Annotated in this window: 99 protein-coding genes, 12 tRNA genes, 1 other RNA gene and 3 pseudogenes (1 of these 115 running past the window's edge); 58 read left to right on the top strand and 57 right to left on the bottom strand. The window is 71.9% G+C overall.

What is annotated here, in order from left to right:
• Positions 1-1,517 carry the 5' portion of a DEAD/DEAH box helicase gene (locus ACZ7OY_RS14385; protein WP_471911648.1) on the bottom strand. 625 nt of this gene lie to the left of the window's left edge, so 1,517 of the gene's 2,142 nt are visible here — the first part of the coding sequence; its start codon is at positions 1,515-1,517; its stop codon lies beyond the left edge, outside the window.
• 248 nt (positions 1,518-1,765) lie between these two features.
• Here ACZ7OY_RS14385 and ACZ7OY_RS14380 point away from each other — a divergent pair, with 248 nt between their 5' ends.
• The 10 genes from ACZ7OY_RS14380 to ACZ7OY_RS14335 all read left to right on the top strand — a co-directional run bounded on the left by ACZ7OY_RS14380 (position 1,766) and on the right by ACZ7OY_RS14335 (position 10,132).
• Positions 1,766-2,128 carry a hypothetical protein gene (locus ACZ7OY_RS14380; RefSeq protein WP_471911647.1) on the top strand — a complete coding sequence of 121 codons (363 nt, stop codon included), beginning with the start codon at positions 1,766-1,768 and terminating at the stop codon, positions 2,126-2,128.
• Positions 2,129-2,479: 351 nt separating this feature from the next.
• Positions 2,480-2,830: a metallopeptidase family protein gene (locus tag ACZ7OY_RS14375; RefSeq protein ID WP_351615185.1), complete on the top strand. Its 351-nt coding sequence runs from the start codon at positions 2,480-2,482 to the stop codon at positions 2,828-2,830.
• Positions 2,831-2,870: 40 nt separating this feature from the next.
• Complete coding sequence (locus ACZ7OY_RS14370; RefSeq protein WP_471911646.1) at positions 2,871-4,565, top strand: metallophosphoesterase; 1,695 nt, start codon at positions 2,871-2,873, stop codon at positions 4,563-4,565.
• An 80-nt stretch (positions 4,566-4,645) separates the two neighbouring features.
• Positions 4,646-4,718 (top strand) — tRNA-Glu (locus ACZ7OY_RS14365).
• A 50-nt stretch (positions 4,719-4,768) separates the two neighbouring features.
• Positions 4,769-4,843 (top strand) — tRNA-Asp (locus tag ACZ7OY_RS14360).
• A 24-nt stretch (positions 4,844-4,867) separates the two neighbouring features.
• Positions 4,868-4,941: transfer RNA gene (locus tag ACZ7OY_RS14355), tRNA-Phe, on the top strand.
• Positions 4,942-5,051: 110 nt separating this feature from the next.
• The gene (locus ACZ7OY_RS14350; protein WP_471911645.1) at positions 5,052-5,465 is read left to right on the top strand and encodes a hypothetical protein; all 414 of its coding nucleotides are present in this window, start codon (positions 5,052-5,054) and stop codon (positions 5,463-5,465) included.
• 68 nt (positions 5,466-5,533) lie between these two features.
• Positions 5,534-9,502: an ATP-dependent RNA helicase HrpA gene (hrpA, locus tag ACZ7OY_RS14345; protein WP_471911644.1), complete on the top strand. Its 3,969-nt coding sequence runs from the start codon at positions 5,534-5,536 to the stop codon at positions 9,500-9,502.
• 92 nt (positions 9,503-9,594) lie between these two features.
• A tRNA-Asp gene (locus tag ACZ7OY_RS14340) sits at positions 9,595-9,669 on the top strand.
• Positions 9,670-9,928: 259 nt separating this feature from the next.
• Positions 9,929-10,132, top strand: a complete 204-nt coding sequence (locus ACZ7OY_RS14335; RefSeq protein ID WP_471911643.1) for a DUF6274 family protein — start codon at positions 9,929-9,931, stop codon at positions 10,130-10,132.
• A gap of 511 nt (positions 10,133-10,643) precedes the next feature.
• Here ACZ7OY_RS14335 and bldC read toward each other — a convergent pair.
• Positions 10,644-10,850: a developmental transcriptional regulator BldC gene (bldC, locus tag ACZ7OY_RS14330; RefSeq protein WP_003949541.1), complete on the bottom strand. Its 207-nt coding sequence runs from the start codon at positions 10,848-10,850 to the stop codon at positions 10,644-10,646.
• Between the two features lie 541 nt (positions 10,851-11,391).
• A complete protein-coding gene (locus ACZ7OY_RS14325) occupies positions 11,392-12,243 on the bottom strand; it encodes a DUF8083 family protein (protein ID WP_471911642.1) in 852 nt (283 codons plus the stop codon).
• Between the two features lie 246 nt (positions 12,244-12,489).
• Between ACZ7OY_RS14325 and ACZ7OY_RS14320 the strand changes: the two genes are divergently transcribed.
• Positions 12,490-13,587, top strand: a complete 1,098-nt coding sequence (locus ACZ7OY_RS14320; RefSeq protein WP_351615171.1) for a Leu/Phe/Val dehydrogenase — start codon at positions 12,490-12,492, stop codon at positions 13,585-13,587.
• A 309-nt stretch (positions 13,588-13,896) separates the two neighbouring features.
• The gene (locus ACZ7OY_RS14315; protein WP_385531986.1) at positions 13,897-14,154 is read left to right on the top strand and encodes a DUF3073 domain-containing protein; all 258 of its coding nucleotides are present in this window, start codon (positions 13,897-13,899) and stop codon (positions 14,152-14,154) included.
• A 128-nt stretch (positions 14,155-14,282) separates the two neighbouring features.
• On the opposite strand, the gene purM is transcribed toward ACZ7OY_RS14315, so the two are convergent.
• From purM to purS, 6 genes are all read right to left on the bottom strand, one after another.
• Positions 14,283-15,350: a phosphoribosylformylglycinamidine cyclo-ligase gene (purM, locus tag ACZ7OY_RS14310; protein ID WP_152893017.1), complete on the bottom strand. Its 1,068-nt coding sequence runs from the start codon at positions 15,348-15,350 to the stop codon at positions 14,283-14,285.
• Between the two features lie 43 nt (positions 15,351-15,393).
• Complete coding sequence (purF, locus tag ACZ7OY_RS14305; RefSeq protein WP_471911641.1) at positions 15,394-16,923, bottom strand: amidophosphoribosyltransferase; 1,530 nt, start codon at positions 16,921-16,923, stop codon at positions 15,394-15,396.
• Between the two features lie 253 nt (positions 16,924-17,176).
• Positions 17,177-17,974 carry a maleylpyruvate isomerase family mycothiol-dependent enzyme gene (locus ACZ7OY_RS14300; RefSeq protein ID WP_471911640.1) on the bottom strand — a complete coding sequence of 266 codons (798 nt, stop codon included), beginning with the start codon at positions 17,972-17,974 and terminating at the stop codon, positions 17,177-17,179.
• A 137-nt stretch (positions 17,975-18,111) separates the two neighbouring features.
• Entirely contained in the window at positions 18,112-20,388 is a 2,277-nt protein-coding gene (gene purL / locus ACZ7OY_RS14295) for a phosphoribosylformylglycinamidine synthase subunit PurL (protein WP_471911639.1), read from the bottom strand.
• The gene (gene purQ / locus ACZ7OY_RS14290; protein ID WP_471911638.1) at positions 20,385-21,065 is read right to left on the bottom strand and encodes a phosphoribosylformylglycinamidine synthase subunit PurQ; all 681 of its coding nucleotides are present in this window, start codon (positions 21,063-21,065) and stop codon (positions 20,385-20,387) included. The genes purL and purQ overlap by 4 nt, the downstream gene beginning before the upstream one ends.
• Positions 21,062-21,325: a phosphoribosylformylglycinamidine synthase subunit PurS gene (purS, locus tag ACZ7OY_RS14285; RefSeq protein ID WP_234519085.1), complete on the bottom strand. Its 264-nt coding sequence runs from the start codon at positions 21,323-21,325 to the stop codon at positions 21,062-21,064. The genes purQ and purS overlap by 4 nt, the downstream gene beginning before the upstream one ends.
• Before the next feature lie 339 nt (positions 21,326-21,664).
• Here purS and ACZ7OY_RS14280 point away from each other — a divergent pair, with 339 nt between their 5' ends.
• The 8 genes from ACZ7OY_RS14280 (at position 21,665) to ACZ7OY_RS14245 (ending at position 26,221) form a co-directional block, all read left to right on the top strand.
• Positions 21,665-21,982 carry a histone-like nucleoid-structuring protein Lsr2 gene (locus ACZ7OY_RS14280; protein ID WP_351608622.1) on the top strand — a complete coding sequence of 106 codons (318 nt, stop codon included), beginning with the start codon at positions 21,665-21,667 and terminating at the stop codon, positions 21,980-21,982.
• Between the two features lie 125 nt (positions 21,983-22,107).
• Positions 22,108-22,179, top strand: a tRNA-Gly gene (locus tag ACZ7OY_RS14275).
• 85 nt (positions 22,180-22,264) lie between these two features.
• A tRNA-Gly gene (locus ACZ7OY_RS14270) sits at positions 22,265-22,340 on the top strand.
• 126 nt (positions 22,341-22,466) lie between these two features.
• Entirely contained in the window at positions 22,467-23,417 is a 951-nt protein-coding gene (locus tag ACZ7OY_RS14265) for an ABC transporter ATP-binding protein (protein ID WP_471911637.1), read from the top strand.
• On the top strand, positions 23,414-24,211 hold the full coding sequence (locus ACZ7OY_RS14260) for an ABC transporter permease (RefSeq protein WP_471911636.1): 798 nt from the start codon (positions 23,414-23,416) through the stop codon (positions 24,209-24,211). Before ACZ7OY_RS14265 ends, ACZ7OY_RS14260 begins: the two co-directional genes overlap by 4 nt.
• A 16-nt stretch (positions 24,212-24,227) precedes the next feature.
• Positions 24,228-25,511, top strand: a complete 1,284-nt coding sequence (locus ACZ7OY_RS14255; RefSeq protein ID WP_471911635.1) for a sensor histidine kinase — start codon at positions 24,228-24,230, stop codon at positions 25,509-25,511.
• Positions 25,508-26,122, top strand: a complete 615-nt coding sequence (locus ACZ7OY_RS14250) for a response regulator (RefSeq protein ID WP_471911634.1) — start codon at positions 25,508-25,510, stop codon at positions 26,120-26,122. The genes ACZ7OY_RS14255 and ACZ7OY_RS14250 overlap by 4 nt, the downstream gene beginning before the upstream one ends.
• Before the next feature lie 23 nt (positions 26,123-26,145).
• Positions 26,146-26,221: transfer RNA gene (locus tag ACZ7OY_RS14245), tRNA-Gly, on the top strand.
• 109 nt (positions 26,222-26,330) lie between these two features.
• Here the strand turns inward: ACZ7OY_RS14245 and ACZ7OY_RS14240 are convergent.
• The 6 genes from ACZ7OY_RS14240 to ffs form a co-directional block, all read right to left on the bottom strand.
• On the bottom strand, positions 26,331-27,227 hold the full coding sequence (locus ACZ7OY_RS14240) for a phosphoribosylaminoimidazolesuccinocarboxamide synthase (RefSeq protein ID WP_471911633.1): 897 nt from the start codon (positions 27,225-27,227) through the stop codon (positions 26,331-26,333).
• A 68-nt stretch (positions 27,228-27,295) separates the two neighbouring features.
• On the bottom strand, positions 27,296-28,798 hold the full coding sequence (locus ACZ7OY_RS14235) for a N,N-dimethylformamidase beta subunit family domain-containing protein (RefSeq protein ID WP_471911632.1): 1,503 nt from the start codon (positions 28,796-28,798) through the stop codon (positions 27,296-27,298).
• A gap of 390 nt (positions 28,799-29,188) precedes the next feature.
• A complete protein-coding gene (locus ACZ7OY_RS14230; protein WP_471911690.1) occupies positions 29,189-30,976 on the bottom strand; it encodes a M48 family metalloprotease in 1,788 nt (595 codons plus the stop codon).
• Positions 30,977-31,264: 288 nt separating this feature from the next.
• Positions 31,265-32,518, bottom strand: coding sequence for a phosphoribosylamine--glycine ligase (purD, locus tag ACZ7OY_RS14225; protein WP_471911631.1), 1,254 nt, complete (start codon positions 32,516-32,518; stop codon positions 31,265-31,267).
• Positions 32,519-32,647: 129 nt separating this feature from the next.
• Positions 32,648-34,963 carry a DNA polymerase III subunit gamma and tau gene (locus ACZ7OY_RS14220; RefSeq protein ID WP_471911630.1) on the bottom strand — a complete coding sequence of 772 codons (2,316 nt, stop codon included), beginning with the start codon at positions 34,961-34,963 and terminating at the stop codon, positions 32,648-32,650.
• A 45-nt stretch (positions 34,964-35,008) separates the two neighbouring features.
• Positions 35,009-35,107, bottom strand: an RNA gene (gene ffs, locus ACZ7OY_RS14215) — signal recognition particle sRNA small type.
• A 72-nt stretch (positions 35,108-35,179) separates the two neighbouring features.
• Between ffs and ACZ7OY_RS14210 the strand changes: the two genes are divergently transcribed.
• A tRNA-Ser gene (locus tag ACZ7OY_RS14210) sits at positions 35,180-35,267 on the top strand.
• Between the two features lie 62 nt (positions 35,268-35,329).
• On the opposite strand, the gene ACZ7OY_RS14205 is transcribed toward ACZ7OY_RS14210, so the two are convergent.
• The 5 genes from ACZ7OY_RS14205 to ACZ7OY_RS14185 form a co-directional block, all read right to left on the bottom strand.
• Positions 35,330-36,616, bottom strand: a complete 1,287-nt coding sequence (locus ACZ7OY_RS14205) for a tyrosine-type recombinase/integrase (RefSeq protein WP_471911629.1) — start codon at positions 36,614-36,616, stop codon at positions 35,330-35,332.
• A gap of 79 nt (positions 36,617-36,695) precedes the next feature.
• Positions 36,696-36,914, bottom strand: coding sequence for an excisionase family DNA-binding protein (locus tag ACZ7OY_RS14200; protein WP_471911628.1), 219 nt, complete (start codon positions 36,912-36,914; stop codon positions 36,696-36,698).
• A 469-nt stretch (positions 36,915-37,383) separates the two neighbouring features.
• On the bottom strand, positions 37,384-38,859 hold the full coding sequence (locus ACZ7OY_RS14195) for an ATP-binding protein (RefSeq protein WP_471911627.1): 1,476 nt from the start codon (positions 38,857-38,859) through the stop codon (positions 37,384-37,386).
• A 3-nt stretch (positions 38,860-38,862) separates the two neighbouring features.
• The gene (locus tag ACZ7OY_RS14190) at positions 38,863-39,717 is read right to left on the bottom strand and encodes a bifunctional DNA primase/polymerase (RefSeq protein WP_471911626.1); all 855 of its coding nucleotides are present in this window, start codon (positions 39,715-39,717) and stop codon (positions 38,863-38,865) included.
• A gap of 94 nt (positions 39,718-39,811) precedes the next feature.
• A complete protein-coding gene (locus ACZ7OY_RS14185) occupies positions 39,812-41,653 on the bottom strand; it encodes an ATP-binding protein (RefSeq protein ID WP_471911625.1) in 1,842 nt (613 codons plus the stop codon).
• A gap of 457 nt (positions 41,654-42,110) precedes the next feature.
• Here ACZ7OY_RS14185 and ACZ7OY_RS14180 point away from each other — a divergent pair, with 457 nt between their 5' ends.
• The gene (locus tag ACZ7OY_RS14180) at positions 42,111-42,293 is read left to right on the top strand and encodes a hypothetical protein (protein WP_471911624.1); all 183 of its coding nucleotides are present in this window, start codon (positions 42,111-42,113) and stop codon (positions 42,291-42,293) included.
• Between the two features lie 11 nt (positions 42,294-42,304).
• On the opposite strand, the gene ACZ7OY_RS14175 is transcribed toward ACZ7OY_RS14180, so the two are convergent.
• The 6 genes and pseudogenes from ACZ7OY_RS14175 to ACZ7OY_RS14150 form a co-directional block, all read right to left on the bottom strand.
• The gene (locus tag ACZ7OY_RS14175; RefSeq protein WP_471911623.1) at positions 42,305-42,673 is read right to left on the bottom strand and encodes a DUF6251 family protein; all 369 of its coding nucleotides are present in this window, start codon (positions 42,671-42,673) and stop codon (positions 42,305-42,307) included.
• Positions 42,643-43,017, bottom strand: a complete 375-nt coding sequence (locus ACZ7OY_RS14170; RefSeq protein WP_471911622.1) for an RRQRL motif-containing zinc-binding protein — start codon at positions 43,015-43,017, stop codon at positions 42,643-42,645. Before ACZ7OY_RS14170 ends, ACZ7OY_RS14175 begins: the two co-directional genes overlap by 31 nt.
• A pseudogene (locus tag ACZ7OY_RS14165) lies at positions 43,014-43,624 on the bottom strand (GGDEF domain-containing protein). The gene ACZ7OY_RS14170 and the pseudogene ACZ7OY_RS14165 overlap by 4 nt, the downstream one beginning before the upstream one ends.
• Positions 43,621-44,754 carry a conjugal transfer protein gene (locus tag ACZ7OY_RS14160; protein WP_471911621.1) on the bottom strand — a complete coding sequence of 378 codons (1,134 nt, stop codon included), beginning with the start codon at positions 44,752-44,754 and terminating at the stop codon, positions 43,621-43,623. Before ACZ7OY_RS14160 ends, ACZ7OY_RS14165 begins: the two are co-directional and overlap by 4 nt.
• Positions 44,751-45,013 (bottom strand): annotated as a pseudogene (locus ACZ7OY_RS14155) (DUF6284 family protein). Before ACZ7OY_RS14155 ends, ACZ7OY_RS14160 begins: the two are co-directional and overlap by 4 nt.
• Before the next feature lie 90 nt (positions 45,014-45,103).
• Positions 45,104-45,289, bottom strand: coding sequence for a hypothetical protein (locus ACZ7OY_RS14150; protein ID WP_471911620.1), 186 nt, complete (start codon positions 45,287-45,289; stop codon positions 45,104-45,106).
• A gap of 393 nt (positions 45,290-45,682) precedes the next feature.
• On the opposite strand from ACZ7OY_RS14150, the gene ACZ7OY_RS14145 reads away from it, so the two are divergent.
• From ACZ7OY_RS14145 to ACZ7OY_RS14130, 4 genes are all read left to right on the top strand, one after another.
• A complete protein-coding gene (locus ACZ7OY_RS14145) occupies positions 45,683-46,486 on the top strand; it encodes a GntR family transcriptional regulator (protein ID WP_471911619.1) in 804 nt (267 codons plus the stop codon).
• The gene (locus ACZ7OY_RS14140; protein WP_471911618.1) at positions 46,483-47,148 is read left to right on the top strand and encodes a YdcF family protein; all 666 of its coding nucleotides are present in this window, start codon (positions 46,483-46,485) and stop codon (positions 47,146-47,148) included. Before ACZ7OY_RS14145 ends, ACZ7OY_RS14140 begins: the two co-directional genes overlap by 4 nt.
• Before the next feature lie 150 nt (positions 47,149-47,298).
• Positions 47,299-47,508: a DUF1918 domain-containing protein gene (locus ACZ7OY_RS14135; RefSeq protein ID WP_471911617.1), complete on the top strand. Its 210-nt coding sequence runs from the start codon at positions 47,299-47,301 to the stop codon at positions 47,506-47,508.
• Positions 47,509-47,878: 370 nt separating this feature from the next.
• Positions 47,879-48,304 (top strand): hypothetical protein, encoded by a 426-nt coding sequence (locus ACZ7OY_RS14130; protein ID WP_471911616.1) that lies wholly within the window; start codon positions 47,879-47,881, stop codon positions 48,302-48,304.
• A 635-nt stretch (positions 48,305-48,939) separates the two neighbouring features.
• Here the strand turns inward: ACZ7OY_RS14130 and ACZ7OY_RS14125 are convergent.
• The 4 genes and pseudogenes from ACZ7OY_RS14125 to ACZ7OY_RS14110 form a co-directional block, all read right to left on the bottom strand.
• Positions 48,940-49,491 (bottom strand): annotated as a pseudogene (locus ACZ7OY_RS14125) (lamin tail domain-containing protein); the annotation flags it as partial.
• Positions 49,492-49,852: 361 nt separating this feature from the next.
• Entirely contained in the window at positions 49,853-51,685 is a 1,833-nt protein-coding gene (locus ACZ7OY_RS14120; RefSeq protein WP_471911689.1) for a copper resistance CopC/CopD family protein, read from the bottom strand.
• A gap of 358 nt (positions 51,686-52,043) precedes the next feature.
• Positions 52,044-52,658, bottom strand: coding sequence for a GNAT family N-acetyltransferase (locus tag ACZ7OY_RS14115; RefSeq protein WP_471911615.1), 615 nt, complete (start codon positions 52,656-52,658; stop codon positions 52,044-52,046).
• On the bottom strand, positions 52,651-54,768 hold the full coding sequence (locus tag ACZ7OY_RS14110) for a penicillin acylase family protein (RefSeq protein ID WP_471911614.1): 2,118 nt from the start codon (positions 54,766-54,768) through the stop codon (positions 52,651-52,653). The genes ACZ7OY_RS14115 and ACZ7OY_RS14110 overlap by 8 nt, the downstream gene beginning before the upstream one ends.
• An 84-nt stretch (positions 54,769-54,852) precedes the next feature.
• On the opposite strand from ACZ7OY_RS14110, the gene ACZ7OY_RS14105 reads away from it, so the two are divergent.
• The 7 genes from ACZ7OY_RS14105 to ACZ7OY_RS14075 all read left to right on the top strand — a co-directional run bounded on the left by ACZ7OY_RS14105 (position 54,853) and on the right by ACZ7OY_RS14075 (position 59,055).
• A complete protein-coding gene (locus tag ACZ7OY_RS14105; protein WP_471911613.1) occupies positions 54,853-55,575 on the top strand; it encodes a siderophore-interacting protein in 723 nt (240 codons plus the stop codon).
• A gap of 24 nt (positions 55,576-55,599) precedes the next feature.
• Complete coding sequence (locus ACZ7OY_RS14100) at positions 55,600-56,193, top strand: HhH-GPD-type base excision DNA repair protein (protein ID WP_471911612.1); 594 nt, start codon at positions 55,600-55,602, stop codon at positions 56,191-56,193.
• Positions 56,194-56,254: 61 nt separating this feature from the next.
• Positions 56,255-56,926, top strand: coding sequence for an HdeD family acid-resistance protein (locus ACZ7OY_RS14095; protein WP_471911611.1), 672 nt, complete (start codon positions 56,255-56,257; stop codon positions 56,924-56,926).
• A 92-nt stretch (positions 56,927-57,018) separates the two neighbouring features.
• Entirely contained in the window at positions 57,019-57,360 is a 342-nt protein-coding gene (locus ACZ7OY_RS14090; RefSeq protein WP_471911610.1) for a hypothetical protein, read from the top strand.
• A gap of 59 nt (positions 57,361-57,419) precedes the next feature.
• A complete protein-coding gene (locus tag ACZ7OY_RS14085; RefSeq protein ID WP_471911609.1) occupies positions 57,420-57,575 on the top strand; it encodes a hypothetical protein in 156 nt (51 codons plus the stop codon).
• A gap of 440 nt (positions 57,576-58,015) precedes the next feature.
• Positions 58,016-58,312, top strand: a complete 297-nt coding sequence (locus ACZ7OY_RS14080; protein WP_004943146.1) for a type II toxin-antitoxin system VapB family antitoxin — start codon at positions 58,016-58,018, stop codon at positions 58,310-58,312.
• A gap of 98 nt (positions 58,313-58,410) precedes the next feature.
• Positions 58,411-59,055 carry a LytR C-terminal domain-containing protein gene (locus tag ACZ7OY_RS14075; protein ID WP_471911608.1) on the top strand — a complete coding sequence of 215 codons (645 nt, stop codon included), beginning with the start codon at positions 58,411-58,413 and terminating at the stop codon, positions 59,053-59,055.
• Between the two features lie 348 nt (positions 59,056-59,403).
• Here ACZ7OY_RS14075 and upp read toward each other — a convergent pair whose 3' ends face one another.
• Positions 59,404-60,039: a uracil phosphoribosyltransferase gene (gene upp / locus ACZ7OY_RS14070; RefSeq protein WP_152893632.1), complete on the bottom strand. Its 636-nt coding sequence runs from the start codon at positions 60,037-60,039 to the stop codon at positions 59,404-59,406.
• A 138-nt stretch (positions 60,040-60,177) separates the two neighbouring features.
• On the opposite strand from upp, the gene ACZ7OY_RS14065 reads away from it, so the two are divergent.
• The 9 genes from ACZ7OY_RS14065 to ACZ7OY_RS14025 all read left to right on the top strand — a co-directional run bounded on the left by ACZ7OY_RS14065 (position 60,178) and on the right by ACZ7OY_RS14025 (position 65,990).
• Complete coding sequence (locus ACZ7OY_RS14065) at positions 60,178-60,372, top strand: hypothetical protein (protein WP_471911607.1); 195 nt, start codon at positions 60,178-60,180, stop codon at positions 60,370-60,372.
• A 302-nt stretch (positions 60,373-60,674) separates the two neighbouring features.
• Positions 60,675-61,220, top strand: a complete 546-nt coding sequence (locus ACZ7OY_RS14060; RefSeq protein WP_471911688.1) for a tRNA adenosine deaminase-associated protein — start codon at positions 60,675-60,677, stop codon at positions 61,218-61,220.
• A gap of 56 nt (positions 61,221-61,276) precedes the next feature.
• The gene (gene tadA, locus ACZ7OY_RS14055; RefSeq protein ID WP_471911606.1) at positions 61,277-61,708 is read left to right on the top strand and encodes a tRNA adenosine(34) deaminase TadA; all 432 of its coding nucleotides are present in this window, start codon (positions 61,277-61,279) and stop codon (positions 61,706-61,708) included.
• A gap of 81 nt (positions 61,709-61,789) precedes the next feature.
• Positions 61,790-61,874 (top strand) — tRNA-Ser (locus tag ACZ7OY_RS14050).
• 162 nt (positions 61,875-62,036) lie between these two features.
• Positions 62,037-62,216, top strand: a complete 180-nt coding sequence (locus ACZ7OY_RS14045; RefSeq protein WP_152893628.1) for a hypothetical protein — start codon at positions 62,037-62,039, stop codon at positions 62,214-62,216.
• Between the two features lie 94 nt (positions 62,217-62,310).
• The gene (locus tag ACZ7OY_RS14040) at positions 62,311-62,604 is read left to right on the top strand and encodes a Dabb family protein (protein WP_351603463.1); all 294 of its coding nucleotides are present in this window, start codon (positions 62,311-62,313) and stop codon (positions 62,602-62,604) included.
• Between the two features lie 183 nt (positions 62,605-62,787).
• Positions 62,788-63,819 carry an RNA polymerase sigma factor SigF gene (locus ACZ7OY_RS14035; protein WP_471911687.1) on the top strand — a complete coding sequence of 344 codons (1,032 nt, stop codon included), beginning with the start codon at positions 62,788-62,790 and terminating at the stop codon, positions 63,817-63,819.
• 382 nt (positions 63,820-64,201) lie between these two features.
• Positions 64,202-65,095: an RNA polymerase sigma factor SigF gene (locus ACZ7OY_RS14030; RefSeq protein ID WP_384724642.1), complete on the top strand. Its 894-nt coding sequence runs from the start codon at positions 64,202-64,204 to the stop codon at positions 65,093-65,095.
• 298 nt (positions 65,096-65,393) lie between these two features.
• Positions 65,394-65,990 carry a hypothetical protein gene (locus ACZ7OY_RS14025; protein ID WP_471911605.1) on the top strand — a complete coding sequence of 199 codons (597 nt, stop codon included), beginning with the start codon at positions 65,394-65,396 and terminating at the stop codon, positions 65,988-65,990.
• 69 nt (positions 65,991-66,059) lie between these two features.
• Here the strand turns inward: ACZ7OY_RS14025 and ACZ7OY_RS14020 are convergent, their stop codons facing one another.
• Positions 66,060-66,260: a hypothetical protein gene (locus tag ACZ7OY_RS14020; protein ID WP_351603469.1), complete on the bottom strand. Its 201-nt coding sequence runs from the start codon at positions 66,258-66,260 to the stop codon at positions 66,060-66,062.
• A gap of 207 nt (positions 66,261-66,467) precedes the next feature.
• Between ACZ7OY_RS14020 and ACZ7OY_RS14015 the strand changes: the two genes are divergently transcribed.
• From ACZ7OY_RS14015 to ACZ7OY_RS14005, 3 genes are all read left to right on the top strand, one after another.
• Entirely contained in the window at positions 66,468-66,959 is a 492-nt protein-coding gene (locus ACZ7OY_RS14015; protein ID WP_351603471.1) for a MarR family winged helix-turn-helix transcriptional regulator, read from the top strand.
• Between the two features lie 82 nt (positions 66,960-67,041).
• Positions 67,042-69,480 (top strand): MFS transporter, encoded by a 2,439-nt coding sequence (locus ACZ7OY_RS14010; protein WP_471911686.1) that lies wholly within the window; start codon positions 67,042-67,044, stop codon positions 69,478-69,480.
• Positions 69,481-69,587: 107 nt separating this feature from the next.
• A complete protein-coding gene (locus ACZ7OY_RS14005) occupies positions 69,588-70,409 on the top strand; it encodes a YceI family protein (RefSeq protein WP_471911604.1) in 822 nt (273 codons plus the stop codon).
• A gap of 21 nt (positions 70,410-70,430) precedes the next feature.
• Here the strand turns inward: ACZ7OY_RS14005 and ACZ7OY_RS14000 are convergent, their stop codons facing one another.
• Positions 70,431-71,159 carry a GAF and ANTAR domain-containing protein gene (locus ACZ7OY_RS14000; protein ID WP_471911603.1) on the bottom strand — a complete coding sequence of 243 codons (729 nt, stop codon included), beginning with the start codon at positions 71,157-71,159 and terminating at the stop codon, positions 70,431-70,433.
• Positions 71,160-71,383: 224 nt separating this feature from the next.
• On the opposite strand from ACZ7OY_RS14000, the gene ACZ7OY_RS13995 reads away from it, so the two are divergent.
• Together ACZ7OY_RS13995 and ACZ7OY_RS13990 are read left to right on the top strand one after the other, a co-directional pair.
• Positions 71,384-71,737 (top strand): STAS domain-containing protein, encoded by a 354-nt coding sequence (locus ACZ7OY_RS13995; protein ID WP_471911602.1) that lies wholly within the window; start codon positions 71,384-71,386, stop codon positions 71,735-71,737.
• Between the two features lie 22 nt (positions 71,738-71,759).
• On the top strand, positions 71,760-72,230 hold the full coding sequence (locus ACZ7OY_RS13990; RefSeq protein ID WP_471911601.1) for a PPOX class F420-dependent oxidoreductase: 471 nt from the start codon (positions 71,760-71,762) through the stop codon (positions 72,228-72,230).
• A 44-nt stretch (positions 72,231-72,274) separates the two neighbouring features.
• On the opposite strand, the gene ACZ7OY_RS13985 is transcribed toward ACZ7OY_RS13990, so the two are convergent.
• The 12 genes from ACZ7OY_RS13985 to ACZ7OY_RS13930 all read right to left on the bottom strand — a co-directional run bounded on the left by ACZ7OY_RS13985 (position 72,275) and on the right by ACZ7OY_RS13930 (position 84,882).
• Positions 72,275-73,003, bottom strand: a complete 729-nt coding sequence (locus ACZ7OY_RS13985) for a TetR/AcrR family transcriptional regulator (RefSeq protein WP_351603521.1) — start codon at positions 73,001-73,003, stop codon at positions 72,275-72,277.
• A 221-nt stretch (positions 73,004-73,224) separates the two neighbouring features.
• Positions 73,225-74,700 carry an MFS transporter gene (locus tag ACZ7OY_RS13980; RefSeq protein ID WP_471911600.1) on the bottom strand — a complete coding sequence of 492 codons (1,476 nt, stop codon included), beginning with the start codon at positions 74,698-74,700 and terminating at the stop codon, positions 73,225-73,227.
• 105 nt (positions 74,701-74,805) lie between these two features.
• Positions 74,806-77,085: a glycosyltransferase family 39 protein gene (locus tag ACZ7OY_RS13975; protein ID WP_471911599.1), complete on the bottom strand. Its 2,280-nt coding sequence runs from the start codon at positions 77,083-77,085 to the stop codon at positions 74,806-74,808.
• Positions 77,082-78,611 (bottom strand): bifunctional glycosyltransferase family 2/GtrA family protein, encoded by a 1,530-nt coding sequence (locus tag ACZ7OY_RS13970; RefSeq protein ID WP_471911598.1) that lies wholly within the window; start codon positions 78,609-78,611, stop codon positions 77,082-77,084. The genes ACZ7OY_RS13975 and ACZ7OY_RS13970 overlap by 4 nt, the downstream gene beginning before the upstream one ends.
• A gap of 14 nt (positions 78,612-78,625) precedes the next feature.
• Positions 78,626-80,290 (bottom strand): ATP-binding protein, encoded by a 1,665-nt coding sequence (locus tag ACZ7OY_RS13965; protein WP_471911597.1) that lies wholly within the window; start codon positions 80,288-80,290, stop codon positions 78,626-78,628.
• A 166-nt stretch (positions 80,291-80,456) separates the two neighbouring features.
• Positions 80,457-81,194, bottom strand: a complete 738-nt coding sequence (locus ACZ7OY_RS13960) for a response regulator transcription factor (RefSeq protein WP_351603491.1) — start codon at positions 81,192-81,194, stop codon at positions 80,457-80,459.
• A 230-nt stretch (positions 81,195-81,424) separates the two neighbouring features.
• On the bottom strand, positions 81,425-82,312 hold the full coding sequence (locus ACZ7OY_RS13955) for a DUF2797 domain-containing protein (RefSeq protein WP_471911596.1): 888 nt from the start codon (positions 82,310-82,312) through the stop codon (positions 81,425-81,427).
• Between the two features lie 47 nt (positions 82,313-82,359).
• Positions 82,360-82,713, bottom strand: a complete 354-nt coding sequence (locus ACZ7OY_RS13950) for a hypothetical protein (protein WP_471911595.1) — start codon at positions 82,711-82,713, stop codon at positions 82,360-82,362.
• Positions 82,714-82,783: 70 nt separating this feature from the next.
• A complete protein-coding gene (locus tag ACZ7OY_RS13945) occupies positions 82,784-83,473 on the bottom strand; it encodes a TNT domain-containing protein (RefSeq protein ID WP_471911594.1) in 690 nt (229 codons plus the stop codon).
• Between the two features lie 304 nt (positions 83,474-83,777).
• Positions 83,778-84,281 carry a DUF6234 family protein gene (locus ACZ7OY_RS13940; RefSeq protein ID WP_471911593.1) on the bottom strand — a complete coding sequence of 168 codons (504 nt, stop codon included), beginning with the start codon at positions 84,279-84,281 and terminating at the stop codon, positions 83,778-83,780.
• Positions 84,282-84,442: 161 nt separating this feature from the next.
• Positions 84,443-84,515 (bottom strand) — tRNA-Arg (locus ACZ7OY_RS13935).
• A 276-nt stretch (positions 84,516-84,791) separates the two neighbouring features.
• Positions 84,792-84,882: transfer RNA gene (locus ACZ7OY_RS13930), tRNA-Ser, on the bottom strand.
• A gap of 168 nt (positions 84,883-85,050) precedes the next feature.
• On the opposite strand from ACZ7OY_RS13930, the gene ACZ7OY_RS13925 reads away from it, so the two are divergent.
• Both ACZ7OY_RS13925 and ACZ7OY_RS13920 read left to right on the top strand, forming a co-directional pair.
• The gene (locus ACZ7OY_RS13925; protein WP_471911592.1) at positions 85,051-85,563 is read left to right on the top strand and encodes an SSI family serine proteinase inhibitor; all 513 of its coding nucleotides are present in this window, start codon (positions 85,051-85,053) and stop codon (positions 85,561-85,563) included.
• Positions 85,564-85,828: 265 nt separating this feature from the next.
• Positions 85,829-90,001, top strand: coding sequence for a hybrid sensor histidine kinase/response regulator (locus tag ACZ7OY_RS13920; protein WP_471911591.1), 4,173 nt, complete (start codon positions 85,829-85,831; stop codon positions 89,999-90,001).
• A gap of 198 nt (positions 90,002-90,199) precedes the next feature.
• On the opposite strand, the gene ACZ7OY_RS13915 is transcribed toward ACZ7OY_RS13920, so the two are convergent.
• The 6 genes from ACZ7OY_RS13915 to ACZ7OY_RS13890 all read right to left on the bottom strand — a co-directional run bounded on the left by ACZ7OY_RS13915 (position 90,200) and on the right by ACZ7OY_RS13890 (position 95,924).
• Positions 90,200-91,918, bottom strand: a complete 1,719-nt coding sequence (locus ACZ7OY_RS13915; RefSeq protein WP_471911590.1) for a long-chain fatty acid--CoA ligase — start codon at positions 91,916-91,918, stop codon at positions 90,200-90,202.
• 108 nt (positions 91,919-92,026) lie between these two features.
• Complete coding sequence (locus tag ACZ7OY_RS13910; protein WP_351603509.1) at positions 92,027-92,623, bottom strand: SigE family RNA polymerase sigma factor; 597 nt, start codon at positions 92,621-92,623, stop codon at positions 92,027-92,029.
• 147 nt (positions 92,624-92,770) lie between these two features.
• Positions 92,771-93,937 (bottom strand): lipid-transfer protein, encoded by a 1,167-nt coding sequence (locus ACZ7OY_RS13905; protein ID WP_471911589.1) that lies wholly within the window; start codon positions 93,935-93,937, stop codon positions 92,771-92,773.
• On the bottom strand, positions 93,934-94,371 hold the full coding sequence (locus ACZ7OY_RS13900; RefSeq protein WP_471911588.1) for a MaoC family dehydratase: 438 nt from the start codon (positions 94,369-94,371) through the stop codon (positions 93,934-93,936). The genes ACZ7OY_RS13905 and ACZ7OY_RS13900 overlap by 4 nt, the downstream gene beginning before the upstream one ends.
• Positions 94,368-95,354: a bifunctional MaoC family dehydratase N-terminal/OB-fold nucleic acid binding domain-containing protein gene (locus tag ACZ7OY_RS13895; protein WP_471911587.1), complete on the bottom strand. Its 987-nt coding sequence runs from the start codon at positions 95,352-95,354 to the stop codon at positions 94,368-94,370. Before ACZ7OY_RS13895 ends, ACZ7OY_RS13900 begins: the two co-directional genes overlap by 4 nt.
• A 255-nt stretch (positions 95,355-95,609) precedes the next feature.
• Positions 95,610-95,924: a hypothetical protein gene (locus ACZ7OY_RS13890; RefSeq protein WP_471911586.1), complete on the bottom strand. Its 315-nt coding sequence runs from the start codon at positions 95,922-95,924 to the stop codon at positions 95,610-95,612.
• A gap of 368 nt (positions 95,925-96,292) precedes the next feature.
• On the opposite strand from ACZ7OY_RS13890, the gene ACZ7OY_RS13885 reads away from it, so the two are divergent.
• Complete coding sequence (locus tag ACZ7OY_RS13885) at positions 96,293-97,165, top strand: bifunctional DNA primase/polymerase (protein WP_471911585.1); 873 nt, start codon at positions 96,293-96,295, stop codon at positions 97,163-97,165.
• Between the two features lie 247 nt (positions 97,166-97,412).
• Here ACZ7OY_RS13885 and ACZ7OY_RS13880 read toward each other — a convergent pair.
• Both ACZ7OY_RS13880 and ACZ7OY_RS13875 read right to left on the bottom strand, forming a co-directional pair.
• Positions 97,413-97,499 (bottom strand) — tRNA-Ser (locus ACZ7OY_RS13880).
• 75 nt (positions 97,500-97,574) lie between these two features.
• Positions 97,575-99,026: a S1C family serine protease gene (locus ACZ7OY_RS13875; RefSeq protein WP_471911584.1), complete on the bottom strand. Its 1,452-nt coding sequence runs from the start codon at positions 99,024-99,026 to the stop codon at positions 97,575-97,577.
• A 259-nt stretch (positions 99,027-99,285) separates the two neighbouring features.
• Here ACZ7OY_RS13875 and ACZ7OY_RS13870 point away from each other — a divergent pair, with 259 nt between their 5' ends.
• From ACZ7OY_RS13870 to ACZ7OY_RS13860, 3 genes are all read left to right on the top strand, one after another.
• On the top strand, positions 99,286-100,113 hold the full coding sequence (locus ACZ7OY_RS13870; RefSeq protein WP_471911583.1) for a glycerophosphodiester phosphodiesterase family protein: 828 nt from the start codon (positions 99,286-99,288) through the stop codon (positions 100,111-100,113).
• Between the two features lie 223 nt (positions 100,114-100,336).
• The gene (locus ACZ7OY_RS13865; protein WP_471911582.1) at positions 100,337-100,888 is read left to right on the top strand and encodes an ATP-binding protein; all 552 of its coding nucleotides are present in this window, start codon (positions 100,337-100,339) and stop codon (positions 100,886-100,888) included.
• 267 nt (positions 100,889-101,155) lie between these two features.
• A complete protein-coding gene (locus tag ACZ7OY_RS13860; protein ID WP_351604033.1) occupies positions 101,156-102,121 on the top strand; it encodes a DUF5926 family protein in 966 nt (321 codons plus the stop codon).
• Between the two features lie 320 nt (positions 102,122-102,441).
• On the opposite strand, the gene ACZ7OY_RS13855 is transcribed toward ACZ7OY_RS13860, so the two are convergent.
• Positions 102,442-103,251, bottom strand: a complete 810-nt coding sequence (locus ACZ7OY_RS13855; protein WP_471911581.1) for a hypothetical protein — start codon at positions 103,249-103,251, stop codon at positions 102,442-102,444.
• A gap of 56 nt (positions 103,252-103,307) precedes the next feature.
• Complete coding sequence (locus tag ACZ7OY_RS13850; protein WP_471911580.1) at positions 103,308-103,973, bottom strand: bifunctional DNA primase/polymerase; 666 nt, start codon at positions 103,971-103,973, stop codon at positions 103,308-103,310.
• A gap of 516 nt (positions 103,974-104,489) precedes the next feature.
• Between ACZ7OY_RS13850 and ACZ7OY_RS13845 the strand changes: the two genes are divergently transcribed.
• Both ACZ7OY_RS13845 and ACZ7OY_RS13840 read left to right on the top strand, forming a co-directional pair.
• On the top strand, positions 104,490-106,022 hold the full coding sequence (locus ACZ7OY_RS13845) for a PP2C family protein-serine/threonine phosphatase (RefSeq protein WP_471911579.1): 1,533 nt from the start codon (positions 104,490-104,492) through the stop codon (positions 106,020-106,022).
• A 305-nt stretch (positions 106,023-106,327) separates the two neighbouring features.
• Positions 106,328-107,794 (top strand): aminopeptidase P family protein, encoded by a 1,467-nt coding sequence (locus ACZ7OY_RS13840; RefSeq protein ID WP_471911578.1) that lies wholly within the window; start codon positions 106,328-106,330, stop codon positions 107,792-107,794.
• Positions 107,795-107,905: 111 nt separating this feature from the next.
• Here the strand turns inward: ACZ7OY_RS13840 and ACZ7OY_RS13835 are convergent, their stop codons facing one another.
• Positions 107,906-108,730 carry a triphosphoribosyl-dephospho-CoA synthase gene (locus ACZ7OY_RS13835; protein ID WP_471911577.1) on the bottom strand — a complete coding sequence of 275 codons (825 nt, stop codon included), beginning with the start codon at positions 108,728-108,730 and terminating at the stop codon, positions 107,906-107,908.
• A 170-nt stretch (positions 108,731-108,900) separates the two neighbouring features.
• Positions 108,901-109,494 carry an ATP-binding protein gene (locus ACZ7OY_RS13830; protein ID WP_471911576.1) on the bottom strand — a complete coding sequence of 198 codons (594 nt, stop codon included), beginning with the start codon at positions 109,492-109,494 and terminating at the stop codon, positions 108,901-108,903.
• A 240-nt stretch (positions 109,495-109,734) separates the two neighbouring features.
• Here ACZ7OY_RS13830 and ACZ7OY_RS13825 point away from each other — a divergent pair, with 240 nt between their 5' ends.
• The 3 genes from ACZ7OY_RS13825 to ACZ7OY_RS13815 all read left to right on the top strand — a co-directional run bounded on the left by ACZ7OY_RS13825 (position 109,735) and on the right by ACZ7OY_RS13815 (position 112,396).
• Positions 109,735-110,625, top strand: coding sequence for a hypothetical protein (locus ACZ7OY_RS13825; RefSeq protein ID WP_471911575.1), 891 nt, complete (start codon positions 109,735-109,737; stop codon positions 110,623-110,625).
• Positions 110,626-110,900: 275 nt separating this feature from the next.
• Complete coding sequence (locus ACZ7OY_RS13820; RefSeq protein ID WP_471911574.1) at positions 110,901-111,665, top strand: YcnI family copper-binding membrane protein; 765 nt, start codon at positions 110,901-110,903, stop codon at positions 111,663-111,665.
• 74 nt (positions 111,666-111,739) lie between these two features.
• A complete protein-coding gene (locus tag ACZ7OY_RS13815) occupies positions 111,740-112,396 on the top strand; it encodes an SCO family protein (protein WP_471911573.1) in 657 nt (218 codons plus the stop codon).
• The last annotated feature ends 12 nt before the right edge of the window (positions 112,397-112,408 follow it).

Genomic DNA, 112,408 nt, shown 5'->3' with positions numbered 1-112,408 from the left:
GGCTGCTCCGGCACGGAGACCTCGGCGACGGCCTGCGCCGCCTCGGACTGCGCCTCGGCCACCGCGGCCTGCGGGTCCTCGCCGCGCTCGCGGGCGACCCGGGCGACGAGGCGGTCGGCCTCCTCGCGCAGCTCGCTCGCGCGGCGCTGGGCGCGCTCCAGCTCCTTGGTGAGCTGGGTGACCTCGCGCTCGGCCTGCTGGGCGGCGTTGCCCGCGGACTCGGCCTGGACCTCGGTCATCGAGCGGGCGCCGGTGATCTCGGCGACCTCCGGCTCGAAGGCGGCGCCGCCCTGGATGATGTGGCGCCCGGCGTCGACGCCCGCGTCCTCCATGAGGCGGAAGATCTGGCGGCGCTGGTGCGGCAGGGAGAGGGAGACCACGGTGCCCGTGCGGCCCGCACGCGCGGTACGGCCGGCCCGGTGCAGGTAGTCCTTGTGGTCGCCGGCCGGGTCGACGTTGAGGACCAGGTCGATGCCGTCGACGTGGATGCCTCGCGCGGCGACGTCGGTGGCGACCAGGACGTTGACGTAACCGTCCTTGAAGTCCGCCAGCGTCCGGGTACGGGCGCCCTGGGTCATGCCGCCGTGCAGCGCGTCGGCCTTCACCCCGGCGTCGCGCAGCTGCTCGGCGACACGGTCGGCGCCCAGCTGGGTGCGGACGAAGATGATGGTGCGGCCCTTGCGGGAGGCGATCGCGGCCGTGACCGGCGCCTTGTCCTTGGGCTTCACGATGAGGATGTGGTGGCTCATCGTGGTGACCGCGCCCTGGGCCGCGTCGACCTCGTGGCTGACCGGGGCGTTGAGGTACCGGTCGACGAGGGTCTTGATCTCGTTCTCCATCGTCGCGGAGAAGAGCATGCGCTGACCGCCGGCCGGGACCTGGTCCAGCAGCTCGGTGACCTCGGGCATGAAGCCCAGGTCGGACATCTGGTCGGCCTCGTCGAGGACGGCGATCTGCACGTCCTCCAGGGAGCAGGCGCCGCGGTTGATGATGTCGCGCAGCCGGCCCGGGGTGGCGACGAGGACGTCGACGCCGCGCTCCAGGGCGTAGATCTGGTTGCCCATGGAGGTGCCGCCGCAGACGACCTTCATCTTCAGGCCGAGGACGTCGCCGTAGGGCTGGAGGGCGTCGGCGACCTGCATGGCCAGCTCACGGGTCGGGGTGAGGATGACCGCGCGGGGCTTGTGCTTCTGGGTGCGGCCGCCGGCCAGCGTGGCCAGGGTCGGCAGACCGAAGGAGAGGGTCTTGCCGGAGCCGGTGCGGCCACGGCCGAGGATGTCCTTGCCGGCCAGCGCGTCCGGGATGGTCGCGGCCTGGATCGGGAAGGGGACCGTCACGCCGTTCTGGGCGAGCTTGCGCACGACGCCCTCGGGCAGGCCGAGGTCCGCGAAGGTGATCTGCGGGGCCTCGGACGCCGTCTCGACGGCCGTCTCGACCGTCGCCTCGACGGTGTCGACGTTGTCGTCGTTCTGCCCGTTCGAGGGCACGACGGCGTGATCAGTACTGGAAATGGACATGCGAATGCGAAACCTTCCGGAGTCTCTTCGGCACGCGCCCGTCAACTCCGTGAGTCGCATTACGACCGCCTCAATGCGGTCCGCCACGGCAAGGGAGAGTACGCGCCACACGGCGCGCTCTGTGTTGGCGCCGGGCAAATGGGATCAAACGATCTACGAACGATCTACCACCATACGCACCCTCACCCACCTTAGGCAAATCCGTCCCCAAAACCGCAGGTCACGAGGGCTTCCCTGCCTTGGAAAGCATGGCTCACAGCGCTGGGAGTCCCGCCCTGGGCGCGGGCTCGCGCTGCGCCAGCTGGGGCAGGCTCTCCCCGTGCGCCGAGGACGACGGCTCCGCGGTCGACGGCTCCGGCGACTGCGGGGCGGTCGTCACCGGGTCCCCGGACGGCTCCTGCGCCGGGGTGGTCCCCGTCGGCACCGGCGGCGCCCCGGTCGGCGAGGGCACGCCCGGCGGCACGCTCCGCCCCGGCCGGACGGACGCCGAGGCGCTCGCGCTCGCGCCGGGGCCCTCCGACGGCGAGGCCGACGGGGACTCCGGCTTCCCGCTCTGCCGCCCGCCGTGCCTGCCGCGGCCGTGCCCGCCGTGCCCGGACCCGTCCTCGTAGCCGACCACGCCACCGCCGCCGGCCTGGTCACCACCTCCGGCGCCGTCGCCCTCCCGTCCCACCGAGTGCGACGGTCTGGCCTGGCTCCCGTCGTCGTCACCCACGCTCACACAGCCGGCCGCGCCGGCCACGACCATGACCGTCACGGCCAGGCGGACGGATACGTTCAAGGGGCGCACGGAAGCCACCTCCGGGTGGACGAAGAAGTCGATGTGTTCAACTCCCGTCACCGCCGTAGGACACGCGCCCGCACGCCGCCCCGGCCCCGGCCCGCCCGCCGCACCCGGCCACGGTCCGCACGGGACGCGCCCGAACCCCCCGCTCCGCCCGGTCTTCCCCGACAATGGCCGTGTGCTGGAGATGACGCGCGACAGGTTCGAAGAACTGGTGAGCGAGGCCCTGGACCGGATCCCGCCCGAGCTGACGCGGGTCATGGACAACGTGGCGGTGTTCGTCGAGGACGAGCCGCCGTCCGACGACCCCGAACTCCTCGGCCTGTACGAGGGCACCCCCCTCACGGAGCGCGGGGAGTGGTACGCGGGCGTCCTGCCGGACCGCATCACGATCTACCGGGGCCCGACCCTGCGCCATTGCGAGACGGACGAGGACGTGGTGGAGGAGGTGTCCGTCACCGTCGTGCACGAGGTGGCGCACCACTTCGGCATCGACGACGCGCGGCTGCACGAACTGGGCTGGGGCTGACGCCCGCATACCCGCCCGGAGACCCGGGCATACGGGCCCAATGGTCCGCGTCCCCGCCCGTGCCCACGGCATCGCCGCCGCCCTGAACCGCATACCCGGGCCCCGCGCACCCGGAAGGCCCCGCACACCCGGGCCCCGCGTGCTCGCCCGCCGCCGGGCCAGCCGTCGCCCCCGGCCCCTGCCCCGGCTCTCCGTCGAGCTCGTCCCGCAGCCGCGCCCCTGGGCCCGCGCCCTGGGTCTGGTCACCGTGGTCCTGGCCGGGGCCTGGCTGGGCCTGCTGGTCGTCGGGAACGTACGGGTCCCGGTGGGTCCCATGGACACCACGATGACCCTGCGCCCCTCCCTCACCGGCGGCACCAAGATCAATGTCTCCCCGCTGGGCGCGCTGAGCCTGGACAGCCACGCCGCCCCGGTCCGGCTGGACGTGAACGTCGACCAGCTCGACCCGGTCCGCTCCCGGGCCCTGGTCGACCACCCCGAGCGGATCACGGGCCTCCAGGAGGAGGTCACCCGGGACGTGGAGCACGGCACGCTCGACCTGGCCGCGCGCTCCTGCGTCGCCGTCGTCTCCGGCGCCACCGCCCTCGGTCTCGCGGTCTACCGCCGCCCCCGGCGCGCCCTCGCGGCCGGCGGGCTGGCCCTGACCCTGCTCGCGGCCTGCGGCGGGACGGCGTACGCGACCTGGAACCCCGAGTCGGTCCTGGAGCCGAGGTTCTCGGGCCTGCTGTCCTCCGCGCCCTCCCTGGTGGGCGACGCGCGCAGCATCGTCACCGAGTTCGACGTCTACCAGCAGGAGTTGGCCCGTCTGGTGACGAACGTGACGAAGCTCTACGACGTCACCTCCACGCTGCCCGCCTACTCGCCGGACCCGAGCACGATCCGGGTCCTGCACGTCTCGGACATCCATCTCAACCCGGCGAGCTGGAAGATCATCGCGTCGCTGGTGGAGCAGTACAAGGTCGACGTGATCGTCGACTCCGGCGACACCATGGACCACGGCACGGCGGCGGAGAACGCCTTCCTGGACCCGATTGCCGACCTCGGCGCCCCCTACGTCTGGGTCCGCGGCAACCACGACTCCCCGCTCACCCAGCGCTATCTGGAGCGCATGAAGAACGTGCACGTCCTCGACGACGGCCGGGCCGAGACCGTCGCGGGCCTGCGCTTCGCGGGCATCGGCGACCCGCAGTTCACACCCGACCGCTCGGCGCGGCCGGGCGGCGACCCGGCCGAGTACCTGGCGGGCGCCCGGCTGGCCTCGGCCCTGCGCGACCAGCAGGCCGCCGGGACCCCGGCCGACGTGGCGATCGTCCACGAGCCCTTCGCGGCGCGCGTCACGGACGGCGAGGTGCCGCTCGTGCTGGCCGGCCATGTGCACCACGAGGAGACGGAGGTCATGAAGAACGGCACCCGGCTGCGGGTGGAGGGCTCCACCGGCGGCAGCGGGCTGCGCGCCGTCGAGGGCAGGTACCCGGACCCGATCGAGGCGTCGATCCTCTACTTCGACCGCGACACCCGGCGCCTCCAGGCCTGGGACGAGATCCGGCTGGGCGGTCTGGGCCTGACCACGGCCGAGGTCAGCCGTCACCTGCCGGAGGAGAACCAGCCGGGGGCGGCGCCCTCCCCGACACCCTCCCCCACGGCGTCCCCGGCGCCCTCCTCCAGGCCGTCGCCGACCGGGTCCCGGACCCCTGTCCAGGGCGGCCCTCCCGGCCCCTCCGGGACCTCCCCGTAAACCGTTTTGGCGATACCCCCCGCCATCCCATATGCTCATGACGTCCCCGACGCGCTGAGAAGCGCGCAGGCGGGCCGATAGCCCTCATCGTCTAGCGGCCTAGGACGCCGCCCTTTCAAGGCGGTAGCACGGGTTCGAATCCCGTTGGGGGCACGCAGTACGGTGTGCGACACTTACGCAAGTGAGTTCGCGCACAACAGCAAGGTCCTGTGGAGCAGTTTGGAGTGCTCGCCACCCTGTCAAGGTGGAGGCCGCGGGTTCAAATCCCGTCAGGACCGCTGAGATTTCCTCGGAAATCTCGTGGCTGGGTAGCTCAGTTGGTACGAGCGATCGCCTGAAAAGCGATAGGTCGCCGGTTCGACCCCGGCCCCAGCCACAAGTCAGGAGCCTCATCCGTTCGGATGAGGCTCCTGTCGTTGTATGCCTGATCCTTGTATGCCTGGTCGGTGTACACCCGGCCGGCGCGGTGCTGAAGGGGCGCGGACGATGGTGCGGAGCAGGACCGGAGACGTGCGGGACACCGAGTTAGAGAAGGACCGGGCCCGCTACGGCCTGATGGCCGTCGTCATCAGCATCGTCGCGATCTCGGGCGTCGCGGTCTTCGGCGTCTGGCGGCTCGACGGCGACCGGGCCGTGATCGTCGGTGTGCTGACCGCCGCGTTCACCGCGATCAGCGGGATGACCACCGCCTATCTGGGCATCAAGGCCGTCTCCAACACCGCCCGCTCGATCGCCCTGGGAGACGGCCCCCGCCGGGAGCCCGCACCCGCCACGCCCGCACCGGCACCGGCCGCCCCGGCACCTTCCGACGCACCCGTGCCCGCCACCGCGCCGACCGCCGCGCCGGGCACGGCACCCGACGCACCCCCACCCGCACCCCCGGCCCAGCGCGCCCCCTGACCCGGTCCCCACGCCGGAAGCAAAAGGGTTCGCCACGGATTTGGCCGGGATGAGATCCTGGACCGCGTATGTCTACGCACCCTGCCCCCGCCCTCGGCGCCCTCGCCCCCCGCCTGACCGAGCTGAGCCTGCGCGACGCGCACCGGCTCGGGCGCAGGCTCGAGGGCGCGCGCAAGATCCGTAACCCGGAGGCCCGCGCCGCCGTCCTCGCCGAGATAGAGGCGGAGGTCGCCGGGGCCGAGGAGCGGATGGCCGCGCGGCGCGCCCGCGTGCCGGCCGTCACCTATCCCGAGCAGCTGCCGGTCAGCCAGAAGAAGGACGCGATCGCGGCCGCCATCCGCGATCACCAGGTCGTCATCGTCGCCGGTGAGACCGGGTCCGGAAAGACCACGCAGATCCCCAAGATCTGTATGGAGCTGGGGCGTGGCCTGCGCGGCATGATCGGGCACACCCAGCCCCGCCGGATCGCCGCCCGTACCGTCGCCGAGCGGGTCGCCGAGGAGCTGGACACCCCGCTCGGGGAGACCGTCGGCTGGAAGGTGCGGTTCACCGACCAGGTGAACCCGGACGCCACCTTCGTGAAGCTGATGACGGACGGCATCCTGCTCGCCGAGATCCAGACCGACCGCGAGCTGCGCGCCTACGACACGATCATCATCGACGAGGCCCACGAGCGGTCCCTCAACATCGACTTCCTGCTCGGCTACCTCGCCCAGCTGCTGCCCAAGCGGCCCGACCTCAAGGTGGTCATCACCTCCGCGACGATCGACCCGGAGCGCTTCTCCCGGCACTTCGGCGAAGCCCCGATCGTCGAGGTCAGCGGGCGCACCTACCCGGTCGAGGTGCGCTACCGCCCGCTCCTGGAGGAGGACTCCGAGGACGCCGACCGCGACCAGATCACCGCGATCTGCGACGCCGTCGAGGAGCTCCAGGCCGAGGGCAAGGGCGACATCCTGGTCTTCCTCTCCGGCGAGCGCGAGATCCGCGACACCGCGGACGCGCTGGTCAAGAAGAACTACCGGTTCACCGAGGTGCTGCCGCTCTACGCCCGGCTCTCGCACGCCGAGCAGCACCGCGTCTTCCAGCCGCACACCGGCCGCAGGATCGTTCTGGCGACCAACGTCGCCGAGACCTCGCTGACCGTGCCGGGCATCAAGTACGTCATCGACCCCGGCTTCGCCCGTATCTCCCGCTACAGCCACCGCACCAAGGTCCAGCGGCTGCCCATCGAGGCGGTCTCCCAGGCCAGCGCCAACCAGCGCAAGGGCCGCTGCGGCCGTACGTCCGACGGTGTCTGCATCCGGCTGTACTCCGAGGACGACTTCCTGGCCCGGCCGGAGTTCACGGACGCGGAGATCCTGCGCACCAACCTCGCCTCCGTCATCCTCCAGATGACCGCGGCCGGCCTCGGCGACATCGAGAAGTTCCCCTTCATCGACCCGCCGGACCACCGCAACATCCGCGACGGCGTCCAGCTGCTCCAGGAGCTCGGCGCTCTCGACCCGGCGCAGAAGGACGTGCGCAAGCGGCTCACCGACACCGGCCGCAAGCTCGCCCAGCTGCCCGTCGACCCGCGGCTGGCCCGCATGGTCCTGGAGGCCGACAAGAACGGCTGCGTCCGCGAGGTCATGGTGATAGCGGCCGCGCTCTCCATCCAGGACCCGCGCGAGCGCCCGGCCGACAAGCAGACCCAGGCCGATCAGCAGCACGCCCGCTTCAAGGACGAGACGAGCGACTTCCTCGCCTATCTCAACCTCTGGCGCTACATCCGTGAGCAGCAGAAGGAGCGGGGTTCCTCCGCCTTCCGCCGGATGTGCAAGCAGGAGTACCTGAACTTCCTGCGCATCCGGGAGTGGCAGGACATCTACACCCAGCTGCGCACGGTCGCCCGGCAGCTGGGGATCCATCCCAACGAGGACGACGCCGCCGAGCAGAGCGTGCACGTCTCGCTGCTGGCCGGTCTGCTCTCCCACATCGGGATGAAGGACGTGAAGGAGACCGGCGGCGAGAGCGGCCGGGGCGGGGGCAGGAACGAGTACCTCGGCGCCCGCAACGCCAAGTTCGCGATCTTCCCCGGCTCGGCCCTGTTCAAGAAGCCTCCGCGTTTCGTGATGTCGGCGGAGCTGGTGGAGACCAGCCGCCTGTGGGCCCGCGTCAACGCGAAGATCGAGCCGGAGTGGATCGAGCCGCTCGCCGGACATCTGCTCAAGCGCACCTACAGCGAGCCGCACTGGGAGAAGGACCAGGCGGCCGTGATGGCGTACGAGAAGGTCACGCTGTACGGCGTGCCGATCATCGCCCAGCGGAAGGTCAACTACGGGCGGATCGATCCGGAGACCTCCCGCGAACTTTTCATTCGCAACGCGCTGGTCGAGGGGGACTGGCGCACGCACCACAAGTTCTTCGCCGACAACCGCAAGCTCCTCAGCGAGGTCGAGGAGCTGGAGCACCGCGCCCGGCGCCGGGACATCGTGGTCGACGACGACACCCTCTTCGACTTCTACGACCAGCGGGTCCCCGAACACGTCGTGTCGGGCGCCCACTTCGACTCCTGGTGGAAGCACAAGCGCCATGAGCAGCCCGACTTCCTGGACTTCGAGCGGGAGATGCTCATCCGGGAGTCGGCGGAGGCGGTCACCAAGGCCGACTACCCGGACTCCTGGCGGCAGGGGCCGCTGAAGTTCCGGGTGACGTACCAGTTCGAGCCGGGCGCGGACGCGGACGGCGTGACCGTGCACGTCCCGCTCCAGGTCCTCAACCAGGTCACGGACGAGGGCTTCGACTGGCAGATCCCGGGCCTGCGCGAGGAGGTGGTCACCGAGCTGATCCGCTCCCTGCCGAAGCCGATCCGCCGCCACTACGTGCCCGCGCCGAACTACGCGAAGGCCTTCCTGGAGCGGGCCGTGCCCTTGCAGGAGCCGCTGACCACCACCATGGCGCGTGAGCTCAAGCGGATGGTCGGGGTGCCCTTCGAGGCCGACGACTTCGACTGGGGCAGGCTCCCGGACCACCTGAAGGTCACGTTCCGGATCGTCGACGAACGGCGCCGCAAGCTCGCCGAGGACAAGGACCTGGAAGTCCTGAAGCTCCGACTCAGGCCCAAGGCCCGCCAGGCCCTCTCCCAGGCCGCGGCGGCCACCGCCGAGCGGCAGGGCGGCGAGTCCCTGGAGCGCAAGGGTCTGACGGACTGGAGCATCGGCACGCTCACCCGGGTCTTCGAGACCCGCCGGGCCGGCCAGCCGGTCAAGGCGTACCCGGCGCTGGTCGACGACGGCGACACGGTCTCCGTACGCCTCTTCGACACCGAGGCGGAACAGGCCGAGGCCATGTGGAAGGGCGCCCGGCGGCTGATCCTGCGCAACATCCCGGTGAACCCGGCCAAGTTCGCCTCCGAGAAACTGACGAACGCCCAGAAGCTCGCCCTGTCGGCGAACCCGCACGGCTCGATCCAGGCCCTGTTCGACGACTGCGCGATGGCGGCGGCGGACAAGCTGATCGCCGACTTCGGGGGCCCGGCCTGGGACCAGGAGTCGCACCGCAAGCTGTACGACAAGGTGCGCGCCGAGATCGTCGACACCACGGTCCGCACGGTCGGCCAGGTGCAGCAGGTACTGGCCGCCTGGCAGGCCTGTGAGCGCCGTCTGAAGGGCGTACGCAGCGCCGTGCTGCTGGCGAACCTCCAGGACGTGCGCAAGCAGGTGGACGCCCTCGTACGGCCCGGCTTCGTCACGGAGACCGGGTTGCGGCGCCTGCCCGACCTGATGCGCTATCTGGTGGCCGTCGACCGGCGGCTGCAGCAGATGCCGACCAACGTCCAGCGGGACACCACCCGCATGGAGAAGGTCCACGAGATGCAGGACGAATACGCCTGGCTGCTGGAGCAGCTGCCCCAGGGCCGCCCGGTGCCCTCCGCCGTCCTGGACATCCGCTGGATGATCGAGGAGCTCCGGGTCAGCTACTTCGCCCACGCGCTGGGCACGGCGTACCCCGTCTCGGACAAGCGGATCGTGAAGGCGATCGACGCGGCCGCCCCGTGACCTGATCCGCACGCTGGGTGAGTTCGACCAGGGGGCTCACCCTCCTGTACAGTCTGTCTCGCAGCGCAACGAAGAAAAGCGCAGCGAAACCTGGTCCTGTGGAGCAGTTTGGAGTGCTCGCCACCCTGTCAAGGTGGAGGCCGCGGGTTCAAATCCCGTCAGGACCGCATCGATCGACCGAGGCCCGCGCCCTTCCGAGGGAAGCGGGCCTCGGTCGTTTTCCCATGCGGCGAGTCCCGGCGGGGCCGCGCCCGTCGGCCCACCGACCGCTCCCGCGGCCACCACCCGGGCCAGGAAAGGCAGTCCGGGCCCCCGGGGGGCGGAGCGGCCCCTGTCTCGCGCCCGCCCATGCCGTCTTGACGCCGTCACTCCCGACCAGTACCCAGAGAGCAGGGCACCTTCCCGCGTGGATCCCGGAGGTGGCGCATGGCGGCGTCGGTCAGGCACGAGACTGGGGCGTTGCTCCGTGCGCATCTGGCGGCCGCGTCGTCCTACCGGCATCTGACCCGGCACTGCCCCGTCTGCCACCGGCTGCTGCGGCTGGCGATGGACACCGCTCCCCCGGGCGCGGAGGGCTCCGCGGAGGCCACCGCGGACGACCGTCCCGCGACGGCGCGACCCGCACCGTGACCCGTTTCACTAGCGCACACGAGCCAGAGGCAACAAGGCCTCTGGCATGTGACGGGTGTCACTGCATGATTTTTTGAAACCGCGGTATTTACCCGAGTCCTACAACCAGTCAATTTAATATGTGCCATTGCACTGGTCCGGACGGTCACGCACAGCAGATGCGACAGCCCTCCCCAGACTCCGACAAGGCCGCTCACAGGCCGGCCATCGAGAGCCGGACGGGTCGTCAAGCGGCACCACGGATCCCCCACAGGGACATCACAAGGCCCACCCCGGAGCGCCGCCGAGGCGGTTCGGCGACGCCCTCGGGGGCGCCTTCCGGGCACAAAAAAAGATCGCGCTGGACCCGGCGGAGTCCAGCGCGATCCACGACGCACCCGGTTCTGTTGCCTGAACGCTTGGGCGGGGGCCCTGTTGGGGCAGGACCCGCGTCGCTTGGAGCTGTGGGTTTCGGGCCGTTCGACGGGTTGGGGACCTGTCAACGTGCCCGGTATTCAGTTGTTCGGGCTGATCAGGCCTCGCTGCGCTGCTGCGGGATACCCGCGAGCAGAGCGCGGACCTCAGCCTCGCGGTAACGGCGGTGACCGCCGAGCGTGCGGATGGATGTCAGCTTGCCGGCCTTCGCCCACCGCGTGACCGTCTTGGGGTCGACACGGAACATGGTGGCGACCTCAGCCGGGGTCAGCAGCGGCTCGGCATCAGGGGTGCGAGCGGTCATGAGCGGCCTCCTCGGGAGAACCGAACCTTCTCGGTTCTTTCCTCTAAATTCTGCACCTTGACCCGCGTTGCCCGAAATGGCAGACGCGAGTCGAGTCGGTTATAGGACGAACGGCTTGTCCTCGGCACTACAACTACACCATCTGTCCAGCCGCGTCGGCCAAACCGATGGAATTGCCCTCCCAGGTGTCCATCAGCGACGGAAGCCGATGGACCATGCCATAGCGGACAGTCACGCCACTGTGACGATCAGTCACAGGGCGATCAGGAGTCACCAGACATCCCAAACTGCGTGATGCTGAGATTCCGCCCACGGTGGAGCATAGTTGGACAGACGGAGCCTTCCCCGGGCTCCTTGTCCTATTTTGGCACGAGGAGGGGCAAGGGACGCAAGAGACGGGTAAGTGCGGTCTGTCACCCTTGACACGAAAGCCCGTATCAGGACCTACGTCCCGGCACCTTCCCGAAGTTCGGTAGACCGTACGTCGTTCGCAGCATTTTTCGATCGTGATCTACGTCACCCGGCGGGTGCTGTCGAACCGTCAGTTGGCCGAACGCCGGTCCCGTACCGAGCGCCACCGCTCCACCAGCCGGCCGTACGCCTCGCCCGCCGCGGAGCCGTCACCGCGGCGCAGCGCGTCGATCCCCTCGGCCACGTCCGCGGCGGAGTGGTCGTCCTCCAGCGCGCCGGCCGGCAGGGTGTGCACCAGTCCGCCGTAGTCCAGTTCCACCAGCGAACGCGGATGGAACTCCTCCAGCCAGCGGCCCACGTCCACCAGGCCGTCGATGAGCGGCCCCTCGTCGATCGCGTCCCGCAGCGTGCGCAGCGCCCGCGCGACCCGGCGCCGCGCCTGCACCATCGGGGTGCGGTAGCGCAGCACGGGCGGCTCGCCCTCGGCGGCGCCGGCCCCCTTCGCGTACTCCCGCTCCTCGTCGGACACGAGCACGAACCAGTTCAGCGGCACCTGCCAGGTCGCCGTGCGGATCCAGGGGCGGGCGTCGGGGTTGCGGGCCAGCCAGCGCTCGTAGTCCTGGGCGGCCTGGCCGCGTACGAGCGGTGGGAGCACGGCGTCCAGGACCGTCCGCGGCAGTTCCCCGGACAATCCCTCCAGCGCCTGCCAGCCGCGCAGCCGGGTGCGCCAGGGGCAGACGCACAGCACCCCCTCCAGGTCCAGCACGAACGCGTCGCCGCTCTCGTGCACCGGCACCGGGACCGGCGGGGTGGGCAGCAGATCGGCCAGCGAGCGGCGCAGTTCGTCCTGGTAGGAGGGGCGCGTCTCGCGCCGGGCGTAGCGCGCCCAGTGGCTGCGCTCCGGTTCCGGGAAGGCGGCCAGCGGTTCGTAGACGCGCAGATAGGTCGTGTACGGGACGATCACCGAGGACACCTTGGGCACGCCTGCTCCCTCCCCCGCGGATCGACCCGGAAAACGGCCGGACCGCACCCTGACACATGGGAAAACCATGCAAATCGTCGCACGGCACTACTCCGGGAGGAGGTGATCCCGAGCACCGGGAGGTCGGCGGACCGAGGCAGGCTCTACTCTCGTGCCACAGCGCCCGCCCCCCTCCCCCACTGCCAAAAGCGCGGGGGAACCCAGGGAGCTGGTCTCCAAGCCGCTACTTACCCAGGAGTCACCACAGTGACCGACGTAACCGGCGCGCACGCTGATGTACTGCACACCCTGTTCCACTCGGACCAGGGGGGTCATGAGCAAGTCGTGCTCTGCCAGGACCGCGCCAGCGGCCTCAAGGCCGTCATCGCCATCCACTCCACCGCTCTGGGCCCGGCCCTCGGCGGTACGCGCTTCTACCCGTACGCGTCCGAGGCGGAGGCCGTCGCCGACGCCCTGAACCTCGCGCGCGGGATGTCGTACAAGAACGCCATGGCCGGTCTCGACCACGGCGGCGGCAAGGCCGTGATCATCGGTGATCCCGACCTCATCAAGACCGAGGAACTGCTCCTCGCCTACGGCCGGTTCGTCGCCTCGCTGGGCGGCCGGTACGTCACGGCCTGTGACGTCGGCACCTATGTCGCCGACATGGACGTCGTCGCCCGCGAGTGCCGCTGGACCACCGGGCGCTCGCCCGAGAACGGCGGCGCCGGCGACTCCTCGGTGCTGACCGCCTTCGGTGTCTACCAGGGCATGCGGGCCAGCGCCCAGCACCTGTGGGGCGACCCCTCGCTGCGCGGCCGCACGGTCGGCGTCGCGGGTGTCGGCAAGGTCGGCCACCACCTGGTGGAGCACCTGCGGGCGGAGGGCGCCCAGGTCGTGATCACGGACGTGCGCGAGGACGCCGTGCAGCGGATCCTCGACCGGCACCCGGAGGGCGTCACCGCGGTCTCCGGCACCGACGCTCTCATCCGGACCGAGGGCCTCGACATCTACGCCCCCTGCGCGCTCGGCGGCGCACTGAACGACGACAGCGTGCCGGTGCTGACCGCCAAGGTCGTCTGCGGTGCGGCCAACAACCAGCTCGCCCACCCGGGCGTGGAGAAGGACCTCGCCGACCGCGGGATCCTCTACGCGCCGGACTACGTGGTGAACGCCGGCGGGGTCATCCAGGTCGCCGACGAGCTGCACGGCTTCGACTTCGAGCGGTGCAAGGCGAAGGCCGCGAAGATCTTCGACACCACGCTGGCCATCTTCGCACGTGCGAAGGAAGACGGGATTCCGCCGGCCGCGGCGGCCGACCGGATCGCCGAGCAGCGGATGGCCGAGGGGCGCGCGGCGCACTGATCCAAGAGCACACGCCAGGTGTGCTCGCGGCCTCGGGCGGTACCCGCCGGCGGGAACTTCGAGAGAACTCTCACGTCCACCGGCGGGTCGTGCCCGGATAAGTGGTTAAAATCGCCACTGACCAGCGAGGACAGGGCGCCTCGAAGGCCCTGCGCACACGCGCGTCCTGCGGGCGACGTACCGTATGGGCGCGGGCTCAGGTACCGTGGAAGCCCTACGGACCGGCCTCTCTACGGAGAGTCCGTTCCGGATCATGAACGCGTGTCAGACTCTGGGGCCGTCGAGCCCCGTCACCGAGGGGGTCGAGCCATGGGGCGCGGCCGGGCCAAGGCCAAGCAGACGAAGGTCGCCCGCCAGCTGAAGTACAACAGCGGTGGGACTGACCTGTCGCGTCTGGCCAGCGAGCTGGGCGCATCGACTTCGAGCCAGCCGCCGAACGGCGAGCCGTTCGAGGACGACGACGAAGAAGACGACCCGTACGCGCAGTACGCGGATATGTACAACGATGACGACGAGGACGAGGACGACGAGTCCGGTCCTTCGTCGCAACATCGTCGCGGCGCTTGACGCAGCAGCGACTCCGGCAGTTTCCGCGGCTCTCGTAGCAACTGCACTTCACCCGGTCCGGGGCATCAGCGCCGGACCGGGTTTCGTGCTGCCGTCCACGGGATCGGCCGGTCTCAGACCGCGTAGTCTCAGACCGCGTAGTCGCCGACCAGCTCGGCGCCCGTCGTGTGCTCGCCGCGGGCGGTGATCTCACCGGCGACCCAGGCCTCGACCCCGCGGTCCGCCAGCGTCGCCAGCGCCACGTCGGCCGACTCCTCGGGCAGGATCGCGATCATGCCGACACCCATGTTCAGGGTCTTCTCCAGCTCCAGCCGCGCCACGTCGCCGGTCCGGCCGACGAGGTCGAAGATCGGCGCCGGGGTCCAGGTGGAGCGGTCCACGACGGCGTGCAGGCCGTCCGGGATCACCCGGGCCAGGTTGGCCGCGAGTCCGCCGCCGGTGATGTGCGAGAAGGCGTGCACGTCGGCGGTGCGGGTCAGGGCCAGGCAGTCCAGCGAGTAGATCTTGGTGGGCTCCAGGAGCTCCTCGCCCAGCGTGCGGCCGAGCTCCTCGATCCGCGCGTCCAGCGACAGGCCGGCCTGGTTCAGCAGGACGTGCCGGACCAGGGAGTACCCGTTGGAGTGAAGCCCGGACGCCGCCATGGCGATCACGGCGTCACCCTCGCGGATACGGTCCGCGCCCAGCAGCCGGTCGGCCTCCACGACGCCCGTACCGGCGCCCGCGACGTCGAAGTCGTCCGCACCCAGCAGGCCGGGGTGTTCGGCCGTCTCGCCGCCCACCAGGGCGCATCCCGCCAGCACACAGCCCTCGGCGATGCCCTTGACGATCGCGGCGACCCGCTCGGGGTGGACCTTGCCGACGCAGATGTAGTCGGTCATGAACAGCGGCTCGGCACCGCACACCACGATGTCGTCCATGACCATCGCGACCAGGTCGTGGCCGATGGTGTCGTACACGCCCAGCTGACGGGCGATGTCGACCTTCGTGCCGACGCCGTCCGTGGCGGAGGCGAGCAGGGGGCGCTCGTAACGCTTGAGGGCGGAGGCGTCGAAGAGTCCGGCGAAACCGCCGAGGCCGCCGAGGACCTCGGGGCGCTGGGTCTTCTTCACCCACTCCTTCATCAGCTCGACGGCGCGGTCGCCCGCTTCGATGTCGACGCCCGCGGCTGCGTAGCTGGCACCAGTTGTCTCAGACATGACGGTGAGAACTTTCGTGTCGTACGGCAGGTATGGCGGGTCGCTACGGGCGACGGATCGCGTCGGTCGCGGCCGTGGCGGCGGGCCCGGCGGCCAGCTCGGTCTCCAGGAGCTGCTTGCCGAGCAGTTCGGGGTCCGGGAGCTCCATCGGGTACTCGCCGTCGAAGCAGGCGCGGCAGAGGTTCGGCTTGTCGATGGCGGTCGCCTCGATCATGCCGTCGATGGAGATGTACGCCAGGGAGTCGGCGCCGAGCGAGGTGCCGATCTCGTCGATCGTCATACCGTTCGCGATGAGCTCGGCGCGGGTGGCGAAGTCGATGCCGAAGAAGCAGGGCCACTTCACCGGCGGCGAGGAGATCCGGATGTGGACCTCGGCCGCGCCCGCCTCGCGGAGCATGCGGACCAGGGCCCGCTGGGTGTTGCCGCGCACGATCGAGTCGTCGACCACGACCAGGCGCTTGCCCTTGATGACTTCCTTGAGCGGGTTCAGCTTCAGGCGGATGCCGAGCTGGCGGATGGTCTGCGAGGGCTGGATGAAGGTCCGGCCGACGTAGGCGTTCTTGACCAGTCCGGCGCCGAAGGGGATGCCGGACGCCTCCGCGTAACCGATCGCGGCCGGGGTGCCGGACTCCGGGGTCGCTATGACGAGATCCGCCTCGGCCGGGGCCTCCTTCGCCAGGCGGCGGCCCATCTCCACCCGGGAGAGGTACACGTTGCGGCCGGCGATGTCGGTGTCGGGGCGGGCCAGGTACACATACTCGAAGACACAGCCCTTGGGCTTCGCTTCTGCGAATCGAGAGGTGCGCAGGCCGTTCTCGTCGATCGCCACGAACTCGCCGGGCTCGATCTCGCGGACGAAGCTCGCGCCGCAGATGTCGAGGGCGGCGGACTCGGAGGCGACGACCCAGCCGCGCTCCAGGCGGCCGAGGACCAGCGGGCGGATGCCCTGCGGGTCACGGGCGGCGTAGAGGGTGTGCTCGTCCATGAAGACGAGGCTGAAGGCGCCCTTGACCTGCGGAAGGATCGCGTGCGCGCCCTCTTCGATGGTCATCGGCTTGCCGTCGGCGTCGACCTGCGCCGCCAGCAGGGCGGTGAGGAGGTCGGTGTCGTTGGTGGCGGCCACCCGGGTGGAGCGGCCGTTGGTGTCCTTCGGCAGCTCGGCGACCATCTCGGCCAGCTGCGCCGTGTTCACCAGGTTGCCGTTGTGACCGAGCGCGATGGAGCCGTGCGCCGTGGCACGGAACGTCGGCTGGGCGTTCTCCCACACGGAGGCGCCGGTGGTCGAGTAGCGGGCGTGTCCGACCGCGATATGACCCTGGAGCGAACCGAGCGAGGTCTCGTCGAAGACCTGGGAGACAAGGCCCATGTCCTTGAAGACGAGGATCTGGGAGCCGTTGCTGACCGCGATTCCCGCGGATTCCTGACCCCGATGCTGGAGGGCGTAGAGCCCGAAGTAAGTGAGCTTGGCGACCTCTTCGCCGGGAGCCCAGACACCGAAGACGCCGCAAGCGTCCTGGGGGCCTTTCTCGCCGGGGAGCAGATCATGACTGAGTCGACCGTCACCACGTGGCACGCCACCGAGTGTAGGCGAGATCGACCACTGGTCCGAATTGGCGATACTCGACGGTAACTGGCCGTTCGTCGGCGGCCGACTGGAGGATCTCGGCGTTCTAGCTGGTCAGCGCGTTGCCATACGGATCGGACGAACGGTCGGACGGCGTGACGGGGCCTCCCGGAACCGCTCGTTCCGTCGACACGAGTGAGCCTTCGCACACCCCTCGCGTGGCGAGAACCCGACTCTGTACGACAGACCGGGCCCTGGCGGCCTACGTCAGGAGCGGCAGCAGTCCGCCGAGGTCCGCCCGCTCCCCGCTCGCGCTGACCCGGGCCGCGTCGAGCGCGTCCTTCCAGGCCAGCCGCCCGGTCGCCAGCCGGATCCAGGTCAGCGGGTCGGTCTCGACGACGTTGGGCGGGGTGCCACGGGTGTGCCGGGGCCCCTCGACGCACTGCACCACGGCGTACGGCGGGATCCGCACCTCCGTGGAGCCGCCGGGCGCCTTCGCCGCGAGCGCGTCGGCGAGCAGGCGGGTGCAGGCGGCGAGGGCCTGGCGGTCCTGGCGGACGTCCAGGGACGGCACGGCGGCGTTCAGGTCGTCGGTGTGGACGACGAGTTCGACGGCACGGGTGACCAGGTAGTCGGCCAGCGGCATGGCGCCGGCGTTCGTGGCCAGCAGCCGGGTGCCGGGGTGTTCGGCGAGCCGCGCCTCGAAGTCCCGTCCGGCCTCGGCGAGGAAGGCGTCGAGGTCCGGGTTCCGCTCCGCGAGCCGGTGGGCCAGGTCGGCGACGGCCCCGGAGCGGGCCGAGGTCCCGGACGGCCAGTCGAGCACCGTGACGTCCTGCCGCGTCGGCTCGGGCCCGTCCAGGAACCGGCCGACGGCCATGAGGGCCGCCCCGGTGTGCGCGACCAGGTCCCGTACGGTCCACTCCCCGAGCCGGGTGGGCAGCGCGAGCTGCTCGGGCGTGAGGGTACGCACGGCCGCCCGTACGTTCCCGAACTGGGCGAGAACCGCCGTACGGGTCTTCACGGGGTCATAGGTCCGGGTGCGCTTCTTCGCCGGGGGCATGGGAGGGAGCCTAGGGCTTGGGCAGGCACGGCGAAGGCCCCGCCCGTGGGAAAACGGGCGGGGCCTTCGGCGTCCTACTGCCGGACTGCGGCGCGCGAGCGGACGACCCGCGCGCCGACGCCCGGCGCGTGAGCGATCTAGGCGAGCAGCGCCGGGATCGTGTTCTCGTGGGCCTCGCGCAGCTCCGCCAGGGACAGGGCGAACTCGCCCTGGAGCTCGACCACCGCATTCGAATCGGACACGGTTCCGTCGACGACACCGATCCGGGCGACGGGCAGACCGCGCGCCCCGCACATGTCGTTGAAGCGGACCTCCTCCGAGCGCGGGACGGCGACGACCGCACGGCCCGCCGACTCCGAGAAGAGGAAGGTGAACGCGTCGAGCCCGTCCGGTACGACCAGCCGCGCGCCCTTGCCGCCGAGCAGCGCCGACTCGACCACGGCCTGGATCAGACCGCCGTCGGACAGGTCGTGCGCGGAGTCGATCATGCCGTCGCGGGAGGCCGAGATCAGGATCTCGCCGAGCAGCCGCTCGCGCTCCAGGTCGACCTGCGGCGGCAGCCCGCCGAGGTGGTCGTGGATCACCTGCGACCAGGCCGAACCGCCGAACTCCTCGCGGGTGTCGCCGAGGAGGTAGAGCAGCTGGCCCTCCTCCTGGAAGGCGACCGGGGTACGGCGGGCGACGTCGTCGATGACGCCCAGCACGGCCACGACCGGGGTCGGGTGGATGGCCGCCTCGCCCGTCTGGTTGTAGAGCGAGACGTTGCCGCCGGTCACCGGGGTGCCGAGCTGGAGGCAGGCGTCGGCGAGACCGCGGACGGCCTCGGCGAACTGCCACATGACGGCCGGGTCCTCGGGCGAGCCGAAGTTCAGGCAGTCGGAGACCGCGAGGGGCTTGGCACCGGTGGTGGCGACGTTGCGGTACGCCTCCGCGAGGGCCAGCTGCGCGCCCGCGTACGGGTCGAGCTTGGCGTAGCGGCCGTTGCCGTCGGTCGCGATGGCGACGCCGAGCCCGGTCTCCTCGTCGATGCGGATCATCCCGGAGTCCTCGGGCTGGGCCAGCACCGTGTTGCCCTGCACGAAGTGGTCGTACTGCGAGGTGATCCACTTCTTGGAGGCCTGGTTCGGCGAGGCCACCAGCTTCAGGACCTGGTCCTTCAGCTCGTCGCTCGACGCCGGGCGCGCCAGCTTGTTCGCGTCGTCGGCCTGGAGCTCGTCCTGCCAGGACGGGCGGGCGTAGGGACGCTCGTAGACCGGGCCGTCGTGCGCGACCGTGCGCGGGTCGACGTCGACGATCTTGCCGCCGTGCCAGAAGATCTCCAGCCGGTCGCCGTCGGTGACCTCACCGATGACGGTGGCGATGACGTCCCACTTGTCGCAGATCTCCAGGAACCGGTCGACCTTCTCCGGCTCCACGACCGCGCACATGCGTTCCTGCGACTCGCTCATGAGGATCTCCTCGGGCGAGAGCGTGGAGTCGCGCAGCGGCACGTCGTCGAGGGTGACGCGCATACCGCCGGAGCCGTTGGAGGCGAGCTCGGAGGTGGCGCAGGACAGACCGGCCGCGCCGAGGTCCTGGATGCCGACGACCAGCTTCTCGGCGAAGGCCTCCAGGGTGCACTCGATGAGGAGCTTCTCCTGGAAGGGGTCGCCGACCTGGACGGCCGGGCGCTTCGACGGCTTGGCGTCGTCGAAGGTCTCGGAGGCGAGGATCGACGCGCCGCCGATGCCGTCGCCGCCCGTGCGGGCCCCGTACAGGATGACCTTGTTGCCCGCGCCGGACGCCTTCGCGAGGTGGATGTCCTCGTGCCGCATGACGCCGATGGCACCGGCGTTGACCAGCGGGTTGCCCTGGTAGCAGGCGTCGAAGACGACCTCGCCGCCGATGTTCGGCAGGCCGAGGCAGTTGCCGTAGCCGCCGATGCCCGCGACGACGCCCGGCAGGACGCGCTTGGTGTCGGGGTGGTCGGCGGCGCCGAAGCGCAGCGGGTCGACGACCGCGACCGGGCGGGCGCCCATGGCGATGATGTCGCGCACGATGCCGCCGACGCCGGTGGCCGCGCCCTGGTAGGGCTCGACGTACGACGGGTGGTTGTGCGACTCGACCTTGAAGGTGACCGCGTAGCCCTGGCCGACGTCGACGACACCGGCGTTCTCGCCGATGCCGACGAGCAGCGCGTCGGACTGCGGGGCCTTCTCGCCGAACTGGCGCAGGTGGACCTTGGAGGACTTGTACGAGCAGTGCTCGGACCACATGACCGAGTACATGGCGAGCTCGGCGCCGGTCGGGCGGCGGCCGAGGATCTCCACGACCCGCTCGTACTCGTCCTTCTTCAGACCGAGTTCGGCCCAGGGCAGCTCGACGTCGGGGGTCTCGGCCGCGTGCTCGACCGTGTCCAGAGGCGTCCGGCTCATGCGTTGACCAGCTTCTTGAGGATCGAGGTGAAGAACGGCAGACCGTCGGTGCGGCCGGACCCGATGAGCGGCTCGACGGCGTGCTCCGGGTGCGGCATGAGGCCGACGACGTTGCCCGCCTCGTTGGTGATGCCGGCGATGTCCCGCAGCGAGCCGTTCGGGTTGAAGTCCAGGTACCGGAAGACGACCCGGCCCTCCGCCTCCAGCTTGTCCAGCGTGTACTCGTCGGCGACGTACCGGCCGTCCATGTTCTTCAGCGGAATGTGGATCTCCTGGCCGGCCGTGTAGTCGGCGGTCCAGGCGGTGTCCGCGTTCTCCACCCGCAGCTTCTGGTCGCGGCAGATGAAGTGGAGGTGGTCGTTGCCGAGCATCCCGCCCGGGAGCAGGTGCGCCTCGGTGAGGATCTGGAAGCCGTTGCAGATGCCGAGGACCGGAAGGCCGGCCTTCGCCTGCTCGATGACGGTCTCCATCACCGGCGAGAAGCGCGAGATGGCACCGGCACGCAGATAGTCGCCGTAGGAGAAACCGCCGGGGAGGACGACCGCGTCGACCTGGTGGAGGTTCTTGTCCTTGTGCCAGAGCGCCACCGGTTCGGCGCCCGCGAGGCGGATCGCGCGCTGGGTGTCCCGGTCGTCGAGGCTGCCGGGGAAAGTGACGACGCCAATACGAGCGGTCACTTCGCGGCCTCCGCGACTTCCTCCACCTTGACGGTGAAGTCCTCGATCACGGTGTTGGCGAGGAAGGATTCCGCGAGATCACGGATGCGGGCGAGGGCGGCCTCGTCGACCGGCCCGTCAACTTCCAGTTCGAATCGCTTTCCCTGACGGACGTCGGAGATGCCTTCGAATCCCAGTCGCGGCAGCGCGCGCTGGACCGCCTGGCCCTGGGGGTCGAGGATCTCCGGCTTGAGCATGACGTCGACTACGACGCGTGCCACTGGCACTCCCGATGTGTGGTGCTGAGCAGGTTCCTTCAGACTACCCGCACAAAATTTCTACGCGGGTAGAGTTGTAGGAACATACGTGACGGCCATCACGATCGCGCATCGAAGGGGTGCGCCCACGAAAATTTCCGGGAAAGATCCGGGATCCACACCCGGCAGCTATTGCGTCCGGACACGCGGAGAGATTTAGTCGGGCTTCACATTGCAAAGCCGGGCACTGTACAAATAAATTGGCATTAGCCGATACTTTGTCCAATAACAAGCGGACAGTCGGCATCTCGTGGACGTCCTGGCACGTCATCGCGGAGATGTCGCACGAAGGGACCGATATTCGTGGCGCAGAAGGTCGTGGTCACTCTCTTTGACGACATCGACGGCTCGGAAGCGGCGGAAACGATCGCCTTCGGACTCGACGGCAAGTCGTACGAGATCGATCTGAATGAAGTCAACGCCAGGGAACTGCGCAAGGCGCTCGCCCCCTACGTGGACGCCGGCCGCAAGCGGTCGAAGTCGGGCAAGGCCTTCCGGCAGACGGAGGTCGCCCCCGACCCGGCGGCGGTGCGGGCCTGGGCCCAGGCGAACAAGATGGACGTCCCCGCTCGCGGGCGCATCCCCAAGAAGGTCTACGAGGCGTTCACCGAGGCCCAGTGAGCCCTCGGCCGACGGCCGGTCACGCACCCCTCGGAGGAACCGACTTGCGCTGCACCCCTCCTGGTCAGCTAGAGTCTGGAGCACGCCGAGGGGCCAGGCCGAAAAGCCCGGCTCACGGAGTACATGCGGGTGTAGTTCAGTAGCAGAACATCCCCCTTCCAGGGGGAAGGCGCAGTGTGCAATTCCTGTCACCCGCTCTGCTTGCACGGCCTTGACCGACCACTCCGGTCGATCAGGTAGGCTGGTGCTCGCGCCGATCGGTGAGAGCCGGTCGGAGGCAATGCGGACGTAGCTCAGTTGGTAGAGCGCAACCTTGCCAAGGTTGAGGTCGCGAGTTCGAGCCTCGTCGTCCGCTCCACGAAAGCCCCGGTCTTCGGACCGGGGTTTTTTCGTTCCCACCCGTGGACCATCGCCTGACATTTGTCATGCCGAGCGATGACACCGCGCACTGCTGCCCGGCCCCGCCCACCGGGACGCTGAGGTCATGGACATCAACGAGCACGAGCACGTGATCGAGGTCATGGACCTCCGGCGTGTCTACGGGGGCGGGTTCGAGGCGGTGCGCGGCATCTCCTTCTCCGTGGCCCGCGGCGAGATCTTCGCGCTGCTGGGCACCAACGGTGCGGGCAAGACGTCGACCGTCGAGCTGCTGGAGGGGCTCGCGCCTGCGTCCGGCGGCCGGGTGCGGGTCCTCGGCCACGACCCCTTTCGCGAGCGGGCCGCCGTACGGCCGCGCACCGGCGTGATGCTCCAGGAGGGCGGTTTCCCCTCGGAGCTGACCGTCGGCGAGACCGCCCGGATGTGGGCCGCCTGCACCAGCGGCGCCCGGCCCGAAGCGGAGGCACTCGCCCTGGTCGGGCTGGCCGGGAAGGCCGGGGTGCGGGTGAAGCAGCTCTCCGGGGGCGAGCGGCGGCGCCTGGATCTGGCGCTCGCGCTGCTCGGCGAGCCCGAGGTGCTGTTCCTGGACGAGCCGACCACCGGACTCGACGCCGAAGGGCGCCGGGACACCTGGGAGTTGGTGCGCGCACTGCGCGACGGCGGCACCACCGTGCTACTGACCACGCACTACCTGGAAGAGGCCGAGGGCCTCGCCGACCGGCTCGCGATCCTGCACGAGGGACGCATCGCCGCCTCCGGCACCCCCGCCGAGGTGACCGCGGACCGGCCGTCCCGCATCTCCTTCGAACTGCCCGACGGCTACTTCCCCGGCGACCTGCCGCCGCTCGCCGAACTCGGCGTGTGCGGGCACGAGGTGGTGGGGCGGACCATGCGGCTGAGCACCCGGGAGCTCCAGCGGGCGGCCACCGGACTGCTGGTGTGGGCCGCACGGGCCGGGGTCGAACTGCGCGGCCTCGACGTGCGGTCGGCCTCGCTGGAAGAGGCGTTCCTGAGCATCGCGCGGGAGCAGCAGCCCATGGCGGGAGCGGCGGCATGAGCACCCTCACCCGGCCGGCCGCACCGGCTTACGCCCGCACGGTCCGGCGCCTGGGCGCCCTCGCCCGCGCCGAACTCACCCTGCTCGGCCGCAACCGGAGCGCGGTGCTGACCGCGCTGCTCGTACCGCTGGCGCTGCCGTTCACCGTGCGGCCCGCGGTCGACCGGATCGACCTGCGTGCCGAGGGCCTGACCCTCGGCACGGTGACACTGACCGCCGCGATCGGCTTCTCCCTCCTCTTCGCCGTCTACACCTCCCTGGTGAGCGCGTTCGTCGCGCGCCGCGAGGAACTGGTCCTCAAGCGGCTGCGCACCGGCGAGCTCGGCGACCTGGAGATCCTCGTCGGCACCTGCCTGCCCGCCGTGTGCATCGGGCTCGTCCAGGCGCTGGTGCTGTCCGCGGGCTGCGCGGTGCTGCTCGACGCGGGCGCGCCCCAGGCGCCGTACCTGACCGTCCTCGGGCTGCTGACCGGCCTCGTCCTGTGCGCCGCGCTCGCCGCGCTCACCTCGGCCTTCACCAGGACCACGGAGAGCGCCCAGGTCACCGCGCTGCCGCTGGTGTTCGTGTCGATGATCGGCTCGGGCATCGCCGTCCCCCTCCAGGTCCTGCCCGACCGGCTCGCGGCCGTGTGCGAACTCCTCCCGCTCTCGCCCGCGATCCGGCTGGTCGGCGCCGGCTGGACCGGCCGCATGGGTGCGTCCGAGGCGCTGGGTGCCACGGCGACCGCGCTGGCCTGGACCGTCGTGGCGGTGTTTGCTGTACGGCGGTGGTTCCGGTGGGAACCCCGGCGCTGACAGGGAGCACGAGGCGATGAGCGCTGCGCGCGGCTGGTGGCGGGGCAAGAGCACGCCGGCCAAGGTCGAGACGTACACCCGCTGGTCGTTCCACTTCTTCGCGGTGATCGAGGTGGCGGCGCTCGGACTGCCGGTGTTCGGGGAGGCGGGACCGGGCCTCGCGGGCTGGCTGATGGCCATGGTGACCGGGCACGCGGCCCTGTGCGCGGTCACCGCCTCGCGGGCGCTCGACTGGACCCGCGGCCGGCGCGATCAGCCCGTGCGGCTGCGGTGGGCACTCGGCGCGGTCAGCTACGCGCTCGCCGTCGCCACGCTGGTGATCCAGGAGTACGGCCCCAAAGGCGACGGCGTCGACACGGCCACGGGCACGGTCTTCGTCGGCGTGATGATCTTCGGCGCGGGCACCACCGCGCTCGGAGTCCGCGCCAGGAGCCGGGTGTTCGCCCTGGTGGCGGGGTTCGCGGCCGGGGCGGGCGCGGCCTCCCTCCTGCTGGGCGTCCCCGGGCCCGCCGCCCTGGGGGCCACGATCGCGGTCCTGGCCGGCGGCGCGTTCCTCGCCTTCACCTCCATGTTCTCCGTGTGGCTGCTCGACGCCGTCTACGAACTCGACGCGGCCCGGGAGACCCGCGCCCGGCTGGCCGTCGCCGAGGAGCGGCTGCGCTTCGGGCGCGATCTGCACGACGTCCTGGGCCGGAACCTGGCCGTGATCGCCCTCAAGAGCGAGCTGGCGGTGCAGCTCGCCCGGCGCGGGCGGCCGGAGGCGGTGGACCAGATGACCGAGGTGCAGCGCGTCGCACAGGAGTCGCAGCGCGAGGTGCGGGACGTCGTACGGGGATACCGGGAGGCCGATCTCGGCATCGAACTCAGTGGCGCACAGGGCGTGTTGAAGGCCGCCGGGATCGACTGCGCGATGAGCGGCGCGCACCGGGCGGCCCTGCTCCCGGGCGAAGTGCAGTCCGCGCTCGGATGGGTGGTGCGGGAGGCCACCACCAATGTGCTGCGGCACGGGGACGCCGCGCGGTGTGCCGTAAGTCTGAGGATGCTGGAGGGGCGTGTGGTGCTGACGGTGGAGAACGACGGGGCGTCCGGCGCTCCCGGCGGGGCGTCCAGCGCTCCCGGCGGGGGAGGCGGTTCGGGCGGGGGCGGGGGTTCCGGCGCGGGCGGGGGTTCCGGGATCGCGGGGCTGCGCGAGCGGCTGGCCGTGGTGGACGGCACGCTGACGGCGGGGGCCGTGGGCGAAGACGGGTTCCGCCTGGTGGCGGAGGTACCGGTGGCGGATGTGCACGGAGTGACGTCATGAAGCCCCCGGTGCGGCTGTTGCTCGCCGACGACGAGCATCTGATCCGCGGGGCACTGGCCGCGCTGCTCTCCCTGGAGGACGACCTGGTCGTGGTCGCCGAGGCGGCGACCGGGCCCGAGGCGCTCGCCATGGCGCGGGCCCACGAACCCGATGTGGCCGTGCTGGATCTTCAGATGCCCGGCGCCGACGGTGTGAAGGTCGCCACATCCCTGCGGGCCGAACTGCCGGGCTGCCAGGTGCTGATCGTCACCGGTCACGGACGGCCCGGCCATCTGAAACGGGCCCTTGCGGCCGGGGTGCGCGGATTCGTCCCGAAGACGGTCAGCGCCCAGCGGCTCGCAGAGATCATCCGCACCGTGCACGCCGGAAACCGCTACATCGACCCGGAGTTGGCCGCCGACGCGATCTCCGCCGGGGACTCGCCGCTCACCGCGCGCGAGGCCGAGGTCCTGGAACTGGCCGCCGACGGGGCGCCCGTCTCGGAGATCGCCGAGCGGGCCGCGCTGTCGCCGGGGACCGTGCGGAACTACCTCTCGTCGGCCGTGACGAAACTCGGTGCGGAGAACCGGCACGCGGCAGTGCGTCTCGCCCGGCAGCGAGGTTGGGTATAGTTGGCCTCGCGCCACGGCGCAGTGCGGACGTAGCTCAGTTGGTAGAGCGCAACCTTGCCAAGGTTGAGGTCGCGAGTTCGAGCCTCGTCGTCCGCTCCAGAAAGAAGCCCCCCGGCTCCGGCCGGGGGGCTTCTTCGTTCATCAGGTGTCGCTCGTCCGGTGCGGGCCGTCGGACGGCCCGCACCGGACACCGTTCACCGGGCGCCGCTCACCAGCCGACGCCCGTCAGCCGCTCGTACGCCTCCACGTACTTGGCGCGGGTGGCGTCCACCACCTGCTGCGGCAGCGGCGGCGGGGGCTGCTCGGCGCGGCGGTCCCAGCCGGACTCGGCGGAGGTCAGCCAGTCGCGCACGAACTGCTTGTCGTACGACGCCTGCGCGCGGCCCGGCTGCCACTGGTCGGCCGGCCAGAAGCGGGAGGAGTCCGGGGTGAGCACCTCGTCCGCGAGGACCAGCGTCTCGCCCTCGAAGCCGAACTCGAACTTCGTGTCCGCCAGGATGATCCCGCGGTCCCGGGCGATGTCGCGGGCGCGTCCGTAGACCGCGAGGGTGGCCTGGCGCAGCCGGGCGGCGGTGTCGGCGCCGACCTGGCGGGCGACCTCCTCGTACGACACGTTCTCGTCGTGCTCGCCGACCGCCGCCTTGGTGGCCGGGGTGAAGATCGGGGCGGGCAGCTCGGAGCCGTCGGTCAGGCCCTCGGGCAGGGCGAGGCCGCAGACCGTGCGGGACTCCTGGTACTCGGCGAGGCCCGAGCCGGTGAGGTAGCCGCGGGCCACGCACTCCACCGGGACCATCTCCAGGGACTTGCAGACCAGGGTGCGGCCGCGCCAGTCGGCGGGGGCGCCCGCGGGCAGCTCCGTGCTCAGCACGTGATTGGGGGCCAGGTCGGCGAGCTGGTCGAACCACCACAGGGAGAGCTGGGTGAGAACGCGGCCCTTGTCCGGGATCTCGGTGGGCAGCACCCAGTCATAGGCGGACATACGGTCGCTGGCGACCATCACGAGGTCGCCCGCCTCGTTCTGGTACAGGTCGCGCACCTTGCCGGTGTGCAGGTGCACCAGACCCGGAACCTCGATCGGCTCGGGCTTTTCTACGAATCCGGACACGGTTCCTCCCCGTGGTTCTGTCCAATGGCTCGATTGTCCCGTATTCCAGGACAGGCCAGGACAGCGGGTCAGCCGTGCTTGCAGATGCGGTCCAGGAGGTTCGCGGTGGCCCGCTGGACCCGGGTGTCGGCATGGCCCGGCCGGTCCAGGGCCGGTGACCAGGCGAATGTGCCCGAGGCGAAGACCAGCGCGCCGGACGGGGCGCGGTACAGGGACGTCTCCTGATGGCGCAGGACGCCGTCGTGGTCGGTGTACGGGGAGTGGGCGAGCAGGATGCGCTCGTCGTGGTCGGGGAGCGGGGTGCGCGGGAAGTAACGGTCGGCCTCGCCCGCGACCAGGCCGTCGAGTTCGTCGCCCTCACGCGCGCCGGTGGCGTCCCAGAGCCAGTGTCCGGCGTTGCGGACGATCAGCGGGTGGGGCTCGGGGACCCGGCCCGCGTACTGGATGCCGACCAGCTGCTGTTCGGGCCGGTCGATCTCGCGCCACAGCACGGCCTTGCCGGGGCCCTTGCGCTTGCGGCAGGTCAGCAGGCGGTCGGGCACGGCGGACGGGGAGGGGCCCAGCTCCACCTGCCAGTACATGGTGTTGGCGGAGAGGAAGACGAGGGAGGTGCCCTGTTCCCGGGCGAGCTCGACATTGCGGCGCATGGCCGAGGACCAGTACTCGTCGTGGCCGGGGAAGACCAGGCCCCGGTAGCGGGTGGGGTCGACCCGGCCGGCGTGCAGGTCGCGGGCGTCGGCGTAGGCGAGGTCGTAGCCGTAGCGCTCGGCCCAGCGGATGAAATCGTAGGCGTGGCCGACGTGCAGCGGCAGGCCCGCACCGGCGTACGGGCGATCGAAGGAGACGGTCGTGGCGGCGTCGGCCTCGCCGAGCAGCCGGCCCTGCCCGTCCCAGGCGTGGTAGAGGCTGGCGCCGGTGTGGCCGTCCTCCGGGTAGAGGTTGTACGCCTGCCAGGTGATGTCGGGCAGGACCAGGAGCAGGTCCCTGGGATGGTCGTCGCGGACCGTGAACGGGATGTGGGAGCGGTAGCCGTCGGCGGTGGTGAGGACGGCCACGTACGCGCCCGTGTTCCAGTGGGGCGGGATCTGCAGCCGCCAGGACAGCCACCAGTGGTGGCAGGAGACCGTGCGGTCGGCCGTGAGCGGGGGCGGCTGGACGATGCCGGACAGCCGGGGGCTGGTGGTGATCTTGGCGGCGCCGTCGCCGCCGTAGTGGCCGATGCGGTAGATGTCGACCGCGAACTCCTGCGGCGGGTCGACGGTGACATGGAAGTCGACGGCCTCGCCGGGAGCGACCGCGCCGGTGGAGATGAAGCCCTTGATCTGGCGGTGCACGTCGTCGGCGGCGCGCGGGCCGCCGACCGGGGCGGGACGGGGGGCGGGGACCCTGGGGGTGCCCCGCCCGCCGGTGTGGCCGGGTGCCGGGTCCACGTACCAGGGGACGACCTGGCCGGTGTCGTCGAAGTACGTCTCGCTGCCGCGCAGCCAGGGGACCGGGCCCTGACCGAAGGGGTCCGTCACCGCGTGCGCCAGTGCTCCCGACTCCCAGCGACGGATCTGCTCCGACCCCATGCTGGCTCCCCTCCCTCGCTCCCCCGTGGCCGTGTGCGGCGTCCGGCGCGCGGTGTACTGCGGCGCGCCTCGCGCGGTGCCGTGCGGCTGTGCGGCGTGCGGCTGTGCCGTGCTGTGCTGTGCGGCTGTGCTGTGCTGTGCGTCGTGCGGTCCTGGCGCGGTGGGGGCCCGGCGGGACACACGGCGGTGCGCGGTGCGGCCGCGGTCGCGTACGGCTGCACGAGTGCACAGCCGTACGACTGTGTCGTCTGTCGTATGTCGGGCGCGCATGCCAAGTGCGCGTTCAGTCCCAGCACATCACATTACGCACCGATGCTGTCACTATTCGTTGCGAATTGGCCGAAAGTGGAATCGGATACTCCGGCAGAGATCCCGCCGTCCCGCCGTCCGTCAGACGAGCCGTACCGGCTTCTCCGGCCGTATCCCGCACTCGACCAGCCAGGTCCGCAGCGGCACCGGGTCCCCGTCCTCTATGAGGCTCAGAACCTTCGGTGTCAGGTCGGTCGTACGGATGCCGTCGATCAGCAGGGACGGGCCGTCCAGCCAGTCGAGACCGGGGGCGGCGCCCGCGGTGTCCATCGCGGCGCAGCAGACCATCGCGGTGACATGGTCGGCAAGAAGCTCCCGGGGCGTGCGGGGCGGCTGGAGCGGGAAGAGCGGGAGGGCGTCGCCGTCCCAGAAGGCCGCGTCGGGGCCCTGGGCCGCTCCGCCGGCGGTCGTTCCGCGGACCGCCGGGGCCGCGGCCTCCTCGCGGGCCAGCTCCGCGGTCAGCCCGCAGGCCAGCGCCATGCTGCGCTCCGTACCGCCCTCCAGCGCGTCCTCGTCGGCGTCGGCGGCCATCGCCGCGTAGGGCTGGGGCAGGGGCTTCGGCAGGTCCGCCGCGCCCGCCCGGTCCGGGGCCGTCAGATGGTCGAGCACCCGGGCCAGGGTGGGCCCGCCGGGGTGGGACGCGGTGCGGTCGGTGACACGGCGCACGCCCAGCGCGTCCAGAACGCGGTGCAGCCGGGCGGCGTCCGCGCGCCACTTGCGGTCGACGACCTCGTCCGGATACTCCTGCCAGTCCACCGGGGCCCAGTCCGGACCGGGCTCGGCGGGACCGCCGTGGAAGAGCCTGGCGGCCAGCAACGAGGCGGCCTCGTCCACCAGACCGGGCTCTTCGAGCAGGTCACAGGCGGGACGCTCGCCCAGCCGGGAGGTGAAGCCCTCGGCCAGCCGGTCCCGGCGGGACAGCTCGGTGAGGGCGGCCACCACCCCCGCGTCCAGCCGGGAGGGCCAGCGGCCCATCCGCCAGGCGGGCAGCGCGACCCGGGTCAGCAGCCGGTCCCAGCCCGCGTACGCGAGACCCACCTGCTCCTGGGCGACGATCCTGAGTCCGTAGTCCACGGCCTGTGCACGCTCGGCGGCGGCCGAGGCCACGCCCCGCTCCATCAGCGTCGCGTGCTCCCGGCAGCCGCGCAGCAGCAGCCTGGCCACCCAGCCGAGGGCCGCGCACACCGCCCGCAGGGGCAGTACCCGGCCGGGCGTGGAGGCGACGGCCACCGCCGCGTCCAGGCCACGTACGAAACGGCGGGCGGCGGCTATGTCCGGGTGCGCCGACGGTCCCGTACCGGCGACGACCGGGGCGAGGACGGCCCGCAGTTCGCCCACCCGCATCCACCACAGGAACGGGGAGCCGATGACGAGCACGGTGGCGGCGACGCGGCGCGGCGGCCTGCCCAGGCCGGTCATCTCGTCGCGGTCGTGCCCGTCCGGCGGGGACGGGTCGTGCGGCGCGTGGGTGCGGTCCTCCAGCCAGCTGTCGCAGTCCGGGGTGAGCGCTATGGCCGAGGGCGCGGGGACGTCCAGACGGTCGGCGAGGTCGCGCACCAGCCGGTACAGGTCGGGGGCGGACTCCTCGGCGATCGGGACCGTCGGGCTCACGGCGGGGCGGGCCCTGGCCACCACCAGGCCGACGCCGGCGGCGGCGAGCAGCACGAGGACCGCGAACACCGTCATGATCCAGCGGGCGAGGTCCCAGCCCCGCCCCACCAGATGCCCGGTGGACCCGCCTGCCAGCAGCACCACGGCCACGGCCGCGGGCAGCAGGGCGACCGCCAGCGCCCGGCTCCTGACGCGCAGCACGGCAAGGGCCCTCGTCCGCGCGGCCTGCGCGCCCACCTCCACACCGATCCCGGTCACGTCCGGACTCACCCCCTCCCTGCTGACCTGGCTGTCCCGGTGGTCCCGGCTGTCCTGGCGAAGTTCACTCCCCCACTGTGGCACCCGCCGCCGACATCGCAATGCCGGTGGGCCAAGTGCCGGAATGCTTGCGCCGCACCCTAGTTGGGGCTCCGGTCCCCGTCAGCCGGATAGGGCATCGGTCACTCGATGGAATGGCTTTGGTCAGAGGTGGCAACGGAAAGCAAAGATCGGGCCTCGGATCTCTCCGGGGCCCGATCTTTGCGGAACACGAGGTCAGCGGGGTGGTTACGCGCCCTGGGCCGCCTTCGCCGCGATGTCCGTACGGTGCTGGGAACCGTCGAGTCCGATGCGGGAGACCGCCTGATAGGCGCGGTCGCGGGCCTCGGAGAGGTCCGCGCCGGTCGCGGTGACCGAGAGCACCCGGCCGCCCGCGCTGACCACGGCGTCGCCGTCGTGCCTGGTGCCCGCGTGCAGGACGTACGCGTGCGGCGCGTCCTGGGCGGCCACCTCGTCGAGGCCGGTGATCGGGTCGCCGGTGCGCGGGGTGTCGGGGTAGTTGTGCGAGGCGACGACCACGGTGACCGCGGCGTCGTCGCTCCAGCGCAGCGGGGCGAGGTCGTCGAGGGTGCCGTTCGCGGAGGCCAGCAGGACACCGGCCAGCGGGGTCCGCAGCCGGGCCAGCACCACCTGGGTCTCGGGGTCGCCGAAGCGGGCGTTGAACTCGATGACCCGGACGCCTCGGCCGGTGATCGCGAGTCCGGCGTAGAGCAGACCGGAGAACGGCGTGCCGCGGCGGCGCATCTCGTCGACGGTGGGCCTGAGGACGGTCTCCAGCACCTCCTCCACCAGCTTCGGGTCGGCCCACGGCAGCGGGGAGTACGCGCCCATGCCGCCGGTGTTCGGACCCTCGTCGCCGTCCAGCGCGCGCTTGAAGTCCTGGGCGGGCTGGAGCGGGACGACCGTCTCGCCGTCGGTGATCGCGAAGAGGGACACCTCGGGGCCGTCGAGGAACTCCTCGATGACCACCCGGTCGCAGGCGGCCGCGTGCGCCTTGGCCGTCTCCAGGTCGGAGGTCACCACGACGCCCTTGCCCGCGGCGAGGCCGTCGTCCTTGACGACGTAGGGGGCGCCGAAGGCGTCGAGGGCCTCGGCGATCTCGTCGGCGGTCGTGCAGACGTAGGAGCGCGCGGTGGGGACGCCCGCACAGGCCATCACGTCCTTGGCGAAGGCCTTGGAGCCCTCCAGCTGCGCGGCCTCCCCGGACGGACCGAAGACCGGGATGCCGGCCGCGCGGACGGCGTCGGCGACACCGGCCACCAGCGGGGCCTCCGGGCCGACCACCACCAGCTCGGCGCCGAGCTCGTTGGCCAGCGCGGTCACGGCCGCGCCGTCCAGGGCGTCGACCTGGTGCAGCTCGGCGACCTCGGCGATGCCGGCATTGCCGGGGGCGCAGTACAGCGCCGTGACGTCGGGGTCGAGGGACAGGGAGCGGCACAGGGCGTGTTCGCGGGCGCCGCTGCCGATGACAAGGACCTTCACGGGGTGAAGCCTAACCGGCCCGGGAGCGGGCACTTTGTGCGGGCTTCCGAGGCGGTGGGTGTGCGGCGCTTGTGGCTTCCTCCGAAAAGGGACCGGCAATCCGCCGTCCGTCACGGCCCTGACCTGGGACTACTCGTTGGAGATCTCCTCCACGACCGTCGCTCCGAGTTCCCGCACGATCAGTTCGTGCCCGGAGAGGGCCGACTCGTCGAGGTCGGGGTCGTCGTCCTCGGGGATGTCGTCCTCGGGGGCGACCGGGGGCGGCTCGGGGGCGGCGGGCCGGGACACCGGGGCCTGCGCCAGGGGGGCCGACGCCGAGTGGGCCGCCGGGCCGGCGGGGGCAGGGGCGGGCGAGGCGGGCTGCGGGGGCGCCGGGCGCTGCGCCGCGGGGGCGGCCGCGCCGCCGTACCCACCGGCACCGCCGTATCCACCGGTGCCCGCGCCCGGGCCGTACCCGCCGCCGTAGCCGGCCGGGGCGCCCGCGGCGGAGGCCGCCTGGCCGCCGCCCGACGCATCGACGACCGCCTCGACCTTCCACTGCACGCCGAACTGTTCGAGCAGCGCCTGCCGCAGCAGGTCCTCGCTGCCGCTGCTCGTGAAGTTGTCACGGGCCCCGGCGTTGACGAAGCCGAGCTGGAGCGTGGTGCCGTCGAAGCCGGACACATGGGCGTTCTGGCTGAGCAGGATCCAGGTGAACCGGCGGCGGTTCTTGACCGCCTCCAGGATGTTCGGCCAGAGCATGCGCGGGTCGAGGCCACCGGCGGGGGGTGCGTAGGCGGCCGCGCCGGGGGCCGCCGCCACGGGCGCGGGTGCGGCAGGCGCGGGGGCGGCGGACGGGGCGGGGGCGGGCGGGCGGCCACCGGCACCGGCGGGAGCCGCGGTGGGCCAGCCGCCCGGCCGGCGGCCGCCGCCCGCGGGGGCCGCGGTGGGCCAGGCACCGGGCGCCGGCGCGCTCACGTCGGCAGGGGGAGCGGGAGGGGCAGCCGGGGGAGCGGGAGGGGCGGCCGGGGCCGCGACGGGCGCCGGAGGCTGGGCGGCGGCCGGAGGCTGGGCGGCGGCCGGTGCCTGCGGAACGGCCTGGGGGTGCCCTGCGCCCGGTGCCGGGACACCCGGGGCTCCGGGACCCCGCACCGCGGCACGGGCCGCCGCGGCCCCTCCGCCGGGCGGGATCGGCGCGGCGTCGGCGGGCTGCGGCCGGACCGGAGCACCACCCGCCACCGCCGCCCCGTGCGCCTCGGGACCGGGTACGTACGCCATCGCGGGCGTGCCGCCGCCCGAGGAGAAGTTCACGCCCCGCTCGATGCGGTCCAGGCGGGCCATCACGGAACGCTCGTCGCCGTAGGCGGCGGGCAGCAGCACGCGCGCGCAGATGAGTTCGAGCTGGAGACGGGGCGAGTTGGCGCCGCGCATCTCCGTCAGGCCCTCGTTGACGAGGTCGGCGGCACGGCTGAGCTCGGCGGCACCGAAGATCCCGGCCTGGGCCTGCATCCGCTCGACGACGTCGACGGGGGCGTCGATCAGCCCCTTCTCGGCCGCGTCCGGCACGGCCGCCAGGATCACCAGGTCCCGCAGCCGCTCCAGCAGGTCGGCGACGAACCGCCGCGGGTCGTTGCCGCCCTCGATGATGCGGTCGACGACCTCGAAGGCGGCGGCGCCGTCACCGGTGGCGAACGCCTCGACGACGGAGTCGAGCAGCGAGCCGTCGGTGTAGCCGAGCAGCGAGGTGGCCATGGCGTACGTCACACCGTCGGCGCGGGCGCCGGCCAGCAGCTGGTCCATGACGGACATGGAGTCACGCACGGATCCGGCGCCGGACCGCACGACGAGCGGCAGGACGCCGTCCTCGACCGGGATGCCCTCCTTCTGGCACACCTCGCCGAGGTACTCCCGAAGGGTCCCGGGCGGCACCAGCCGGAAGGGGTAGTGATGGGTCCGCGACCGGATCGTCCCGATGACCTTCTCGGGCTCGGTGGTGGCGAAGATGAACTTCAGATGCTCCGGCGGCTCCTCGACGACCTTGAGCAGGGCGTTGAAGCCGGCCGACGTGACCATGTGGGCCTCGTCGATGATGTAGATCTTGTACCGGCTGCGGGCAGGCCCGAAGAAGGCCTTCTCCCGCAGGTCACGGGCGTCGTCCACACCACCGTGCGAAGCGGCGTCGATCTCGATGACGTCGATGGAACCGGGGCCGTTGCGCGCCAGGTCACGGCAGGAGTCGCACTCCCCGCACGGGGTCGGCGTGGGGCCCTGCTCACAGTTCAGGCACCGGGCGAGAATGCGCGCGCTGGTCGTCTTGCCGCAACCGCGGGGCCCGCTGAACAGGTACGCGTGATTGACCCGGTTGTTCCGCAGCGCCTGCTGCAACGGGTCGGTGACATGCTCCTGCCCGATGACCTCGGCGAAAGACTCCGGGCGATAGCGGCGGTACAGCGCGAGAGACGACACATCTACGAGGTTATAGGCGCCCACCGACAACCGGCCCCGCCCGCAAACGCAAGCGCCCCCCACGCACCCGCCAGAGCCAACCTACCCTTGCTGCCTTCCGGCCCTGGGGGAGTTCAGTCAGATAGCGCCGCGTGAGGGGCTGCGCAAACAGTACCTGATGACGGCGGTCAGGATCGAGTTCGCGAGCACTCCTCTCGGTCATGTAATGTTCCCACCGGAGGATTCGCCTAGAGGCCTAGGGCGCACGCTTGGAAAGCGTGTTGGGGGCAACCCCTCACGAGTTCGAATCTCGTATCCTCCGCCAGTGCCTCACCGGGCACGATGTCGAAGGGCCCCACCGCTTGCGGTGGGGCCCTTCGACGTGCCTCAGTGCTCGTTGTCCTGGTTTTTGTCCACAGACGGTATTTCCGGGGTTCCCCAGATCGCATCGGCAATCCTCCGGGCGACGTCCTTCAGCATGGCGTCGGGCACGTGCAGGTACCTCGCCCGCATCCGTGCGGACGTGCCCGGCTCCCATCCCATGATCTGATCGATGACCCGGGCCGGGACCCCGAGCAGCATGAGCACCGTGGCGGCCGTGTGTCGGGCGTCGTGGAGCCGCCCGTCCCGGGTCTGCGCGTCTTCCAGCAGTCGCTTCCAGTCGTGATAGTCCGTGTTCGGGCTCAACGGGCCACCCAACCGCTTGGTGAACACGTAGTCGGACTCGGCCCACAAGTCCCCGGCCGCCTTGCGCTCGCGCGCCTGAGCTTCCGCGTGTGACCGGAGCATGGCGACTAGCGGGCCCGGCAGGGGCACAGCGCGTCGGCCCGCCCGGGACTTGGTGTTCTTGGTCTCGCGCCGGACCTGTTCCTTGTCCGGGCAGTACCCCGCCGCCGCCCGGCCGCACGGCGAAGATTCCGGGCACCCGTGCTTGTACCTGGGGCGGAGACGGTTGCGGCGCAGCTTGAGGTACTCGTTGTCCAGGTCGACATCAGACCAGCGCAGTCCGAGCGTCTCGCCCTGCCGCAGGCCGAGGGCGAGGGCGAGCATCCATCGGGCACTGTTCCGTCGTTTGTTTGCTTCCAGCAGCAGCCGCTGAACCTCGTCTACGGAGTAGGGCTCAACCTCTGTCTCGCCCTCTTCCATCCGCGGCGGTTTCGCCAGTGCGGCGGCGTTCTTGGCCGCGTGTCCACGCCGCACCGCCTCACCGAGCGCAGTCCGGGCGGTGCGGTGTGCCTGGTGAGCCGTGCCGGCCTTGCGGGCCCCGTTGTTCTGCATCCGGCGGTACAGGCTTTCCAGGTGCTCGGGCTCCAAGCGGTCAAGGCGGTGTTTGCCGACACCGGGCACGAGGTGCACGCGAACCGCCACCTCGTAGCCGTCGTAGGTGTTCTCACTGACGGTCGGCTTGGCGATGTTCTCGACCCAGTGCAGCAGCCACTTCTCAACCGTCCAGGGCTTGCCGGGCTGACGCGCCGAACCTTCGTCGCGCTGCTTCTCCAGCTTCCTGACCTCGTCGACCAGCTCTTTGCGTGTCGGGCGCGTCAGGTGTCGGCGGTACGGCGTGCCGTCGTCCTTGTAGCCCATCGGGACGCGGGCGTGCCACCGGTCGTCCTTGCCCAAGTAGATCGCCGATTCGCCGTTGGCGCGCCGGGTGCGCTTCTTCTCCTCTGCCACTGGCAGGCTCCTGTTTCTCAGTGTCGGGATGCGGGGCGGCGGGTTGTCCCATCCGGAAGTGCCGCCGCCCCGGGAGTCGTCAAGCGGCGCGTTTGGCCGCGCGCCGACGGGCGAGGTATGCGGCCGGGGCGTCGGCAGGGACGCGGCGGAGACGGCCGATGTCGATGGACTCCAATTCGCCGGTGCGGATGAGCGCGAAGCACGTGGTCCGGCCGATGCGAAGGCGACGTGCGGCCTCTTCGACGGTCAACAACACCAACGTGGGGTCATCGACCTCACGAAGCTGAGGCGTGTCCATGGGTGGGGGCACTCCTTGTGTGACTTCGAGGTGAGCTGCGGGCGGGGTGGTCTGTGCTGTCCGAAGCTGGGATTTCTGCGTCATCGCGTCACCTGCGTCAATCAGGCTTCTGACCTGCGGGTTCCGGTGACGCAGCGGGGCGGGCCCTGCGTCACCGATGACACGGGCGTTCGTCACGGGGTGACGCTGATGACGCGGAATGACGCAGGATTCGCCGTCTGCGTCACCGCTGTCGCCGCAGGTCAGCGGCCGTCCGTCGGGCCCGGGGTGACGCAGTGACGCAGATCTTCCCTACTTAGGAAAAAAGTGGTGGTGTCTGTAGGTCTTTACGCCCGCTCAGGGCTTGAAGAACGGGCCGCTTCGCGGCGCGACCTGTGCAGGGCGGCTGTCGCCGCCGAACGGCAAGAGGAGCACCCCCCCCCCCCGGGCGGGCGTGCTCCTCTTGCTTGTCCGTCTGTCCGGGCGGCGGTCAGAACGTGGTCTGCTGTTCGGGCGGCGGGGGCGGGGCCTGGCGGCTGAGTTCGATGTAGCGGGCGGCGCTGGTGCGGCCCCAGTCGACCAGGACGCCCCGCGCGGCCAGGGTGGGCTGGATGCGCCGCAGCCGGTCGGACAGCACCTTGCCGGTGGTGGGCCAGCCCTTGGGCAGGGGGCGGCATTCCTCGCCGCTGTAGAGGGCGGTCAGGGCGTGCAGCCACTCCGCCGACGTCATCCGTTCTTCCGTGCCCGGGGTGAGTTCGGCGGCGTGCTTGAGGACCGTCTGCGCCAGGAGATCCCCCTCGATGACGTCGTCGTTGAGGTCGTCCAGGCTGGCCCGGTAAGCGGCCAGCGTCCCGAAGCCGGTGGCGGTGTCGAGCTGGGCGCACAGGTGGGCGAAGTCGGCCATGCGCAGATCGGTCGGGGTCTCGGCCTGTACGGCGCGGACCTTGACGGTCAGGTCGAGCAGGGAGCCGAGGACGACGGGCAGGATCTCGGCGTACTCCGCCCACAGCTCCGCTTCGGTGCGCCGTACCCGGGGGCGTTCCAGGCGCAGGGTGAGGAGTCGTTCGGCGAGGTCGGGGCGGATGACGCCGACGTCGATGCCGGTCAGCAGCATCGGGCGGCGGTAGCGGGAGCGGACGACGTCGCCGTCGGTGAACAGCGCGCGCTTGATGCTCTCGGCCCCGGTGATGATGCAGCACATGAGGTCGGACAGGTCCGGGGGCAGGTGGGAGAGGTTGTCCAGGGCGGTGATCCATCCGGCCGCAACCGCCGTGATCATGTTCTCCTCGTCCTTGGGCGCCCGCCGCAGGTCGCCGGTCATACCCTCGATGATCCGCACGAGCATCCGCCCGCCGGTCGACTTGCCGGCGCCCTGCGGGCCGGTGAGGAACGGCGCGGGGACGGGTACGGACGGCCCGAGGCAGCCGATGAGCCACGCGATGGCCAGGGCCTCGGTCTTGGCGTCGGCGAAGTTGCACAGCCGCATCAGCAGGTCGATGCCCTTGCCGTTGGTGTCCGTGGCGGGCAGGGGGAGTTCCCCGGTGAGCTGGGTGCGCCGCCAGCACACCTCTTCGGGATCGGGGACGCGGAGGTCCCAGCCGGTGGGGTGGATGCGCACGGACCGGCCGTCGTCGCGGCCGAGGTCGAGCCAGGTGGCGCCGTCGAATCCAGGGGCCACGCGGATGTGGGTGGGCTGTACCCGCTCGGTGAGCGCGAGTGCCTCGATCAAGTCCAACGCCTCCTTGAAGGCCGTTCCGTTGAAGACGCCGACCCCGTCGCGGAAGAGGCCGACCATGAGTTCCTGGCGGTGGCTCCCGGTCGTGCCCTGGGAGCGGATCGGGCGGGCCACGGGGTGCCCGGTGCGCTGCGCGTACACGGTCCCGTCCACGGTGCGGAAGTACCGGAAGTGGGACTGCGCGTAGTCCGTGATGACCTGCCGGGCGGGGTTCTTCTCGTCGTCGGACACGGGTCACAGTCCCAACGTGGTCAGGGCGTTGGTCCACGCGTCCGTGCAGTGCCGGGGAGCCTCGCCCATGGCCTGCGCGGCGGTGAACAGTCGCGAGACATGGGCGTCTGTGAGGCAGCCGCACCGGCCGTGTGTCGACAGCACCGCGAGGAACGTGCGGTATACGGTGGCGTGCACCGCGCCGCGGGCCTCAGTGATCCCTTGCACAGCCATGGCGATGCCACGGTCCAAATAGGTGGGCGTGCGGTGCGGGCACTCGCCCCCACGGCCCCTCAGGGGCACCGTGACGGCCCCCGGTCGGGCCGGGGCCGGCTCCTTCACGATCAGGGTGCGCACGACGTCCGGCAGGGCCGTCATGGTGCCGGTACCGGGCCCGAGCCACCGGGCGTAGGCCATGACGGATTTGATGTCTACGCCGGGCCGTACGCCGTTGGCGCCCTGCATGGCGCCCCGGTAGAGCCAGTGTTCGCCCCGGGTCGTCGGCACGGTGCGCGTGGCGGGCAGGTTCGCACGGGCCCACGCGATGGCCGCTGGGTTGTCGAGGTCCACGACGGTGAGACCAGCGCCCCCGGGGTGGTAGGCCACGCCCGCCGCTTCCCGCCACGCCCGCCGCCACTTGAGCGAGTCGAGGACGTTCGGGTCGGTGGTGGCGGCGGCCCAGCCGTGGCAGGGCGCCGGGCAGGCGCAGGGGCCCGGGGTCTTCATGTTCGGTCGCCCCCCGCAGGCGTTCTTGGCGCAGGTCGGGCAGTTCCCGAACGGCAGCTTCCCTGCTCGTAACGGCAGTACGGGCACGCCGGAGGATGCCAGGGAGAGAGCGGCAGGCAGGTGCTCTCGCCGGATGCTGGTCGGTTGGGTCATGCTGGAGGTCTCCAGTTCGCTATGGACGTGCTGGATTGGCGGCGGCCCCGGTTCTTGGTGGGATGGGGGCCGCCGTTGTCGTGCGCGGGAGTGGTCAAGCCGCTTGCTGGCCGGGCAGGAGTCGGCCGTCCGCGGTCCTGTGCAGGGCTCCGCTCGCAGTGAGGGCCCTGATCTCGCGGGAGACGGTGCCCTTGTTGAGGCCGGTCGCGTCGGCCGCGTCCTTGGCCGTCCGCGCCCCGGCCTGCACCGCGGCGAGCACCTTGTCCCGGTTACTCAGCGCACCGGACGGTGCGGCGGTCTCCTTGACCAGGTGCAGGGGGCGCGGCGACGGGCCGCCGGTCGATTGGTCCGGGGTCCAGATCGACTTGGGCAGGGCGCGGACGCCCGTGTCGTCCAGGGTCCAGGTGCGGAGCATGCGCGGGCCGTAGCCCTTGAGGTAGCCGTGGCCTCGGTACTCGCGGCCGTCGGGGATCTGGTGGGGGGCGTAGTGCGCGCAGTCGTCCAGCGCGACCTGTGCCTGCGTTGTGCTGGCCACCCGCAGCGAGAACCGGGTGAGCAGGTTCGGTGCGATCAGCTTGTGCACGCCCGGCGCGCCGCCGTCGGTGAGCGGGTACTGGGTCGCCCACCACAGGACGACACCGCGCGAGCGACCGAGCGAGGACAGCTCGATCAGCCGTTGCAGCCGGTCCTTGTCCTTGCTGATCAGAGCCAGAATCACCTGTCCCTCGTCCACGACGACGGTGAGCTGACGGCCGTCCCACACGCTGATCCCGCGCTGCTTCATGTCGACCTTGCGGCGGGTCATCTCCGCGTGCGCGTCGTCCACGGCGTCGGTGATGTCGTCGCGTTCCACGGCGACGCGGCACGAGTGCTCCCAGATGTTGGCCTCTTCGCCCTTGCCGTCGATCAGTAGCAGGTCGCCGCGCAGGTGGGCGGTGGCCATGAGTGGGCGGAACGACCAGGACTTTCCGGTGCCGGACGCGCCGGACACCAACAGCCGCTCGTCGAACGGGATCAGGACCTCGTCGCCGGTCTCGGTGTCCAACCCGAGGCTCATGGCCATCGGGTCGGACGGGATGCGGTCCGGGGTCCACAGCGAGGAGACGCCCGCGGCTGCCGACCGGGTGGCCAGCGTGAGGACGGCCCATCCGCCGCGCGAGGCGGACGTGATCCGTATGCGCAGCGCGGTGCGGGCCCCGAGCAGCGCACGGACCGAGTCGAGCTTGTCCGTGAGCGTCTTGACCGTCCACGTCCCGTCGAGGCGGATCTCGCACCGGATACCGCCCGGCTCCATGGCCGGAGGCGTGGTGACCGTGCCCGACAGGCCACGGTCCGGGGCGTGCTCGACCCAGTACGACGGGTCGAGACGCTCCATGAGCTGACGCTCCTCCAGCGACACCGACTCATCCACCGGCACCCGCAGCTTGCGCCGCCCGAGCGCGAGACCGGCCACGTTCGCGCCGATCAGCACGGCCGAGGTGGCGGCCGGCCACAGCGTCAGGTTCGAGGCGGACATGACCACGGACGCGACGACCGTGGGCACGGCGTGCAGCGAGTGCACCTGAATCGCCCGAGCCTTGAGCGTGCTCGGGTAGTTCACCCGCGCGGCCTTGAGCTTGGCGCGGGTGTCCCGCTCGTGCCGCGCGGCTGCCTTGCTCGCCACCCGAGCCGCCCGGCGGCCCGCCGCGAACGGATTGTTCGACGCGGCCCGCGCGCTGAGTTGCTGCGACTTGGCGGTGGCGTGCGTGGAGCGCGCGGCGTTGTGCTCCTTCTGCGCGGCCATGAGCGCCTTGAGGTGTTCCGGGGTGCGCAGCTTGTCCCGCCGGTCCGCCTCAAGATCCCAACGGGCGGCGAACGGAACGCACACCGGAGCGAGCGAATCCAACGCGCTGTTGGTGGTGTTGGCAGTGGTCGACCATGCTTGCTTCCAGTCCACGAAAGGGTCCTCCAAGACCGTGGATGAGGGCCGGTGCGCCGTTGCGTGGCGTCACCGGCCCGCTCGGGTTGCAGGGGGCGGTGCTGTCGGTTGCGTCGACAGCACCGGTTGAACCCCCGCAACCACCTGTGACCTGCGAAGTTGCAGAGTTGAGCGGCGGGGAGGGGTGGGGCCCTACGCGCACGCGCGCGTAGAGCGGCGGAAAAACCGGCCGTGCAACCCCCTCACGGGGCCCGGCGCGGCTGTTCACGGCCCCGGGGGTCTCGACCCACACGCAAGGGGGGTCGGGGGCCCTGCGGGCCGCGTACGGGTTTCGGATCAACGGCCCTTGCGGCCGGGCCTCTTGGCGGCCGTCTTGCCGTCGCTGGGGTGATCGGCGTACTGGCTTGACCGGGGTGTTGGGGACGGCGATCCTGTGCTGGCTGCGGGCAGCGGGCTCGATTCGCAGGGGGGTTACATGGCTCAGCGACGTGTGAGCGTGTCCGGCTGCTGGGTGCCCATCGCGTTTCTGGTGGGGTTCGCTGTTCTCCTCGTGGGCGACTTCACCGGACGGTCGCCCTGGTTGGCGCTCGTGGCGTTGGTCTTCCTGCTGCCGAGTTGTGTCGCGCTGTGGATCGAGCAGCGGAAGCGACGGCCCTGAGCCGCGGTCCGTCAACGCCCGCGACGTAGGCGTTTGGCGGCGGCCTTGCCGTCGCTGCCGCCAACCGAACGGACGACTGTGACCACGCCCCAGGCCATGACGGCGGCGAGCAGCGCGAGGATCGCGAGGTTGGCCGCGATGGCGGTGAGGACACCGACCAGGAGCGGGCCGAAGTAGACGCCGGCCGCGACCGCCCCGGCGCCGACCCCGGAGCCGAGCGCCACGCGCTGGACGGTGCGGTCCGGGGGCGCCTGGTGGATGTGGACGACCTGCGGGCCGGTGGGCTGCTGGATCGGCAGAGCGGCGGGGTCGGCGTAGACGTGCTGGCCGTCGGGGAGCTGGACGACCGTCAACGGGCGGTGTGCGGGGAGCTGTTCCATGACGCACCCTCCGGGGCGTTGTCGGGGAAAGCGCAGGGCGAGCACATGCCGAGCATGGGCGGGATGACGTATCCCGCGTCCCGGCGGCACTCGGGGCAGATCCGCCGGGCCCGGTTGGCCCGGGCGAGCGCGGCCCACCGACCTGGCGTCATTGGCCGCACCGGCAGGGCGAGGTCCAGGCGGTAGAGGTGGGCGACCAGCGGCGGACGCCCCCGTCGCCGGGGGCGTTCGAGCGTCGCGGCGACGTCCTGCCCGCCCGGCCGTAGTCCGCGGGCGCGGAGTTGGCGGCGGGTGGCGTAGCCGTCGGGGGCGAGGTGCCACCGGTAGACGGGCAGGGTGCTCATGCCGCCCCGCGCCGTCCGGGCCGGCGCCCGGCGACCGAGCCGAGCAGCCGCCCGAGCCGCACCGCCCGGAGCGGCCCGGACCGGCCCGAGCGCTTCGCCGCGTACATCGCTTCGTCCGCGCGGCGCAGCAGGGCGGACAGGTCGTCGCCGGGGTGGTCGGCGGCCCGCACCCAACCCAACGACACGGTGGTGTGGACGTCGGGGGCGGTGCCGGCGGGCCGGGCCAGGACGCGGGCGAGGGTGCGCAGCCGGTCGGCGGCCGTGCTGTCGCGGTCGATGAACACGGCGGCGAACTCGTCGCCGCCGAGCCGCCCGGCGACCCCGCCCGGGGTAGTGCCGTGGGCGAGGCGAGCAGCTATCGAGGCGAGCAGGGCGTCACCGGCCGCGTGACCGTGCACGTCGTTGACCTGTTTGAAGCGGTCGACGTCCGCCAGCACCACGACCGCGTGCGGGTCCCGCAGCAGACGGCGGGCCCGGCGGGTGAACGCATCCCGCGTCCACAGCCCGGTGAGCGGGTCACGGCGAGCCGGCCGTGCAGCCACCGGGCGTGTGCCGCCCATCCGAGGACGGGCGGCGTGGCCGTTAAGAGCGTGGCGAGGGCGTTCACGGTGTCTCCGCCCCGGCGGCGCGTTCGGCGAGCAGGGCGTCGCGCAGCTTGCGCGCGTTCGCGGGCGAGGTGTGCAGGGTCCGGCGGATGCCCTCCCCGGTCACCTCGTGATCGGGCAGACCGGCCGTGGCCTTGCGCGCCTCGGCCATCAGTTCCTCGAAGGTGCGCCGGGTGCGGGGCGACTTTGCAACGTCCGGTACCCGCCCGGTCGCCCGATGCGGTCGGGTCCTCTCCGCCGGGACCGGTCGCACGGGTGCGGCCTCGATCGGAACCGGCTGGACGGCAAAGAGATCGAGGGGAGCCGTCGGGACTGGCTTCGTGCCGGTGCTCGACTTGCCCAGGTCGACCGGTGCCGGATCGGGCACCACGAGCCGTGTCAGCACGACCGTGGGCCCGCTCGATACAGGCAGGCCAGAGATAGACCGTTCTCGACTATTTTCGACTGATTCCTTCGTGTTCTCGATCGGGTTGGGATCGAGGGCGGCGGGGGTGAACATCGCGGCGAGCGCGGCGTCGGCGCCGGTCGTGACGCGCTCGCGCTGGACGTCCAGCAGCCTCGATCCGAGCGACGCGTCGCCGGTCCCGACCCGTCGGGCCAGACGCCACGACACCCGATCCGACCGCTTGCGCGCCCTTTCACTGGGGTGGTTGGCGGCGCGGGCCCGGTGGTAGGCGAGCGACTGCACCACGCCCGCCGACCGGCGCTCCGCCTCGGCATCGTGTCCGCTGGTGTGGACGACGATCCGCCGGGCAAGGAACGCGGCCCCCTCGGCCGAGACGCACATGCCCATCGGGGTCACGGCGTAGATGACGGTGTGTCCGGCATCTGTGCCCGCGGTCGCGGCCATCACCGACGCAGCGGCCGGCAGGGCCCACAGCCCGAGTCGGACCGTGTGGGGCGAGGACTGGCCCAGCATGGTCAGACCGAGCAGGACCAGCGCGAGCACGGCCGTGGCACCCTCACCGGCCGCGACCGCACCGAGCGCGGTCCCACGCCCATAGGCGGCACTGATGTTGCTGAACGTCCCCGCGCCACCGGCAACACCGGTGGCGACCATCGGAACGAACGCGGCCGTGAGCACGATCTTCTGCGCGCGACTTAATGGCCGGCGGGAGATGGAGGCACTCATGCCGCATCGCCCACCGCGTCGGTGGTGCGGTTGGCAAGGACGCGGTACTCGGTGAGGACCCGGGCGAGGGCGCGGCGGACGCGGCGGGTGTCGACCTCGTTCGGGGCGTGGTCCATGGCGATGATCTGTGCGTCGATCAGGTCGACGTCCGCCAGGATCAGCGGCATCTCTCGCTCGATGGCGTCCAGCTCCGCGTCCGTCGGCTCCATCCAGGGCTCGAACGCGGTAACAGCTTCTGAACAGTGACGATGTGTTCCATTGGGTCGTGTTCTCCCTGGTCGGTGGTACGGCCCAAAGCGGTCCCCGGGTTGCCTCCCGGGGACCGCGCGCCGTTGGGGAAGTGGGTGGGTCAGCCGCGCTTGGTGGGGTCGTTGACGTCGCGGATCCTGACGTTCTGGGCGTAGCCGTCACGCAGTCGCACGAGCGTGAACTGACCACCGCCGACATCCGTGATCCGGTGCGTCTCGCCCTGGTGCTGGACGTCCGTGCCGACTTGGTCAGCGTTCGGGTGCTTGGGGTTGGTGATCCTTCGCAAGGCCTGCTCCTCTCGTCTCGGCTCCCCGCACTCCCGCCCGTACGGCTACCGCAGAGTTAGTGCGGGCCGGACAGGCGGGAGAGGCAACCGGCCGCAGCTCACGTCAAACGCGCGCTGCGGATGAGTTGGAGTTGCGCGGGTCGTTCACCGCGCGGGCCGCCTTCTTGTCCTGAGGACAGGCGGTAGATCCTCGGTCCACTGTTGAGTTGTCAAAGAACGACCAGCTCAGGGCCCCAACTGCACGAGCTATCCCGAACCGACACGGCCAGGAAAGAAGCTCAAAGAAGAGCCCCCACTCCTTCGCTGCCCTAGGACTGCGAGCGGCCCGAGAAGAGAATGCATCGCTGTCCTAGGACTGTGTGCTTCACTTAGACCTGTCGAGAGGAGTTCGGCGTGGCAGCGAAAGCGCCAAAGTGGCGGGATCTTGCGGACCGGTTTGCCGAACAGATCAGGAGCGGCGACTACAGCCCTGGCCAGCAACTTCCACAGATCCGAGACCTTGTGGAGGCAGGCGAGGGCTCAAAGGAGACCGTCCACCGCGCGTACAAGGCCTTGGAAGCGGAAGGCCTGGTCACAATGACTCGGGGGCATGGCACCCTCGTTCGACCCAAAGCACCGCTCAAGCGACTCGGTATCTCGCGCTACGACAAAGCCAAGTGGCGTGACGGCGACGAAGTCGCGTTCATCGCGGACCGCGTCGCGTCAGGCCGCTCGTACCGCAGGAACGAGCAGACCCAGACGGTCAGCCGAGTGAAGGCGCCGGCTGTCGTCGCTGCCGCACACGGCCTGCCCGAAGGGGCAGAGGTATACGCCAGGGCTCGGGTCGTCAAGGAAGGCACACAGCCGACCCACACACTGACCAGCTACTACCGCCCCGAACACGTCGAAGGAACCCGCATCGTGGACCCCACCCCGGGCCCCGCCGGGCGGGGTGGCGGCTTCCGCGTCCTGTATGACGCCGGTTACGAGATCGACCACATGACCGAGGAACTGTTCGCGCGCGTTCCCACGGCAGAGGAAGCCCAGACGCTCCAGCTCTCACCGGGCGAGTGGGTCGTAGAGCTTCACCGCACCACGCGCACGGCCGACGGAACCGTGGTTGAGTTCGCTATCGGCGTGCACGCGGGAACGCGGTTCGCCTGGTCATACGACTTCAAGGTGCCCGACTCGGCAACGGCGGAGGACGAGGACAAGTGATCTCGGCGCAGGCATGGGCGGACGCGGGACTCCTCTGGGACTTCCAGCAGATGGGCCATGAACCCCGCCCATGCTCTGTGGCCATCGGCCTGGGCAGTCACGACCTCGGAGTGGCCGACACGACGGCCGATCTCTACCACCGGGGCATGGCCCCGCTCATCGTCTTCACCGGAGCGACCAGCCGGACGACGAAGGAGCGGATGCCGCGCGGCGAAGCCGAGCACTACCGCGAGCGGGCCATGGAGCTTGGGGTACCCGAGCAGGCCATCTTGGTGGAACCGAACGCTCGAAACACGGGCGAGAACATCCGCCTCTCACGCTCGGTGCTCGAAGATCACGGCGTACCGGTCACCTCGGCTCTCCTGATCAGCAAGCCATACGAGGAACGGCGTGCGTATGCCACGGCTTGCAAGCTGTGGCCCGACGTCGAGTGGGTGAGCGCATCGACCCCGATGACGCTGGCCAACTACATCGACTCGATCGGGGACGCGCACCTGGTCGTCGACATGCTGGTCGGTGCGCAACAACGGCTGATGATCTACCCCCGACAAGGTTTCATGATCGAGCAAGAGATCCCCGGGGACATCAGGGACGCATACGAGCGTCTGCGCGATCACGGTTTCACGAGTCGGCTCGCGCCTGAAGCAGCAGGTCAGGCCTGACCCCGCGGACGACCCTCCGCCTCAGTTTCCCGTTCGCGCGAGCGAAGCCGATCGGGCACAAGTTGTAATCAGTCGTAAACTGAAAGCAACGAAAGTGGGGCCAGCCGCGCCGCTCCTGGCCGGAGGCTGCCTGAAGAGGAAGGGGTCCACATGCGCGCGAGTAAGGGCGACCGGCTGCTGGTGCACGGCAGGACCGTCGGGCATGGCGACCACATGGTCGAGATCGTGGAAGTGCTGGGAACCAACGGTGAACCGCCCTACCGCATCCGTGCTGAGGACGGCCACGAGACGATCATGTGGCCCGGACCGGACTGCGTCGTCCAGCACCCCCAGGCCAAAGAACCGCACACCATCCGCTAGCGGCCGACGCGTTCCCCGCGTCTGCCGTTCGGCCTCATTGTCCTGATCGTTGCCCAGTTCACCGACGGACGTGGCCGTTCATCGTCGTCCATACACCTCGCTAGACCTGCCGTTTGAACCAGCGCGGACGCCCGCGCACAGCCGTACGCACAGTTGGGAAACGGGCGCGGCCTCAGCGCGAGGCCGGCCAACGCATCCGCTGGGGCATTCCCTTCGGATCAACTGGCTGGTCAGCGGATTGCCACGCCATTCGGCCCGTTTCCTACCCATTCGCGTCTGCTGCGCGGCGGGTCGCTGAGTCGGTTGGAGTTTGTTCTGGTTCGCTCACCAATCGTGCCGTCTGGCACAACGTCGATGATGCGGAGCAGACATGGCAAAACTGGCCGACGGCCGCTACCAAATCGCTTTCACCTATGAGCAGGTTCTCACCGGGGTCGATCGCGGGCCGGGATCGCCGCTGATGCTCCTTCCGCCGGACAGTCAAGGCCATCAAGCCTGGGAGATCCGCAGCACCGGCAACGGCAACGGCACCTACACCATCAGCACCGACAGAGACTTGTTCGTGAGCTTCGACGGTGATCCGGACATGCACGAGCTGGCGCTGATGCTCCCGGATTCCCGCGAGTGGACGCTCATCCCGGGCGAGGAGCCCGAAACGTACGCCATCGGTGTCGTCGACGCCCCCGCCCCCATGCGGCTTGGACTGAGCCTGCTGCGAATCTTCCCGCCCCGCATCGCTCTCGCACCTGACTTCGGCGACCCATACCAGGCTTGGCGCTTCCAGCGCATCGAATAGCCGCGCCGCGTTTCCTGCGTCTGACAGTCGGCCGCGTTGTCCTGATCGTTGTCCAGTTCGCCGACGGACGTGGTCGTTCACCGTCGTCCGTGCACCTCACCGGACCTGCCGTTTGAACCCTCACGGACGCCCGCGCACGGCCACACGCACAGTTGGAAAGCGTGTTGGGGGCAACCCCTCACGAGTTCGAATCTCGTATCCTCCGCCAGTGCCTCACCGGGCACGATGTAGAAGGGCCCCACCGCTTGCGGTGGGGCCCTTCTACGTTGACCAAGGATCGCGTCTAACTGCCGGCGGACCGTTCAGAGGTCACGTCCGGCGGCGGCCGGTCAGCCGTGGTTGCCGCGGTTCCCGTGGTTGCCCTGGTTCCCCTGGTTACCTTGGTTCCCCTGGTTGCCCTGGTTGCCCTGGTTGCCCTGGTTGCCCTGGTTGCCCTGGTTGCCCTGGTTGCCCTGGTTGCCCTGGCCCGGAAGGTGACCGGGGAGCTGGCCGGGCAGCTGGCCCGGGAGGTGGCCGGGGAACTGACCCGGCCGGTTGTTGCGGTCGCCACGGTCGTGCGTGTTGCGGTCGTGGCGGTTGTCCCGGCCGTTCCAGTTCCGGTCGTGGCGGTCGTCACGGCCGTTCCAGTTCCGGTCGTGACGGTTGTCCCGGCCGTTCCAGTTCCGGTCGTGACGGTCGTCCCGGCCGTTCCAGTCCCGGTAGTCGCGGTCGCGCCACGAGTAGGAGTCGACGAACCGGTTGCGGTCGTTGCGCAGGGTGATCGTGTCGGACCGGTCGTCCAGCACGTAGCCGCGGCGGTCCTGGTAGAGGTCGGTGCGCGTGTCACGGCCGATGCCCGTGTGGACACGGACCGTGGACCGGCCGTCCAGACGGACATGCCGGAAGGTGTACCTGTGGCCGTCCTCGTCCCGCAGGGTCCAGCCGTCGAGGTTGACGCTGCGACCGCTGTAGTTGCTGAGCTGCACCCACTCCCTGTTGAGCGAGAAGTTCGAGCCGTAGAAGCGGTCGTGGCGGTTCAGGGCGTCGCGGTGCACGTCGCTGATCTCGACCCGCGACCGGTCCGCGCGGACGACGTGGTCGGCGGCGGACGCCGGCAGGGCCACCGCTCCGACGAGGGCACCAGCCGCGAGCGTCGCGGCGGCCAGACGGCGAGGGCTAACGAAAACGGACACGGAGTCCCCTTGCATGGTGCAGGCACCTTCCCGGCCGTGACGACGTGCCTGGTCGGGGGTGGTGCGGTGTGCTTGCGACGACCGGCTGGCCGCGCATTCACACTCTGGCCGCCGGGCGGCGACGTGAACGCGATACGCGCACTGTGTGACCAAGTGATCACACTTCCGTTACCCTCGGATGCAATGTCCATCTATGTGCGATATGCACGATGTTGACGCCCCGCCATTTCGTCACCCCTTGCGGCGACTGGGCTGCGCCCTCCCGCCACCCCAGGGCGTCAATACGGTGAAACCACCCCATAGTCCGAAAGTGGGTAACAATTTCTGATGGATCGGGTCACCCCGCGCGAACAGGGATTCCCGGGATCTGCCGGGCCTAGCGCTCGATCCGTACCTGCCGAGTCTCGCTCACCTGGTCCACGTCCGAGACCCTGACCGTCGCCTTCATCGTCCACGTTCCGGGCAGCGGCAGGTTGAAGGCGTCGGCCGCCCAATAGCCGCCCCTGTCGGTCACCTTGGTGTCGAGCGGGCCGATCTTCTGACCGGCGAGGGTGAAGGTCAGGCGCAGTTCGGGCACCGAGGACAGGCCGCCGTCGGGGCCGAAGACCACGGCCTCGACCGAGTTGTCGCCCACCCGGCCGGGGTCGAGCGTGACCTGCACCGTGCCGTGGACCGCGGGGGTGCCGACGTTGAACGGGACCAGGGTGACGGACGCGGTGGCGATACCGGTGGCGGGCGCGGACGCCCGCGCGTCGGCCGCCTCGGTCTCGGCCCGGCCGGGGGTGGTGCCCGTCAGGGCCGTCGTGACCATCAGCACCACCGCCGCGACGGCGACCTCGGCCAGGACGGAACGGCGCAGGCCGCGCACGGTGTCGACGTCGGCCGCCGCTCCCGATGCCGTCTCGGCCTCCGCCTCCGTCTCCGATTCCGGGACGGTCACCGCCTCCGCCCCCGCGGCGGTCTCCGGCTCCGGCTCCCGCTCCGGGAGCGGTGGTCCGCCCGCCGTCACCGGCACCCGTTCCCCGGTGGCCGCCCTGGCCGCCGCGGGCCGGGCCGTCCAGTTCCGGGAGAAGGACGCCGCCGTCAGCAGCAGCGTCACCCCGGCCAGTTTGGCGAGCAGGAGGCGGCCGTAGTCCGTCCCGGTGAGCGCGGACCAGGAACCGAGACCGCGCCAGGACTGGTAGAAGCCGGTCACCACCAGCACGGTGACGGCGGTGAACGCGACCCGGGAGAAGCGGGCGACCGCACCGGCCGGGAGCGTGGTGCGGTGGAGCAGGATCAGCAGTGCCGTCAGACCGCCCAGCCAGACCGCCATCGCCAGCAGGTGCAGGACCGAGGACGTGATCGCCAGCGGGACCTGGAGGCCGGCCGAGGCGTGCTCGGCGGCCGCCCAGGTCAGGGCCAGTCCGACGGCGACCACGACGGCCGGTCCGGTCGTCGTCAGGGCCGGTCCGGTCGGCGCGGAGGCCGGAGGGCGCCTGCGGGCGCGTATCAGGAGCACGGCCGCCGGGCCCAGCAGGGCGAGGCGGGCCGTCAGCGTCAGGCCCGGACGGGTGCTCAGGGTGTGGGCCAGGGCGGACGGGTCGAGGGCCCCGGCCGGGCCCGTGCCCGCCTCGTACGGAGCACGCAGCACCAACAGCACGACGGTGGACGCCAGCAGGGTCCACCAGCCCGCCCTGAGCGGTGTGCGCAGCGGGGCGGTGTCGGCCGGGCGGCACAGCAGGACGAACGCGGCCGTGCCGATGAGCAGGGCCGCGGCGAGATAGGCGGCGTAGCGGGCCGTGTCGTAGAGGTTGCCGGTGACCGGGTCCTCGGTGGGGCCGGCGTTCACCGCGGCGGTGGTCGGGGTGGGTTCGCCCACCGAGAAGGTGAAGGCGCCGGAGACCGGGTGGCTGTCCGCCGAGACCACCCGCCAGGCCACGGTGAAGGTGCCCCGGCCCAGTTTCGCGGGCAGGGTGACCCGGGCCGTGTCCGAGCGGTCCGCCGCGTGCTGCGGCTCGCCCGTGCGCACCCGGCGGTTGTCGGGGTCGAAGACACGGAAGGAGTCGGCGAGCAGACCGACGGACTCCGTGAAGGTCAGGGTGAGGGCGCGGGGGGCGGACTTGAGGACGGCCCCGTCGGCGGGGTCGGTGCTGCGGAGGGCGGCGTGGGCCGATGCCGGCCCCGCGCCGCCGAAGAGGAGCAGGACCAGCACGGTGCCCAGCAGCACCAGCCCTTGAAGCCGCCGGTTTCCGTGCCGTGCACCGTAGTGCCGTGCACCGTAGTGCCGTGCGCCGTAGTGCCGTGCGCCGTACCGTCGTCCGCCATCGGGCCCTTCACTCACGTCACCGCTCCGCCTTCGCACTCGTGTGCTCCTGGATAGGTACGGACGGGAGCAGCGCCGTGCTCACCACCGGCCGACGGGCGGGCACGGGCACCATCGTGCACACCGGCCGTGAACGGGCGGGCACGACCCCCCTCACGGCCGCCGCGCGCCCCCTCACGGCCACCTCACGGCCTGCACACGCCCCCACGGCCACCGCGGGCTCCGTCGTTGCCCGCCGCGCCGGCCGTCGGGCCCCTCGGGGTCACCCGGGAAAGGCCACCTCCCGGCGCAGAAAGGCCAGTTGGGCGTGTTTCTCGGGCAGATACACGTCCGGGAGGTCGATCTCCGGCAGGACGACGACCGGGCCCGCCTCGAAGCCCTGGCGCAGGAAACGGCTGATCGCCCGCGCGTTGCGCACGTCGGGGTCGACCACGACCCGGCGCCGGTCCAGGACCAGCAGGACGTACGCGGCGAAGGCGCCCATCAGGGCCGACGACCAGCCGGGGCGCGCTCCGCCGTCCCCGGCGGGCGCGAGCAGCACGTGTACGCCGATGTCGCCGGGCCGGACCTCGTAGCACTCGGAGACCCGGTCGGCCTCGGGTTCGTAGGTCTGGAGCAGGCCTACCGGTTCGCCGTCCCGGACGGCGAGGAAGGCGTGATGGGTGTCGAGGGTGTCCAGATGGGCGTAGATCTCCGCCACCTGGTCCCGGGTGAGGCCGTTCATGCCCCAGAAGACGGCCCGCTCCTGGCTCGCCCAGCGATGGACGACCTCGGCGTCGGCGGCCGCGTCCAGCGGGAGGATGCGGACGGTGCCGAAGCCGTCGGTCACCTCCTCGTGGACGGCCTCGCGGGCGGGGGCGGCGTACGGATCAGACATCGGTCTCCTTCTCCAGCCGGTCCCAGTCGGTGACGACCGGGACGAGGTCTCCCGCGAGCCACAGCGGGAGCTGGTCACGGTGGTGCGGGCGGCCGGGGACGCCGTCGGCGCCGAACGGCACCACCCAGCGGCTGTCCTCGCGGCCGGCCAGGTCCCACACATAGCGGGCGGCCGGACCGCGCGCGGCGAGGTCGGTGAGGCCGGGCACGCTGGAGGTGCACAGCACACAGTCGTGGTCGCCGGAGAGCGCGGGCCCGGTGTACGACGGGTCGGGCAGCGCCTGCCAGGGGGCGAGGCGGTGGCTGTCGCCCCAGACGGAGTCGGCCGGGGCGCAGGCCACCTGCGCGGCAGGGGCCGCCTGTCCGGTAACGGCAGCCTGTTCGGCGGCCGTCTCCTCCAGGGCGGCGCGCACGACGGCCGGGCGGTCGATGCCGTACAGCTCCTCGGCCCGCAGCAGGTGCTCCAGGGCGAAGCCGACGCGTGGGGCGAGGGCGAGCCAGGGGAGCAGCACCTCGGGGTAGGCGGGCGGTTCGGTCAGGGCCGCGAGCGCGGGGTGGGCGGCGATCCGGCGGACGACCGCGCCGCGCAGGGCCGCGTACCGGGCCGCGTCCGTGCTGTCGGCGTCCATCCGGCGGTTCCAGCCCAGGAGGCGGTCGCGCAGGGCGGCGGCCCGCGGGGTGAGACCGTCGAGGGCCGCCACCGCCTCCAGCAGGGGCCCGGCGGAGGCGAGATGGGTGTCGGTGTGGACGGCGGGCATGTCGGCCGCGGACAGGGTGCGGTGTCCGTCGAGCAGGGCGCGGATGCGGTCGGCCCGGTGCGGGGGCGCGAACTCGACGCCGAGGGGGGCCGCGAGACCGCGCTGGTTGGCCATCACCGCGATGCCGTCGGTCAGGCCGGCCCGGGGCGGCTCGTGCCAGCCGGTCCACTCGTGGCCGGGCTCCCAGGCGGGGACCAGCCGCACCCGGTTGGCCTCGGCGCGCACCGGCACCCGGCCCGCGACCCGGTGCAGCACCGCGCCCTCGGTGTCGGCGGCCTGGACGACGTTGACGGGTTCGGCCCAGGCGTCGAGGGCGCGGTCGACGTCGGCGACCCGGCGGGCGCGCAGCAGCGGCAGGAGCGTGCCGAAGCCGAGGTCGGCGGTGACGCGGGGCGGGTAGCGCAGGCTGAGGGCGAGCGGGGTGCCGTCGTCGAGCCCCTCCGGACCGCCGGCGACGACCGGGCCGCGGTCGGTCTCGATCACCTCGACCTCGACCGGCTCCGCGCCGGCCACGCGGATCAGTTCGGTGTGGCGGGTGGCGCGGTGCCAGTGGCCGTCCGGGCCGAGTGCCTCGACGCCGGCGCCGGTGCGGCGCAGCCGCTCGCGGTAGAGGTCCTGGTAGTCGGCCATGGCGTTGGTGATGGCCCAGGCGACCGTGCCGGTGTGGCCGAAGTGGGCGATGCCGGGGACGCCGGGGACGGCGAGGCCGACCACGTCGAACTCGGGGCAGGCGAGGCGGATCTGCTGGTAGACGCCGGGGTTCTCGATGAAGCGGTGCGGGTCCCCGGCGATGACGGCCTGTCCGGTGGTGGTGCGCGCGCCGCCGACCAGCCAGCCGTTGCTGCCGGAGGTGCCGGGCCCGTCGGTGGCGAACAGTCCGACCGCGTCCGGGCCGAGGTGGCGTACGGCCTCCTCCCGCCACAGCTTGGCGGGGAAGCCGGCGAACAGGATGTGGGTGGAGAGCCAGACGGCGAGCGGGGTCCAGGGTTCCCAGCGGCCGGGGGCGAGGTCCACCCGGGCGAACTCCGGGGCGTCGGCCGCCGCCAGACCCTCGGTGACGCCGTCGGCGTAGGCCCGTACCCACTCGGCGGTCTCGGGGTCTGTGTCCTCGAGCAGGGCGTAGCAGCGCTGGGCGGTGTCCTCCAGGCGGACGCGGCGCGCGAAGCGGTCCCAGGACAGGGCCTCGGGGCCGAGGAAGGACGCGGAGGTGCCCTGGGCGCGGTGCCGCTCGACCTCCAGCTGCCAGGCCCGGTCGCGGGCGGTGACCCGGCCCTGGGCGCGGGCCAGTTCACGGGCGTCGTCGGCGCGCAGATGCGGGATTCCCCACGTGTCCCGGTAGATCTCGGTGGTCACCCCTGGCCCCTTTGCGTTTTAGGTTAGCCTTGCCTAACTATTTGGTCAGGCGGGGGAATCGTACGCGAGACGCGAAGGAGTGCCATGGGGCAGGGGCGGGGCTGGGAGGGCGCGGTCCTCAGACTGATGCGCGCCAAGGACTTCACCTGCACGGTGACGCACGCCGAGGACGTCACCGCGCACTACCGGCGGCTGCGCCTGTCCGACGGCGGTCTGCTCGCGGCGACCGGCGTCCACCCGACGATGTGGGTGCGGCTGTGGTTCGACGACGCGGGCCGGCCGCACCAGCGGGCGTACACGCTGGTCGACCCGGATCCGGCGGCCGGCACCTTCGGGCTGGAGTTCGCGCTGCACCAGGGGTGCGCGAGCGACTGGGCGCGGGCGGCGAAGCCCGGGGACACCGTGGCGGTCACCGTCCAGGGCACCGGCTTCCGGCAGCCCGACCCCGCGCCCTCGCACCTCGTCGCGATCGGCGACCCCGCCTCGCTGCCCGCGGTCAACTCCCTGCTGGGGGCGCTCGGTACGGCACCGGCCACCGTCTTCTTCGAGGGCACCGCCGACGGTCTCCCGCTGCGTGCCGACCCGGCCCGCCACGAGGTACGCCAGGTGCCCCGGCAGGACTCCGGCGCCCGGCTGGTGGAGCGGGTGAAGGCGGACCTGCCGGAACTCCTCGCGGCCACCCCTGACCCGTACGTGTGGATCGCCTGCGACACGGTTACGACCCGGGCGCTGTCGTCGTACGTGCGCAAGGACCTGGGCGTCGCCCGGCACCGGGTGCACGCGCTGGGGTACTGGCGCGCGACCTGACCGGGTACGGGCGATCATCGACCCATGGACGTCACCCTGCACCTCGCCCAGGACCCCGAGGCCGACGAGCTCCTCGGCCGCTCCCCGCTCGCCGCGCTGGTCGGGATGCTGCTGGACCAGCAGGTCCCGATGGAGTGGGCGTTCAAGGGGCCCTCGACGATCGCGCGGCGGATGGGCTCCGACGACCTGGACGCCGCCGCGATCGCCGTCATGGACCCGGAGGCGTTCGCCGCGCTGCTGTCCGAGAAGCCCGCCGTCCACCGCTACCCGGGGTCCATGGCCAAGCGGATCCAGCAGCTGTGCCAGTACCTCGTCGAGCACTACGACGGTGACGCCGAAGCCGTCTGGCGGGACGTCGGCAGCGGCCGCGAACTGCTCACGGCGCTCCAGGAACTGCCCGGGTTCGGCAAGCAGAAGGCGCAGATCTTCCTGGCGCTGCTCGGCAAGCAGCTCGGGGTGCGGCCCACCGGGTGGCGGGAGGCGGCCGGGTCCTACGGCGAGGCGAAGTCGTACCGCTCCGTCGCCGACATCACCGGGCCCGAGTCCCTGGCGAAGGTGCGGGCGCACAAGCAGGAGATGAAGGCCGCGGCGAAGGCCGCGAAGACGCCCGGCCGGTGACCGTCAGCCACCCGGACCGTCCCGGGTGGCGGTACGCCGGAGCCCGGTCCAAGCATGGATCATGACCGAGCCACCGACCGGCCCCTCCAGGGGACCTGAGTTCGACGACCGCAGGGTGCACGCCGAGCGCATGTCCGACCCGCGTGACGGCCACGAGCCGGAGCCCCCCTTCGACGGATTTCTGCGCACCCTCTCCGAGGCCGCCTGGCAGGTCGTCCTGCTCACCGGCGTCGCCTCCCTCGTCCTGGGCGTCCTGGTCCTGGTCTGGCCGCACGCCTCGGTGCGCATCGCCGGCTTCCTCTTCGGCATCTACCTGCTGATCAGCGGTGTGCTCCAGCTGATCTCCGCGTTCGGCACCCACCGCAGGACCTCGCTGCGGGTGCTGGCCTTCATCAGCGGCGCCCTGTCGATCGTGCTGGGCCTGTTCTGCTTCCGCGGCATCATGCAGTCGACCCTGCTGCTCGCCCTGTGGATCGGCATCGGCTGGCTGATCCGCGGCATCACCCAGACGCTGGCCGCCGTACAGGACTCCGCCATGCCCGCACGCGGCTGGCAGATCTTCCTCGGGGTCGTCACCTTCGTCGCCGGGATCGTCCTGATCGACTCGCCGCTGGAGTCCGTCGCCATCCTCACGCTGCTGGGCGGGATCTGGCTGATCGTGGTCGGCGTCGTCGAGATCGTCACCTCGGTCCGGATGCGCGGCCTGACCCACCGGACCCCACGCACGATCTGACCCGTGCCCCCGCCGCACGGCACTGGGCCGAGCGGGCGGATCTCGCGTCCGGCGCGATGGACGCCGTATGTCACCCGGGGAGATGAACCTTCGTGAGCAGCGGCGCACCCCACCTTCCCCCGTCCGGCCGGGTCCGGCCGCGGGTGCTCGTCCTGCTGCTCTTCCTGCTGCTGGCCCTGCCCGTGCCGGGCGCCCACGCGACGCTCCACACGGCACCGGCCGCCGCCGCCTGCGGGTCCGGCGAGACGGTCGAGTACGACGTCCTCGACACCGCGCTGCGACCGCCCGGCCGTACCGCCGTGCGCCCCGCCGAGGCCCTGCGTCCCGCACCTGTGCCGGACCCGGCGGCCGGTGCGGGCCGCGGCCCTCTCCCGGCCCCGTACCGCGCGTACGCCCCGCACGCCGCCGCCCGCTCGGTGGTTCTGCGCTGCTGACGAGCACCGGTCTCTCCCGGTCCGCTCCGTCCCGTACGACGCAAGGAACACGAACAGCCATGCCCACTGACCCGTACGCGGTCCTGCGCGCGCTGCTGCGCGCCGAGGCCGTCCGCAACACGCCGAAACCGGAAGCCGAGAAGGCGAGCGAGGCACGAAGGAGGAGCAAGGCGCGAAGGGTGAGCGAAGGGGAGCCCTCGCAGCCGTGCCCGTGAGGAGAGCGGTGACGCGGCCGGTCCGGGGACCGGCCCCGGGGTCCGGTCCGGCCGTCTGATCCGGCCGTCTGATCCGGAGCCGGACCGGGCGCTGCGGGCGTCCGGTCCGGCTCCGGCCGGCCCGCGGTCCACAGCCTGTGCACAACGCCCGGAGAGGACGGCGACTCCTTTCGGGCGAATGGGGCGGACGGGCCGCGTGCGGACGACCCCGGCCGTGGCCGCGGACAGGCCGCCCGCTCCGCCGAGTTCGCTCTTTCCCCAGCCGGGGGCGAGGAAGGCGACGACCGCCCGGTGGTCCGGGGACGACGGCCCGCGGCACCGTCCGGGTGTCGTTCGTCTCCGACCCCGTTCCCGAACGCCCCGCTTTGAACCGTCTTTTCCGGCGTCGCACTCCGTCGCCATGGCTGCGCCCGGAACGTCTGGGCCGGTAGGCTTTCCGTGTGATCTTCAAGCGCATCGGAAACGGCCGGCCGTACCCCGACCACGGCCGGGAAAGCACCCGGCAGTGGGCGGACGTCGCGCCGCGCCCGGTCCGCCTCGATCAGTTGGTGACCACCAAGCAGCAACTCGACCTGGAGACCCTCCTCGCGGAGGACTCGACCTTCTACGGCGACCTCTTCGCGCACGTCGTGAAGTGGCAGGGCGACCTGTACCTGGAGGACGGACTGCACCGAGCGGTACGGGCGGCCCTCCAGCAGCGTCAGGTGCTGCACGCGCGCGTCCTCGAACTGGACTGACCCCCGCTCAGGTCCCGGTTGCCCCTTTCGGGTACTCCTCGACCAAGTCGGATGATCATCTATTAGGCAGGGCCGCCCTCGAGCACTACGCTGCGCCCATGAGCATGCTGACTCCCCCCGGGATGGGCGGACAGTACCGGATCACGGGGGACAAATACCCGCGTATGCGCCCTCCCCGGCGGCGCGGCAGGCTCGTCGTCGTGAGCATCGTCTCCGTCGCCGTGCTGGGTGTGGTGGGCTGGGGAACACTCCAGCTCGTCGACGTCTTCACCGGCAACGGCGACAAGGCCGCCGCCAACACCAAGGCGGCCTGCGCGCAAGGGATCAAGGTGAAGCCCTCGGCGGCCGCCGCGGTGGTGCTGCCCAAGCCCGCCCAGATCACCGTCAACGTCTTCAACGCCACGCCCCGCAGCGGGCTCGCCAAGCAGACCGCGGACGAGCTCGCCAAACGCGGCTTCCACATCGGGGAAGTGGGCAACGCGTCCAAGGAGTTCGACAAGAAGGTCGCCGGCACCGGGATGCTGCTCGGCCCCGCGTCCTCGCTGAAGACCTCGCTGCCGGTGCTCGGCACCCAACTGGCCGCCGCCGAGCTCCGCACCGACGCCGCCCGCAAGGGCACCGCCGTCGACCTCGTCATCGGCACCGCCTTCAAGCAGCTGACCGCGAAGCCGGACGCCGACAAGGCACTGGCCGCGCTGAACGCGCCCGAGCCGGCCGCCGCCACGAAGAAGAACGGCTGCTGAAGGCCGTACGGCCGGTCCGGACACGACCCCGCGGACACCCGCGGGGCCTCCGGCGACCCCGGAGAACACCGTCCGCGCGGGCCCGTCGGAGGACACCCTCCCCGGACCGCCGGGGAACGCCGCCCTCCCGGGACCGCCGGGAAATCCCCGCGCGGGGCATCGGCACGCCCGCGCGCCGGGCCCCGGGGAAGGACGGCACAGGGCCCCTGCGGGCGGGGTCGTACGGGGGGTCAGGGCCCCACGAAACCGGCCAGGGGACCCACGGGACCGGCCAGGGGACCCACGGGCCGCGTACGGCCGCCAGGGCCCTGCCGGCTGCTCACGGCCGCGTACGGCCGGGTCGTACGCCTACTCCGCGGCGCCGTAGAGCCGGTCGCCCGCGTCGCCCAGGCCCGGCACGATGTAGCCGTGCTCGTTGAGGTGGTCGTCGACGGCCGCCGTGACCACCGTGACCGGGGTGCCGGCCAGCTCGCGCTCCACGATCTCCACGCCCTCGGGGGCGGCGAGCAGCACCACGGCGGTGACGTCGTCGGCGCCGCGGGCGATCAGCTCCTGGATCGCCGCGACCAGCGTGCCGCCGGTGGCGAGCATCGGGTCCAGGACGTACACCTGACGGCCGGAGAGGTCCTCCGGCATGCGCGAGGCGTACGTGGAGGCCTTCAGGGTCTCCTCGTCGCGCACCATGCCCAGGAAGCCCACCTCGGCGGTCGGCAGCAGCCGCACCATGCCGTCCAGCATGCCCAGGCCCGCCCGCAGGATCGGCACGACCAGCGGGCGCGGGTAGGACAGCTTCACCCCGGTGGTCTCGGCGACCGGCGTGACGATGTCGACCTGTTCGGTGCGCACGTCACGCGTGGCCTCGTACGCGAGCAGGGTGACCAGCTCGTCGGCGAGACGGCGGAAGGTCGCGGAGTCGGTGCGGCGGTCGCGCAGCGTGGTGAGCTTGTGGGCGACCAGGGGGTGGTCGACGACGTGGAGACGCATGTCCACAACAGTAGCCGGGCCGAACCCGCCCGGCGCTCCCGCACTCGGCGGGTGCCCGGCGCGGACTCGCGACGACCCCTGGCGTCGAACCGCCCGTCGGAGGGAAGGTGGTGATGACGACCGGGATGGGGTGGTGCTGTGCCTGAGTCTCCGGATCGGTCCGACCCGCCCGACCGCGACGCGCCGGAGACGGCCGCCGAGCGGCGTCGGCGACGCGCCCAGTTCCTGCGCGACCTCGCAGAGGCCCGGGAGCTGCGCGACCGCGTCCAGCCCCGGCGCGCCAGGACCGCCAGGCTGCGGCACGCCATGCGTATGCGGACCTTCCGCTGGTAGCCCGCGGCACGCCGTGGGCACGGCCGGGTGGCGGCGATCATGAGGGTGGTCGTGCGTGGGCGAGGTGGAAAGCCGCGTACGATCCGCAGGTGGCAGCAACGAGTGTGCTGGTGAGTCCTGTTCGGACGTACTTGCCTCCGTGCGATCAAAACTGCCAGACACAGGGAGCCGAAGACGTCCCCTGGAGGCCTTGTTTCTGCCACGATTCCGAGTGGGTGGGCTCGGAGCACAGCTCTCCCCGCCCGCAACCTCCGCCGGGGGGACCCCCAACCGGCACGCCTATGACCAGTGGGAGAGTCACGGTGTACTTCGCCGCACTGCTCGCGCGCACCGAAGACGGGTGGGAAGCGAGCGACACGGAGCTCGACGATGTGGAGACCCTGTCGGATCTGGCCGACCTGGCCCGGGAGGCCTCTCCCGACGACGACACGGTGCTCGTACTCATCGAGCAGGAGGACGGGTGGTTCGGTGTCGTCCGGGTGGACGGCGAGGACGACCCTCGTATCTATGTCTCCGACGCCGCCGCCGCTGCCCGCAGCAGCTACGGCGAGATCCTGCTCACCGACGAACTGCTCGGCCGCGATCCGGGTGACCCCGACGACGAGCTGGACTCGCTCGACCTCGACGGCACCGAGGACGGCGACGACCAGGCCGACGACGAGGACGAGGACGAGACCGCCGGCGGCGGCGGCTCCGGCGAGATCGTGCCCCACGGCCCGGTCGGCGACCCCGGCATCCTCGACGACCTCGGCATCAGCGAGAAGGAGCTGAAGCAACTGTCGGACGACGCGCTGACCGAGATCGCCGAGGCCCTCGGCGCCGCCGACGTCCTGGAGACGGTCCGCTGACCGCACCGGACGCGGCACGGACACCGGACCCGGTACGCGACCGCTGGCGGGCCGCGATGCGGCTCGCCCTGGCCGAGGCCGGCCGGGCCGTCCGGGGCGGGGACGTCCCCGTCGGCGCCGTCGTGCTGGCTCCGGACGGTACGACCGTGCTCGCGGCCGGGCACAACGAACGCGAGGCGGTCGGCGACCCGACCGCACACGCGGAGGTCCTCGCCGTCCGGCGGGCGGCCGCCGCGCTCGGCGAGTGGCGGCTGACCGGCTGCACACTCGTCGTCACGCTGGAGCCGTGCACGATGTGCGCGGGCGCGCTCGTGCAGTCCCGCGTGGACCGGGTCGTCTACGGCGCCCGGGACGACAAGGCCGGCGCGACCGGCTCCCTGTGGGACGTCGTGCGCGACCGACGGCTCAACCACCGCCCGGAGGTCGTCGAGGGCGTCCTGGCCGAGGACTGCGCACGGCTGCTCACCGAGTTCTTCCGGGACCGCTGAACCCGCCCCGGACACCCCGGACCGGGGGTCCCCGGGAAACGGATTTCAGAGCACGGCCCACCTTGGGGTAGTGTCTCCCTCGGTAGCGTGTCCGAGCGGCCGAAGGAGCTCGCCTCGAAAGCGAGTGTGGCGCAAGTCACCGAGGGTTCAAATCCCTCCGCTACCGCCGAAGAAGGGCCCCGTCGACAGACGGGGCCCTTCGTGCGTCCCGGACGGAAAGTCCCGGAAGATCGTTGGTCCTTCAACACGCCGTGAAGTTAAACTCGCCGCCGGTAACAGGGCCCGTTGCCAGGGCTCCAGGGACACGCCAGTCACAGGGGAGGCCGCGGTGGCGGTGAATGCGAAGAAGATCGCCGTCTATGTGCTCGTGGTCTTCGCGCTGTACGTGATCATCACGGACCCGGCCAAGGCGGCGGACTACGTCCAGATAGCCTTCGAGGGCATATCGGACGCCGCCCAGGCCATAGGCGACTTCATGACCTGGATCGCCAACGGGGCCAAGAACTAGAGCCGGTCGCCCGGACCGGCCTGCGCCGCGTCCCCGGAGCGGCCGGGACGGTCCCGGCCGGCCCGGTCCGTACGAACGACCCTAGGGAGTGCCCGTGATCCGCCACCTGGTCCTCTTCAAGCTCGACGAGGGCGTGGAACGCGACGACCCGCGCGTCGTGGAGGGCGTCGCCGCCTTCCGCGCGCTCGACGGCCAGATCGACGAGCTGCGCTTCTGGGAGCTCGGCTGGAACATCAGCGACCGGCCCATCGCCTACGACTTCGCGATCAACTCGGCGGTCGAGGACGCGGACGCCCTCAAGCGCTACCTGGAGCACCCGGCGCACCAGGCCGGTGTCGCCCTCTGGCGGGAGTTCGCCACCTGGGTGGTCGCGGACTACACGTTCTGAGCCGCCGGCCTCACGCCCACACGAACAGCCCCGCGAAGCCCCGCATCGGAGCGAACGTCGCGGGGCTTTCCTGTGCCATCTGCGTCAACTCGCCCCCAACACGGCATTATGCGGTGCTTGCACACTGTGCACATGTCTTGTGATGCTATGACCGCTTTTGACGGATGATTGACCGATGAAGAGGTGGCGTTGACCGTGTCGGCCAGTACTGCGCCGCCCCAGGAGGAGACCGCCATCCGGGAGACGACCTCCGCGGCCTCCCCGGTCCCCGGGACCTCTCCTGCCCCGGGAACACCGGGAGCACCGGGCGCCCCGGCAGGCCCGGCAGGTCCGGCAGGTCCGGCAGGTCCGGCAGGTCCGGCAGGTCCGGCAGACCTGGCAAGCCCTGAGGCTCCCGAGGGCCCCGAGGACGCCGGGAGCCAGGAGGCCCCCGTCCCGGCCCCGGAGAAGCGCCGTGGCGCCGACACCCGGGCACTCACCCAGGTGCTCTTCTCCCAGCTGAAGGACCTCCAGCCGGGCACGCCGGAGCACGACCGGGTGCGCGGAGCGCTCATCGAGGCCAACCTCCCGCTGGTGCGCTACGCGGCCGCCCGCTTCCGCAGCCGCAACGAGCCGATGGAGGACGTCGTCCAGGTCGGCACCATCGGGCTCATCAACGCCATCGACCGCTTCGACCCGGAACGGGGTGTGCAGTTCCCGACGTTCGCGATGCCGACGGTCGTCGGCGAGATCAAACGGTACTTCCGTGACAACGTTCGCACCGTCCACGTACCGCGCAGGCTGCACGAGCTGTGGGTGCAGGTCAACAGCGCGACCGAGGACCTGACCACCGCCTTCGGCCGCATCCCGACCACCGCCGAGATCGCCGAGCGGCTGCGCATCGGCGAGGACGAGGTGCTGTCCTGCATCGAGGCCGGGCGGTCGTACCACGCCACCTCCCTGGAGGCCGCGCAGGAGGGCGACGGGCTGCCCGGACTGCTCGACCGGCTCGGCTACGAGGATCCGGCGCTGGACGGCGTCGAGCACCGCGACCTGGTCCGCCACCTCCTGGTCCAGCTACCCGAACGCGAACAGCGAATCCTGCTTCTGCGCTACTACAGCAACCTGACCCAGTCGCAGATCAGCGCGGAGCTCGGCGTCTCCCAGATGCATGTCTCGCGGCTGCTCGCGCGCAGCTTCCAGCGGCTGCGCTCCGCGAACCGCATCGAGGCATGACCGTGCGCCGGTGCACGGCATGAGCGTGCGCCAGCTCGCCACGGGACCGCCCACCGGATCGCGGCACGACCGCACACCGGATCACGGCGGAACCGCACACCGGATCAAGTCATAACCGCACGCGGGATCGAATGGTCACCGTCGCGAGCGAATCGCTCACCAGGGACGTTCCCGACAGTTGTGCGGTGAAAGACCGTCAGACCCCGTCTTTCCAGGGCTGATTCGTTACTCACATGTCGACATGTCACTACAGCGTGTTGCCGACATGTGACATTCTGCGGGAAGAGCGTTTGCCGTGGCTCCGGCTCCGGTATTCAGGTGAAAGCTGATGTTCCTCGCCGGAACTTCCGCCGCGACCGTCCCGCGACCCAAAGGGGGTGGCATGTCCGAAGACCAGGGCAGCTCGAAGGTGCTCACACTCACGAAGAGTGCTGAGGCGCCCGTCGTGCCCGACGCGCTCGACACCGTTACGGCCCTCGAGGCAGTGCCGGCCCCGCCTCTCCCCACCTCGGGAGCGATCGACACCCGCACCCTCTCCCGCTCCCTCTTCCTGCGGCTCGCCGCGCTGGACGAGGACAGCCCCGAGCGCGCGTACGTCCGGGACACCCTGATCGAGCTCAACCTCCCGCTGGTGCGCTACGCGGCCGCCCGCTTCCGCTCCCGCAACGAGCCGATGGAGGACATCGTCCAGGTCGGCACCATCGGCCTGATCAAGGCGATCGACCGGTTCGACTGCGAGCGCGGGGTGGAGTTCCCGACCTTCGCGATGCCGACGGTCGTCGGCGAGATCAAGCGGTTCTTCCGCGACACCTCGTGGTCGGTGCGGGTCCCGCGCCGCCTCCAGGAGCTGCGGCTGGCCCTCACCAAGGCCAGCGACGAGCTCTCCCAGAAGCTGGACCGCTCCCCCACCGTCACCGAACTCGCCGCCGTCCTGGGCGTGTCGGAGGAGGACGTCGTCGACGGCCTCGCGGTGGGCAACGCGTACACGGCGTCGTCGCTGGACTCCCCGGCCCCCGAGGACGACGGCGGCGAGGGCTCCCTGGCCGACCGCCTCGGCTACGAGGACAGCGCGCTGGAGGGCGTGGAGTACCGGGAGTCCCTGAAGCCGCTGCTGGCCAAGCTCCCCTCCCGCGAGCGGCGCATCATCATGCTGCGCTTCTTCGCCAACATGACCCAGTCGCAGATCGGCGAGGAGGTCGGCATCTCCCAGATGCACGTCTCCCGGCTGCTCACCCGGACGCTGGCACAACTGCGCGAGGGGCTCATCTCGGACTGAGACCGGACAGGTCGCGAGGCTTCCTCTTTGCGGGGGCGTCGGTCACCATGGCGCGATGCTTCGAGCGACACGGGCTGCACGGGTTGAACGAGCTGCAAGGGCCGTACGGAATGTACGGCCGACATCGACATCCGGCCGTCGGGGCGCCGCACTGGGCGCGTCGGCGGCCGTCGTCGTCTGTCTGGGCGCGGTACTGGGTTCCTGCGGGAGCGGCGGGCACGGCGGGGGTTACACCGCGGTGGGCGCGGGCGGAGGGCCGTCACCGGCGCCCGGCGGGGCGGTGCGGCCGACGGGAGGCGTGACGCTGGTGCCGCTCGACGGGAGCGGCGCCGGGAACGGCTCGCCGACCGCCGGGAACGGGTCGAGCGGCGGCCGCGCGGCGGGCTCCGGGCCGGGAACCACGGCCGGAAGTCCGGACGCCGCACCCGACGGATCTTCCGCGGGCGGCTCCTCGGCCGCCGGCGGTACGGCCGGTGGCACGGGATCCTCCGGCGGTACGGACCCCGGGGCGCCGCCGTCCGTCCCGGCCGGGCCCGGTACGGGCTCCCACCCTCCGTCGGCACCCTCCACGCCGGCCCCGTCCGCCGCACCTGCCGCCCTGAGCGTGGGCGAGCCGGTGCGTACGGCGGCGGACGAGCGGTGGTGCGAGAAGGTGAGCCTCGCGCTGCGCAACACCGGTGGAACCGAGGTGCGTTCGGGCACGGTGACCTTCGGGACGCACATCATCGGCGCGCTGGGCGTCGACTGGGCCACGGTCGGGTCGACCGCGGGACTTCCGGTCCCGATCGCGGCCGGCGCCCGGGAGGAGCGGACCTGGACGGTGTGCGTCGACGCGTGGCGCGTGCCGCTCGGGATGCACGTGGAGACGCGGGACGTGTCCGTCCAGTGGGAGTGACGGACACGACGGACGTGACGGACGGAACGGATGCGGTGGAGGTGGTGGGGGCGGGGGTGGCGGTCCGGCCTACTTGAGGGCGAGCCAGGCCACGGCGGCGACGATCGCGACGGCGACGACGACGCCCACGATCAGGCCGACACGGGGTCCGCCCGACGAGGCCACCGTCTGCTGCTGTCGGCTCTGGGGGGCCTCGTCGACGAACGCACGGAACATCTGGGTGCTGCCGGCGGGGTCGTGGTTGCCCTGCGGGTTCTGGGAGTTAGCCATGGGCCAGGACACTAGCGAATTCGGCGGGTCCGGCCCAAGTGGGGGCTCCGGTCCCGGGTCCACCCCGCATCACCGGGGCCCACCTGCGGATTTACGTTAGCAATACTTGCCTTTGCCAAGTTTTTGAGTCCGTACCTCGCCTCTTTATTTGCCTGTAGCAACCAACATCTCTATGGTTGCCCTAAGCAACGAATACCGGGAGGTGTGATGGCCGAGCAGGCGCAGTTCCAGGAGCTGGCGCACCAGCTCAGCGCCGTCGGGGCCGTGAAACGGGACCTCGGGCGGATCCTGCCGCACGACTGCCCGGCCGGCTCGGCTGCCGTGCTGACGCTGCTCGGCCGCCATGGGGACATGCGCATGAGCAAGCTCGCGGAGCTGCTCGCCGTGGACATGTCGGTCACCAGCCGTCATGTCGCGCACGTCGCCGAGCGGGGCTGGATCGAACGGTCCCCCGACCCGGCGGACAAGCGCTCGCGCATCCTGCACCTCACGGACACGGGCCGCGACCAGCTCGACACGCTGTACCGGCGGAGCACCGAGCTGCTCGCCGACCGGCTGAGCGACTGGACCGACGACGAGGTCGGACAGCTCATAGGGCTGATGACACGCCTGAGAGCGAGCTTCGGCGACTGCCGTTCCTCGCCCCGGCTGCCGCCTCCCGCACTCGAGACGACCACCCGTACACCCGCAAGCACGTAAGAGAAGGAAGCCCATGGCAACGACCACACCAGCCGGTGTGCGGGCTCACGCCAAGCACGGGGGAGGCTCCTCCGACGCCCCGATGACCCACCGGCAGATCATGGAGGCGCTCTCCGGGCTGCTGCTCGGCATGTTCGTGGCGATCCTGTCGTCCACGATCGTCTCCAACGCCCTGCCCAAGATCATCGGAGACCTGGGCGGCGGCCAGTCCGCCTACACCTGGGTCGTCACGGCCTCGCTGCTGGCGATGACCGCCACCACCCCCCTCTGGGGCAAGCTGTCCGACCTGTACAGCAAGAAGGCGCTCGTCCAGATAGCGCTGATCATCTACGTGCTGGGATCGGCCGCCGCCGGCCTGTCGCAGAACCCCGGCATGCTCATCGCCTGCCGTGTCGTCCAGGGCGTCGGTGTGGGCGGTCTGTCCGCCCTCGCCCAGATCGTCATGGCCGCGATGATCTCCCCGCGTGAGCGCGGGCGTTACTCCGGCTACCTGGGCGCCACGTTCGCGGTCGCGACCGTCGGCGGTCCGCTGCTCGGCGGTGTCATCACCGACACCGAGTGGCTCGGCTGGCGCTGGTGCTTCTACGTCGGCGTGCCCTTCGCGGTCATCGCGCTGATCGTGCTGCAGAAGACCCTGCACCTGCCCGTCGTCAAGCGCCAGGTGAAGGTGGACTGGAGCGGCGCGTTCTTCATCTCCGCGGCGGTCTCGCTGCTGCTGGTCTGGGTCACCTTCGCCGGTGACAAGTACGACTGGATCTCGTGGCAGACGTACGCGATGGTCGGCGGCTCGATCGCCCTCGGACTGCTGTTCGTCCTGGTCGAGTCGAAGGCCAGCGAGCCGATCATCCCGCTGCGGCTGTTCCGCAACCGCACCATCACCCTGTCGTCGCTCGCCTCGCTCTTCGTCGGCGTCGCGATGTTCACCGGCACGGTCTTCTTCAGCCAGTACTTCCAGCTGGCCCGCGACAAGTCCCCGACGATGTCCGGCGTCCTGACCATCCCGATGATCGGCGGTCTGTTCGTCTCCTCCACCGTGTCCGGCCAGTTCATCACCCGGACCGGCAAGTGGAAGGCGTGGCTGGTCAGCGGCGGTGTGCTGGTGACGGCCGGTCTCGGTCTGCTGGGCACCATCCGGTACGACACGGACTACTGGAAGATGGCCGTCTTCATGGCCCTGCTGGGCCTCGGCATCGGCATGATGATGCAGAACCTCGTCCTGGCCACGCAGAACCAGGTGGCGCCCTCCGACATCGGCGCGGCGAGCTCCACGGTCACCTTCTTCCGTTCCCTCGGCGGTGCGATCGGCGTCTCCGCGCTCGGCGCGGTCATGGCCCACCGCATCACCGACTACGTCAAGGACGGCCTGGCCGGCCTCGACCCGAAGTACGCCGCCGCCGCGTCCAACTCCAGCGGCAGCATCCCCGACATGGACACGCTGCCCGCGCCGCTGCGCACGGTCATCGAGAGCGCGTACGGCCACGGCATCGCGGACGTCTTCATGATCGCGTCCGTCCTGGCGCTGCTCGCCTTCCTCATCACGCTGTTCATCAAGGAGGTCCCGCTGCGCAGCAAGGGCACCCTGGCGCAGGCCGCCTCGGAGGACTCCCCGGCCGAGACCCCGGCCGCGGTCGTGGACCGGGCCGCGGAGAGCGAGAGCGCCCCGGCCCCGGTTGCCGAGCCCGCCCTCGCACAGGCCGGTCCCGAGGGCACCCAGCGCCTGGCCGCGGTCGCCACGGTGGCCGCCGGCGCGGCCGCGGGCGGCGGCACCCCGGTGCACGGCTTCGTGCGCGGCGCCGAGAGCGCGCCCGTCCCGCGGGCCGCGGTCACGCTGATCTCCCTGGCGGGACAGCAGCTGGGCCGGTCGGTCGCGCATTCCGACGGCGCCTACTCGGTGGACGCGCCCGGCACGGGCTCGTACGTCCTGATCGCCTCCGCCGACGGCTACCAGCCGCAGGCGTCCACGATCGTCGTGGACGGCGAGCCGGTGGCGTACGACATCCTGCTCAGCGGCACCAGCGGGCTGACCGGTGTCGTCCGCGAGGCCGAGAGCGCGCTGCCGGTCAAGGACGCGATGGTGATCGTCACCGATGTGCGCGGGGACCTGCTGGCCACCGCCGCCACCGGTGAGCAGGGCGAGTTCTCCTTCGCCGAGCTGGTGCCCGGCACGGTGACCCTCGCGGTCAACGCCGACGGCCACCGGCCACGTGCCCTGCCCGTCGAGGTGGGCGGCACCGGCGTCACCCGGGTAGAGATCGACCTCGCCCCGGGCGCCCGGCTCCAGGGCGTGGTGCAGGCCCCGCACGGTCCGCTGGCCGACGCCCGCGTGACGCTGGTGGACGCCGCGGGCAACGTGGTCGGCACGGCCACCACCGGGTCGGACGGGGCGTACGCCTTCACCGACCTGGACGGCGGCGAGTACACCGTGATCGCGACGGGCTACCCGCCGGTGGCCACCGCGCTGACGGTCGCCGGTCCCGGCGTCGACGGACACGACATCCGGCTCGCCCACCCCGGCGAGTAGTCACACTCCGGCCCGTGGCGGCCGGCGCGCCCGGAGCGGCGGCGCGCCCCTGCCACGGGCCGGTTTCATCGCGACCAATTTCTGATGCTTTGCAGGGAGAAAACGGGATGGGACTGACCGCGAGGATCCGCACCCGGGACGGATGGGCCGTGTCGCACGCGGTCGTCACCGTGACCGACACGACCGGCAGCCAGGTGCTGCGGGCCGAGGCGGACGCCGAGGGCGCGGTACGGGACGCGAACCCGCTGGCGCCGGGGGCGTACACGGTGATCGTCACCGCCGTCGGGTACGCGCCGGCCGCCGCGAGCGCGATCGTCACCGCGAGCGGGCGGGCCGAGGTCGGGACGGTGACGCTGGCCCGGCAGGGCGGCACCGAGCTGCCGCCGCCGGGGCCGTGGACCATCGACCCGGCGCACTCCACGGTGGGCGCGATCGCCCAGCACCTGGGCATCTCCAGCGTGCGCGGCAGGTTCACGGAGTTCGCGGGGACGGTGGAGATCGCCCCGGACGACATCACCAAGTCCCGGGTCGAGGCGGTGATCCGCGCCGCCTCCATCGACACCGGCAACGGGACGCGCGACACCCACCTGCGCTCCGCGGACTTCCTGGACGCCGAGGTGTTCCCCGAGATCACCTTCCGCTCCACCGGCCTGACGGCGGCGGGCTCCGACCGCTGGACCGTCCACGGCGAACTGGCCATGCGCGGGGTCGTACGGCCCGTCGACCTGGACCTCGCCTACCTCGGCACCGGCTCCGACCCGTGGGGCGGCACCCGGGCCGCCTTCCGGGCGACCACCGAGCTGCATCGCGAGGACTTCGCCATGAACTACAACCAGATCGTCCAGGCCGGCATCGCGGCCATCGGTACGACCCTCAGGGTCGAACTGGACGTCCAGGCGGTGCAGGGCGAGTCGCTGCCGCAGGCCTGACCGCGGCCGGGCGGGGCGGTCCTAGGAGCGGGTGTTCGCGTCCACGACCGTGCGGGCCAGGTCGCGCAGCTTGATGTTCTCGCGTTGCGAGGCGCGCACCAGACTGTCGAACGCCTGTGCCGCGTCGATGTTCAGACGCTCCATCAGGATGCCGGTGGCCTGGCCGATCAGATCCCGAGTGCGCATGGCCTCGGTGAGCTGCTCGCGCACGGTCGCCGAGTCGAGGGCCAGGCCGACGTGCGCGGTGAACAGCCGGCCGACGCGGGTGGCGGCCTCGTCGAAGGTGCGCGGCTTGCGGGCGTACACGGTCAGCACGGTCAGGCGCTGCCGGTCCGTCCGCAGCCGCAGCGCCAGCGCCGAACGCAGCCCGAGAGCGGCCAGCTCGCCGTCGCCCTCGCCGCCTTCGGACTCGCTGTCGTCGAGGCGTACGACCGGGGTGTTCCGCAACCGGTGCCAGTACGGCCGTACGGCACGGACCTGGGCCGGGGACTCGGCGGCGCGGACGACGTCGTCGGACCAGGCGACCGGGTGCCGGCGGTCGGCGCCGTCGAGCACGGAGATCCCGGCGTGCTCGGCCCCGGGCAGCAGACGCACGGCCAGCCGGACCGCGGTGCGCAGCGTGCCGTGCGGGGTGTCCGTGTCGTGCAGCTGCCGAGCCGCCGCCGTCAGGGCTTCGGCCAGCTCGAACCCGACCGGAAATCGGGGCAATTCAGAAAACTCGGACGCAGTCACCACGAACCTCTTCGGCATGCACGACCGACAGGTCGCGCGCAGGAGAGCTCCGCAGCACATTCCCGACTGCGAGCAAAGGACGAAGAGCACCTTATCTGCTCCGTCGGGTGGTGATGACGCCCGGCTGACGGACCGTCCGGTCGCCCTTTCACAGCGGGCCGTGGGCGTGATGGAATGGGCGGCAGGTCAGGAAGTGGCCTCCCCGGAATCCGGACGAGTACGCCTTCTGCCAGGTGAGTGACGTGACCTACCTCCCGACACCCTGCCGGGTGCGCGACCTGCCCGGCTGCACCTTGTTGACCCTGCCCCCGGAAATAGACCTCTCCAACGCGACCACGGTGTTCGACGCCGTCGCCACCGCCGTGCACGCCCGCGGCGACCGGCTGGCGATGCTGGTCCTGGACCTCACGGGCACCCGTTTCATGGACTCCCAGGGCGCCCGTCTGGTCGACGACGTACGCCGGCTGCTGGGCCCGCGGGTCCCGCTCCGGGTCGCCGCCTCACCCTCGGGAGTGCCGCGCCGCGTCCTGGAGCTGACCGGGGTACGCCGCGACGTCCCCGTGTACGACGACGCGTCGCAGGCCCGGTCGGCGTGAGCGGCTGACCTAGGCTGGCGTCATGGCACCGAACATCGCGACCAACACCTCCGTGACGCTGGACGAGTTGCTCGACTTCGTACGCCCCCGCCATCGCGCCCTCCTGCTGACCCGGCGGGCCGACGGCGGCCCCCAGGCATCGCCGCTGACCTGCGGGGTCGACGACTCGGGCCGGATCGTGGTCTCCACCTACCCGGAACGGGCCAAGACCCGAAACGCCCGGCGGGACGCCCGGGTCAGCGTGATCGTGCTCAGCGACGACTGGAACGGCCCCTGGGTCCAGGTCGACGGCACGGCCGAGGTCCTCGACAGCCCCGACTCCGTGGAGCCCCTGGTCGAGTACTACCGGAACATCGCCGGCGAACACCCCGACTGGGACGAGTACCGGGCCGCGATGGTCAAGCAGGGAAAGTCGATCATCCGGATCACCCCGGATCGCTGGGGCCCGGTGGCGACCGGCGGCTTCCCGGCACGGCTCGCGCCCGAGGAGTAGCGGGACGGGCGAGCGGGACGGGCGAGCGGACCGCGAAGGCCCGGTCAGCCGCGTTCCACCATCGCCTCAATGCCGGCCACCAGCAGGTCCAGGGCGAAGGCGAAGTCGCGGTCCATCATCTCCGCGACCGTGTCGCCGCCGCGGGCGGCCATGAGGTCCCGGGACTCCTGGATCACGTCGGCGGTGTCCGGGGCCTCGTACGCCGCGCTCATGGCCTGCTGGAAATAATCGTCCGGGCCGACACCGGCGTCGGCGACGCGGGCGAGGAAGTGGCCCTCGATCGTGCCGTAGCCGTACACGAACTGGAAGACGGCGGAGATCGCGCCCGTGACGCGGTGCGCGGGCAGCCCGGTGCGCCGGACGACGCGCTGCACCTGGCGGGAGAAGGCCAGCGAGTTGGGGCCGATGTTGAGGTACCGCCCGGCGAGCGGCGAGAGCCAGGGGTGCCGCACCAGCAGCGCCCGGTACTCGGCGGCCAGCGTCCGCAGCCCGTCGCGCCAGTCCTTCGCGTCCCCGGCGTCCTGATCGGGCAGGCGCAGCTCGCCGAAGGCCGCGTCCAGGGCGAGTTCGAGGAGGTCGTCCTTGGTGTCGACGTACCAGTAGACGGACATCGCGGTCACGTTGAGCTCGGCGGCCAGCCGCCGCATGGAGAACCTGGCCAGCCCCTCGGCGTCCAGGAGACGGACCGTGGCCTCGGTGATCCGGTCACGGTCGAGGCCCGACGGCTGGCCGCCCCCGCGTCCGCCCCGGCGCGCCTTGCCCTCCAGCCACACGCTGCTGCGCGCGGGCCGCCCGGCCGCCTTCTCGCCCTGCTCCGGCTGCTCGCCCTGCTCCGGCTGCTCGCTCTGTTCCGCCTGCTCGCCCTGCTCCGGCTGCTCCATGGCGCACCTTCCTCGACACTCCCGCGGCCCGCTCACGATGCCAGGTGCGGCACCTCGGCCGACCTCCGGCTCGGGGAGCGGCCCGGGACCCGGCCGAAGGTCCGGACCAGGGTCTACGCCGTCACCACCTCCGAGTCTGCCCGCTCCGCCCGGTGCAACAACGCCGCGGCGAGGATCCCGCCGAGCAGCACGGCCACCGCGCCCACGAGCTGGCTGACCTGGAGTCCGGACGAGAACGCGTCGGTGACCCGGGCCCGCTCCCGCTCCCCGTCGGCGGCCGCCAGCGCCGCGGGCAGCGAACTCGCCGCCACCGGAACCAGCGCCGCGAACCGGGAGTTGAGCACCGCGCCCAGGACGGCGACGCCCAGTCCGTTGCCGAACTCGGCGAGCGTGCCGTTGATCCCGGCACCGACGCCGGCCTTCTCCGGCGGGATCGCGCTCATGATGGCGTGCGCCATGGCGGGGTTGGCGACCGCGCAGCCCGCGCCGATGAGCAGCAGACCCAGCAGCGTGCCCGCGTAACCGTGGGCGGCGAGCGTGGCGATCGACACCAGGCCGCCGGACATCAGCGCCATGCCCAGCGCTATCGACACCGGCGTACCGAGCCGCTTCGTCCACTTCGCCGACAGACCGGAGAAGTTCAGGGCGACGACGGACAGCGCGAGCGGCGCGGTGCGCAGACCCGCCTCCAGGGGGCCGTACCCGAGGACGAACTGGAGGTGCTGGGTGAGCAGGAACAGCGCGCCGCCCATGCCGAACGTGATCAGGACCGCGCCGGCCACCGCGCCGCTGAAGCGGCGGTCGCGGAAGAACTCCAGGTCGAGCATCGGGTCCTGGACCCGGCTCTCCCAGTGGGCGAACAGGGCGAGGACGGCCACCGCGACGGCCGCGCTCACCAGCACCCGGGCCGAGGTCCAGCCGTGCGCAGGGCCGGAGATGATCGCGAACACCAGCGAGGTCATCCCGATGGTGGACAACAGGGCGCCGAGCAGGTCCGGGCGCTCGCCCCGGGGGTTCCTGGACTCGGGGACGAGGGCCACGACCGCGGCCAGGCCGAGCGCCGCGACCGGCAGGTTGATCAGGAAGATGGCGCCCCACCGGAAGTGGTTCAGCACGAAGCCGCCGATGAGCGGACCGGCCGCGAAGCCGAGGGCGTTGACCGCGGCCCAGATGCCGATCGCCCTGGCGTGCTCCTCGGGCGCGAAGATCTGCATCACCACGGCCAGTGTGGTGGTCAGCAGCAGCGCGCCGCCGACGCCCATGCCGGCCCGCGCGGCGATCAACTGGCCGGTGGAGTCGGCGAGTCCGGCCACCAGCGAGCCCGCGCCGAACAGCACGAGGCCCGTGATCAGCATCCTCTTGCGGCCGTAGCGGTCGGCCGCGCTGCCCGCGGTGAGCAGCAGACCCGACTGCACGAGCGAGTAGGCGTTGATCATCCACTGGATGTCGGAGGTGCTCGCGCCCAGTTCACGGGTGAGCGAGGGGATCGCGACGTTCAGCACGGTGTTGTCGAGCAGCACGGTGAGCTGCGCCAGGCATATGACACCGAGTATCAGCCAGCGCTGGGGGTGGCTCTGCGGAGTGGACATGCTATACACCGTAGAACAGCCCCTATACGACGTACAGCGAGTATGCGGCGAGCGAGAGAAAGGGCGGTGGCCGACGGCCACCGCCCTTTGCGTCCCGGCCGAGCGTCAGCCACTCGCCTTCTTCGTCAGGTCGTAGAAGGTGGCCGAACCGACCGTCACCTTCTTGAAGTTGCTCTCGACCCACGAGGAGATCTGCGAGGCGGTGCCGTTGCTGCTGCCACCCATGCCGCCGCCCATGCCACCGCCGGAGATGAAGTAGTGGATCTTTCCGTCCGCCACGTACTTCTTGAACTGCGCCAGCGTCGGGGACGGGTCGGTGCCGTTGAAGCCGCCGATCGCCATCACCGGCTCGCCGGTGGAGAGCTGGTAGCTCGCGGCGTTCTGGGAGCCGACGGACGCGGCGACCCAGGTGTACGAGCCGGCGTTCTTCTCCAGCAGCGCCTTCGCCTCGGAGGAGACGCTCGCGCCGTTCAGCAGGCCGCCGACGCCACCGCCGCCGCCCATGCCACCGCCCTCGAGCGTCCGGCCGCCGCCGGGGAAGCCGTTGCCGTTCTGCTGGCCCTGGCCCTGACCTTGGCCCTGGCCCTGGCCCTGGCCCGGCATACCGCCGCCGGGGAAGCCGCCGGTGCCGCCGCCCGGGAACCCGTTGCCGTTCTGGTTGGTGCCGTTGCCCTGCTGCCCCTGCCCCTGCGCGTTGCCGCCGCCGAAGCCGCCCCGGCCACCGCCGCCACCGCCCGGACCGCCGCCCATCATGCTCGCGCCGGCCGGACCGGCGGTGACGATGGAGCCGGTGTGCCCCTCCTGGAGCGTGCTGAGGGTGTACGCCGTCGGGCCCGCCAGCGCCGCCACGACGCTCACGGCCGCCGCCGCGAGGGCCGTCCGCCGGGGCACCCGGCCCGCGAAGACCAGACCGAGCGCGCCGGCCAGGCCGCCGACCAGGACCAGCCACTTCAGCCACGGCAGATAGTCCGAGGTGCGGTTGAGCAGGACGTAGCCCCACACCGCGGCCGCCACCGCCGAGGCCGCGAGAGTGATCGACACCCAGGTCCGCTCGCGCCGCTCCCAGAGCAGGCCCGCGCCCATGCCGATCACGGCCGCGAGGTAGGGGGCGAGGGCCACCGTGTAGTACTGGTGGAAGATGCCCGCCATGTAGCTGAAGACGACCATGGTCATCAGCAGCGAGCCGCCCCAGACCAGGAACGACCCGCGGGTCACGGACGTCCGCGGGAACCTGCGCGTCGCCACCAGACCGGCGACCAGCAGCACCAGCGCGGCCGGCAGCAGCCAGGAGATCTGGCCGCCGATCTCGGAGTTGAACATCCGGTCCCAGCCGGTCTCGCCCCACTGCCCGGTGCCGCCCCCGCCACCACCGCCGCCGACACTGCCGGTCTCGTCGCCGCTGAGGCGGCCCAGGCCGTTGTAGCCGAAGGTCAGTTCCAGGAAGCTGTTGTTCTGCGAACCGCCGATGTAGGGGCGGGAGGACGCCGGCCACAGCTCGACGATCGCCACCCACCAGCCACCGGAGACGATCAGCGCGCCGGTCGCCAGGGCGAGCTGCCCGAGCCGCTTCTTCAGCGCCACCGGAGCACAGACGGCGTACACGATCGCCAGCGGCGGCAGGATCAGGAAGGCCTGGAGGGTCTTGGCGAGGAAGGCGAAGCCGATCGCCGCGCCGGCCCACAGCAGCCACTTCGTCCGGCCGTCCTCCAGGGCGCGCACGACGAGGTGACAGGCGACGGCCATCAGCAGCGCCAGCATGGCGTCCGGGTTGTTGAACCGGAACATCAGCGCCGCGACGGGCGTGAGCGCCAGCACGGCGCCCGCGATCAGACCGGCGGCGGCACTGGACCGGCGGCGCACGGACGCGTACACGACGGCGACGGTGGCGACGCCCATCAGCACCTCGGGGACGAGGATCGCCCACGAGTTCAGGCCGAAGATCCGCACCGCCAGCTCCATCGGCCACAGCGAGGCCGGTGGCTTGTCGACGGTGATGGCGTTGCCCGCGTCCAGCGAGCCGAAGAAGAACGCCTTCCAGCTCTTGCTGCCGGCCTGGACGGCCGCGGAGTAGAAGGAGTTGGCGTAACCGGAGGAGCTCAGGTTGTACAGGTAGAGCAGCCCGGTCGCCAGCAGCAGGCCGAGGAAGGCCGGGCGCGCCCAGCGGGGGTCCTCGGGGCGGCCGCGCCACAGTCTCCGTACGAAGGGCTGCTTCGGCTCGCCGCCCTCGGGGGCGGGCGCAGCACCGGCGGCCGGATCCACGGGCGGGGCGGTCGCCGGATCCACGGGCGGCGCGGTCGGGGGCGGCCCCCAGGTCGGGGGAGCGCCTTCCCGGTCGGTCGTCCGATCTGCCGTCGGTTCGGCCGTCCGGTCGTAGTCGATGGTCATCGGGAGTCCCCCGGGTCGGTGTCGTAGGGGCGCGTCGGCTGGAGCCGCATGGTCGCGTCCCGCCAGGTGCCGTCCGCGGCTTCACCGGCGCGGAACAGGGTCGGGTCGTACGGGGTCGGGTCGTACGGGGCCGGGTCGTACGGAGCGGAGTACGGCTGCTGCTGTTCCGGCCGGCGCTGGGGCAGCGGGGCGTACGGGCCGCCGGAGTGCTGCGCGGCCTGGGCCGTGGCGTAGACCGGAGCGGACGGGGTGTGGGAGGCGACGACCGTCGAGCGGGCGTCGGCCTCGCGCCGGTCCGGGAACACCCAGGCGCGGAAGAGCAGGAAGCGCAGCACGGTCGCCGCGAGGTTGGCGGCGATCAGCACCGCGAGTTCGGTGGAGTGCGCCGGGTCGGACGTCGCCGCGCCCAGGGCGGCCAGCGAACCACTGGTCAGCGCGAGGCCGATGCCGAAGACGACCAGGCCCTGCGCCTGGTGCCGGACGGCGCCGCCGCGGCCGCGCACCCCGAAGGTCAGGCGCCGGTTGGCGGCCGTGTTGGCGATCGCCGAGACCAGCAGCGCGAGCGCGTTGGCGGTCTGCGAACCGCCGAAGGTGCGGAAGGCGCTGTAGAGGAGCAGGTAGAACAGGGTCGACAGGCCGCCGACGACACAGAACCCGACGAGCTGGCGGGCCAGTCCCCTGGGCACGTCCGCGAGGTCACGGTCGCGCGGGTCGTCGCCGAACGGCCGGGTCAGCCGGTCCAGCGGGAGCGAGCCGGTGGCCAGGGCCTTGCCCACCCGCCACACGCCCCGCAGGTCGTCGGTCGCCGTCTTCACGATGTGCACCGTGGAGTCGGGGTCGTCGACCCAGTCGACGGGCACCTCGTGGATCCGCAGCCCGGCGCGCTCGGCGAGCACCAGCATCTCGGTGTCGAAGAACCAGCCGGTGTCCTCCACCAGCGGCAGCAGCACCTGGGCGACATCGCGGCGGATCGCCTTGAAACCGCACTGCGCGTCCGAGAAGCGGGCCTGGAGCGAACCGCGCAGGATCAGGTTGTACGAGCGGCTGATGAACTCGCGCTTGGCGCCGCGCACCACCCGCGAGCTGCGGGCCAGCCGCGACCCGATCGCGAGGTCCGAGTGGCCCGAGATCAGCGGGGCCACCAGCGGCAGCAGCGCGTTGAGGTCGGTGGACAGGTCCACGTCCATGTAGGCGAGGATCGGCGCGTCCGAGGCCGACCAGACGGTCCGCAGCGCCCGGCCGCGGCCCTTCTGCTCCAGCCGGAAGGCCTTCACCTCCGGCAGCTGCGCCGCCAGCCGCGAGGACACCTGCGGGGTCGTGTCCGTCGACGCGTTGTCCGCGATGGTGATGCGGAACGGGTACGGGAACGTGCGCTTGAGGTGTTCGTGCAGTCTGACGACGCACGGCTGGAGGTCCTTCTCCTCGTTGTAGACGGGGATCACTACATCCAGGACCGGCGTACCGGCGGCCGCGGCCGGGAGGTGTTCCCGCGCCGGCAGGTTGCCGGGAGAAGAATCGGTTCGCATGACAACGACTGTTGTCAAGCGCCCTGTTGCACCCATGTGGTGGCACTGTGCTGAACCTGTGAGTCGAGTTGCCAGTTCGTTTCGGGCGCGGGGTGCGGAACGGCCGGGCCGAGGGCGGGCAGATGCACGGTGAACACCGTGCGGCCGGGCACGCTGTCGACGGTCACGGCACCGCCGTGCGCGGTCGCCACGGCCTGCACGATGGCCAGGCCCAGACCGGTCGACCCGGTGGCGCGGGAACGCGCCGAGTCGCCTCGGGCGAACCGTTCGAAGACGTGCGGGAGCAGGTCCGGCGGGATGCCCTGGCCGTTGTCCTGGACGTCCACGCACAGCCACGGCCCGCGCCGCTGCACGCGTGCGGTGACGGTCGTACCGGGCGGGGTGTGGGTACGCGCGTTCGCCAGCAGGTTGACCAGCACCTGCTGCAGCCGGGCGGCGTCCGCGGACACCAGCGCGGGCTCGTCGGGCAGCTCCAGCCGCCAGACGTGGTCCCGGCCCGCCGCGCGGGCGTCGCTGATGGTGTCGACCACGAGCGGTACGAGGTCGGTCTGCTCGAACTGCAGCGGCCGGCCCGCGTCCAGGCGGGCGAGCAGCAGCAGGTCCTCGACCAGCAGCGTCATCCGGCCCGCCTCGGACTCGATGCGGTGCAGCGCGTGCCGGGTGTCGGGCCCGACCTGCTCGCGTCCGCGCCGGGTGAGCTCGGCGTAGCCGCGGATGGAGGCCAGCGGGGTGCGCAGCTCGTGGCTGGCGTCCGCGACGAACTGCCGTACCCGCATCTCGCTCTGCTGGCGGGCGTGCAGGGCGCCGTGGACGTGGTTCAGCATCCGGTTCAGCGCGGCGCCGACCTGTCCGACCTCGGTGTGCGGATCGGTCTCGGACTCGGCGACCCGCTCGCTGAGGTTGACCTCGCCGGTGTGCAGGGGGAGTTCGGAGACCCGGGTGGCGGTGGCGGCGACCTTGCGCAGCGGGCGGGTGGCCACGCCGACGAGGACGTAACCGGCGATGCCTGCGGCGAAGAGACCGGCGGCGGTGATGCTCACCTCGACCAGGACGAGGGTGTTGATGGTGTTGCTGACGTCGGTGGTCGGCAGCGCGACGTAGAACGAGTCGCCGCTGTCCCGGTTCGTCATGTACTCGACGCGGTACTCACCGAGCCCGGGGATGTCCACGGAATGCGCCTTGCCGTCCCTGGGAGCCGAACCCAGTGCGGCCTTCTGCGCCGTACTGAGACCGGGGGCGCGCATCCCCTTGAAGTTGCCGTAGCTGTCTTTCTTCGACTGGGTGCGGACCGCGGTGGTGACCGTGCCGTTCTCCACGGAAGCGGCTACGGTGCCGGGCTGGGTGGGGCCCTGTGTGGCGAAGTTGACCACCTTGTCGCTGCCCGACACGTCGTCCCGCGAGGCCCCGGCCGGCCCCTCCGTGACCCCGACCGGCCCCTCGGCGGCGCCGGGGCTCGTACCGCCCGGCGGCAGATGACCGCCCGCGAGACGCATGCCGGAGTCGTGCACCTTGCCGTCCAGCTGCTCGTACAGATGCGAGCGCAACGCCAGGGTCGTCACCGTGCCGATCACGGTGCACACCACGGCGATCAGCGCCACCGCCGAGATCACCAGCCGTGACCGCAAGGTCCGCGGTGTGCGCTGCCTCTTCTGCTTCTGTCGCTGTCTCTGCCTGCTCATCGCGCTGCCTTCACCGAAGCGTCCGCAAGGGTCTCGGGGTCGTTGCGCCAGGGCTCACGACCGGATGGAGCCGGGGGCTCACGACCGGATGGAGGAGCGACCGGGGGACGCTCCTCCATGACAGGGCGGCAGGCACGAGGACCGACGGCCCGCCGGCCACCGGACCTCAGCCGGCCGGTTTGATCAGATACCCGGCACCGCGCCGGGTGTGGATCATCGGCTCACGACCGGCGTCGATCTTGCGCCGCAGGTACGAGATGTACAGCTCGACCACGTTGGCCTGCCCGCCGAAGTCGTACGACCACACGCGGTCCAGGATCTGGGCCTTGCTGAGCACGCGACGGGGATTGCGCATGAGGAAGCGCAGCAGCTCGAACTCGGTTGCGGTCAGGTGGATGCCGTCCCCGGCCCGCGACACCTCGTGGCTGTCCTCGTCGAGGGTGAGATCGCCGACGACGAGCACGGAGTCCGAGCGCCGGTCGGCGGCACCGGAACGGCGGATCAGTCCGCGCAGCCGCGCCACGACCTCTTCGAGACTGAACGGCTTGGTGACGTAGTCGTCGCCGCCGGCGGTGAGTCCGGCGATCCGGTCCTCGACCGCGTCCTTGGCGGTGAGGAACAGCACCGGTACGTCGGGCAGTTCACGGCGCAGCCGGCCCAGGACGGTCAGCCCGTCCATGTCGGGCAGCATCATGTCCAGGACCACCGCGTCCGGGCGGAACTCGCGGGCGGTCTGGATCGCGCCCGTCCCGTCTCCCGCGCTGCGGATCTGCCAGCCCTCGTAACGCAGGGCCATGGAAAGGAGTTCGGTGATCGACAACTCGTCGTCCACCACAAGCACGCGGACGGGGCTCCCGTCCGGCCTCAGCAGTTCGGTGCGCCCCTGGGGCGAGGTCGTGGTCATGGTGGACACCATGTCCGGGTCCTCTGAGAGCACGCTTTCACTAATCTGTGATTTCCCTAAGAAACTCACAGGAGCCTCTCAGGGAAGACTTGGGTGATTCCTTGCCCGACGTCGGCCGCCGAGCGCTGGAGCCGGTGCCGGACGGTCACATCGGAGCGGAGAGCGCTTACCTGAAGGGATCCCGAGGCATCCAACTCCGCACCCGTACCGCCCACTTCGCCGCGCCCGGGTCAGAAGAGCCCGTCCTGCACACCCGGCTCCCGCCGGAACCTGCGTATCGGCACGGTGAGTTCGGGTACGGAACCCTCCGCCGGGAGGAGCTCCCACCCGGTCATCAGCCGGGTGTCGAGCACCACCACGGCCCCGTCGTCGGCCGCGGCGGCCAGATGCAGATCGGGCCCGGCCGCGGCCACCAGCTCCCCTCGCACCACACCCCCGGCGACCAGCTCCCGCACCGCCGCACCGGCGGCGGGCAGCCCGGCGAGCCCGAAGACGCGGACATGGTCGACGGGGTCGAGGGGCTCGCGCGTCAGCGACTCGGGCCACCCGCCGAGAGCCACCGCCCGTGCGTGCAGCGCCACGACCTCGGCCGCCCGCTCGTCCTGCGTGCCGGGCAGCTCGGAGCGCACCGCGCGCTTGTCGGCGTACGGGATCCGGTCGGGCACCCCGAGCGCGGCGCGCAGCAGCTCCTCGGCCCGCCGCGCGGCCATCAACGGCCCGGTGCCGAGCCAGCTGAAACAGACGGCGCCCTGCTCCAGCAGCCGGGCCGGTCCGCGCTCCAGGGCCGTGATGCCGACCTTGACCATGCCGGGCCCGAACCACGCCAGATACACGTGGTACGGCCGCGGGTCGTCCGCGACGGTGTCGGCGGCCACGGAGTGCGCCCGGTCCATCCGCGCACACTCCTCGCACCGGGCTCCCGTACTGCGCCCCGGGACGACCGCCCGCGCCACGCACGGATGTCCGCGCGCCCCCACACACGTCCGCACACCCCCGTCCACGACCCGGAAGGCGACCTGCTTCCCCCACGACAGCGCACTGCACCGCCCGCCGTCCCATCGCAGCACGGGACCGTCCGCCGACCACCGCAGTCCCGAGCACTTCCATGCCTGTGTCATCGCCTTCGAGCGTAGGCGCAGCCACTGACAGCATCCGAGCCGCTGCCTCAGCCGCCGTCGGGGGTCCGGCCCCGGCGGTCGAAGTCCGCCCAGGCCTGCCGTTGGATCTCCTCGGGGTCGGCGAGGAGCTCGTCCAGGGACTCCGCCGGTCCCGGCGGGGGTGCGAGCGCCTTGAGGAGGGCGTCGTAGAGGTACGCGCACGCCTGCGCCTCGGTGGCGAAACGCTCCATCACGCTGTCCCGGGAACGCTGGCGCAGCCCTACGGCCCAGGCGTCGGCCTCGCGCTCCAGGAAGTAGAAGGCGTCCGGCTGGACGGACACCTCGTGGACGCCGGGGATGTCGTAGAACGCGTCCGGGACGCCCGCCTCGCGAAGCCTTCCGACAAGGTCCGCACGGTCCATCGGGTCCGTCCCCTCGTCTGCCCCGGGTGGCCGCCGGCCGGACAGGTCCGGGGCCACCCCGCGGGGGATGTCATCGGCGTACGTTCACTTCTTCCAGTTTCTTCGCCTCGATGAGCTTGGGGATCGTCACGTCGGAGAAGTACTGGAGACCCAGACCGGGCTGCCCGAACCAGGGCCGGATCGGGCCCGCGTGAACCTCGAACGGATCGACGACCCGGTAGAGGTGATAGCTGAACGGATAGGCCGCGACATAGGTGTCGAGATTGCTCGGCGGGATCGCGCGCTTGGCGTACGGCGTGCCCGCGGGGGCGAGGAAGTTGCCGAAGCCGCTCCCGAAGATGTCGACCAGCTGGCCCTTGCGGAGCGTCGTCAGATGCTCGACCGGCTTGCCGTTCCTCAGCACGAAGCCGTTGTTGTCCGGGTACCACCAGCCGGACTTCCCGGTCTGCGGATCCGTCTGCCAGTAGCACCCGAGGAACCAGTACGAGGAGACGTGGTCCGTGCGGCGGTAACCCCTCAGCATCTGGCCGAGCGCACCCGTCCGCGGAAGAACCGTCGGCCCCAGCCGCCAGTCGTCGCGGTAGTAGGGCCCGAACTGCGTGGTGGGTGCGGAGTTGGTCCCGCGGCTGCGGTGCTCGGTCGGGCAGTGGGTCCCGGTTCCCACACGGGCGGTGTCCGTGTAGGCCGTGGCCGGCGAGATGCCGATCAGCAGGAGGAGCGACGCGATGCCGCTCCCCAGGAAGGCGCGCAGTACGCGCATCCGGTGTCCCTTCTCTTCCGGCGCCGGCCAGGCGCCGTCCGGGGGCGGGCGGCCGGTCGTGGTGACCGGCCGCCGGCCTCGTCGTGTGACAGGGCCCAGTTGACGCGCGCCGGGTGCACGAAGGGCGAAGGCCCGGCGGTCAGTCACCCGCACAGATCAAAGGACAAGCCCGATCAGCCGAAGACCGGACCCGTCCCGCCCGCGCGACACCCGCCCCCGAAAACGCCCGGCCTCCTGGACGGCGGCACGGGCTGGACGGCCTCTCTCGGCTCGCCTTCGCCGGCCTCGCGGTCATGGGCACCGGCTACGCCGTGAAGGGCGTCCGCATGCTCCGCTCCCGCCGTCCCACGGCTTGATCCGACGACGGCGCGGCAGGCGTCCTCGCATCCGTCCGGTCACTGTCCTTGCAGCCGACCGCTGACGGTGCGTCGTGGCACAACTGGTCCTGGTGAGACTGGACCTCACCGCCGCCCAAGACAATCATCAAGATCAAGACGGCCATCACGGCCTGGGCGACAACCGTCACGACGGCGTCGACCCGTGCGGCTGTCACGGCCGCCGCAACGGCGACGGCTCCGACCCCGCCGGCGGCGGCCAGATAGCCCCACAAGGGGTCGGCCGTGACGGTCTCCTGCGGGTCGAGACCGAAGCCGGAGATGAACCAGAGTCCGAAGATCACCGCCAGGGCGATCAGTTCCAGGAGCACGAGACCGCACCCGGCTGCGATGTCGGCACCGCGGTCCGCACGGCGCCGCTGTCGGGGGCCGGTGGTGGCGTCGAAGGCCGGAGGGGCAACGGGTAGGTCCATACCCGCCACCCTGCCCACACGCGTAAAGCGGCACATGAGTACGGGTACTCAGCTCGGCATCGGTCCCGCGCCGGCCCTCCGGAGCGGTTGCCGTCAACCACTGCCGTCAATACGAAAACCAGAGGCCCCGTGGATCACTCCGCGGGGCCTCTGGTCCGATGTGCACTCGGCAGGATTCGAACCTGCAACCTTCTGATCCGTAGTCAGATGCTCTATCCGTTAAGCTACGAGTGCTTGTCTTTTGTTGTTTTTGTCTTCGCTCCCGGCCCTTCCGGCCCGCTCGCGGCGACAGGAAGAACATTACATGACTGCCGCCGACATGTGAAATCCGTTAGCCGCACCCATTGTGACCTGCGCAAACGTCTTTTGGGGCGACCTCGGAGCCACCCGGGGACCGCATGGGAGTCACGGGGAACAGCCAAGAAATCCGCCGGAGATCCGCCGAGAGCCGGAGATCCATCGAGAGAACGACGAAGCCCCGGTCCAGTGGACCGGGGCTTCGTCATCGCGCGGAGGCGGAGGGATTTGAACCCTCGATGGGCTTTAAGGCCCAAACCGCATTAGCAGTGCGGCGCCATAGACCGGACTAGGCGACGCCTCCAGCACAACCGCTCACGCGAGCGCGAGTGGTGCGTGCAGATGATGACACAGACGACGGCCGCGTCACCAATCGGCCTCCACGGTACTAGGCGGGTAGGCCGTAGGGCAAAGGCTTACCCCCGGTGCGGCGGACGCGCAACGTGGCGCCTCGTACCGCGTTAGTCAGGTCATGTCGCAGGTCACCTCCGGCCCTCTGCGCCGGCTCGCCGCCACCGCCTCCCTCGCCACCGCCTGCCTCGCCGCAGCCGGCTCGCTGTCCGCCGTGCCCACGGCCGCCTACGCCGGGAGCGCCCCGGCCGCGGCCGGGAGCGCCCGGATCATGCCACCGCCCCTGCGCGACGAGGACCGGGCGGACGGCGACCGCCTCACCGTCACCGTCCGCGGCGCGGGCGGCGCCGCGGACGGGACGTACGAACTGCGCTGTCACCCGGACGGCGGCAGTCACCCCGACCCGCAGGGCGCCTGTCTTGCGGTGGAGCGCAACACCCGCTGGGGCACCGAGACCTTCGCACCCGTGCCCGAGGACAGCGTCTGCACCCTGCAGTACGGCGGCCCGGCCACCGCCCGGGTCACCGGGACCTGGGCCGGACGGCCCGTCGACGCGACGTTCGACCGCGGCGACGGGTGCCGGATCGCCCGCTGGGACCGGTTCGTACCGATGCTTCCCGACCTGCGCCGATAGCGGCTCGCGGGAGGTAAGGGGCGGGGAAGGTCCCGCACAGGGGCCTCCCGGCGAAGGCAACGGTCCCGTAGAGGTCCCGCGAAGGTCCGGCGGAGCCGGGGCGCCCGATCGAGCCCTCCGTGTCACTTGGTCGTGCGAGCTCCCTCTCATCCGGCGCCGCGGGAGCGATCCGAGCCCTTAGAATCCCTCGCGTGACACGTCACGGGCAGGTTGGCAAGATGGCCCGGGCGGTCGGCAAGGTGCGGTAACAGAAGGGAAGCGTCTCGTGAGCAGCAGGCCATCCCGAGGCGCTGCTCGCCTCGCAGCCATACTGGACGCACTGCCCGATGCGTTGGTGCTGGTCAACGCGAACGGCACGGTCGTCAACGCGAACACCATCGCCCTGGAGGCCTTCGAGTCGCCGGGCACCGCCCTCGTCGGGCGCGGGCTGCTCGATCTGCTGCCGCAGTTCGACTCCAAGCTGATCCCGGGCTCCATGCGGCGGCCCGACCACATGGACCCGGCCGGGCGGACCAAGCCCACCCGCATGATCGCCAGGCGGACGGACGGGGCCGAGTTCCCCGTCGAGGTAACCAGCGCGAACCTGGAGAACGGCCAGCAGGCCTACGACGGCCAGGGCTACACCGGCGACGAGCTGCTGATGCTCGTCGTACGCGATCTCTCCGGCACCGTCGACACCGAGGCCGAGCTGGCCCGTTCGCAACGGCAGACCGAGATGATCCTGCGGGCCGCGTCCGAGGGCGTGGTGGGCACGGACACCGACGGCCGGATCGTCCTGGTGAACCCGGCCGCCGCCCAGATCCTGGGCTACCGGGCCAGCGACCTCGGCGGCAAGAAGCTGCACGACCTCGTGCTGCACTCGCGCGCCGACGGCTCGCACTTCGCGTACGACGAGTCGCCGCTCGCCGACACCCTGCGCTCCGGGCGCAAGCACCGGGTACGCGGGCAGGTGCTGTGGTCCAAGACCGACGACAAGGTGTCGGTCGACCTGACCACGGCGCCCGTGCGCGACGGCGACCAGCTCGTCGGTGCCGTGATGACCTTCAACGACCGGCGGCTGTACGACAGCCTCGCCGAGGAGAAGGAGAGCGCCGACAAGGAGCACGCCAAGAAGCTGGAGCGGCTCTCCGAGGAACACGCCTCCGACCTGACCGCCCTGCGCCAGAAGCACGTCACCGAGCTGGAGGAGCTGGCCGAGCGGCACGAGGAGGAGCTCGCGGCGGGCGAGGACCGGTACGCCGCGCTCGGCGAGCGGGAGAAGGACCGCTACGAGGCGCTCGCCGCGCGTCACGACCAGTTGCTCACCCTGCTGGGCCGGTCGCTGCGCGGACCGCTGGACGAGCTGCGCCGGGAGCTGGCCGCGCTCGCCGCGGACGACGCCGGGCAGCTGTGGCCCGAGGCCAACCAGGTGCTCCACCATCTGTCGGCGGGCTACTCGCGTATCACCACCCTCATCGACAACGTCCTCGGCTACCAGCTGCTCGACGCCGGCACCCAGACCGTCAACCGCACGAACGTCATGCTCGACGCCGTCGTCACCGCCGGTGTCGACGGGGCCGTCGAGCTGATCGGGCCCGGCCGGGTGCAGTTCGCCGTGCACGCGCCGCCGATCGAGGCCGAGGTCGACGCGCGGCTGCTGGCGACCGCGCTCGCGCATCTCGTCGCGGACGTCGCGGGCGTCGACGCCACCGGCAACGCGCCGGTGTCGGCGGGCGGTTACATGGACAACACCGTCGTCGTGGCGGCGGCGCAGCGCGGCGAGGTCGTACGGATCGAGGTGCGCGGCCCGTACGCCGGGGGCGACCCGGTGCACGAGCCGATCGTGCGCGGGATCGTGCGCGCCCACGGCGGCGTGCTCCAGACGCACGAGGTGCCGGGCATGAGCGGCAGCGCGTACGTCCTGGAGGTGCCGCTCGGGGACGGGGCGGGGACGGTGCCCTCCCAGGCCCTGGAGCTCGCCCAGGCGCCGACCCCCCATGCGCTGGAAGGCCCGGCCGGACCGACCTCCTACGCCCTGGAGGCCCCGGCCGGCGCTGACCTCGGCAACAACGGCAACGGGTCCGCCCAGGGCTCCGGCGGCGGGCGCGGGCGACGGGCCCGCCGCTCCTCCGTGGACGCCTTCCTGGAGAGCGAGGTGCCGGGCGAGTCCGGTGCCGGCGAGGCGGAGACCGGGTCGCCGACCGGGCGCAGGCGCAGGCGGGCGGCGGCCGCCGCCGAGGAGCCGGTGGCCGCCGCCGTCGAGGCCGGGGAGGCCTCCGGCGGGACGGGACGGCGTCGTGGACGGCCCGCCGAGACCGCGCCCGCGGGCCAGGACGCGGCCGAGGGTGCCGTCGTCATGGCCGACGAGAACGCCGCGGGCACCGCCGCCGCGGGCACCGGACTGGGCGGGACCGTTCCGCCGCAGGGCATGCCCGTCGGCGAGACCGTTCCGGCGCAGGGCGTGTCCGCGCCCGCCGGACGGCGTGCCCGGCGCGGCACCGACGAGCAGCACGCGCTGCCGCCCGCCCTGCCCGCGGCCGTCGCCGCGGACCACGAGGACGAAGCGGACGGCGACGAGGAGACCGGCGGGCGGCGCCGCCGTGCCCTGGCCGCCGCGGCCGAACGCGCCGCCCAGCAGGAGGCCGCCCCGCGCGCGGTCTTCGCGCTCCCGCCCGCCGAGGCGGACCGCGCCACCGACGGGGCGGCGGAAGGAGCGCAGGCGGGGCCGGTACCGGCGCTCGCCCAGGCGCCCGTGCCCGTGCCGTCGCCGGGACCCCTGCCGCTTCCCTCGGGACCGGTTCCCGCGGGTGACGCGTCCCTCGCCCACAGTCGGCCCGACGCCGCGCCCCACGACCACGCCGAGGACCACACCCCGCCTCAGCCGCACCCCACGACCGCGCCGACCGGGCGCCGTCGCCGGGCCGCCGGCCAGTCGGCGGAGGTCCCCGCGGTGACGGGTGGCGTGCCGCAACTGGTTCCGCAGGTTCCCCAGCAGTCGGCCCCGCCGCAGCCGGGCGCCCAGCAGCCGGTTCCGGCCCAGGGCGTTCCCGCCCAGCCGCTCCCCGCGGAAACGGCCTCCGCTGCCCCCGCGGTGCAGATCCCGGCCCAGATCCCGGCTCAGGTTCCGGCCGCCCAGCACCCCGTCATGTCCGCCACCCCGGCGGCCGGCACCCCGCTGCCGCCCGAGAACGCGCCCGTGCAGCCGCGCGCGGCACAGCCGTTGCCGGCCGAGGCCGCGCAGGCGGCGGCAGCCATGGACCCGAACTCCACCCAGGGACGCGCGTTCAGCGTGCGGACGCTGGGCCAGGGCGTGCCGTTCACCCGGCAGGCCGCGCAGGTGCAGCAGCCGTCGGCGGCCGCCACACCGCCCCCGCACGGGCCGAACGCCTCCGGCCGGCGCCGCAAGCTGGGCACCCCGCCCGACCCGGCCACGCGTCCGGAGCAGCCGGGCCGGCCGCAGCCGGGCCGGCCGCAGCCGGGCGCCGAGCAGCCCGTCGTGACCCGGGCGGCCGCGCCGCAGGCTCCCGCGCCCAAGGCCGCCGCGCCGCAGCCGGCGGTCGCGCAGCCGTCGCTCGCGGGACAGTCCCGGCTCGCGCCGAACACCGAGGGCGCCGGACGGTCGTACGCCATAGGAGCACCGGACGAGAACGCCGCCGAAGGGCCCGAGCCGCTGGACGGTCCGGGCGGTGCGGTCGAGGTCGCGGACATGCCGCGGCCGCAGCCGATGGACGACGAGCTGCCGCCGGAGCCGCTGGACAACCCGCGCCGGCTGCTCGTCTGGCCGGCCCCGGACGCCGCCACCCAGAAGGCGCTGAGCGACCGCGGCTACCGGCCCGTGATCGTGAACTCGCGCGAGGAGGTGGACGCGCAGATCGCCGCGTTCCCCGCGGCGCTGTTCGTCGATCCGCTGACCGGACCGATCACGCGTACGGCCCTCCAGTCGCTGCGGCAGGCGGCCGTGGCCGCCGAGGTGCCGGTGCTGGTCACCGCGGGACTCGGGCAGGCGACGCGCGAGGAGGCGTACGGCGCCGATCCCGCCGTACTGCTGAAGGCGCTCGCGCCCCGCGACAGCGAGCAGCACCCGCCGCGGGTCCTGCTCGTCGAGGAGCACGCGGAGATCGCGCTGGCGCTGACCTCGACGCTGGAGCGGCGCGGGATGCAGGTCGCGCGGGCGGCGAGCGACGCGGACGCGGTGGCGCTGGCGGGTCACTTCCGGCCGAACCTGGTCGTGATGGACCTGCTCCAGGTGCACCGGCGCCAGGCCGGGATCGTGGACTGGCTGCGGTCGAACGGGCAGCTCAACCGCACCCCGCTCGTGGTCTACACGGCAGCCGTGGGCCAGGCCGACCTGCCGCGCCTCGCGTCGGGCGAGACGGTGCTGTTCCTCGCGGAGCGGTCCACCAGCGACGAGGTGCAGGGCCGGATCGTGGACCTGCTGGCCCGCATCGGCACCAACTGAGCCCGGCCGGACGGCCGGTGCCGTCCGGCGCGGGCCCGTCGCCGCCGGACGGCGTGAGCCACCGCGGGCCCGTCGGGGCGCCGCACGCCGAAGGCCCCGCCCCGCGCGCACCGGTGGACCGGTGCCGCGGGGCGGGGCCTTCGACTGCGCGACGGTCACGTGACGCCGCTGACGTGACGCCGCTGCGGCGGCCGGCGGTCAGAGCCTGGTGACGTCCAGCTCGCCGTCCGCGTACTGCCGGCGCAGCACCTTCTTGTCGAACTTGCCCACGCTGGTCTTGGGCACCGCCTCGATCAGCGTCCAGCGCTCGGGAAGCTGCCACTTGGCGATCCCGGCCTCGGCGGCGAGGAAGCCGCGCAGGGTGTCGAAGTCGACGGCCGAGCCCGCCTTCAGCACCACGGTGGCCAGCGGGCGCTCGCCCCACTTGTCGTCGGGGACGGCGACGACGGCCGCCTCGGCGACGTCCGGGTGGGACATCAGGGCGTTCTCCAGGTCGACCGAGGAGATCCACTCGCCGCCGGACTTGATGACGTCCTTGGCCCGGTCGGTGAGGGTGAGGAAGCCGTCCGGGCTGATGGTGCCGACGTCGCCCGTCTTCAGCCAGCCGTCCGCGCTGAACTTGTCGTCGGGGCGCAGGGGTTCGGCGTCCGGGCCGTTGTAGTAGGCGCCGGCGATCCAGGGACCGCGCACCTCCAGCTCGCCCGCGGACTCCCCGTCCCAGGGGAGGTGTTCGCCGGCGGGGCCGGTCAGCCGGGCCTCGACGCTCGTCGGGAATCGGCCCTGCGTGATCCGGTAGGCGAACTCCTGCGGCGTACCGACCGCGTGGGCCGGGGGACGGGCGACCGTGCCGAGCGGGGAGGTCTCCGTCATGCCCCAGGCATGGCAGACCCGCATGCCCAGCTCGTCGAAGGCCTTCATGAGGGAGGGCGGACAGGCGGCGCCGCCGATGGTCACCTGGGTGAGGGAAGCGACGTCACGGGGCCTGGCGGTCAGCTCGCCGAGCAGGCCCTGCCAGATGGTGGGCACCGCGGCGGCGTGGGTCGGGCGCTCGGACTCGATCATCTCGGCGAGCGGCGCGGGCTGCAGGAACCGGTCCGGCATCAGCATGTTGACGCCGGTCATGAAGGTCGCGTGCGGCAGACCCCAGGCGTTGACGTGGAACTGCGGGACCACGACCAGCGAGGTGTCCTCGTCGGTCAGGCCCATGGACTGGGTCATGTTGACCTGCATGGAGTGCAGGTAGATCGAGCGGTGGCTGTACACCACGCCCTTGGGGTCGCCGGTGGTGCCGGAGGTGTAGCACATGGCGGCCGCCTGGCGTTCGTCCAACTCCGGCCAGTCGTACGTGGTCGGCTTCCCGGCGATCAGGTCCTCGTACTCGTGCACCTGGGCGGAGGTCGCGCCCGCGAGCAGGGTGCGGTCGCCCGGTCCGCAGACGACGATGTGCTCGAGCGTCCCGAGGTGCGGCAGGAGCGGGGCCAGCAGGGGCAGCAGCGAACCGTTGGCGATCACGACCTTGTCGGCCGCGTGGTTCACGATCCAGACCAGCTGCTCGGCGGGCAGCCGGAGGTTGAGGGTGTGCAGGACCGCGCCCATGGAGGGGATCGCGAAGTACGCCTCGACGTGCTCGGCGTTGTTCCACATGAGCGTGGCCACACGATCGTCGCCCGCCACTCCGAGGTCGTCGCGCAGGGCGTGCGCCAGCTGGGCCGCACGGGCGCCGACCTCGGCGTAGGAGCGGCGCTCGGGCTGCTCCTCACCGGTCCAGGTGATCACCTGCGAGGAGCCGTGGATCGTCGACCCATGGGTCAGGATCCTCGAGATCAGCAGCGGTACGTCCTGCATGGTGCTCAGCACGGCGTCCTCCTCGGCGACATTGCCTGGCGGTGGTAAAGGTTGCGCTGATTCTGCGCACATACCACGCGGTATGTCACTAGGTCCGGTTGATCGATCACGTCACTCGGTGCCCCGACGCCGTCCCCAGGCCCCCGCCGGACCTCCGTTGGGCCCCCACAGACCGGATCGCTAGCGCACGAGTCCGAGTTCGGGATCCTCGCGCAGCCTGCCGAGGGCCCGCGAGACCGCCGACTTCACCGTGCCGACCGAGACCCCGAGCACCTCGGCCGTCTGGACCTCGCTCAGATCCTCGTAGTACCGCAGGACGACCATCGCCCGCTGCCGGTCGGGCAGCTTCATGATCGCCCGCCACATCGCGTCGTGCAGCGCCTGCCGCTCGGCCGGGTCGTCTCCCCCGCCGGGCACGGGCTCCGGCTCGGGCAGCTCCTCGCACGAGAACTCGTCGACCTTGCGCTTGCGCCACTGCGAGGTACGGGTGTTCACCAGCGCCCGGCGCACATAGCCGTCGAGCGCCCGGTGGTCCTCGATCCGCTCCCAGGCGGCGTACGTCTTGGTGAGCGCGGTCTGCAGCAGGTCCTCGGCGTCGCTCGGGTTCGCGGTCAGCGACCGGGCGGTCCGCAGCAGCACCGGCTGCCGGGCCCGTACGTACGACGAGAACGACGGGTAGACCGGGGTCCCGACGGCCGGACGGAGCCGGGACTGCGGGCGGGTCTGCCTCGGTGGAGCAGCGGCGGTGGAAGCGCTGGTGCAGACGGGTGTGGTCATGGCTCCACGCTATGAGCGACCCGCGCCCGGGCGGATCGGCCGCAGGTCCCGAAGGGGTGTCCGCCTCAGGTTGTAGGGGTGGGGCCGGCCCCACCTCCTGAAGGTGGAGCCGCGCCCGGGGTCCACTGCGGGATGACCCCTGGGGGCTCAGCCGTCCGCGGCCAGGACCAGCGCCGACGTCGGCACCCCGGTGCCCGCGGTCACCAGGGCCCGGCGGGCGCCGGGTACCCGGTTCACGGCCGTGCCGCGCAGCTGGCGTACGGCCTCCGCGATGCCGTTCATCCCGTGGAGGTAGGCCTCTCCGAGCTGCCCGCCGTGGGTGTTGACCGGCAGCCGCCGCCCGGCCACGAAGTCCGCGGCCTCCCCCCGCGCGCAGAAGCCGAACTCCTCCAGCTGCATCAGCACGAACGGGGTGAAGTGGTCGTACAGGATGCCCACGTCGATGTCGGCGGGACCGAGCCCGGACGTCCGCCACAGCTGGCGGGCCACCACGCCCATCTCCGGCAGCCCCGTCAGGTCGTCGCGGTAGAAGCTGGTCATCTGCTCCTGGGCGCGGCCGGCGCCCTGCGCGGCCGCCGCGACGACGGCCGGCGGGTGCGGCAGATCGCGGGCCCGCTCCACCGAGGTGACGACGAGGGCCTGCCCGCCGTCCGTCTCCTGACAGCAGTCCAGCAGGCGCAGCGGCTCGACGATCCACCGGGAGGCGGCGTGGTCGGCGAGCGTGATGGGCCTGCCGTGGAAGTACGCCGCCGGGTTGGTCGCGGCGTACTCGCGGTCCACCACGGCCACCTGCCCGAAGGCCTCCGGAGTCAGCCCGTACGTGTGCAGATAGCGCTGGGCCGCCATCGCCACCCAGGAGGCGGGAGTGAGCAGCCCGAACGGCAGCGCCCAGCCGAGCGCCACGCCCTCCGCCGACGGCTCCCGGTGCTGGACCCCCGAGCCGAAGCGGCGCCCCGAGCGCTCGTTGAAGGCCCGGTAGCAGACGACCACCTCCGCGACCCCCGCCGCCACGGCGAGCGCCGCCTGCTGGACGGTCGCGCAGGCCGCTCCGCCGCCGTAGTGCACCCGGGAGAAGAAGGACAGCTCGCCCATCCCGCAGGCCTGGGCGACCGTGATCTCCGGGCTGGTGTCCATCGTGAAGGTGACCAGCCCGTCCACGTCGGCCGGTGTCAGCCCGGCGTCCGCCAGGGCGGCCCGCACCGCCTCCGCGGCCAGCCGCAGTTCGCTGCGGCCCGAGTCCTTGGAGAACTCCGTGGCCCCGATGCCGACGATCGCCGCGCGCCCGCCGAGGGCGTCCCGCCCGCGCACGCTCATGCCGCGCCTCCCGGACCGTCGGCCGCGCCCGTGGCGGGCAGGGTGAGGGTGACCGTGCCGGTGACATGGCGGCCGATGCCGTTCGTCCCGGTCACCCGGACCGTGACGGTGCCGCCGTCGACCTCCTCCACCCTGCCGGTCAACACCATCGTGTCCCCCGGGTAGTTGGGTGCGCCCAGCCGGATGGCCACCCCGCGGAGCACGGCCGAGGGGCCGAAGTGGTCCGTGATGTACCTGCCGACCAGGCCGTTGGTGGTGAGGATGTTCATGAAGATGTCGGGGGAGCCCTTGTCCCGGGCCAGCTCGGGATCGTGGTGCACGTCCTGGTAGTCGCGGGAGGCGACGGCCCCGGCGACGATCAGCGTGCGGGTGATCTCGATCTCCAGCGGCGGCAGCGGGGTCCCGGCCGTCACGTCCTCCAGCGGCGGCTTCATGCGGCCTCCTCCGCGGCCCGGAAGACCGGCAGCACCGACTCCCCGTCGTAGGTGCGGAACACGAGCCGCACCGGCATCCCGATGCGCACCTTGTCGTACGGCACCCCGATCACGTTGCTGACCATCCGCACCCCCTCGGCCAGTTCGATCAGCCCGACCGCGTAGGGGCCCGCCGGGCCGGGACCGCCCTCGGGCGGCGAGAAGGCCGGGAAGCGGGGGTGGTGCATCACGACGTACGAGTACACCGTGCCCGCGCCGCTCGCCTCGACGGTGTCCCAGTCCGGGCAGCCGCAGGCGTTGCAGCCCGGCAGCCACGGATGGCGCAGGGCGGCGCAGCCGGTACAGCGCTGGATGAGCAGCCGGTGGCGCGCCACCCCCTCCCAGAAGCCGGCGTTGTCGCGGTTGACCACCGGGCGGGGGCGGGGCGGCCTCGGCTGCTGCCGTACGGGCGCGTACTTGAGGATGCGGAAGCGGTGGGTCCCGGCGAGCTCGGCGCCCGCGCGCACGTCCATCCGGGTCGTGACGAAGTACCCGGCGCCCAGGCTGGTCGTCTTGCGTGCCGACACCGACTCGATCACCACGTCGAAGGTGATCTCGTCACCCGGGCGCAGCGGGCGCAGATACTCCTGCTCGCTGTCGGTGGCGACCACCGAGGTGCAGCCCGCCTCGTCGAGCAGCGCGAGCAGTTCGTCGTACGCCTGCGTCCGGCCCCCGCGCCCGGCCCGCTCCGCGCGATCCGCCTGGTCCGCCTGATCCGCCTGATCCGCCTGGTCCGCGTGCCCGGTCAGGCCGCCCATGGTCCACACCTGGAGCATGGTGGCCGGGGCGACGGCGCCGGGCCCCCGGTACGCCGGGCCGGTGTCGCCCATCGCCTCGCACCAGTGCCGGATCATCGGCGCGTTGACGGGGTCCTTGCCGACCCCGCCGACCACGGCGGCCCGCCCCTCGTACGCCTTCAGCCGCTCGTCCCACTCGTCACCCACCGCCCGCCACCGCCCCCTCGCCGGCCCTCGCCGATCCGTATCGCCCCGACCTCCGAAGATTTCTGACTGTCCGTCAGATCTCTTCGACTGTCAAGGAGTCGGCACCGGCGGGCGCGGGGGTGCTTGCCGGGAACGGCCGTGCGGCGGCGCCGAAGCACCGCCGCACAGTCGTGTCGCACCCCATGGAACGCCCCCGCAAGGGACCCCGAGGGGCGGGTGACCGGAGCCGGCGCACCGGTCACCCGCCGCCGCGGGTCACCGCCACAGCGGTCCGAAGTTGACGAGGACGTTCGAGTTGCCCTGGTTGAGGGCGGTGAACGCGGACCCGTTGACCTGGGCGGTATTGGTCTGATTCGAAGCGCCGGTGCCGACCGCCTGCTGTTGTGTGGTGGACGAGTTGCCGCTGTTGTCGCGGCCGACCCCGCTGCCGGTGACACTCGCGGCACCCGCGTTCGATCCGTCGCTCGCGAAGGAGCCGTCGTCGGCCGCCGCGACGCCGGTGAACAGGACGGCCGCGAGCGGAAGGGCGGAAGCGGCGGCGAGAACACGGGCGGTACGGATGCTTGCCATGTTGTTCCTCCAGAACTGGTTACGCGTCCGGACCGAGGCCCGGGAACATCTGAAACAGGGCTGCTCACCAGGCAGTTGGCCGACCGCCTCGGCGTGGTGCACGACGTCGCGAGACCAGAGTTGCCCATCGGATCCCCGCCGAACCAGCCCGGAAGACGCGATTCGCTCTCAAGCGTGAGGACAAGTCGATAAACCCCTTTCGCCACTTTCGGCGTCTCAACGTCCCAGCTCAGGGCAGTACGGGCATCCCATACTCAAGCCGCGCAAGGGGCGAAGCGTTCCGGCACATTTCCAGCCATTCCACCCGGCCTCGGCGCGTCGAACCTCCCCCTCTTCCATTTTTCGAACGTGCGTACGAACATGGAGGCATGGCCACCACCCACCGGCAGGCCACGACGCTGGCCCTCGCACACGCCCTGTCGGCCGCCGAACGCGGCCTGGCCGTCCTCCCCCTGTCCCGGACGAAGCTCCCGGCCCTGCGATCCCCCCACCGCCGCGACCCGGCCGCCCCGACCTGCCACGGCGAGTGCGGCCGCTTCGGCCACGGCGTGTACGACGCCTCGACCGACCCGGTACGCATCCGCGCGCTGTTCGCCGCCGCCCCCTGGACGACCGGCTACGGCATCGCCTGCGGCCTGCCCCCGCACCACCTGATCGGCGTCGACCTGGACACCAAGTCCGGTACGGACGCCCCCGCGGCCCTGCGCGAACTGGCCCGGCGCCATCTGTTCACGATCCCCGCCACCGTCGTCGTCCTGACCCCCAGCGGCGGCCGCCACCTCTGGCTGACCGGGCCGCCGCACGTCGTCGTCCCCAACTCCGCCGGCCGCCTCGCCCCCGGCATCGACATCCGCGGCGCCGGCGGCTACCTCGTGGGCCCCGGCTCCCGCACCACCCACGGCGTCTACGGCGTCGCCCCCGGCTGCGCCCGGCTCGCCCCGGCCCCCTGCCCACCCGCGCTGCTGCGCCTGCTGCTCCCGCCGCCCCGCACCCACCGCCCCACGACGTCCGCCGCCGACGGCCACGGCCAGGGCCTGGTCCAGTTCGTCCTCGCCGCGCACGAGGGCCAGCGCAACACCCGCCTGTTCTGGGCGGCCTGCCGCGCCTACGAGAACGGCATCGGCCCCGCCCTCGTCGCGCCCCTGGTCGACGCGGCGGTGGTCACCGGCCTGACCGAACACGAGGCACAAGCGACGATCGCCTCGGCAGCCCGCCTGACATCCCACCGCCCCTGGTCATGAGGCCGGTTCCCGGCCGGAGCCGTCAGCCGACGGCGTACGCCCGGTACACCGTCTCCACCGAGCGGTCCCCGGCGGAGTCGGTCACCTCGGAGCGCAGGGCGACGGCGCCGGAGGCCGGATTCCTAGCCATGTCGAGGACATGGCAGATCAAGGCGAGAGGGCACGGGGTGGGGCGGGGCATCGCACGCGGAAGGGGTGCCTCTCGGTGAGAGGCACCCCTTCCGGCCTGCAACGCTCATGAACTGCGCGGAGGTGGTGGGATTTGAACCCACGGTGACATCGCTGCCACGACGGTTTTCAAGACCGTTCCCTTCGGCCGCTCGGGCACACCTCCCCGCGTCGCCGGTCATCGGCGGCGCGGGGACAAGAGTAACGGGTTGGCACGCGCGCGCGAGTCGCCCCGGCGCGGTCAGCTGTCGCCGGTACGGGATCCCAGGGTGACCTCGGTGGTGTGGGTCTTGCCGTCGCGCTCGTAGGTGATCGTCACCCGGTCGCCCGGCTTGTGGGTCCAGATCTCGCCGATCAGGGTGGGACCGCTGTCGATCACGTGGTCGTCGAGCTTGGTGATGACGTCGCCCGACTTCAGGCCCGCCTTGTCGGCGGGGCCGCCGGACTCGACGGAGGAGGCACCGCCGGCGCCCTGGTCGGTGATCTTCGCGCCGTTCACCGAGTCCTGGAGGGACACGGAGGCGCCGATCTTCGCGTAGACCGGCTTCCCGGTCTTGATCAGCTGCTGGGCGACGTACTTGGCCTGGTTGATCGGAATGGCGAAACCGAGGCCGATCGAGCCGGACTGGCTGGTGCCGCCGAGGCCGCCGCTGCCGGTGGACTGGATCGCGGAGTTGATGCCGATGACGTTGCCCTGGGCGTCGAGCAGCGGACCGCCGGAGTTGCCCGGGTTGATCGAGGCGTCCGTCTGGAGGGCGCTCATGTAGGACGCCTGGCTGCCGGTGCCGTCACTGGAGGCCACCGGGCGGTTCTTGGCGCTGATGATGCCCGTCGTCACCGTGTTGGACAGGCCGAAGGGGGCGCCGATGGCGATGGTGGAGTCGCCGACGGCCACGTCGTCGGAGTTGCCGAGGGTCAGCGGCTTCAGGTCCGAGGGGGCGCTCTTGAGCTTGATGACCGCCACGTCGTACCCCTGGGCGTGGCCGACCACCTCGGCGTCGTACTTCTTGCCGTCGGGGAAGGTGGCCGTGAGCTTGCCGCCGTCGACCGCGTCGGCCACGACGTGGTTGTTGGTGAGGATGTGGCCCTGGGTGTCGAACACGAAGCCGGTGCCGGTGCCGCCCTCGCCGTTGGTGGACTCGGCCTCGATGGTGACGGTGCTCGGCAGCGCCTTGGAGGCCACCGCCGCGATGGTGCCGGGGTCGCGCTTGACGGCGCCGCCGCTGGTGGAGGCGGAGACGGTCGTGGAGCCGTTGTCGTCGTTCTTCGCCAGCGTGTAGCCGAGCCCGCCGCCGAGACCGCCGGCGACCAGCGCGGCCACCAGGACCGCCGCGACGAGACCGCCGCGGCCGCCGCCGGGCTTGGGCGCGGGCGGCTGGTACGAGGCACCCCAGCCGGAACCCGCACCGCCGCCGTCGGCGTACGCGGGCGTGACCGGCGGCGGGGGCGGCCAGCCGCCCTCGGGCGCGGATCCGGTGTTCTGGCCCCCGTCGTACGGGCCGGCCGAGGCGTACGCGGGCGCGGACCCGGAATGCTGCGGCACCCCGGGGGCGGCCGGCGCCACCGGCGGGACCGGAGTCGTGGGCGCGCTGTCGGGCGTGGTGGCCTGCGGGGAAGCCACGGGAGATTCCACCGGCACAGGAGGTGCTGACGGGGCCTGGGGAACCTCGGTGCCCTCGTTCTCGGTGCTCACAGCTCTTCTCCTCGATCCACGGCTGTTGTTCTCGGTCGCACTCGGTCACGCTCGCTCACGCTTGTCGTCGACCCGGCGCGCTGCAGCTGTGCATGTGCATGTGTATGCGGACAGCTTTTCCCACGGGCCGTCAGAGCACCATAAGCGGTGGCTGTGGGAACACGACCATTCTTTATATGCGACATTCTGCCCTGCTCGGGACACTTTTTCGGATGCCTCCGGCCCGACGCCTGCCCCGCGCCGGTGACACCATGACGCGGTGACCCAAGCACGCCAGCACCACATCCAAGTCGTCGCCCATCGCGGAGCCTCCGATGATGCCCCCGAGCACACCCTCGCCGCGTACAGGAAAGCGATCGAGGACGGCGCGGACGCACTCGAGTGCGATGTCCGGCTGACCGCCGACGGCCATCTCGTCTGTGTGCACGACCGCCGCGTCAACCGTACGTCCAACGGGCGCGGAGCGGTGTCGGCCCTGGAGCTCGCCGAGCTGGCGGCGCTGGACTTCGGCTCGTGGAAGAAGCGGGAGCTGTGGCACCTGCGCGACGAGGAGCCCGACTGGGAGGTCCGCCCCGAGGACCCCGAGGACACCTCCGTCCTCACCCTGGAGCGGCTGCTCGCACTCGTCGCCGACTCGGGACGGCGGGTGGAGCTGGCCATCGAGACCAAGCACCCCACCCGCTGGGCCGGGCAGGTCGAGGACCGGCTGCTGCTGCTCCTGAGACGGTTCGGCCTGGACGCCCCGTCCACGCCCGAGGAGTCGCCCGTGCGCGTCATGAGCTTCTCGGCGCGCTCGCTGCACCGCGTGCGGGCCGCCTCGCCGACGCTTCCCACGGTGTCCCTCATGCAGTTCGTCTCGCCGCGGCTGCGCGACGGACGGCTGCCGGCGGGGGTCCGGATCGCCGGTCCCTCGATCCGGATCGTGCGCAACCACCCGGCATACATCGAGCGCCTGAAGGGCGCCGGCCACCAGGTTCACGTGTGGACCGTGAACGAGCCCGAGGATGTCGATCTCTGCGTCGGCCTGGGCATCGACGCCATCATCACCAACCGGCCGCGCGCCGTTCTCCAACAATTGGGGCGCTGACTCGGCTGTCCCATGAAACAACTCTTGACCCAGGCGTTTCGGTGAAGCATCCTCCGATCTCGGCCATACCGACGAAATCCAGCCACTCCCCGTCGGAAGTGCTCCGGCGCGTTCGCTCCGTGTTCGATCGCCTCGAGTGCGTCACGACACGTGGATCAGCCGGTTTCCGGTACAGGCCAATGGGGCATCCACACCGTGGCGTGGGGCGAAGGAGGTCTCGGGGGTGGCGTTGGTGGTGGCACAGGAGGTGCCCACGTCGTCGAGCATGGCCGTACCCCATGGCCCTGCGGGCGTAGGGGCTGCAAGACACCGGATGCGCGATCAGTTGCGCAGCGGCGGTGTAGCGGAATCGGTCATCGACGATGCCGTACTGATCCTTTCCGAACTTTTGAGCAATGCGTGCAAGCACGGCAGGCCCTTGGGGGACGCACCCGCCGGGGACGGTGACGTCCGGGCCGCGTGGCGCGTCGACCAGAGCGGCCGGCTGATCGTCGAGGTGACGGACGGCGGCGGACCGACCCGCCCGGCCCCGGCCACTCCCTCGGTCACCGCGCACGGCGGCCGCGGGCTGGCCATCATCACGGCGCTGGCCGACGACTGGGGCGTCCGGGACGACGCCCGGGGCGAGGTCACGGTGTGGGTCGTCGTCCACGAAGACGTCCATGATCCCGACGCCGGGTACGGCCGGGCCGGCTTCGCCGCCCGGGTCACGGCGCCGACCGTGCCGGCGATGCGCGACCTCTCCTTCGCGGACGCGTTCGACGACCTGGGCTGAGCCCCGGGCGGCGGCCCCGCCGGGTGCCGGTTCCCGGGCACCGCGTACCCCTCCTCGCCCGCACGGCCCTCGCCTGCGTGTCGCCCGGGTACGGACCCGGCGCGGGCGGAGCCGTCCTGTACCGGTTCGTCGCGTACGCGTCCGCCCGGACGGGCCGGCCGCGTGGCGGGACACCGCCGCATGCGTCGTCCACAGGTCCCGTGGGTTCTCGTACGAGCGGCTAGGCTCCCGCCCGTACAGACGAGCCGTAACCGGGAGACACGCACGATGGCCAAGAAGCGACCCCAGACGACGGCCAGGCGGCCGCAGCTCAGCGATGCGGAGATCCCGGTCGTCGGCGCCCGCGAACCCTGCCCCTGCGGCAGCGGCCGCCGCTACAAGGCGTGCCACGGCCGGGCCGCCGCCCAGGCCGCGGCCGAGCTGGTGCACCGCCCCTTCGAGGGGCTCGCGGGCGAGTGCGACTGGGTCGCGCTGCGCGAACTGGTGCCCGCGGCCACGGTCGAGCTGTCCCTGAAGGACGGCCTGCCCGAGGGCGTCCCCTCGGTCACCCTGGCCACGGTCCTGCCGATGGCCTGGCCCGCGCTGCGCCGCGACGACGGTTCGGTGCTGCTCGGTCTCCAGAACGACACGGCGTCGGGCGACATCAGCCGCGACCTCGCCGACACGCTGCTGCGCGCGCTGGAGGCCCAGCCCGGCACCCCGGTCCAGGGCCGCCGCGCCCCGGCGGACGGTCCCCGGCTCCAGGACCTCCTCGACCCCGAAGGCACCTTCGAGCCAGTTGTGCACGAGGGCTTCGAGTTCTGGGTGCCGGACGCGGAGCACGCCAGCCCCGAGGTGACCGCCTCCCTGGAGCGGGCCAACGACGCGGCCATCCCGACCGTGAAGCTGACCGGCGTGGACTCCGCCTACTGGTGCGAGACCCCGGAGAAGAACCACCTGCGGTGGGTCATGCCGCACGCCGAGGAGCACCTTCTGGACGCTCTGGCCCGACTGCACGCGGCCGGCCGCTCCAGCCTCGGCGAGGGCACCCGCCTGGTGGGCTCCTTCCGCGCGCACGGCCTGACCGTGCCGGTCTGGGACCTGCCGAGCGGTGTCGGCGCGGACGAGATCGAGAAGCCGGCGGCCGAGTTCGCCGAGCGGCTCGCCGCCGCCCTGGCCTCGGACGCCCCGCTCACCCCCGACGAGCGTCGCGCGCGCGGCGGACTCACCAACCGCCAGGTGACGCTCAGCTGACATGCCGGTGCCGTGTCCCCTCGGGCTGACCGGTCGGTCAGCCCGGGGAATCGTCCGGCCGCCGTGACTCCAGCCACAACTCCCGCCCGGAGCAGGCCAGTCGGTGTCCGAATAGCCCTGTCATGGCCTACTGGACGGTGTCCGAATAGCCAAGGGAAACAAGAGATCGAATTTGCGTAGGGCCGATCTCTTGTTACCGTTCCAGTAGCCCGGTTGCTGGTGCATCCCCCGTCGCCAGCAACCGGGTCTTTCCATGCCCGGCGCCGACCGGTGCACCCCGCCCCGGCGGGCCGCGTACGACAGCGCACCGCCCCGGCCGCTCAACCGGCCGCGCGCAAGCCGGAGTTGCCACCCGCGTCCGGCCCGGATCCGCTTCCCGGTGCGTCCCCGCCGGTGCGCCCGGCCGAGCCCTCCGCGCTGCTCCCCGAACGCAGCAGCAGCGGACCGCGCCCGGACGGGCCCGCGAACTCCGCCACCGCCGTGTAGGCGTCCGGCACACCCCGGGTGGGCTCGCGGGGCGTCTCGCAGATCCCCGGCTCGTCGTCGGTGCCCACCGCGCAGTCGATCTGCACCGTGCGCCCGGCGGGCCCCATGAGGCTCAGCGCGGCACCGAGATCGCCGCCGGTCGCGTTGCGGTAGTAGGTGCGCGCCCAGGTGTCCTCGCCCTGCGTCATGACACAGGTCTGCGCCTCGATGCCGTCCGGCGAGGTGAGTTCGGGGCCGCAGCGGGCGGCGGTGGCCAGGCCCAGGCCGAGCACCAGCGGAGAACGGCGGGGATCCGGGGACGGCGCCTTCGCGTCCCCCGTGGAACCCGTCGAGCCCGCGGAACCCGCGGAGCCCGTCGAGTCGGCCGGGTCCATCAGCCCCGTCGCCCCCAAGGCCCCCGGGACACCCGGCGAACCGGCCGCACCGGAGGAATCCGAGCCACCGGAAGCCGAACCGCCGGATCCCGAACCGCCGGAAGCCGAAGCATCCGAAGCCGCGGCGCCGGCCGCCCCACCGTCCGTCGACGGACGTACGACCGGCCGTCCCGTACTCGTGAGCCCCACCTGCCCCGCGGACGCCATGGCCAGGGGCAGCGCCGCCGCACCTGCCACAACGCCCGCGAGGGCGAGAAGACGAACGTTCATGAACCGGAAGATAACGACCCCCGGCAGGCGCCTCGCCCGGCGCGCACCCGACACCCCTACAACTCGGGCGCGCTCACACCCGTACGAGTGAGGGCCTCGACGACCGCGTCCACCACGGCCTCGACGTCGGGTACCCACGGTGCGGCGGAGCCGGGCAGCGGCGCACGCTCCCAGCGGATGGCGCCCTGGCCGGTCTCCGACGGCGGCAGGGCGAGATAGCCGCCCTCGCCGTGGAAGCGGAGGGAGCCGGGGACGAAGTCCTGGGCGTACAGCAGTTCGCCCAGCTGCTCCATCGAGTAGGGACGCACCAGCAGCGCCCACCGGGTGGGCGAGGCCACCACCGGGCCGAGGCGCATCCCCTTGCGGTCGAGGGCGGCAAGCGCGTGCGCGGCCGCGAGGGCGGGCAGGCTGACCGCGCAGGGCGCCCGGCCGCCGGTCGCGAGGACGATCGGCGCCGTCGGCCGGTTGGTCCACCACCAGCGCACCATGCGCGCGTCGGTGGTGGCCGCGAGGAGGCCGGGGTCGAACGGATGCGCACCGGGCACCGTGCACTCCGGGTCCGGGCAGCCGCAGCGGGCGCGCCCCTGCGGATCCGCCGCCACTCCCGGGAGCACCGGCCACTGCCATTCCGTCGCGAAGCTCAGGGCCGCGCCGATCAACTCAGGCCCCCCGCCGTTGCGCTGGGACAGGAGCCTGCGTCGCCTTCCGAGGATCTCGCGCATGAGCGCTCGTTCCTTTCCGTTGCACGCCTGGCAACACCGAGGACCACATCACACCATGTGTCGATCACTTCACTGTGCGTACCTGTTGGCGCATCACACCCCTGTCCGAGACAAGGGGAACCCCGCTGGGCCGAACGTTGGCTGCGTCCGCGGCCGTTCCGTCCACACTGCGTCTGACAAAAGCATGGGGCGTGGCATGGGGGTGGCGAAGTCTGGCGTTTTGCCGTTCCGCGTACTTCTCTCCGCCTCCGCCACGGGAGGATGGGGTTAGGTCGTCGGTGGCTATGACGCCCGGGTCGGTCACCAGGTTCCGGGTGGTCTCCAACCGCCCCTGGCCCTTACCGAGTACGTACCCATCACGACCGCTGTGACGCTCCGTCGAGCAAGGCCAGTCGACCGCAATCGCCCGTTACCCGAGTCAGTTTTAGGCCAACTTTGCTTTCCCGCAAGGGCTGGAGGAGGGACTCATGAAAAGTTCCCGGAAACCTCTCGGACACCAGGAATCCCAGCAGGACAATGCTGGACATCTCCTCACGAGTGCGTGTACATGTGGAGACACTGCTAGCGGCGCAGAATGACATGGGGGTTTGCGATGCTTTTGAGCAATACGCACCGGTCGGAAAGCCGGATGACATGAACGCCCCTCACCCTCCGAAAGTGGCTGGAATCGATTCAACGGTTCCCGCACCCGCACACACTGTCGCGCCCGCGCCTGCCGCACCGGACAGCTCGTCCGTCCCCCCCGACATCGCCTGCCGCACACCGCCCGGCACCGTGCTCCAGGACCGGCTCGCCGGCTGGGTCTCGGACCTCACGACGCTGCACGAACTCACCGAACGCCTGATCCGCACGGACACCCTTTCCGACGCGCTCCAGGAGCTGCTGGGGGCCGGCTCCGCCCTGGTGGGCGCCCGGCGCGGACTCGTCGTCCTGGAACCCGACGACGGGTTCGGCCCCGACACCACCATCGGTCTGGGCCTGGGCCGCGCCGATCTCGGCCACATCGAGACCGTGCCGCGCAGCGCCCTGCCCCAGGGCGCACTTCTGGACACCGCCGCCGGACTGCCCGGCGGCGTCGGCGAGATCGTGCGCCCCGACCTGTTCGCCGAGGACGGGCTCGACCCCCGCCACCGCGAGGTGGCCGCCCGGCTCGGCTACGCCGCCAGCTACGCGCTCCCCCTGTCCACCGAGGCCGCGGGCCGCCTCGGTGCCGCCGTGTGGCTCTACGACGAGCCCGCCGAGCCGGACGAACGCCGACGCCACCTGGTCGGCCTGTACATCCGCTACGCCACCGAGCACCTCGCGCGGCTCGTCGAGGTCGAGCGCACGCGCGCGTGCATGGCGACCATGTCCGAGGAACTGCTGCCCTCACGGCTGCCCCGGGTCCCCGGGGTCCGGCTCGCCGTCCGGCACCGCACCGGGCCGCGCGGCGGCGGCGACTGGTACGACACGCTGCCGCTGCCCGACGCCGCGCTGGGCCTGGCGGTCGGGTCCGTCAGCGGGTCCGGGCCGAGCGCCGTCGCCGCGATGGGCCGGCTGCGCGCCTCCCTGCGGGCGTACGCCGTGATGGAGGGCGAGGATCCCGTCGCCGTCCTGTCCGACCTGGAGCTGCTGCTGCGGCTCACCGAGCCCGCCCGCTCCGCCACCGCTCTGTTCGCCTACTGCGAACCCGCGCTGCGCAAGGTCACCCTCGCCGGTGCCGGACACTGCCCGCCGCTGCTGGTCGGCGACGGGCGCACGGAGTTCGTGGAGACCTCCGTGTCGGCGCCGCTCGGGATGCTCGCCTGCTGGGAGGCGCCCAGCGTGGAGTTCGAGACGGAACCGGGAGAGACGGTCCTGCTCTACACCGACGGGCTGCTGCACCGCACCGGCGACTGCGGGGACCGGGCCTTCGCCCGGCTGCACGCGGCCGCGGCGAGCGTCCCCAGGGCGCTGCGGACCGACCCGGACACGGTCGTGGAGCATGTGCTGCGCACCGTACTGCCGGACGGGCTGGACGCGGCGGACGGCGCGGAGGACGTGGTGCTGCTGGCGGCCCGCTTCGACTGACGCCCCGCGCCGACCGCCCTCCGCCCCTCTCCGGGTGCCCCCTCGGCCCTCCCCGGTGACCGCCCTCGGCCCTCCTGGTGACCGCCCTCGGCCCTCCTGGTGACCGCCCTCGGTCCTCCCCGGTGACCGCCCTCGGCCCTCCTCCCGGTGCCCACTCCCCGGCCCCTGGTGGGACTCCCCGGGCCCCGGACGCAGGTCCACGGGCCGCGGACGAAGATCGCCGAGCAAGGACGAAGGTCCTTCGGCCCTGGGCTCCTGGGCATACGACCGTACGATGGACACGGTCCAGTGCCGTATCAAGGAGGATGACCGTGGCCGACGAGCTCACCCCGGAGACCCCGGAGACTGAGTCGGAAGAGCCGATCAAGCAGCGCAAGAACGGCCTGTACCCGGGCGTTTCCGACGAGCTGGCCGAGAACATGAAGTCCGGCTGGGCCGACACGGAGCTGCGCGGTCTGGAGCCGATCGCCCAGGCCGCCGAGACCGCCGCCCGCCGCGCCGCGCTGTCCGCGCGCTTCCCCGGTGAGCGCCTGGTCGTTCCCGCGGGCAATCTGAAGACCCGCTCGAACGACACCGAGTACGCCTTCCGGGCGTCGACCGAGTACGCGTACCTGACCGGCAACCAGACCGAGGACGGCGTCCTGGTCCTGGAGCCGACCGCGGACGGCCACCAGGAGACGATCTACCTCCTGCCGCGCTCCGACCGTGAGAACGGTGAGTTCTGGCTCTCCGGCCAGGGCGAGCTGTGGGTCGGCCGCCGGCACTCCCTCACCGAGTCCGAGGCGCTCTACGGCATCCCCGCCGCCGACGTGCGCGAGCTGGCCGACAGTCTGCGCGAGGCCACCGGCCCGGTGCGCGTCGTGCGCGGCCACGACGCCGGCATCGAGGCGGCGCTGACCGACAAGGTCACCGCCGAGCGCGACGAGGAACTGCGCGCCTTCCTCTCCGAGGCCCGCCTGGTCAAGGACGCCTTCGAGGTCGGCGAGCTGCAGAAGGCCGTCGACTCGACCGTGCGCGGCTTCGAGGACGTCGTGAAGGTCCTCGACAAGGCCGAGGCGACCAGCGAGCGCTACATCGAGGGCACCTTCTTCCTGCGCGCCCGCGTGGAGGGCAACGACGTCGGCTACGGCACCATCGCCGCCGCCGGCCCGCACGCCTGCACCCTGCACTGGGTGCGCAACGACGGCCCGGTCCGCTCCGGCGACCTGCTGCTGCTGGACGCCGGCGTGGAGACGCACACGCTCTACACCGCCGACGTCACGCGCACGCTGCCGGTCAACGGCCGCTTCAGCGAGATCCAGAAGAAGATCTACGACGCCGTGTACGAGGCCCAGGAGGCCGGTATCGAGGCGGTCCGCCCGGGCGCCAAGTACCGCGACTTCCACGACGCCGCACAGCGTGTGCTGGCCGAGAAGCTCGTCGAGTGGGGTCTCGTCGAGGGCCCGGTCGAGCGGGTGCTCGAACTCGGTCTCCAGCGCCGCTGGACGCTGCACGGCACCGGCCACATGCTCGGCATGGACGTCCACGACTGCGCGGCCGCCCGCGTCGAGTCGTACGTGGACGGCACGCTGGAGTCCGGCATGGTCCTCACCGTCGAGCCCGGTCTGTACTTCCAGGCCGACGACCTGACGGTGCCCGAGGAGTACCGCGGCATCGGCGTGCGCATCGAGGACGACATCCTGGTCACCGAGGACGGCAACCGGAACCTGTCGGCCGGCCTGCCGCGCCGCTCCGACGAGGTCGAGTCCTGGATGGCCTCGCTCAAGGGCTGACCCAGGGCGACGAACGGCCGGGCACCGCTGCGGTGCCCGGCCGTATCCGTGTCCGGAGCACGGGTCCCGGGTACCCGGGACGGTCCCGTGGACGGCCGCCGGCCCTCGCTCTCAGCCGCGCGGGCCGACCGGCAGCGTGTCGAGGAACAGGGCGCCCGCCAGCAGCCCGGCGCTGCCCCGCGGGCTCCACGCGCGGGCGTGCAGGTCGGTGTCGAGAGCGGCCAGGGCGGCCCGGCCCGGCCGCGTCGCGGTGCCGCCCGCCGCCAGGACCTCACGGGCACCGGCCTGGACGTGCCGCAGGCCCAGCGGGCCCGCGGTGTGCAGCAGTTCGGTGTCCTGGAGGGTGGACATCACCGTCAGCAGGGCGTCGAGCCGGGCCTGTTCCTCGTCGGCACCGGCCGTGCGCGCGGCATCGAGCGCGTCCAACGCCCGCCGTACGTGCGGGAATCCGGCCTTCGCCTCACCGCGGGCGCCGGCCGCGCCGTACTTCGCCGACACCGACGACCCCCTCGAGGGCCGCCGCGGGGCGCCACGGTCCCTGTGCGCGGCGATCCGCCTGGCGCTCGCCGCCACCTCGCGGGCTGCCGCGCCGGGGTCGAGCGCGGCCGCCGCGACCAGCAGACCGAGCGCCCACAGGGCGCCCCGGTGACCGCCGCCGGCCAGGTGCACCGAGTGCTCGGTGCACCGCCCTATCGCGCCCAGTTCGGCGCGCAGCTGCGGTGTGGGCTCTCCGGTGCGGCGGGCCGCCGCGGCCATCGCCGCGAGCCCGGGCGTCAGCGCCTTGGCCGACCAGCGCAGCAGGCGGTGGTCCTGGCGGGTGGCACGCGCGGCGAGGTCGCGCGGATCGGGCAGCCCGGGCTTGGGGACCAGTGCCAGTTGCCCGGTCAGCGCGTCCACCGCGGCCCGCGCCAGCGCCTCGTCCTCGCGGCCCCTCATGTCCGTACCCCCGTGAGGCCGCGGGTGCCGAGGGGGAGGTGCCGGGTGCCGTGGTTTCCCGTCATGGACGTGAACGTAGGGGACGCGGCCCGTCGGGAACATGTGGCGAAGCCAGGAACTGGCTGTGAATCCGGGGAAGGCCGAACCGCCCGTTCCGGTCGCCCGAACCGCTACACCGCCATCAGCGGCGCGCCCTTCTTCCACTTGAGGATCTTGTCGAACCTCACCACCGCTCCGCCGCGCCCCGGCCGGTTGCCGAAGTGGACGTGGTCGGCGAGTTCGTGGATGAGATGCAGTCCGCGGCCCTGTTCGGCGTAGACGTCGGGGCACGGCACGTCGGAGCGCACGGCGAGGCCGTCGTGGCCGTCGTGGGCGTGGTGGCCGCCGTGGCCGTCGGGGTCTCTGTAGCCGCCGTGGTCGTCGGGGTCTCTGTAGCCGCCGTGGTCGACGTGTTCGCCGTAGTCGCCGTGGTCGACGTGTTCGCCGTAGTCGCCCGCGAAGCCCGGCCCCGAGTCGGCGACCTCGATACGGCACTTCTCGCCGTCGAGATAGGCGGTGACCCGGTACGCCTCCGGACAGCCGCCGTGCGGGGCGCCCCCGCCGTGCTCCACGGCGTTGGCACAGGCCTCGCTGAGGGCGACCGAGAGGTCGTAGGAGATGTCGGGATCGACGCCCGCCGTCTCCATCGTGCCGAGCAGCAGGCGCCTCGCGAGCGGAACGCTCGCAGCTTCGCACCGCAGATGGAGTGACCACCAGATGCTCATGCTCCAGCCTCCTGGCTGCGCCTCGACATACCGTTACGTATTGCCCCGAGTGCCGTTGCGTAAGCGCGCTTTTCATGTGATGCCGCCCATCCGGAGGATGCGCCGAAGGGATCGAACGGTGTATGTGCGGCCCATACGCATCAACCGTGCCAGAAGGTGATCTTCCGGTTCCCGGTGTCCCCGCTCTCGAGCCGCCCTGCCGTCGGGACCCGAGGGGGCCGGTGCGATGATGGGGCCGCCATGTCTGCCCCCCACCCACGCACCATGCGCTCCGGAAGCGGTCTCCGGCTGCTGCGGGCCGCGGTGTTCGCCGCGGTCTGCGTCGTGCTGGCCGCGTGCGGCCACGCCCTCGCCTCCTGCGCGACGGTGCCTCTGTGGACGCTGGGTGCGGGGTTCCTGGGCGCGCTGGCGGTCGTGGCACCGCTCGCCGGCCGGGAGCGCTCGCTGGCCGGGATCACCGCACTGCTCGCCGCCGGCCAGACCGTGCTGCACATGCTGTTCGGCCTGGGACAGCACGGCGCCATGGGCTCGGCGTCCGCGTCCGGCGCCATGAACATGAACTCCATGATGTCGATGGGGTCGACGGGGTCCACGGCCGGCTCGATGTCCGACGCCGCGCTGATCCAGCAGGCCGCGCACATCCTGTGCGGAGGCACCGTCTCGGCACTCAGCCCCGCCCAGGCCCAGCGGATCCTCGCCGACGCGCGGCTCTACCCGGGAACGGGGACCGGCACCGCGACCGGCACCGCCGTCGTGCACGACCCGGCGGACGCCCTGTCGACCGCCACCGGCTCCCTCGCCTCGCTGCTGCCCTCACTGCCGATGCTGCTCGGCCACGCCCTCGCGGCACTCGCCGTCGGCTGGCTGCTGCGCCGGGGCGACAGCGCCGTGCTGCGGCTCGTCGAACTGTCGGCGCAAGGAGTCACCGAGGGGGCGCTCGTACGTTCCCTGGGCAACGCGCTCGCGCTGGTGCGCGCCCTGCTCGCCGGACTGCCGGTCGCGCCGGAGGCAGGCCCGCGCCCGCCCCGTACCGACGCGCCCGCCCGGCCCGAGCCGCGCACCGCCGCCCTCCAGCACTCGGTGATCAGGCGCGGTCCGCCGGCCGCGACGGCACTCGCCCTCGCTGCCTGACACGACCGGCCGAGCCACTTCGCGGGAGTTCCGCGTGGCGAGGACAGCCGTCGTCGTGCGGCACGCGCGCGTGCGCCCGTGATGTCCGGCCGACCCGGAGATCACCCACCCGTACGCGCACCCCTCGTCATCGTCATCGCCGGAATCCACCACCGGAGTCCACCGGACCCGTCGGAATCCACCGGACCCCGTCGGAGTCCACCGGAGTCCACGGAGTCCACCGGACCCCGTGGCGGATCCCGCGCCGCAACCACACGAAGTGGAGTGTTCCCTTCATGCAGGCTTCCCGTATCGCCGCCGTCGTCGCCCTCGCCGGTTCGGCCGTTCTGGCCCTGTCCGCCCCTGCCTTCGCGCACGTCAGCGTGCAGCCGGAGGGCACGGCCGCCAAGGGCGGTTACGCCGTCGTCGACTTCAAGGTCCCCAACGAGCGCGACAACGCCTCGACCACCAAGCTCGAGGTCGCCTTCCCCGCCGACCACCCGCTGGCCTCGGTGATGCCGCAGCCGATCGCCGGCTGGACGGTCCAGGTCACCAAGTCCAAGCTGGCCAAGCCGCTGGAGCTGCACGGCAAGAAGATCGCCGAGGCCGTCACCAAGGTCACCTGGACCGCCGACGGCAAGGGCATCGAGCCCGGCTACTTCCAGAAGTTCCCGCTCTCCGTCGGCACGCTCCCCGAGGACACCGACGAACTCGTCTTCAAGGCGATCCAGACGTACTCCAACGACGAGGTCGTGCGCTGGATCGAGGTGCAGGAGGACGGCGCGGAGGAGCCCGAGAACCCGGCTCCGGTGCTTCAGCTGTCCGCCGCCACCGAGGACGGCCACTCCCACGGCTCGACCTCCGACAAGGACGCCTCCGCCGAGCACGACGACGCCAAGGCGGCCGCGAGCGGCAGCGCCGAGGCCGCACCCGCCGCCGACAGCTCCGACACCACCGCCCGTGTGCTGGGCGTGGTCGGCATCGTCGTCGGCGTGGCCGGGGTCGCGTACGGCGTGGCCGCCGGCCGCCGCCGCGGCACCGACAGCAACGCCCGAGCCTGACCTTCACTGCCGTGCACCGGGGGTCGTACGGCCCCCGGCGCACGGCGCGGTTCACACATCTGGGACATTTCTCTATGCGCAAGAAGACGTTCGCAGCGGCCGCGCTGCTCGCCGCCGCCACGCTGACGCTCTCCGCCTGCGGCAGCGGCGACGGCGACAAGGGCGAGGGCCCTGTCACCGTCGTCTCCGAGGAGACCTCGCAGCAGGCGGCCACCGTCCTCGACCAGCCCTTCGAAAAGCCGGACCTCGTCCTCACCGACACCCAAGGCAAGTCGTACGACCTCCGCAAGGAGACCGCCGGCCGGCCCACCCTCATCTACTTCGGCTACACCAACTGCCCCGACATCTGTCCGCTGACGATGAACAACCTCGCCGTCGCCAAGAAGCAGCTGTCCAAGGCCGACCAGGACAGACTGCGGATCGTGTTCGTCACCACCGACCCGCAGCGGGACACCCCGGCCGCGCTCGGCGCCTGGCTCAAGGGCATCGACCCCCAGGTCGTCGGCCTGACCGGCGACTTCGCCACCATCCAGGCCGGGGCCCGCAGCGTCGGCATCACCGTCGAGGCACCGCACCAGGGCAAGAACGGCAAGACCGTCTCCACGCACGGCACCCAGGTCATCGCCTTCTCGCCGAAGACGGACGCGGGCTATCTGGTCTACAGCGACCAGGCCACCGTCGACGACTACACCAAGGACCTCCCCAAGATCGTCAAGGGGGAGAACCCGTGAGGCGCCGGGGCA

It is taken from the genome of Streptomyces sp. NPDC107559 (assembly GCF_055657365.1).
This window is presented reverse-complemented; position numbering and strand designations above follow the sequence as displayed.

What these genes read in the sequence shown, in the direction of transcription:
- ACZ7OY_RS13860 (WP_351604033.1), top strand. Translation starts at nt 101,156, where the DNA reads ATGGCCAAGAAGCGACCCCAGACGACGGCCAGGCGGCCGCAGCTCAGC.
- ACZ7OY_RS13980 (WP_471911600.1), bottom strand. Translation starts at nt 74,700, where the DNA reads ATGTCCACTCCGCAGAGCCACCCCCAGCGCTGGCTGATACTCGGTGTC.
- upp (WP_152893632.1), bottom strand. Translation starts at nt 60,039, where the DNA reads ATGCGTCTCCACGTCGTCGACCACCCCCTGGTCGCCCACAAGCTCACC.
- ACZ7OY_RS14115 (WP_471911615.1), bottom strand. Translation starts at nt 52,658, where the DNA reads ATGTCTGATCCGTACGCCGCCCCCGCCCGCGAGGCCGTCCACGAGGAG.
- ACZ7OY_RS14335 (WP_471911643.1), top strand. Translation starts at nt 9,929, where the DNA reads ATGGCGGCGTCGGTCAGGCACGAGACTGGGGCGTTGCTCCGTGCGCAT.
- ACZ7OY_RS14130 (WP_471911616.1), top strand. Translation starts at nt 47,879, where the DNA reads ATGGCAAAACTGGCCGACGGCCGCTACCAAATCGCTTTCACCTATGAG.
- ACZ7OY_RS14300 (WP_471911640.1), bottom strand. Translation starts at nt 17,974, where the DNA reads ATGCCCCCGGCGAAGAAGCGCACCCGGACCTATGACCCCGTGAAGACC.
- ACZ7OY_RS13975 (WP_471911599.1), bottom strand. Translation starts at nt 77,085, where the DNA reads ATGACCATCGACTACGACCGGACGGCCGAACCGACGGCAGATCGGACG.
- ACZ7OY_RS13915 (WP_471911590.1), bottom strand. Translation starts at nt 91,918, where the DNA reads ATGTGCGCAGAATCAGCGCAACCTTTACCACCGCCAGGCAATGTCGCC.
- ACZ7OY_RS13945 (WP_471911594.1), bottom strand. Translation starts at nt 83,473, where the DNA reads ATGCGCGTACTGCGCGCCTTCCTGGGGAGCGGCATCGCGTCGCTCCTC.
- ACZ7OY_RS14170 (WP_471911622.1), bottom strand. Translation starts at nt 43,017, where the DNA reads ATGAGCACCCTGCCCGTCTACCGGTGGCACCTCGCCCCCGACGGCTAC.
- ACZ7OY_RS13850 (WP_471911580.1), bottom strand. Translation starts at nt 103,973, where the DNA reads ATGCGCGAGATCCTCGGAAGGCGACGCAGGCTCCTGTCCCAGCGCAAC.
- ACZ7OY_RS14200 (WP_471911628.1), bottom strand. Translation starts at nt 36,914, where the DNA reads ATGGACACGCCTCAGCTTCGTGAGGTCGATGACCCCACGTTGGTGTTG.
- ACZ7OY_RS13855 (WP_471911581.1), bottom strand. Translation starts at nt 103,251, where the DNA reads ATGAACGTTCGTCTTCTCGCCCTCGCGGGCGTTGTGGCAGGTGCGGCG.
- ACZ7OY_RS14175 (WP_471911623.1), bottom strand. Translation starts at nt 42,673, where the DNA reads ATGGAACAGCTCCCCGCACACCGCCCGTTGACGGTCGTCCAGCTCCCC.
- ACZ7OY_RS13905 (WP_471911589.1), bottom strand. Translation starts at nt 93,937, where the DNA reads ATGAGCGTGCGCGGGCGGGACGCCCTCGGCGGGCGCGCGGCGATCGTC.
- ACZ7OY_RS14085 (WP_471911609.1), top strand. Translation starts at nt 57,420, where the DNA reads ATGCCCACTGACCCGTACGCGGTCCTGCGCGCGCTGCTGCGCGCCGAG.
- ACZ7OY_RS13925 (WP_471911592.1), top strand. Translation starts at nt 85,051, where the DNA reads ATGTCGCAGGTCACCTCCGGCCCTCTGCGCCGGCTCGCCGCCACCGCC.
- ACZ7OY_RS14350 (WP_471911645.1), top strand. Translation starts at nt 5,052, where the DNA reads ATGGTGCGGAGCAGGACCGGAGACGTGCGGGACACCGAGTTAGAGAAG.
- ACZ7OY_RS14255 (WP_471911635.1), top strand. Translation starts at nt 24,228, where the DNA reads ATGAGCGCTGCGCGCGGCTGGTGGCGGGGCAAGAGCACGCCGGCCAAG.
- ACZ7OY_RS14095 (WP_471911611.1), top strand. Translation starts at nt 56,255, where the DNA reads ATGACCGAGCCACCGACCGGCCCCTCCAGGGGACCTGAGTTCGACGAC.
- ACZ7OY_RS14235 (WP_471911632.1), bottom strand. Translation starts at nt 28,798, where the DNA reads ATGGGGTCGGAGCAGATCCGTCGCTGGGAGTCGGGAGCACTGGCGCAC.
- ACZ7OY_RS13890 (WP_471911586.1), bottom strand. Translation starts at nt 95,924, where the DNA reads ATGGCAAGCATCCGTACCGCCCGTGTTCTCGCCGCCGCTTCCGCCCTT.
- ACZ7OY_RS13815 (WP_471911573.1), top strand. Translation starts at nt 111,740, where the DNA reads ATGCGCAAGAAGACGTTCGCAGCGGCCGCGCTGCTCGCCGCCGCCACG.
- ACZ7OY_RS13830 (WP_471911576.1), bottom strand. Translation starts at nt 109,494, where the DNA reads ATGAGCATCTGGTGGTCACTCCATCTGCGGTGCGAAGCTGCGAGCGTT.
- ACZ7OY_RS13950 (WP_471911595.1), bottom strand. Translation starts at nt 82,713, where the DNA reads ATGGACCGTGCGGACCTTGTCGGAAGGCTTCGCGAGGCGGGCGTCCCG.
- ACZ7OY_RS14020 (WP_351603469.1), bottom strand. Translation starts at nt 66,260, where the DNA reads ATGGCTAACTCCCAGAACCCGCAGGGCAACCACGACCCCGCCGGCAGC.
- purL (WP_471911639.1), bottom strand. Translation starts at nt 20,388, where the DNA reads ATGAGCCGGACGCCTCTGGACACGGTCGAGCACGCGGCCGAGACCCCC.
- ACZ7OY_RS13990 (WP_471911601.1), top strand. Translation starts at nt 71,760, where the DNA reads ATGGCACCGAACATCGCGACCAACACCTCCGTGACGCTGGACGAGTTG.
- ACZ7OY_RS13820 (WP_471911574.1), top strand. Translation starts at nt 110,901, where the DNA reads ATGCAGGCTTCCCGTATCGCCGCCGTCGTCGCCCTCGCCGGTTCGGCC.
- ACZ7OY_RS14260 (WP_471911636.1), top strand. Translation starts at nt 23,414, where the DNA reads ATGAGCACCCTCACCCGGCCGGCCGCACCGGCTTACGCCCGCACGGTC.
- ACZ7OY_RS13840 (WP_471911578.1), top strand. Translation starts at nt 106,328, where the DNA reads ATGACCGTGGCCGACGAGCTCACCCCGGAGACCCCGGAGACTGAGTCG.
- ACZ7OY_RS13955 (WP_471911596.1), bottom strand. Translation starts at nt 82,312, where the DNA reads ATGACACAGGCATGGAAGTGCTCGGGACTGCGGTGGTCGGCGGACGGT.
- ACZ7OY_RS14265 (WP_471911637.1), top strand. Translation starts at nt 22,467, where the DNA reads ATGGACATCAACGAGCACGAGCACGTGATCGAGGTCATGGACCTCCGG.
- ACZ7OY_RS13885 (WP_471911585.1), top strand. Translation starts at nt 96,293, where the DNA reads ATGGCCACCACCCACCGGCAGGCCACGACGCTGGCCCTCGCACACGCC.
- tadA (WP_471911606.1), top strand. Translation starts at nt 61,277, where the DNA reads ATGCGGCTCGCCCTGGCCGAGGCCGGCCGGGCCGTCCGGGGCGGGGAC.
- ACZ7OY_RS13900 (WP_471911588.1), bottom strand. Translation starts at nt 94,371, where the DNA reads ATGAAGCCGCCGCTGGAGGACGTGACGGCCGGGACCCCGCTGCCGCCG.
- ACZ7OY_RS14030 (WP_384724642.1), top strand. Translation starts at nt 64,202, where the DNA reads ATGTCCGAAGACCAGGGCAGCTCGAAGGTGCTCACACTCACGAAGAGT.
- ACZ7OY_RS14370 (WP_471911646.1), top strand. Translation starts at nt 2,871, where the DNA reads ATGGTCCGCGTCCCCGCCCGTGCCCACGGCATCGCCGCCGCCCTGAAC.
- purM (WP_152893017.1), bottom strand. Translation starts at nt 15,350, where the DNA reads ATGTCTGAGACAACTGGTGCCAGCTACGCAGCCGCGGGCGTCGACATC.
- ACZ7OY_RS14005 (WP_471911604.1), top strand. Translation starts at nt 69,588, where the DNA reads ATGGGACTGACCGCGAGGATCCGCACCCGGGACGGATGGGCCGTGTCG.
- ACZ7OY_RS14075 (WP_471911608.1), top strand. Translation starts at nt 58,411, where the DNA reads ATGAGCATGCTGACTCCCCCCGGGATGGGCGGACAGTACCGGATCACG.
- ACZ7OY_RS14190 (WP_471911626.1), bottom strand. Translation starts at nt 39,717, where the DNA reads ATGACCCAACCGACCAGCATCCGGCGAGAGCACCTGCCTGCCGCTCTC.
- ACZ7OY_RS14135 (WP_471911617.1), top strand. Translation starts at nt 47,299, where the DNA reads ATGCGCGCGAGTAAGGGCGACCGGCTGCTGGTGCACGGCAGGACCGTC.
- ACZ7OY_RS14010 (WP_471911686.1), top strand. Translation starts at nt 67,042, where the DNA reads ATGACCCACCGGCAGATCATGGAGGCGCTCTCCGGGCTGCTGCTCGGC.
- ACZ7OY_RS14000 (WP_471911603.1), bottom strand. Translation starts at nt 71,159, where the DNA reads ATGCCGAAGAGGTTCGTGGTGACTGCGTCCGAGTTTTCTGAATTGCCC.
- ACZ7OY_RS14380 (WP_471911647.1), top strand. Translation starts at nt 1,766, where the DNA reads ATGGCTCACAGCGCTGGGAGTCCCGCCCTGGGCGCGGGCTCGCGCTGC.
- ACZ7OY_RS14105 (WP_471911613.1), top strand. Translation starts at nt 54,853, where the DNA reads ATGGGGCAGGGGCGGGGCTGGGAGGGCGCGGTCCTCAGACTGATGCGC.
- ACZ7OY_RS14160 (WP_471911621.1), bottom strand. Translation starts at nt 44,754, where the DNA reads ATGAGTGCCTCCATCTCCCGCCGGCCATTAAGTCGCGCGCAGAAGATC.
- bldC (WP_003949541.1), bottom strand. Translation starts at nt 10,850, where the DNA reads ATGACCGCTCGCACCCCTGATGCCGAGCCGCTGCTGACCCCGGCTGAG.
- ACZ7OY_RS13845 (WP_471911579.1), top strand. Translation starts at nt 104,490, where the DNA reads ATGCTGGACATCTCCTCACGAGTGCGTGTACATGTGGAGACACTGCTA.
- hrpA (WP_471911644.1), top strand. Translation starts at nt 5,534, where the DNA reads ATGTCTACGCACCCTGCCCCCGCCCTCGGCGCCCTCGCCCCCCGCCTG.
- ACZ7OY_RS13970 (WP_471911598.1), bottom strand. Translation starts at nt 78,611, where the DNA reads ATGCGAACCGATTCTTCTCCCGGCAACCTGCCGGCGCGGGAACACCTC.
- ACZ7OY_RS14015 (WP_351603471.1), top strand. Translation starts at nt 66,468, where the DNA reads ATGGCCGAGCAGGCGCAGTTCCAGGAGCTGGCGCACCAGCTCAGCGCC.
- ACZ7OY_RS14250 (WP_471911634.1), top strand. Translation starts at nt 25,508, where the DNA reads ATGAAGCCCCCGGTGCGGCTGTTGCTCGCCGACGACGAGCATCTGATC.
- ACZ7OY_RS13835 (WP_471911577.1), bottom strand. Translation starts at nt 108,730, where the DNA reads ATGAGGGGCCGCGAGGACGAGGCGCTGGCGCGGGCCGCGGTGGACGCG.
- ACZ7OY_RS14180 (WP_471911624.1), top strand. Translation starts at nt 42,111, where the DNA reads ATGGCTCAGCGACGTGTGAGCGTGTCCGGCTGCTGGGTGCCCATCGCG.
- ACZ7OY_RS13960 (WP_351603491.1), bottom strand. Translation starts at nt 81,194, where the DNA reads ATGACCACGACCTCGCCCCAGGGGCGCACCGAACTGCTGAGGCCGGAC.
- ACZ7OY_RS13965 (WP_471911597.1), bottom strand. Translation starts at nt 80,290, where the DNA reads ATGAGCAGGCAGAGACAGCGACAGAAGCAGAAGAGGCAGCGCACACCG.
- ACZ7OY_RS13910 (WP_351603509.1), bottom strand. Translation starts at nt 92,623, where the DNA reads ATGACCACACCCGTCTGCACCAGCGCTTCCACCGCCGCTGCTCCACCG.
- ACZ7OY_RS14100 (WP_471911612.1), top strand. Translation starts at nt 55,600, where the DNA reads ATGGACGTCACCCTGCACCTCGCCCAGGACCCCGAGGCCGACGAGCTC.
- ACZ7OY_RS13940 (WP_471911593.1), bottom strand. Translation starts at nt 84,281, where the DNA reads ATGGACCTACCCGTTGCCCCTCCGGCCTTCGACGCCACCACCGGCCCC.
- ACZ7OY_RS14315 (WP_385531986.1), top strand. Translation starts at nt 13,897, where the DNA reads ATGGGGCGCGGCCGGGCCAAGGCCAAGCAGACGAAGGTCGCCCGCCAG.
- ACZ7OY_RS13825 (WP_471911575.1), top strand. Translation starts at nt 109,735, where the DNA reads ATGTCTGCCCCCCACCCACGCACCATGCGCTCCGGAAGCGGTCTCCGG.